This is a genomic window from Mucilaginibacter sp. (genome assembly GCF_028288185.1).
Taxonomy (GTDB): Bacteria; Bacteroidota; Bacteroidia; order Sphingobacteriales; family Sphingobacteriaceae; genus Mucilaginibacter.
Window position 1 is genome coordinate 1 of sequence record NZ_JAQBOF010000011.1, and the last position, 115,343, is coordinate 115,343.

General features: G+C 41.4%; 101 protein-coding genes and 1 tRNA gene (1 of these 102 running past the window's edge). 40 read left to right on the top strand and 62 right to left on the bottom strand.

What is annotated here, in order from left to right:
- From JWQ34_RS04885 to JWQ34_RS04900, 4 genes are all read right to left on the bottom strand, one after another.
- Nucleotides 1-181 (bottom strand): DNA-binding protein (locus JWQ34_RS04885; RefSeq protein WP_299354733.1); only part of this gene is annotated, 181 nt, incomplete at its 3' end.
- Nucleotides 182-865: 684 nt separating this feature from the next.
- The gene (locus JWQ34_RS04890) at nt 866-1,873 is read right to left on the bottom strand and encodes a PDDEXK nuclease domain-containing protein (RefSeq protein WP_299354735.1); all 1,008 of its coding nucleotides are present in this window, start codon (nt 1,871-1,873) and stop codon (nt 866-868) included.
- The gene (locus JWQ34_RS04895; RefSeq protein WP_299354738.1) at nt 1,870-3,135 is read right to left on the bottom strand and encodes a site-specific integrase; all 1,266 of its coding nucleotides are present in this window, start codon (nt 3,133-3,135) and stop codon (nt 1,870-1,872) included. The genes JWQ34_RS04890 and JWQ34_RS04895 overlap by 4 nt, the downstream gene beginning before the upstream one ends.
- A 502-nt stretch (nt 3,136-3,637) precedes the next feature.
- Nucleotides 3,638-3,711 (bottom strand) — tRNA-Asp (locus tag JWQ34_RS04900).
- 813 nt (nt 3,712-4,524) lie between these two features.
- Here JWQ34_RS04900 and JWQ34_RS04905 point away from each other — a divergent pair.
- Together JWQ34_RS04905 and JWQ34_RS04910 are read left to right on the top strand one after the other, a co-directional pair.
- Nucleotides 4,525-5,664 (top strand): acyl-CoA dehydrogenase, encoded by a 1,140-nt coding sequence (locus JWQ34_RS04905; protein WP_299354741.1) that lies wholly within the window; start codon nt 4,525-4,527, stop codon nt 5,662-5,664.
- A gap of 45 nt (nt 5,665-5,709) precedes the next feature.
- Nucleotides 5,710-6,939 carry a TlpA disulfide reductase family protein gene (locus JWQ34_RS04910; protein ID WP_299354744.1) on the top strand — a complete coding sequence of 410 codons (1,230 nt, stop codon included), beginning with the start codon at nt 5,710-5,712 and terminating at the stop codon, nt 6,937-6,939.
- Between the two features lie 78 nt (nt 6,940-7,017).
- On the opposite strand, the gene JWQ34_RS04915 is transcribed toward JWQ34_RS04910, so the two are convergent.
- Nucleotides 7,018-9,063, bottom strand: coding sequence for a VWA domain-containing protein (locus JWQ34_RS04915; protein WP_299354747.1), 2,046 nt, complete (start codon nt 9,061-9,063; stop codon nt 7,018-7,020).
- Between the two features lie 94 nt (nt 9,064-9,157).
- Here JWQ34_RS04915 and JWQ34_RS04920 point away from each other — a divergent pair, with 94 nt between their 5' ends.
- Complete coding sequence (locus JWQ34_RS04920) at nt 9,158-9,727, top strand: sigma-70 family RNA polymerase sigma factor (RefSeq protein WP_299354750.1); 570 nt, start codon at nt 9,158-9,160, stop codon at nt 9,725-9,727.
- Entirely contained in the window at nt 9,717-11,504 is a 1,788-nt protein-coding gene (locus JWQ34_RS04925; protein WP_299354753.1) for a carboxypeptidase-like regulatory domain-containing protein, read from the top strand. The genes JWQ34_RS04920 and JWQ34_RS04925 overlap by 11 nt, the downstream gene beginning before the upstream one ends.
- A 5-nt stretch (nt 11,505-11,509) precedes the next feature.
- On the opposite strand, the gene pepT is transcribed toward JWQ34_RS04925, so the two are convergent.
- Entirely contained in the window at nt 11,510-12,763 is a 1,254-nt protein-coding gene (gene pepT, locus JWQ34_RS04930) for a peptidase T (protein ID WP_299354756.1), read from the bottom strand.
- A gap of 74 nt (nt 12,764-12,837) precedes the next feature.
- On the opposite strand from pepT, the gene JWQ34_RS04935 reads away from it, so the two are divergent.
- Genes JWQ34_RS04935 through JWQ34_RS04950 form a run of 4 tightly spaced genes read left to right on the top strand, consistent with a single transcriptional unit; the run spans nt 12,838 to nt 16,342 of the window.
- Nucleotides 12,838-13,563, top strand: a complete 726-nt coding sequence (locus tag JWQ34_RS04935; RefSeq protein WP_299354759.1) for a hypothetical protein — start codon at nt 12,838-12,840, stop codon at nt 13,561-13,563.
- Between the two features lie 3 nt (nt 13,564-13,566).
- Nucleotides 13,567-13,926, top strand: a complete 360-nt coding sequence (locus tag JWQ34_RS04940) for an MmcQ/YjbR family DNA-binding protein (protein WP_299354762.1) — start codon at nt 13,567-13,569, stop codon at nt 13,924-13,926.
- Between the two features lie 43 nt (nt 13,927-13,969).
- Nucleotides 13,970-15,712 carry a M14 family zinc carboxypeptidase gene (locus tag JWQ34_RS04945; RefSeq protein ID WP_299354765.1) on the top strand — a complete coding sequence of 581 codons (1,743 nt, stop codon included), beginning with the start codon at nt 13,970-13,972 and terminating at the stop codon, nt 15,710-15,712.
- Nucleotides 15,713-16,342, top strand: a complete 630-nt coding sequence (locus JWQ34_RS04950; RefSeq protein WP_299354768.1) for a rhomboid family intramembrane serine protease — start codon at nt 15,713-15,715, stop codon at nt 16,340-16,342. It abuts the gene before it with no gap.
- Here JWQ34_RS04950 and JWQ34_RS04955 read toward each other — a convergent pair.
- Nucleotides 16,311-17,300, bottom strand: coding sequence for a hypothetical protein (locus JWQ34_RS04955; RefSeq protein WP_299354770.1), 990 nt, complete (start codon nt 17,298-17,300; stop codon nt 16,311-16,313). The two genes, JWQ34_RS04950 and JWQ34_RS04955, sit on opposite strands and share 32 nt — an antisense overlap.
- Nucleotides 17,301-17,485: 185 nt before the next feature.
- Between JWQ34_RS04955 and JWQ34_RS04960 the strand changes: the two genes are divergently transcribed.
- The 4 genes from JWQ34_RS04960 to JWQ34_RS04975 all read left to right on the top strand — a co-directional run bounded on the left by JWQ34_RS04960 (nt 17,486) and on the right by JWQ34_RS04975 (nt 22,397).
- Nucleotides 17,486-18,034, top strand: coding sequence for a hypothetical protein (locus JWQ34_RS04960; RefSeq protein WP_299354773.1), 549 nt, complete (start codon nt 17,486-17,488; stop codon nt 18,032-18,034).
- Nucleotides 18,031-19,041, top strand: a complete 1,011-nt coding sequence (locus JWQ34_RS04965; protein ID WP_299354776.1) for a dipeptide epimerase — start codon at nt 18,031-18,033, stop codon at nt 19,039-19,041. The genes JWQ34_RS04960 and JWQ34_RS04965 overlap by 4 nt, the downstream gene beginning before the upstream one ends.
- 55 nt (nt 19,042-19,096) lie before the next feature.
- Complete coding sequence (locus JWQ34_RS04970; RefSeq protein ID WP_299354779.1) at nt 19,097-19,915, top strand: MBL fold metallo-hydrolase; 819 nt, start codon at nt 19,097-19,099, stop codon at nt 19,913-19,915.
- Between the two features lie 268 nt (nt 19,916-20,183).
- Nucleotides 20,184-22,397 (top strand): ATP-binding protein, encoded by a 2,214-nt coding sequence (locus JWQ34_RS04975; RefSeq protein ID WP_299354781.1) that lies wholly within the window; start codon nt 20,184-20,186, stop codon nt 22,395-22,397.
- Nucleotides 22,398-22,696: 299 nt separating this feature from the next.
- Here JWQ34_RS04975 and JWQ34_RS04980 read toward each other — a convergent pair whose 3' ends face one another.
- The 3 genes from JWQ34_RS04980 to JWQ34_RS04990 all read right to left on the bottom strand — a co-directional run bounded on the left by JWQ34_RS04980 (nt 22,697) and on the right by JWQ34_RS04990 (nt 26,061).
- A complete protein-coding gene (locus tag JWQ34_RS04980) occupies nt 22,697-23,278 on the bottom strand; it encodes a DUF4142 domain-containing protein (RefSeq protein ID WP_299354784.1) in 582 nt (193 codons plus the stop codon).
- Between the two features lie 61 nt (nt 23,279-23,339).
- Nucleotides 23,340-24,299 (bottom strand): D-2-hydroxyacid dehydrogenase, encoded by a 960-nt coding sequence (locus JWQ34_RS04985; protein WP_299354787.1) that lies wholly within the window; start codon nt 24,297-24,299, stop codon nt 23,340-23,342.
- A 7-nt stretch (nt 24,300-24,306) separates the two neighbouring features.
- A complete protein-coding gene (locus tag JWQ34_RS04990; RefSeq protein WP_299354790.1) occupies nt 24,307-26,061 on the bottom strand; it encodes a lactate permease LctP family transporter in 1,755 nt (584 codons plus the stop codon).
- Between the two features lie 244 nt (nt 26,062-26,305).
- Here JWQ34_RS04990 and JWQ34_RS04995 point away from each other — a divergent pair, with 244 nt between their 5' ends.
- A complete protein-coding gene (locus JWQ34_RS04995; protein ID WP_299354793.1) occupies nt 26,306-26,707 on the top strand; it encodes a response regulator in 402 nt (133 codons plus the stop codon).
- Here the strand turns inward: JWQ34_RS04995 and JWQ34_RS05000 are convergent, their stop codons facing one another.
- Nucleotides 26,708-27,418, bottom strand: a complete 711-nt coding sequence (locus tag JWQ34_RS05000; protein ID WP_299354796.1) for a LytTR family DNA-binding domain-containing protein — start codon at nt 27,416-27,418, stop codon at nt 26,708-26,710. It lies immediately after the preceding gene.
- A 119-nt stretch (nt 27,419-27,537) separates the two neighbouring features.
- Between JWQ34_RS05000 and JWQ34_RS05005 the strand changes: the two genes are divergently transcribed.
- The 3 genes from JWQ34_RS05005 to JWQ34_RS05015 all read left to right on the top strand — a co-directional run bounded on the left by JWQ34_RS05005 (nt 27,538) and on the right by JWQ34_RS05015 (nt 32,521).
- A complete protein-coding gene (locus JWQ34_RS05005; protein WP_299354799.1) occupies nt 27,538-28,572 on the top strand; it encodes a sensor histidine kinase in 1,035 nt (344 codons plus the stop codon).
- A gap of 149 nt (nt 28,573-28,721) precedes the next feature.
- Entirely contained in the window at nt 28,722-29,543 is an 822-nt protein-coding gene (locus tag JWQ34_RS05010; RefSeq protein WP_299354802.1) for a hypothetical protein, read from the top strand.
- Nucleotides 29,544-29,572: 29 nt separating this feature from the next.
- A complete protein-coding gene (locus tag JWQ34_RS05015; protein ID WP_299354805.1) occupies nt 29,573-32,521 on the top strand; it encodes an outer membrane beta-barrel protein in 2,949 nt (982 codons plus the stop codon).
- Nucleotides 32,522-32,644: 123 nt separating this feature from the next.
- On the opposite strand, the gene JWQ34_RS05020 is transcribed toward JWQ34_RS05015, so the two are convergent.
- Nucleotides 32,645-33,295 (bottom strand): YceH family protein, encoded by a 651-nt coding sequence (locus JWQ34_RS05020; RefSeq protein ID WP_299354808.1) that lies wholly within the window; start codon nt 33,293-33,295, stop codon nt 32,645-32,647.
- Between the two features lie 79 nt (nt 33,296-33,374).
- Nucleotides 33,375-33,827: a 3-oxoacyl-ACP synthase gene (locus JWQ34_RS05025; RefSeq protein ID WP_299354811.1), complete on the bottom strand. Its 453-nt coding sequence runs from the start codon at nt 33,825-33,827 to the stop codon at nt 33,375-33,377.
- Between the two features lie 268 nt (nt 33,828-34,095).
- Here JWQ34_RS05025 and JWQ34_RS05030 point away from each other — a divergent pair, with 268 nt between their 5' ends.
- The 3 genes from JWQ34_RS05030 to JWQ34_RS05040 all read left to right on the top strand — a co-directional run bounded on the left by JWQ34_RS05030 (nt 34,096) and on the right by JWQ34_RS05040 (nt 37,156).
- Nucleotides 34,096-34,311, top strand: coding sequence for a FeoA family protein (locus JWQ34_RS05030; RefSeq protein WP_299354814.1), 216 nt, complete (start codon nt 34,096-34,098; stop codon nt 34,309-34,311).
- An 11-nt stretch (nt 34,312-34,322) separates the two neighbouring features.
- Nucleotides 34,323-36,437, top strand: coding sequence for a ferrous iron transport protein B (feoB, locus tag JWQ34_RS05035; RefSeq protein WP_299354817.1), 2,115 nt, complete (start codon nt 34,323-34,325; stop codon nt 36,435-36,437).
- Nucleotides 36,438-36,523: 86 nt separating this feature from the next.
- The gene (locus JWQ34_RS05040) at nt 36,524-37,156 is read left to right on the top strand and encodes a SprT-like domain-containing protein (RefSeq protein ID WP_299354820.1); all 633 of its coding nucleotides are present in this window, start codon (nt 36,524-36,526) and stop codon (nt 37,154-37,156) included.
- 15 nt (nt 37,157-37,171) lie between these two features.
- On the opposite strand, the gene JWQ34_RS05045 is transcribed toward JWQ34_RS05040, so the two are convergent.
- Entirely contained in the window at nt 37,172-38,515 is a 1,344-nt protein-coding gene (locus JWQ34_RS05045) for an MFS transporter (protein ID WP_299354823.1), read from the bottom strand.
- A 269-nt stretch (nt 38,516-38,784) separates the two neighbouring features.
- Between JWQ34_RS05045 and JWQ34_RS05050 the strand changes: the two genes are divergently transcribed.
- Nucleotides 38,785-39,672 (top strand): dienelactone hydrolase family protein, encoded by an 888-nt coding sequence (locus JWQ34_RS05050; protein ID WP_299354826.1) that lies wholly within the window; start codon nt 38,785-38,787, stop codon nt 39,670-39,672.
- A gap of 45 nt (nt 39,673-39,717) precedes the next feature.
- On the opposite strand, the gene JWQ34_RS05055 is transcribed toward JWQ34_RS05050, so the two are convergent.
- The 5 genes from JWQ34_RS05055 to JWQ34_RS05075 are packed head-to-tail and all read right to left on the bottom strand — an operon-like array spanning nt 39,718 to nt 42,556.
- Nucleotides 39,718-40,011 carry a type II toxin-antitoxin system RelE/ParE family toxin gene (locus tag JWQ34_RS05055; protein WP_367278596.1) on the bottom strand — a complete coding sequence of 98 codons (294 nt, stop codon included), beginning with the start codon at nt 40,009-40,011 and terminating at the stop codon, nt 39,718-39,720.
- A gap of 26 nt (nt 40,012-40,037) precedes the next feature.
- Nucleotides 40,038-40,244, bottom strand: coding sequence for a hypothetical protein (locus tag JWQ34_RS05060; RefSeq protein ID WP_299354829.1), 207 nt, complete (start codon nt 40,242-40,244; stop codon nt 40,038-40,040).
- Between the two features lie 54 nt (nt 40,245-40,298).
- Complete coding sequence (locus tag JWQ34_RS05065; RefSeq protein WP_299354831.1) at nt 40,299-41,084, bottom strand: molybdopterin-dependent oxidoreductase; 786 nt, start codon at nt 41,082-41,084, stop codon at nt 40,299-40,301.
- Complete coding sequence (locus tag JWQ34_RS05070; RefSeq protein WP_299354834.1) at nt 41,065-41,763, bottom strand: cytochrome b/b6 domain-containing protein; 699 nt, start codon at nt 41,761-41,763, stop codon at nt 41,065-41,067. The genes JWQ34_RS05065 and JWQ34_RS05070 overlap by 20 nt, the downstream gene beginning before the upstream one ends.
- Before the next feature lie 19 nt (nt 41,764-41,782).
- Nucleotides 41,783-42,556 carry a DUF1223 domain-containing protein gene (locus JWQ34_RS05075; RefSeq protein ID WP_299354837.1) on the bottom strand — a complete coding sequence of 258 codons (774 nt, stop codon included), beginning with the start codon at nt 42,554-42,556 and terminating at the stop codon, nt 41,783-41,785.
- A gap of 152 nt (nt 42,557-42,708) precedes the next feature.
- On the opposite strand from JWQ34_RS05075, the gene JWQ34_RS05080 reads away from it, so the two are divergent.
- The 5 genes from JWQ34_RS05080 to JWQ34_RS05100 all read left to right on the top strand — a co-directional run bounded on the left by JWQ34_RS05080 (nt 42,709) and on the right by JWQ34_RS05100 (nt 45,036).
- Nucleotides 42,709-43,275, top strand: coding sequence for a sigma-70 family RNA polymerase sigma factor (locus JWQ34_RS05080; RefSeq protein ID WP_299354842.1), 567 nt, complete (start codon nt 42,709-42,711; stop codon nt 43,273-43,275).
- A 1-nt stretch (nt 43,276) separates the two neighbouring features.
- On the top strand, nt 43,277-43,552 hold the full coding sequence (locus JWQ34_RS05085) for a hypothetical protein (protein WP_299354845.1): 276 nt from the start codon (nt 43,277-43,279) through the stop codon (nt 43,550-43,552).
- 68 nt (nt 43,553-43,620) lie between these two features.
- Nucleotides 43,621-43,848, top strand: coding sequence for a hypothetical protein (locus JWQ34_RS05090; protein ID WP_299354848.1), 228 nt, complete (start codon nt 43,621-43,623; stop codon nt 43,846-43,848).
- 68 nt (nt 43,849-43,916) lie between these two features.
- Nucleotides 43,917-44,495 (top strand): peroxiredoxin family protein, encoded by a 579-nt coding sequence (locus JWQ34_RS05095; RefSeq protein WP_299354851.1) that lies wholly within the window; start codon nt 43,917-43,919, stop codon nt 44,493-44,495.
- Between the two features lie 43 nt (nt 44,496-44,538).
- Nucleotides 44,539-45,036 (top strand): hypothetical protein, encoded by a 498-nt coding sequence (locus JWQ34_RS05100; RefSeq protein ID WP_299354894.1) that lies wholly within the window; start codon nt 44,539-44,541, stop codon nt 45,034-45,036.
- 29 nt (nt 45,037-45,065) lie between these two features.
- On the opposite strand, the gene JWQ34_RS05105 is transcribed toward JWQ34_RS05100, so the two are convergent.
- The 11 genes from JWQ34_RS05105 to JWQ34_RS05155 form a co-directional block, all read right to left on the bottom strand.
- The gene (locus JWQ34_RS05105) at nt 45,066-45,683 is read right to left on the bottom strand and encodes an ATP-binding cassette domain-containing protein (RefSeq protein WP_299354897.1); all 618 of its coding nucleotides are present in this window, start codon (nt 45,681-45,683) and stop codon (nt 45,066-45,068) included.
- Nucleotides 45,680-46,351 (bottom strand): molybdate ABC transporter permease subunit, encoded by a 672-nt coding sequence (gene modB, locus JWQ34_RS05110; protein WP_299354900.1) that lies wholly within the window; start codon nt 46,349-46,351, stop codon nt 45,680-45,682. The genes JWQ34_RS05105 and modB overlap by 4 nt, the downstream gene beginning before the upstream one ends.
- A gap of 13 nt (nt 46,352-46,364) precedes the next feature.
- Entirely contained in the window at nt 46,365-47,141 is a 777-nt protein-coding gene (modA, locus tag JWQ34_RS05115; RefSeq protein WP_299354903.1) for a molybdate ABC transporter substrate-binding protein, read from the bottom strand.
- 325 nt (nt 47,142-47,466) lie between these two features.
- Complete coding sequence (locus tag JWQ34_RS05120; RefSeq protein WP_299354906.1) at nt 47,467-48,672, bottom strand: glycosyltransferase family 4 protein; 1,206 nt, start codon at nt 48,670-48,672, stop codon at nt 47,467-47,469.
- Nucleotides 48,673-48,755: 83 nt separating this feature from the next.
- On the bottom strand, nt 48,756-49,364 hold the full coding sequence (locus JWQ34_RS05125) for a ribonuclease HII (protein ID WP_299354909.1): 609 nt from the start codon (nt 49,362-49,364) through the stop codon (nt 48,756-48,758).
- Nucleotides 49,365-49,482: 118 nt separating this feature from the next.
- Entirely contained in the window at nt 49,483-50,640 is a 1,158-nt protein-coding gene (locus JWQ34_RS05130) for a PP2C family protein-serine/threonine phosphatase (RefSeq protein WP_299354912.1), read from the bottom strand.
- Between the two features lie 121 nt (nt 50,641-50,761).
- The gene (locus JWQ34_RS05135; protein WP_299354915.1) at nt 50,762-51,871 is read right to left on the bottom strand and encodes an ABC transporter permease; all 1,110 of its coding nucleotides are present in this window, start codon (nt 51,869-51,871) and stop codon (nt 50,762-50,764) included.
- A gap of 165 nt (nt 51,872-52,036) precedes the next feature.
- The gene (locus JWQ34_RS05140) at nt 52,037-53,110 is read right to left on the bottom strand and encodes a glycosyltransferase (protein ID WP_299354918.1); all 1,074 of its coding nucleotides are present in this window, start codon (nt 53,108-53,110) and stop codon (nt 52,037-52,039) included.
- 40 nt (nt 53,111-53,150) lie between these two features.
- Nucleotides 53,151-54,125 carry a hypothetical protein gene (locus JWQ34_RS05145; protein WP_299354921.1) on the bottom strand — a complete coding sequence of 325 codons (975 nt, stop codon included), beginning with the start codon at nt 54,123-54,125 and terminating at the stop codon, nt 53,151-53,153.
- Between the two features lie 248 nt (nt 54,126-54,373).
- Nucleotides 54,374-57,217, bottom strand: coding sequence for an excinuclease ABC subunit UvrA (gene uvrA, locus JWQ34_RS05150; RefSeq protein WP_299354924.1), 2,844 nt, complete (start codon nt 57,215-57,217; stop codon nt 54,374-54,376).
- A gap of 204 nt (nt 57,218-57,421) precedes the next feature.
- A complete protein-coding gene (locus JWQ34_RS05155) occupies nt 57,422-58,195 on the bottom strand; it encodes a lytic transglycosylase domain-containing protein (protein WP_299354927.1) in 774 nt (257 codons plus the stop codon).
- Nucleotides 58,196-58,427: 232 nt separating this feature from the next.
- On the opposite strand from JWQ34_RS05155, the gene JWQ34_RS05160 reads away from it, so the two are divergent.
- From JWQ34_RS05160 to JWQ34_RS05170, 3 genes are all read left to right on the top strand, one after another.
- A complete protein-coding gene (locus JWQ34_RS05160) occupies nt 58,428-59,951 on the top strand; it encodes a pseudouridine synthase (protein WP_299354929.1) in 1,524 nt (507 codons plus the stop codon).
- A 123-nt stretch (nt 59,952-60,074) separates the two neighbouring features.
- Nucleotides 60,075-61,208, top strand: a complete 1,134-nt coding sequence (locus JWQ34_RS05165; RefSeq protein WP_299354932.1) for a lactonase family protein — start codon at nt 60,075-60,077, stop codon at nt 61,206-61,208.
- 68 nt (nt 61,209-61,276) lie between these two features.
- Entirely contained in the window at nt 61,277-62,542 is a 1,266-nt protein-coding gene (locus tag JWQ34_RS05170) for an alpha/beta fold hydrolase (protein ID WP_299354935.1), read from the top strand.
- 72 nt (nt 62,543-62,614) lie between these two features.
- On the opposite strand, the gene JWQ34_RS05175 is transcribed toward JWQ34_RS05170, so the two are convergent.
- The 3 genes from JWQ34_RS05175 to JWQ34_RS05185 all read right to left on the bottom strand — a co-directional run bounded on the left by JWQ34_RS05175 (nt 62,615) and on the right by JWQ34_RS05185 (nt 64,434).
- Nucleotides 62,615-63,475 carry a hypothetical protein gene (locus tag JWQ34_RS05175; protein ID WP_299354938.1) on the bottom strand — a complete coding sequence of 287 codons (861 nt, stop codon included), beginning with the start codon at nt 63,473-63,475 and terminating at the stop codon, nt 62,615-62,617.
- Between the two features lie 152 nt (nt 63,476-63,627).
- Nucleotides 63,628-64,116, bottom strand: a complete 489-nt coding sequence (locus JWQ34_RS05180; protein WP_299354941.1) for an SRPBCC domain-containing protein — start codon at nt 64,114-64,116, stop codon at nt 63,628-63,630.
- A 12-nt stretch (nt 64,117-64,128) separates the two neighbouring features.
- On the bottom strand, nt 64,129-64,434 hold the full coding sequence (locus tag JWQ34_RS05185) for a metalloregulator ArsR/SmtB family transcription factor (protein WP_299354944.1): 306 nt from the start codon (nt 64,432-64,434) through the stop codon (nt 64,129-64,131).
- A gap of 176 nt (nt 64,435-64,610) precedes the next feature.
- Here JWQ34_RS05185 and JWQ34_RS05190 point away from each other — a divergent pair, with 176 nt between their 5' ends.
- Together JWQ34_RS05190 and JWQ34_RS05195 are read left to right on the top strand one after the other, a co-directional pair.
- A complete protein-coding gene (locus JWQ34_RS05190) occupies nt 64,611-66,719 on the top strand; it encodes a hypothetical protein (RefSeq protein WP_299354947.1) in 2,109 nt (702 codons plus the stop codon).
- A gap of 41 nt (nt 66,720-66,760) precedes the next feature.
- Complete coding sequence (locus JWQ34_RS05195; protein WP_299354950.1) at nt 66,761-67,375, top strand: hypothetical protein; 615 nt, start codon at nt 66,761-66,763, stop codon at nt 67,373-67,375.
- On the opposite strand, the gene JWQ34_RS05200 is transcribed toward JWQ34_RS05195, so the two are convergent.
- The 4 genes from JWQ34_RS05200 to JWQ34_RS05215 form a co-directional block, all read right to left on the bottom strand.
- Entirely contained in the window at nt 67,372-68,163 is a 792-nt protein-coding gene (locus JWQ34_RS05200) for a DUF4249 family protein (RefSeq protein WP_299354953.1), read from the bottom strand. The genes JWQ34_RS05195 and JWQ34_RS05200 overlap by 4 nt on opposite strands.
- Nucleotides 68,157-70,904, bottom strand: coding sequence for a carboxypeptidase-like regulatory domain-containing protein (locus JWQ34_RS05205; protein ID WP_299354956.1), 2,748 nt, complete (start codon nt 70,902-70,904; stop codon nt 68,157-68,159). The genes JWQ34_RS05200 and JWQ34_RS05205 overlap by 7 nt, the downstream gene beginning before the upstream one ends.
- 105 nt (nt 70,905-71,009) lie before the next feature.
- Nucleotides 71,010-71,723, bottom strand: a complete 714-nt coding sequence (locus tag JWQ34_RS05210; protein WP_299354959.1) for a LytTR family DNA-binding domain-containing protein — start codon at nt 71,721-71,723, stop codon at nt 71,010-71,012.
- Nucleotides 71,720-72,751, bottom strand: coding sequence for a sensor histidine kinase (locus JWQ34_RS05215; RefSeq protein WP_299354962.1), 1,032 nt, complete (start codon nt 72,749-72,751; stop codon nt 71,720-71,722). Before JWQ34_RS05215 ends, JWQ34_RS05210 begins: the two co-directional genes overlap by 4 nt.
- A gap of 270 nt (nt 72,752-73,021) precedes the next feature.
- Between JWQ34_RS05215 and JWQ34_RS05220 the strand changes: the two genes are divergently transcribed.
- A complete protein-coding gene (locus JWQ34_RS05220; protein ID WP_299354965.1) occupies nt 73,022-75,754 on the top strand; it encodes a hypothetical protein in 2,733 nt (910 codons plus the stop codon).
- Between the two features lie 161 nt (nt 75,755-75,915).
- Here JWQ34_RS05220 and JWQ34_RS05225 read toward each other — a convergent pair whose 3' ends face one another.
- Nucleotides 75,916-77,949, bottom strand: a complete 2,034-nt coding sequence (locus JWQ34_RS05225) for an ATP-binding protein (protein WP_299354968.1) — start codon at nt 77,947-77,949, stop codon at nt 75,916-75,918.
- A gap of 122 nt (nt 77,950-78,071) precedes the next feature.
- Nucleotides 78,072-79,226, bottom strand: a complete 1,155-nt coding sequence (locus JWQ34_RS05230) for an acyltransferase family protein (protein ID WP_367278597.1) — start codon at nt 79,224-79,226, stop codon at nt 78,072-78,074.
- On the opposite strand from JWQ34_RS05230, the gene JWQ34_RS05235 reads away from it, so the two are divergent.
- Together JWQ34_RS05235 and JWQ34_RS05240 are read left to right on the top strand one after the other, a co-directional pair.
- Nucleotides 79,176-80,306 carry a glycerate kinase gene (locus JWQ34_RS05235; protein ID WP_299354974.1) on the top strand — a complete coding sequence of 377 codons (1,131 nt, stop codon included), beginning with the start codon at nt 79,176-79,178 and terminating at the stop codon, nt 80,304-80,306. The two genes, JWQ34_RS05230 and JWQ34_RS05235, sit on opposite strands and share 51 nt — an antisense overlap.
- Before the next feature lie 131 nt (nt 80,307-80,437).
- On the top strand, nt 80,438-80,803 hold the full coding sequence (locus JWQ34_RS05240) for a hypothetical protein (RefSeq protein WP_299354976.1): 366 nt from the start codon (nt 80,438-80,440) through the stop codon (nt 80,801-80,803).
- A 21-nt stretch (nt 80,804-80,824) separates the two neighbouring features.
- Here JWQ34_RS05240 and JWQ34_RS05245 read toward each other — a convergent pair whose 3' ends face one another.
- Both JWQ34_RS05245 and JWQ34_RS05250 read right to left on the bottom strand, forming a co-directional pair.
- Nucleotides 80,825-82,066, bottom strand: coding sequence for a hypothetical protein (locus JWQ34_RS05245; protein WP_299354979.1), 1,242 nt, complete (start codon nt 82,064-82,066; stop codon nt 80,825-80,827).
- A gap of 70 nt (nt 82,067-82,136) precedes the next feature.
- Nucleotides 82,137-84,431: a GH92 family glycosyl hydrolase gene (locus JWQ34_RS05250; protein WP_299355131.1), complete on the bottom strand. Its 2,295-nt coding sequence runs from the start codon at nt 84,429-84,431 to the stop codon at nt 82,137-82,139.
- A 217-nt stretch (nt 84,432-84,648) separates the two neighbouring features.
- Here JWQ34_RS05250 and JWQ34_RS05255 point away from each other — a divergent pair, with 217 nt between their 5' ends.
- Entirely contained in the window at nt 84,649-86,970 is a 2,322-nt protein-coding gene (locus JWQ34_RS05255) for a c-type cytochrome (protein WP_299354982.1), read from the top strand.
- A gap of 4 nt (nt 86,971-86,974) precedes the next feature.
- Nucleotides 86,975-87,829, top strand: coding sequence for a sugar phosphate isomerase/epimerase (locus JWQ34_RS05260; protein ID WP_299354985.1), 855 nt, complete (start codon nt 86,975-86,977; stop codon nt 87,827-87,829).
- Between the two features lie 113 nt (nt 87,830-87,942).
- Here the strand turns inward: JWQ34_RS05260 and JWQ34_RS05265 are convergent, their stop codons facing one another.
- The 7 genes from JWQ34_RS05265 to JWQ34_RS05290 form a co-directional block, all read right to left on the bottom strand.
- Nucleotides 87,943-88,572 (bottom strand): NAD(P)H-dependent oxidoreductase, encoded by a 630-nt coding sequence (locus tag JWQ34_RS05265; protein WP_299354988.1) that lies wholly within the window; start codon nt 88,570-88,572, stop codon nt 87,943-87,945.
- 67 nt (nt 88,573-88,639) lie between these two features.
- Nucleotides 88,640-90,868, bottom strand: coding sequence for a biosynthetic peptidoglycan transglycosylase (locus JWQ34_RS05270; RefSeq protein ID WP_299354991.1), 2,229 nt, complete (start codon nt 90,866-90,868; stop codon nt 88,640-88,642).
- Between the two features lie 93 nt (nt 90,869-90,961).
- On the bottom strand, nt 90,962-92,350 hold the full coding sequence (locus JWQ34_RS05275; RefSeq protein WP_299354994.1) for a hypothetical protein: 1,389 nt from the start codon (nt 92,348-92,350) through the stop codon (nt 90,962-90,964).
- 198 nt (nt 92,351-92,548) lie between these two features.
- Nucleotides 92,549-92,821: a hypothetical protein gene (locus tag JWQ34_RS05280; protein WP_299354996.1), complete on the bottom strand. Its 273-nt coding sequence runs from the start codon at nt 92,819-92,821 to the stop codon at nt 92,549-92,551.
- Nucleotides 92,822-93,004: 183 nt separating this feature from the next.
- Nucleotides 93,005-93,673 carry an OmpA family protein gene (locus JWQ34_RS05285; protein ID WP_299354998.1) on the bottom strand — a complete coding sequence of 223 codons (669 nt, stop codon included), beginning with the start codon at nt 93,671-93,673 and terminating at the stop codon, nt 93,005-93,007.
- Between the two features lie 178 nt (nt 93,674-93,851).
- On the bottom strand, nt 93,852-94,292 hold the full coding sequence (locus JWQ34_RS19125) for a hypothetical protein (RefSeq protein ID WP_367278598.1): 441 nt from the start codon (nt 94,290-94,292) through the stop codon (nt 93,852-93,854).
- A complete protein-coding gene (locus tag JWQ34_RS05290) occupies nt 94,265-95,164 on the bottom strand; it encodes an APC family permease (RefSeq protein ID WP_367278599.1) in 900 nt (299 codons plus the stop codon). Before JWQ34_RS05290 ends, JWQ34_RS19125 begins: the two co-directional genes overlap by 28 nt.
- A gap of 431 nt (nt 95,165-95,595) precedes the next feature.
- On the opposite strand from JWQ34_RS05290, the gene JWQ34_RS05295 reads away from it, so the two are divergent.
- The 5 genes from JWQ34_RS05295 to JWQ34_RS05315 all read left to right on the top strand — a co-directional run bounded on the left by JWQ34_RS05295 (nt 95,596) and on the right by JWQ34_RS05315 (nt 100,382).
- Nucleotides 95,596-96,651 (top strand): hypothetical protein, encoded by a 1,056-nt coding sequence (locus JWQ34_RS05295; RefSeq protein ID WP_299355001.1) that lies wholly within the window; start codon nt 95,596-95,598, stop codon nt 96,649-96,651.
- Between the two features lie 37 nt (nt 96,652-96,688).
- Nucleotides 96,689-97,375, top strand: coding sequence for a hypothetical protein (locus JWQ34_RS05300; protein ID WP_299355004.1), 687 nt, complete (start codon nt 96,689-96,691; stop codon nt 97,373-97,375).
- 43 nt (nt 97,376-97,418) lie between these two features.
- On the top strand, nt 97,419-98,393 hold the full coding sequence (locus JWQ34_RS05305) for a gliding motility-associated C-terminal domain-containing protein (RefSeq protein WP_299355006.1): 975 nt from the start codon (nt 97,419-97,421) through the stop codon (nt 98,391-98,393).
- Nucleotides 98,393-99,388, top strand: coding sequence for a type IX secretion system membrane protein PorP/SprF (locus JWQ34_RS05310; RefSeq protein WP_299355008.1), 996 nt, complete (start codon nt 98,393-98,395; stop codon nt 99,386-99,388). The genes JWQ34_RS05305 and JWQ34_RS05310 overlap by 1 nt, the downstream gene beginning before the upstream one ends.
- A 175-nt stretch (nt 99,389-99,563) precedes the next feature.
- On the top strand, nt 99,564-100,382 hold the full coding sequence (locus tag JWQ34_RS05315) for a hypothetical protein (protein ID WP_299355010.1): 819 nt from the start codon (nt 99,564-99,566) through the stop codon (nt 100,380-100,382).
- Between the two features lie 104 nt (nt 100,383-100,486).
- Here JWQ34_RS05315 and JWQ34_RS05320 read toward each other — a convergent pair whose 3' ends face one another.
- The 14 genes from JWQ34_RS05320 to JWQ34_RS05385 form a co-directional block, all read right to left on the bottom strand.
- On the bottom strand, nt 100,487-100,960 hold the full coding sequence (locus tag JWQ34_RS05320; protein ID WP_299355012.1) for a hypothetical protein: 474 nt from the start codon (nt 100,958-100,960) through the stop codon (nt 100,487-100,489).
- 83 nt (nt 100,961-101,043) lie between these two features.
- Complete coding sequence (locus JWQ34_RS05325) at nt 101,044-102,585, bottom strand: YifB family Mg chelatase-like AAA ATPase (RefSeq protein WP_299355015.1); 1,542 nt, start codon at nt 102,583-102,585, stop codon at nt 101,044-101,046.
- 122 nt (nt 102,586-102,707) lie between these two features.
- On the bottom strand, nt 102,708-104,291 hold the full coding sequence (locus JWQ34_RS05330; protein WP_299355018.1) for a M1 family metallopeptidase: 1,584 nt from the start codon (nt 104,289-104,291) through the stop codon (nt 102,708-102,710).
- 101 nt (nt 104,292-104,392) lie between these two features.
- The gene (gene ffh, locus JWQ34_RS05335; protein ID WP_299355022.1) at nt 104,393-105,718 is read right to left on the bottom strand and encodes a signal recognition particle protein; all 1,326 of its coding nucleotides are present in this window, start codon (nt 105,716-105,718) and stop codon (nt 104,393-104,395) included.
- Between the two features lie 111 nt (nt 105,719-105,829).
- Nucleotides 105,830-106,819, bottom strand: coding sequence for a DUF3078 domain-containing protein (locus JWQ34_RS05340; protein WP_299355025.1), 990 nt, complete (start codon nt 106,817-106,819; stop codon nt 105,830-105,832).
- A 118-nt stretch (nt 106,820-106,937) separates the two neighbouring features.
- Nucleotides 106,938-107,684: a hypothetical protein gene (locus JWQ34_RS05345; protein ID WP_299355028.1), complete on the bottom strand. Its 747-nt coding sequence runs from the start codon at nt 107,682-107,684 to the stop codon at nt 106,938-106,940.
- Between the two features lie 61 nt (nt 107,685-107,745).
- A complete protein-coding gene (locus tag JWQ34_RS05350; protein WP_299355031.1) occupies nt 107,746-108,633 on the bottom strand; it encodes a glucosaminidase domain-containing protein in 888 nt (295 codons plus the stop codon).
- Nucleotides 108,634-108,651: 18 nt separating this feature from the next.
- Complete coding sequence (locus JWQ34_RS05355; protein WP_299355034.1) at nt 108,652-109,203, bottom strand: glucosaminidase domain-containing protein; 552 nt, start codon at nt 109,201-109,203, stop codon at nt 108,652-108,654.
- Nucleotides 109,200-109,844 carry an O-methyltransferase gene (locus JWQ34_RS05360; RefSeq protein ID WP_299355037.1) on the bottom strand — a complete coding sequence of 215 codons (645 nt, stop codon included), beginning with the start codon at nt 109,842-109,844 and terminating at the stop codon, nt 109,200-109,202. The genes JWQ34_RS05355 and JWQ34_RS05360 overlap by 4 nt, the downstream gene beginning before the upstream one ends.
- Before the next feature lie 108 nt (nt 109,845-109,952).
- A complete protein-coding gene (locus JWQ34_RS05365; protein WP_299355040.1) occupies nt 109,953-110,771 on the bottom strand; it encodes a hypothetical protein in 819 nt (272 codons plus the stop codon).
- A 10-nt stretch (nt 110,772-110,781) separates the two neighbouring features.
- Nucleotides 110,782-111,192 (bottom strand): Holliday junction resolvase RuvX, encoded by a 411-nt coding sequence (gene ruvX / locus JWQ34_RS05370; RefSeq protein ID WP_299355043.1) that lies wholly within the window; start codon nt 111,190-111,192, stop codon nt 110,782-110,784.
- A gap of 110 nt (nt 111,193-111,302) precedes the next feature.
- The gene (gene glmS, locus JWQ34_RS05375) at nt 111,303-113,138 is read right to left on the bottom strand and encodes a glutamine--fructose-6-phosphate transaminase (isomerizing) (protein WP_299355046.1); all 1,836 of its coding nucleotides are present in this window, start codon (nt 113,136-113,138) and stop codon (nt 111,303-111,305) included.
- 104 nt (nt 113,139-113,242) lie between these two features.
- Nucleotides 113,243-114,634: a DUF4270 family protein gene (locus JWQ34_RS05380; protein WP_299355049.1), complete on the bottom strand. Its 1,392-nt coding sequence runs from the start codon at nt 114,632-114,634 to the stop codon at nt 113,243-113,245.
- Nucleotides 114,635-114,652: 18 nt separating this feature from the next.
- Nucleotides 114,653-115,343, bottom strand: partial view of a glycogen/starch synthase gene (locus JWQ34_RS05385; protein ID WP_299355051.1) — the 3' portion only. The gene runs 134 nt beyond the window's last position; the window shows 691 of its 825 coding nt (coding positions 135-825); its start codon lies off the right edge, out of view; the stop codon is at nt 114,653-114,655.

Here is a 115,343-nt window from a genome sequence, read left to right on the forward strand (position 1 = left end):
TGCCGTTATCTCTTAAGGTTTGCAAGGTATTATCTGATATTTTTAAGAGATTCTTTACCTGGTATGTTTTTAGCCATCTTTTAGGTTCTTGAAGGGTTTGACCTAATAATCCCCTGATTTGATTTAACAGGTTATTTCCAAATTCCTGTAGATCTTCTTTAGTGATAATTTCTGCTGCCATAGCTTTATTTTAATTGTAGTTCATTTCAGTTATTATAAGGCATTGATTTTCTGTGAAACCAGTAACCTGATACAAATTTGCTTTAAACAGCATCAGATTTAATCCGAGTTTATCCGAGTCGGATACAGGTTTTTTTAATTGTGTACGCAATGCGTACACAATTAAAATTTAAGAGTCCAAGCCGTTTAGCTTGATTAAATATCGACAATGATTACTGCTTGATTGGTTTTCTTGCTATCGCGGATATAGTACCGCTTCGAGAGTCGCATAAGTCAGTCCATTTATCAAATACATAATACTCGGCGATGGCCACCGTAAACAATCAATATAATAAATTGACGTTGGATGCCATAGTACTTCATCAAATTGTGCCCGCAGTGCGGGCACAATTCAAAATGTCGAGAAAAATCCCATTGTGTACGCGGTGCGTACACAATGGGGATCAAACAATGAAAATGAACTATAAGTTTTAATTGTGCAGACAGTGTCTGCATAACTGAGGCATGACTTTGGACATTGTGAACACACTGCGTTCACAATGTGATAATTGTTATCAGACTGAAATAGGGAAAATGGATCGACGTTTTTTTGGCTGGTTATAATTTTGAAATCACAATCTGTGACGTCAAAATCCAATGAATATTGGTGTAAATGAATTGGGCACACGGTGTGTGCCCAATTCATTTATTCATTCTCCGTATCCTTTTGTTTAAGGATTTCATTGTGAATCTCCCTGGATAATTGCTCTGCAGTAGGTAGGTAAAGCTGATATTTGCTTGCAAAAACATTGCTGTTTTCCGGAAGAGTAAACTTTACAACTGTATCGTTTTTTTCCAGGCAGAGCAAAATTCCAACCGTAGGACTTTCATGAGCTAATTTCTCAACCCGATCATAATAATTAACGTACATCTGCAATTGGCCCAGGTCTCCATGTGTTATCTTGTGGGTTTTTAGTTCGATGATAACAAAGCATTGCAGCAATCGGTTATAAAATACCAGGTCAACAAAAAAATCATCCCCATCAAGATGGATACGTTTTTGCCTTGCTACAAATGAAAAGCCATTGCCCAACTCCAGCATGAACTCTTGGAGATGCTTGATCAGCGCAGATTCAAGATCTTTCTCGTAGTAGGCAGCCTCTGGCTTCAAACCTAAAAATTCAAGTACCAAGGGATCTTTGATGATATCTTTTGGTTCTGCCGGTTGCTTCTCATTTCTCGCGACTGAAAGCACAGTTTCCTTGTCCTTACTTAGAAGCAGCCGTTCATAAAGCTGGCTTCCTATTTGTCTTTCCAACTGCCTTGCTGTCCAATTATTTTTTATGGTCTCTCCTATATAAAACCCTCTTTTTTCGGCTACATCTATACTTAATAGAGATCGATAGTGTGTCCAGCTCAATTGTGCACGCAGTGCGTGCACAATTGGAAAGCAGCGAAAAAACTGCCTGAACATATTTAAATTTCTTGTCGAAAATCCGCTGCCAAATTGTGGCTGTAACTGCTCCGATAGATAGCCAATGAGGCGTTCCCCGTAAATTGCTCTTTCCTTACCATGTTGCTCCTCTTCGAAAATGCGTTTACCTATATGCCAATACATAACCACCCGTTCATGGTCTACAGCGCGTACAGCTGATTCTCTGGCTGTATTTATGATCGACTGAATATCGTTGATAATTGATTCATTCAAATTCATGCTAATTCCTCCTCTGCTAATTCGCCTTCTACAATTTCTTCCTGCTCCTTTAATCTCGTCTTTAAAGCGTGCATATCGCGGTTAACTTTTTTGTCTTTCATCTTCGCATAAATTTGAGTAGTTGTCAATTTAGTATGTCCAAGCATTTTACTGACTGTTTCAAGCGGAACATCATTCTCCAGCGTTACCGTAGTTGCGAATTTATGGCGGGCAATGTGCGTGGTTAAAACTTTGGCAATGCTGGCAAGGTCACCGATCTCTTTTAGATAAGCGTTCATCTTCTGGTTACTTTTGACCGGGAACAGTTTATTCAGTACGGTTCTGCACTCATGGTCCTTATATTTTTCAATAAGTTCCATGGCCTGGGGGATTAGCGGAACGTTGGCGGTCACATACGTTTTAGTCCGTTGTGTTTTGATCCAGGCAACTTTGTCTTTTCCAATGAAGATATGCTGCGGCGTAAGCTTTACCACATCGACAAAAGCATAACCCGTGTAGCAGCAAAATAAAAAGGTATCCCTGACTTCTTCCAGTCGCTTGATCGTAAATGGATGGTTGGCGAGTTGATGTATTTCGTTCCATTCCAATTCTTCACGATGAACTTTTTTATAAGTACACTTGAACAGATTAAATGGATTCGTCCTGATCCACCCATGGTTGAACGCCAGGTTAACAACTTTTTTAAGATTCTTCATATACCGCATAGCGGTATTGTGTTCAATACCATCTTCGGTCTTTAGGTACATTTCAAATCCTGTGACGAACGCATAGTCAATAGACTCCAGGTAGATGTCCGGTTTTTTAAATCTGTGCTGGATATAATCTGCTGTTTTTGACCGGACAGTATTATACTTGGTCAGCGTGGCTTTTACAAAGTCTTTCCCTACCAGTTCTTCGACGCTTTTATTATGCTCATCAAACACTTCCAGCAACATCCGCTGAGGAGCATCCTCGCCAGCGTACCGCTGCTTGATTTTTTCCACGGTGATAAAATCATCGGATTGCTTGAGATCATGGAAGGCCATATAGACGTCATTGTTAACCGTAATGATTTCCTTGTTGATTTGCTTTACTTCCTGCCCGGAGCCTTTTACCAAACCCGCCTCCGGGTCCCATTTGCCGGGATCGACTTTACGGCCCATTGAAATTTCCGCCCTTTTGCCCAGATAAGTAATTCTTGCATAGAGGGGAACATTACCTTTTGCATCTGTTTTTCTTTTGTCAGCCCAGATGAGAACTGAGAACCTTTGTGTGCTTTTCATACCACGTTTGATTTTAAATTGTTTAACTGCATTAATTTTGAGTTCAAATGAGCCCTTTTGAGGCCATTTTTGTCATATTAAGTGCCTTAAAACCAACTGTTTACCTTGTAATTCGGTGACCTAAATCCTGTCTGCCAAATAGGTCACCGAAATGGTCACTTTTTGGCAGAAAATTCACCCGGTCCCAAATGGTCCCGAACCCTCGGACCCTAACCGATGAGGTCATTTGAGACGGGTTGATATCGCCCGAATTTCACGGTTCCAATAAGCCAGAATCCTGCGTAGTTTTGAGGTGTTTTTAACTCAAAATTTATGGCATTAACTAATTGAATACCACTTAGTTAACGTCAATTTGTGGCTAAATTAGTGTTTAGAAACAGGCCGCCGAATAGGTCACCTGGGTGAGTCATAAAACCTGAGTAGTTTTGCGATTTTTTGAGCAAAAAAAAACGCTTAAACCATTTTGATTTAAGCGTTTTAAAGAGCGTTGAGGCTCTTTTAGCGGAATGGACGGGACTCGAACCCGCGACCCCATGCGTGACAGGCATGTATTCTAACCAGCTGAACTACCACTCCGTTTGGGATGGCAAATATACCCTTCATTTTTTATTACACAAGCTATTTTTTAAAAAAAATATTAAAATGCACATTTCTAGCGTCCTAACATATATTTGTTCTATTTAAAGTTATAGTATAATACTTTATTCTGTATTTAAAAAAGCACGAAACTGTATACAATAACGGAAAAATGCACACCTTTTATACAACGAACCAACCCCGTTTTAATAGATCCCTCTAAAAAACCCAGATAAAGAAACATCAAAATAATAACAAACCTTGCGTAAGGTCTCTATACGGATATCAATTTTACCCGATTCAAGCCTTGCAATATTAATGTTTGTATCAGAATAAAATTTCTCCTGGGTTACTTGGTTCTGCCTTCTCAGCCTTTTTATCTGTAGTGAAATTTTGCGCTTAAAGGCATTGTCAGAGTTGTCAAGATATTCAAAATCAGTCAATAACATGATATGGCGGTAATTATGGTTTTATATCAGAAAACAAAAGCTAACTTTTATAATGCTAAAATAGTATAAATTTTACGGAATTTTATTTTTAAATTCAGACGAATAAGTCATTGTTCCTATGGCCTAATGGCAATACATTTGCTATATCAAAGCGCCCTGCATCTACCTGTGAAACTTTATGTAGGCACAAACGTATAAGTGAATTCTCAGACACCCAAGCTGGGGTTTTTTGTTCTTTGTTTTGGGTTTAATCAATAGTTTAAATTAATTAGGGGAAAGGGAGCTTCAAAAGAGCTCTCTTTTTTTTGACTTAATTTTTTGCTATGCATGCATAATAATTATATATTTACTTTTTCCCTTGCATATGTATTTTGAACTATCCGAAGAACAATTAATGATACGCCAGGCAGCGCGCGATTTTGCTCAAACAGAGCTAAAGCCTGGAGTAATTGAGCGCGATGAGCATCAAAAATTCCCAGCCGAACAAGTGAAAATGATGGGCGAACTTGGGTTTTTAGGCATGATGGTTTCGCCGCAATACGGCGGTAGCGGTATGGATTCCATATCTTATGTATTGGTAATGGAAGAGCTTTCAAAAATCGATGCCTCTGCATCAGTTGTTGTATCAGTAAACAACTCATTGGTTTGTTACGGGTTAGAGAAATATGCTAACGAGGCCCAAAAACAAAAATATCTTATACCCTTAGCCAAAGGCGACGTAATTGGCGCTTTCTGTTTATCAGAACCCGAGGCTGGGTCCGATGCTACGGCACAAGCCACTACGGCAATTGATATGGGCGATCATTATCTGCTTAACGGTACAAAAAACTGGATAACCAATGGCGGTACCGCATCAACCTATTTGGTAATGGCACAAACCAATGCCAGCAAACGCCACCACGGTATAAACGTGTTGATAGTAGAAAAAGGTATGAAAGGATTTACCGTAGGTGCCAAAGAAAACAAAATGGGGATTCGTGGGTCTGATACACATTCGTTACATTTTAGCGATGTTAAAGTACCTAAAGAAAACCGCATTGGCGAAGAAGGATTTGGGTTTAAGTTTGCCATGAACACTTTGGAAGGCGGACGCATTGGCATTGCTGCACAGGCGCTGGGCATAGCATCGGGCGCGTATGAATTGGCGCTGGCTTACTCGCAAGAGCGCAAGGCATTTGGTAAAACCCTGGCCGACCTGCAAGCCATACAATTTAAACTGGCGGATATGGCTACTGAAATTGAAGCTTCGCGACTATTATGTTTAAAGGCCGCCTGGTTAAAAGATAATGATCTGCCATACGCACAAGCCAGCTCTATGGCTAAGCTATATGCATCGCAAACAGCTATGAAAACCACCATAGAGGCCGTACAAATTCATGGCGGCTATGGCTTTGTAAAAGAGTATCATGTTGAACGTTTAATGCGCGATGCCAAAATAACCCAGATATATGAGGGCACTTCAGAAATTCAACGAATTGTCATATCCCGCGAGGTATTGAAATAACCAGCTGATTTTTATTTAATTTTGATAAACATCAAATTTATCCAAATGAAAATCAGATCGCTGCTAACTATACTCGCTCTTACTTTATCGTTGCCATTTACCTATGCGCAAACAACTCTTAAAGCAGGGGTATGGCGCGGCGTAACCAAAACAGCCAAAGGCGTTGAGATCCCTTTTAATTTCGAGATAAGCACCGTTGGCCGCCAAACGCAATTAGCTGTAATTAATGGCACCGAACGCATTAAAGTAACCGATATAAAATATAAGGGCGACTCTGTTTTTATACGTATGCCTTTGTTCGATTCGGAGTTTAGGTTAAAGCATGTTGCCGGTAACCTGGTTGGCCGTTGGACCAAAAATCTGGGCGATAAGTTTGTGTCGATGGCTTTTATGGCCACACCTAATACTACCTGGCGCTTTAAAACCCTGCAAGAACCCGCGTTTAATATTACCGGCAAATGGGCCGTGCCTTTTGGCAAAGCGCCTAAAATAGATCCAACAGTAGGAGAGTTTAAACAGGTTGGCTCCAAACTTACCGGCACATTTCTATCAACCACCGGCGATTATCGTTATCTGGAAGGCGTTGTTAGCGGTAACAAATTATATCTATCTTGTTTTGATGGCGGTCATGATTATTTATTTACCGCTACTATCAATGGAAACAAAATAGTTAACGGTAAATTTTATGCAGGTTTAACTAGTGTTGATGATTGGAGCGGCGTAAAAAATGCCAATGCCAAACTACCTGATGCTTACTCGCTTACCGAACTTAAACCGGGGTATAAAAAACTGGCTTTTACTTTTAAAGATGTTAACGGCCGTAAAGTTTCTTTAACCGATAGTCGCTTTAAAAACAAAGTTGTTATTGTACAGATACTAGGCTCATGGTGCCCTAACTGTATGGACGAGACCGCTTATATGGTTGATTATTATAAAAGGTTTCACCCAAAAGGTGTTGAGGTGATTGGCCTGGCTTATGAGCGCACAAAAGATTTTGCAAAATCGCAACGAACAGTAAAGCAATTACAAAACAGGTTTAATATCCCCTATCCGCTATTGATAACCGGTTATACGCCAATTAACGGCGACCCGGCTAAAAGTCTACCCATGATGGCAAAAGTATTAGGTTTCCCAACAACTATTATTATTGATAAAAAAGGCAACGTACGTAAAATACATACCGGCTTTAGCGGCCCGGGTACTGGCCAACATTACATAGACTTTATTACCGAATTTGAACGCATGACCCTGCACATGCTGAACGAGCAAGGATAATATAAATTAGCCGGGAGATATTTCGCTCACCGGCTAACAAGGTTTAGGTATAAATTCTTTAACAGTTAGGCTGATGATCTATTTTTGATAGTTAACAGCCGTAACTTCTGTTGTCTTCATCATATTCTTAGTGCTTTCGGCAAGGCGGATAAATTCTGCACGGTAGCCATCCTCATCATTTCCTTTGGCTTTTTTAGCCATAGTTATCAATTGCTCGAAATTGGCGTTTTGCTTAAACTGCGAATCGCGCAGCAATAAGCCATATTCGGCTACTGCGACGGCAAACTTAAAATCATCAGATGTTTTCTTCAGGTCAAGTGGCTTATCCGCTACCACTACAGATTCCATTTTGCTTATATCCCCATCTGGTTCTTTGTACCTGAATTTGATGGTCATCACTTCTGACGATGTGTTATTGGCGTTGGCTTTCTTATCCGGTTTTTGATATTTCAACGGATCAACACTTGTGCTAAAACCGTCTTTTATACCTGCCGGGATAATTTCATACAGCGCGGTAACGGTATGACCCACGCCCATATCGCCTGCTGTTTTTTTATCGTTATTAAAATCCTCTTTTGCCATAAGGCGATCCTCGTAACCCAACAATCTGTAAGATTGTACTTTAGCCGGGTTAAATTCTACCTGCATCTTTACATCTTTGGCAACAGTAAACAGTGTGCCGCCAAACTCGTTAACCATTGATTTTGTTGCTTCGGTAATGTTATCTATATAGGCATAGTTACCATGTCCTTTATCGGCCATTAACTCCATTTTGCTGTCTTTATAATTACCCATGCCAAAACCCAGTATGGACAGACTAACATTGCTGCCGCGCTCATCTTCAATTAACTGTACCATATCTTTATTGCTTGACGGGCCAACATTAAAATCACCATCGGTAGCTAATATGATACGGTTATTACCTCCCTTTATAAAATTTTGCCGGGCTATTTGGTAGGCGGTTATAATACCTGCGCCTCCCGCAGTACCACCGCTGGCATACAACTGGTCAATAACGGTCTTAATTTTTTCTTTTTGACTAGCGGGGGTCGATTCTAGTTTTACACCCGCCTGGCCTGCATAAACCACAATGGCAACATTATCAATTGGGCGTAATTGGTCAACCAGCATTTTCATTGATGTTTTAACCAGAGGCAGCTTATTGGTCATGTCCATAGAGCCCGATACGTCTAATAAAAACACCAGGTTTGAGGGTGGCAATTTATCTAACTTTACTTCTTTGGCTTTTAGGCCGATGCGTACCAATTGGTGCTGTGGGTTCCACGGCGCGGTAGAAAGCTCGGTCTGTATAGCAACCGGGGCTCCTCCTTTAGGCGTAGGCAGATCATATTTAAAATAGTTTATCATCTCTTCAATACGTACCGCGTTTTTTGGCGGTAGCTGGCCGTTATTAATAAAGCGGCGAATATTGGCGTATGACGCGCCGTCAACATCAACCGCAAAAGTAGAAAGCGGAGTTGTAGCTGGATCCTCGAACTGATTTTCTGAGATATGGCTATATGATTCTGTTCCCGGTGCCTGGTAGGCATAATCAGACCTTACATTGGAGTTATAAGACAACCCACGAACATTCACCGAGCTACGATTACCAGCAGCACCAAAAAAGTTATTCCCCGTGTTTTGCCCGGTTGCTTTGCCCTGGAGTAATTGCCCTACATTCCCTACCGGATGGTCCTGAACTTCTTTGCCTGTTATGATATACGACGCCCCGGTAGTTTGGTCGCGATTACGTTTAACATAACCGCGAATCACCACCTCATTAAGTGCTTTGCCATCTTTTGCTAAACCAATATTAAGTATTGTTTGTCCGGGTTTAAGCTTTATAGTTTGCGGCACATATCCCTGGTAGGTAAATACAAGTGTTGCAGTATCATTAACCACTACGCTATATTTTCCGTTAATATCTGCCTGGGTTAACCATTTGCCATTCAAACCAACCGTTGCTGCCGCCAGAGGTAGGCCTGTAGCGGTTTCTGTTATTTTACCGGTTACTGTTATTAAATTATTATGGCGAGCGATGGTTATTATGCTCGTTTTAGCAGCCAGTGGTGTAAAGCCGGTAAAGCTTACGACAGCTGTCAACAGGATCAGATAATTTCTCATAATTATATTTTTAAGATTTATGGATTTACCCCTGTATGATGCATCTTATTATAGATTTCCATAAATCATAAAAAAAAATTATTTTGTGCTCTTCATGAACTTTCTAAAAAGCCAAAGCAAACCCAACAATACAGCCGATGAAGGGCTATTACTGGAGTACAAGCAAACGGGCAACCTGGCATCGCTTGCGGCTTTGTATGAAAACTATATGCATCTGGTCTATGGCGTTTGTTTAAAGTATTTGCACGATGAAGAGTTGAGCAAAGATGCCGTCATGCAGATTTTTGAAGAGTTGATAACCAAAGCGGCAAAGCATGATATTAAACAATTTAAACCCTGGTTATATGTACTGAGCCGCAATTTTTGTTTGATGCAAATACGTTCGGGTAAAAAGCTACAGACGGAATCTTTACCCGATTTTATGGAATTTGCTGATGACGCACATCTTAATTACGAAAGAGAAGAAGATATAACAGCATTAGAGCGTTGTAAAGAAAAACTGCCAGCGGCACAAAAAGTAAGCATCCAGTTGTTTTACATGGATGAGAAATGTTATAAAGAGATTGTTGATGATACCGGGTATAGCATGAACGAAGTAAAAAGCTATATCCAAAACGGAAAAAGAAATTTAAAAATTTGCCTGGAAAAGAACCGTGAGCGCTAAAGATCCAAACATAGCTAAAATTGGCAAGTACCTTAAAGGGCAGCTTGATGCCCGTGCTATGCACAGCGTTGAGCGCGAGGCACAAGACGACCCGTTTTTAATGGATGCGCTGGAAGGGTATGAAATTACAGGTAAAGATCAGGAAAGGAATTTAATTGAGTTAAAGGAGCGATTGGCCAACCGCATTGCATCTCAAAAAGAACGCAGTATTTTACTGTGGCGCGTTTTACCTATCGCAGCTTGCTTGCTAATTATGTTTGGTGCGGGTTATTGGTTCTTTTCGGCTGTGCCGGATAAAGTTCAATATGCAAATGTGGTAAAACCGGATATAAGCATAAAAAAAACGGACACGATCATTAAGCCTTCCAGCCCTATTGCAAAGGCGAACGTTAAGAGCATCGCGTCTAAAAAACCTGATTTAAAATCGCCGGACCTAATTGCAGCAAACAAAATCACTGTATCTAGGACCGACCTGCCCCTAATTGTACGCGATACCACCAAATTGGTGGCGGATAACCTGGCTATTAATATAAGTAAAGAAGTTCAGGACCATCCGGTAGGAAATGTTGAAAATTTATTACAGGGTAAAGTTGCCGGGCAAAATACACAGCGTAATTATTTTGGCGCGCTGGGCCAGCGCGGCTCTGTTAATATTCGCGGTTTATCGGGTGATAGTACAAATACTAATTATACGTACAAAGCACCCGCTACCAAACCAGTCTTTGGTTCGCAATTATCATTTTATGGTTCAAAGGCAAGCCCGACAACCAATATGATAACCGGCAAAATATTGGATGTTGCTACCCGCGAACCTCTGGCTGCAACAACCGTTGGTATACCGGGAAAAGGGTTAACCCAGGCAGATATAAACGGAAAATATAGCGTAGTGGTTAATGATACTGCAACACTTGTATTTACCTACCAGGGATATGTGCCACAAACTATAAAGCTTAAACCCGGACAAAAAAATCTAAATATCAACTTAATTGCAGATAATAAAAATCCTTCGGGAACTGTAATCCGCGGCTACGTTAAACGCAAGTCTGATGAAACAAAAGGAGTTTCGTACATTATCACAGGTAAAGAAGTGCAGGATAACCCCGTTGGCAATGTAGACCAATTACTCCAGGGCAAGGTTGCCGGGTTAAATATTCAAAACAGGGCTAGTATAAAAAATAGTTTAGTTACCATAACGGGTAAAGTAACAAACAAAGATGGGGCTCCGATTCAGGGTGTAAGAATTGGTACTTTAGCGAAAGGGTTTGCACAATCTGATACCGGCGGCAGATACCGTATTGTTGCAAATATTGATTCTCCGTTAACATTTGTCTCTTTAGGCTATCGCACACAATCAGTTAAACTTAACCAGGGACAGGCTACGGCAGATATAAAATTGGAAGAGCAACAAAACCAACTTGCCGAGGTAAGCGTCCATGGCTATGTTAAACGCAGTCGTGATCAAACTACCGGCGCTTCTTACATCATCACTGGGAAAGAAAAACCATGTAAAGAAAACGCTAGGTTTAAACGACGGTTCTTTAAAAAAATAACCATCGCAGAGCAGTATGTTTCTGAGCATGCAAATGAAGATAGTGCATCAATAAAAATAAAAGGTGGCAAGTTTTTACGGGCCTTAAAATTTATTAAGAAACGTGTACCAGTATCATTCCCTACAGACAAAACTGTCATTGGCTATTCTGATCTTAAAACCTTTAGCCAAAATAAAAGCGAATGGTTAAAATGGTATGAGGCTAATAAGTGCAATGATCTAAAGTAGAAATATTAACTTTTCTCTTCCCAAACCATGCATAAGTGCAAAATGGTATCAACCGCTTTTTGCATATCCTGTACAGATACCCATTCCTCCTTGCCATGAAACGCGTGTTCGCCGGCAAAAATATTAGGGCAAGGCAATCCCATAAACGATAGCCTTGAGCCATCTGTACCGCCGCGTATACTGCATAGTTTGGCATCAAGCCCGGCACGTTTAATAGCCTCCATACCATATTCAACTATTTGCGGGTGTTGGTCAAGTATTTGTTTCATGTTACGGTATTGCTGCTTAATCTGTAACTCGTAGCTCGAGCCGGGGAAGTCCTCTAAAACCTCAGTCGCCAGTTTTTTGAGTTCGTTAGCATACCTTACCAGGTTTTCTTCCTCGAAATCGCGAATAATAAAATCAATGGTGGCCTGCTCAACATGCCCGCTTATGCCAACCGGGTGGATAAACCCTTCCATACCCTCTGTGTTTTCGGGCGATAGCTCATAGGGCAGCATGGTTACAATTATCGAGGCTATTTTTAAAGCGCTCTCCATTTTGCCTTTCGCAAAACCTGGGTGCGAACTTATGCCGTTGATGATCAGCTTAGCGCCATCGGCGCTAAAAGTTTCGTTTTCTATATTACCCGCGCTTTCGCCATCTACAGTATAACCGGCGTATGCACCAAGTTTTTTAATATCAACCTTATCAACCCCGCGTCCAATTTCTTCATCAGGAGTAAACAATATTCGGATGTCGCCATGTTTAATTTCGGGGTGATTAATTAATTGGTAACAGGCATCCATAATTTCGGCTACGCCGGCTTTATTATCAGCACCCAATAAAGTGGTGCCGCTGGCTGTTACAATATCATTGCCCAATTGATTTTTTAAATCGGGGTGTTCACTCATCCGCAATACCTGCGATGGGTCATCCGGCAAAATAATATCATCTCCCTGGTAGTTTTTATGGATAATGGGTTTTACATCCTTTCCACTGCAATCGGGCGAGGTATCCATGTGCGAGCAAAAGCAAATTACCGGCACATTTGGCTTAATAGTATTGGCAGGTATGGTTGCATAAACATAGCCGTACTCATCCAAATGTGCATCTTTTACCCCAATTTGCAGCAACTCATTAACTAAAAGTTTACCCAGGTTTTTTTGTTTTTCGGTTGATGGATATGAATTTGATTCAGGATTTGATTGCGTATCAATACTTACATAGCGTAAAAAATTTTCTGCAACAAAATAGTTTAAGGCAGGTTTAAAGTTCATATATTTGTTTATATTGGTACATGCTTAGCTTGGTTAATAAGATACAGGCGTAAAGATTGATTAATTTTTGATTTTTGAAAAAGTTTTTACTATTATTTATTCTCGGTTGTTCCTCATTAGTCCTGAAAGCGCAGGATAGTTATAACTATTCGCGTTATGGGATCGGTTTTTTTGCCAGCTATAATTTGCCTTATGCCGATTTAAAGATAGCTAACCAGGGCAAAACATATAATATTACTGGATATTATAATTTAACACCATATATGCCCCTGGGAGCCGAATTCCAATTTGGCCAAATTTCTGGCGGAAGCACCACGTTAGATCAGTCTGGCCGCCAATACGACAATCGCTACAAGGCATTTATTATACATGGCGATTTTGCCCTGGGCGAAGCCATAGATTACGATGGAAATTTTTTTCTTACTCTGGTAAAAGATCTGTATGCAGGTACCGGGATTGGCGTTATCAGCAATAATATGGCCTTTATACAACGTACAAATTTATTCGCCACCGGCTACCCCGTTGGCACCTATGTTTTCCCCGGCCCAAACAAAAGTTTGAATTTAATAGTGCCTATCCGTTTTGGATACGAATTTAAAATATATGATGCCTTCGACGAGCCATTTATAGGCCTTAATATTGGCTATATACATAACATAACGTGGGGCGAAGGTTTGGACGGCTATAAAGACCCGCCAAGCGGGTTTAAAAACAACTCGCCCGATCAGTATCGGCAAATCATTGTGGGTATAAAAATAAACTTTGGCTCCTCTATTCCGTACACAAAAAAAATTAATTAATAGTTGAACATAGAAGAACTGCGCGACCATTGCCTGGCAAAACCGGGCGTTACCGAAGGGTTTCCGTTTGGTGAGGATACGCTGGTTTTTAAAGTTGGCGGCAAAATTTTCCTGATCACCGGCCTGGATCAGGGCGATCGTTTTAATGTTAAATGTGACCCCGAACTGGCGGTTGAATTGCGCGAACGCTATACCGAAATACAACCCGGCTATCACATGAATAAAAAAATGTGGAACACCGTTTTCATGACCGGATCTTTAACCCGTAAACAGCTTCTCGATATGATAGATCATTCTTATGATCTGATTGTAAAAAGTCTCTCTAAAAAAATCCGGTACGAAATTACCGGCGTTTCCGAATAATCCTTACCTTAAAGGGCGTAATTATTTTGCTTAGATCATATTCATGAAAATATTTGTATTTGCCCTGGCTGCCTGCTTAACTATTGGTGCTGCAAAAGCCCAGTTAACCCCCTTCGAGTTAAGTAAGGATAAAAACTATACCGCAACCTATCCCGAAGTTATTGGCTATTACAACAAGCTAGCTAAGACAAACCCGCAGATGAAACTGATCAACTACGGCATGACCGATATTGGCAAACCGTTGACATTGGTTGTATTGTCGCACGATAGGGTATTTGATCCGGGGCTGATTAAAAAACAAAACAAACGTGTGTTATTAATTAACAACGGCATACATCCCGGCGAGCCGGAAGGCGTTGATGCCAGCATGATGTTTGCGCGCGATTTGCTTAAAAAGAATGCATTGCCTAAAAATGTGGTGATTTGTATTGTTACCCTTTATAATATTGATGGCAGCATGAACCGTGGCCTGAGCCGCATTAACCAAAACGGGCCAAGTGCCTATGGCTTTAGAGGCAACTCACGCAACCTTGATCTGAACCGCGATTTTATTAAAGCCGATAGCCGCAATACCCTGGCATTAGAAACCATAATAAATACGTGGCGACCCGAAATATTCCTGGATAATCACACCAGCGATGGGGCAGACTACCAATATGTAATGACGCTGATAGAAACGCAGAAAGACAAACAAAACCCCATACTGGCCGAATACACATCTAAAATACTATCGCCTGAATTGTATAAGCGGATGAAAAAAAGCGGCTTTGAAATGACGCCCTATGTAGAGAGCGAAGATGAATCGCCGGATGGTGGTATTATTAGCTTTTTAGAAACGCCCCGCTTTGCAACCGGATATACATCGCAACATAACATCATCAGCTATATTACCGAAACACACATGTTAAAAGAGTTTAGTAAGCGTGTTTATGCTACGTATGATTTTATGCAGGCTTTGGTTGATATTAACGAGCGCGATGCCAAACTAATTGGCGAAGTAAAAGCCAAAGCCGATGAACAGGTTAAGCAACAAAAAACATTTGCCCTAAACTGGGATGTCGACACGAAAAATTATGATACCTTAACTTTTAAAGGCTATACCGCCGACTATAAACCAAGCGAAGTAAGCGAATTACCCCGCCTGTATTATGACCGAAATAAGCCCTATACAAAAACCATAAAGTATTTTGATAACTACATAGCTACAGCAACGGCAGATAAACCGGTGGCTTACATCATTCCCCAAGCATGGGGAAAGATAATAGACTTATATAAGCTAAACAAAGTAGCCATGCGCCAGTTGGCGCACGATACCACGCTTTACCTGCAAATGTATTACATAGCCGATTACAAAACCGGTCAGCGACCTTACGAGGGGCATTACCTGCATAGCAGCGTAAAACTTACTCCAACCAGCATGAAGATCAAATTTCATGCTGGCGATTATGTGGTTTATACCAACCAGTCGCTTAACCGTTTTATTGTTGAGACTTTAGAACCGCAAGGCGTAGACTCCTACTTTGCGTGGAACTTTTTCGATTCGGTGTTGGCATCAAAAGAAGGATATTCGCCTTATGTTTTTGAAGATGTTGCTGCCGAGTTACTTAAAAAAGACCCCGGACTGCGCAAAAGGCTGGATAATGAAAAGTTAAAGGACCTGGCACTAGCCAAAAGCGCATCCGCCCAGTTAAATTTTGTTTATCATAATTCGCCGTATTTCGAAAAAACATATCTTCGCTACCCGGTAGGCCGCTTGTTGGTAAATATCAAACTCGATTTAAAATAAATGGAATATATAAATCTGGCTCCAGTGGCCTCGTTCATCTTTGTTATTACTATTGGTGTTTCGTTATTAGCTTTCAGTAATGAGAGTCTATATGGCAAAATGATGCTGCATCCTTACAGTGTATCACGTAAAAAAAATGTATTTACCTTATTAACCAGCGGGTTGATACATAAAGACTGGATGCACCTATTGTTTAATATGCTATCTTACTATTTCTTTGCTTTTCAGTTAGAAGCATACATCGGGCATTGGCAATTCGGAGTATTATACATAGCCAGCTTAATATTAAGCGACCTGCCATCGGTAGCCAAACATAAAAACGATTATTGGTACCATAGTCTAGGCGCATCAGGGGCAGTTAGCGCGGTAGTTTTTAGCTATATCCTATACTCGCCAATGAGCAAAATGATGATCATACCATTGCCTATACCTATCCCGGCTATTTTATTTGGAGTGTTGTATTTGGTTTATTGCCATTATGCCTCAAAATATTCACGCGATAATATTAATCATGATGCGCATTTATTTGGTGCTTTATGCGGCGTGTTTATCACCATTATTTTAAACCCGGCAATAATTCCAATATTTATACACCAGATTAGCGGGGGAGCGCAATCGATGCTGCATTAATGGCATTGCCATCGGCATCAAATAAAAAGCTCACGGGCTCTTCGGGGTTTTTAATAATCTCTAAAAGCAGGAAGCCCCAGTTTTTCCAGAAATTCTCCAACACCTGTCCGTAAATTTTATTTTGCCAATGGTCAAAAAGCGGTTTGCTGCTCATACCGCGTAGCGGCATGGCTTCAATAAATAACTCCTCGCCAACCGGCAGTAAATTATACTCGGGCAAACGGTTAAACAAATAAGCCGAATAAAATACCCGTCCGCTAAATTCTTCAAACTGTATGGGATGTAAGGTTTGTTCGCTTATCTTTTCAAACGTTTCTTTATGATATTGTTTGTTGGCGCCATTGTCCTGGAAACAAATGATCAACCCAAAATCTTTTATTCGTAAAGCCAGTGTAAGCGTATTGATCTCATCGCGATAGCCAAACTCCTGCTCGTTATTATCTACCTTAAATAAAAAAATACTGTAAGGCGTAAAATCCTCAAAAAACACGGGCAGGTTAATGCTCTGCAGCATTAAATGCAGGTTACTAAATTTATGGATAATGGATTGCGAAATATTAAACTCTTCGCCCTGCGCGTATTGCTGGCGAATGCCGGCTTGGATCTCGTTAAATATTATCCCATAAAGCAGTTTGCCCGCCCATTGAAAAAGCTTTAATTCATCGAGCGCTTTAATAGCATCGTATCCGCCATTAAAGGCTTCGGCTATTTCTGTCTCCAAAGGCTCTAAAAAGGCTTCGTTAACACCGGCGGCACATGGCAGCCTAATATCCTTATAAGTAGCCATACTCTCGTCTAATAGCTTAAAAGGCTTATCCTCCAAACCGTAAAAACTCATTAGCCATTGTGGAAAAACCTGAATCTTCTCTTCTTCACTATTAAGCGTTTGTCCGGTTAAAAAGCAAACCTTATTGCTAAAGTTCGATGTATCAAATGGTGCGTATATTTTTACAGGCATTTTATAAATAAATTAAGCCTCACCCTAAATCCTTCTCATTTGGAGAGGGACTTCGATGCATGACGTTTAAAAGTCCCTCTTCTTTGGAGAGGGATTTAGGGTGAGGCAAACGCCATGCATAATTACGCCGCTAAGATAGCCATCATTTTAAAAGAATAATTTAGCTTTGACATTATGTTTTGCTTATGACCAACCGGCTTAATGAACTTTCGGATAATGAACTGCAGCTATCAGCAAGCTCGGTGTTTAATTACGTGCACGCCGGTGGCGTTTCGGGCGAAAAAACAAACACTCCTGCACTGCTTGGCGACTATAAAGCAATCCATAACGCGTACTTAAACTTGTATAAAAGCAGTGATGATGAAGCCGTTAAAACCGAAGTCTTAAAAAGATTGGTGTTTTTAAACTGGTATTATATTGCCGAGCCTAACCTATTAACCGGGATAACCGAGCTGGATGAAGATACCATGTATGACGCTTACGAAACATTGAATGGCCTGTTGCAGGCCGATAAGCTGGACGATGAGTTTAAGTGGATGCTGGGCTTTTACAGCAAGTGGGACTATACCATTTTTCAATTCTCTGAAGATGGCCTTGACGAGCTTACCGCTTTTGTAAAACAAAATCGCTGGATGGCGAAAGAGCCGCCGGCAAAAGAGTTGATAGAAGGCAAAATGGATAATCGCGGGCAAATGGGTAAATACTTAAAGGCGCTGAGCGATACCATATTATGAAACTAACTTGGCAGCCCTTCGAGCTTGAGCTAAAGCACCCGTTTACCATAGCGAAGTTCTCGCGCACCTCCACCCCGCTGATGTTGGTTAATATAGCGCACGAAGGCTATATAGGCTATGGTGAAGCCTCCATGGTACCCTATATGGGCGAGAGCCATGAAAGTGCGGCGGCGTTTTTAGTTAAGGTTGATGTCGATCAGTTTAAATTTCCCTTTGATTTTGCAGCGATAATTAATTACCTGGATAGTATTGCACCCGGCAACCCCGCTATTAAAGCGGCTATTGATATTGCCCTGCATGATCTGGAAGGCAAGCTGCGAAACAAACCCTGCTGGCAATTATTTGACAGCAGCCCTGCTTTAATGCCTGTAACCTGTTATACTATTGGTATGGACGCGCCGGACATCTTCCTGCAAAAAGTTAAAGAAGCTGCCGGCTTTAAAGTAATAAAAGTAAAATTGGGCCGCGATAGCGATAAAGAACTGATCAATATCATCCGCTCAGTTACCAATGTACCTATTTATGTAGATGCCAACCAGGGCTGGACAGATCGTAGCAAAAGCCTGGATATAATCTATTGGCTGCAAGAACAAGGCGTAGTTTTGATAGAGCAACCTATGTTAAAAACCGATATAGACAATAATGCCTGGCTAACCCAACACAGCCCCATACCCATTATCGGCGATGAAAGTGTACAGCGCCTGCCTAATGTTGAAAATGCGAAAGGAGTGTATCATGGCATCAATATAAAGCTTATGAAATCTGCCGGGATGTATGAAGCGCATCAAATGATACTGAAAGCCAGGGAACTGGGATTAAAAGTATTAATGGGCTGCATGAGCGAAACCAGTTGCGCATCATTAGCCGCAGCCGCGCTTGCCCCTTTGTGTGATTGGGCTGATATTGACGGGCCGTTTTTAACCACCAACAACCCCTATAAGATGCCCACGTTTGCTGATGGTAAATATGTATTGAGCAATAGGCCGGGACTAGGACTAATGCTTTAAATAAATTTGAGCGATAAAATTTTAATCCTCATCTAAAACAGGTTAATTTGTATTAATGTCATTATTTGTAGCCTCATTAAATTCCGGAAGCAATGGTAACTGCTATTACGTTGGTAATGAGCATGAGGCGGTGTTGGTTGATGTTGGCATATCCTGCCGCGAAACCGAGACCCGCATGGCACGCCTGGGTTTATCTATGCGCAAAGTGAAGGCCATTTTCGTATCGCATGAACATTCGGACCATATACGGGGTATAACCGTGCTGGCCAAAAAGTATCAATTGCCGGTTTATATAACCCCGCTTACCCTGCTTCATGGTGGGTTAAGATTGGATGAGGGTATGGTAACTGATTTTACGCCCGACCACCCCATCCGCATTGGCGAATTAATAATTACCGCTTTCTCTAAACTGCATGATGCCGTGCACCCGCATAGTTTTACCGTTGCCTGCGGCGATATTAAAGTCGGTATTTTTACAGATTTAGGCGCAGTGTGCGAAAACCTTATCCTGCACTTTCAGCAATGCCACGCGGCTTTCCTGGAAGCCAACTATGATGAAGAAATGCTGGAGAATGGCAGTTATCCTTACCATTTAAAACGCCGGATCAGGGGCGGTAAGGGCCACTTATCTAATAAAGAAGCACTCGCCTTGTTTATTGATTACAAACCGACCTACATGAGTCACCTGTTTTTATCGCACCTGTCAAAAGACAATAACGACTCCACCTTAGTACACAACTTATTTAATACCCACGCCCGCGGCGCCGAGATAATTGTAGCATCGCGCTATCACGAAACGGCTGTTTATCATATCGTTGGATTAAATGTGTCGGCTTATGCGCCGCTGGCAAACATTCAAACCAGTTTGTTTTAAAAAATCTTCCAATTTCATTAATAAAGTATTAGTTAAATAACAGGGGCTAATCCTTTAAAACAGCCTTAATTAATTACATATTTTCTTTCTGGCTATTCTGTAAATTAACTAACAGTTACAGCAATTCCTTTCTAAATTATTTGCACTTGGCCTCAATGTTTTTTATAAAAAATGTTTTGTAGCTTTATATGCAAAGGCCATATCTGTCTATTAATCCCTAATCAATTTAAACAGTAAACCATTTCAACTTTTTATCCGTATACTAAGCATGAAGGTATCTCTGCAGCAAGGTGTTAAACAACGCGTTACGTCATTACTAGACGAAGCGTACACTTGCAGAACCAATAATTTAAAGCGAAGTACCGAGCTTGCTCACCAGGCACTGGTTTTGAGTAAAGATTTGGATGATACAGCATTAATAGCCAAAAGCCTTAGTCATTCTGCGCTCTTCGCTATGATATTAGGCGAATATGAGCGAGCGCTCAGCATGTCAGCCGATGCCATTAAACTTTTTGAAGAATTAAATGACGACAAAGGCATAGCCGATGCCAAGTACAACATAGCAGGCGTATATTATAAAACCAACAACTACCATCTGGGCCTGGTTAATTTGGTTGATTGTATTAACACCTATCGTAAATATAACGACTTTCATAATTTGGCCCGGTCGCATAAATCACTAGGTACCGTATATGAATATTTTGGCGATGAAAAAAATGCCATACAAACTTATGAGGATTCAATAGAGGCGGCTAAAAAAGCTGGCGATCTTAACCTTGAATCAAACGCTTATAACCCCCTTTCAGGCGTCTACCTTAAAAAACAACAAATAGCAAAGGCTGCCGAATTGATAGAAATGTCAATAGACATGAAAAATCAAACCGGCGATGTTCGCGGATTAGCGTTTGCTTATTACGGCCGGGGTAAAGTATATACGGCACAAAAAAGGTTCGGGTTGGCTGAAGATGATTTTAAGGCATCCATAAAGATCCATCTGGATATGGGTGAAACCCTGGGGCTGGGGATGGCGTATCATAAACTGGCATCGCTGTATGTTGAGATGGGGCGGTTGGATCAGGCAAAAGAAATATTAGAAAAAGGACTTAATTTCAGTACGAAATATCAATTATCAATGGTTAAGTTTAAATGCTACCATTTGTTTTATGAAATTTTGAAACTGGAAAATGACCCGGTTAACGCGCTTACGTTTTTAGAACTATATCTTAAAGAACGTGAAAGCGTAATTAACGCCCAAACTCTTAAAGTTATTGAGAATTACGATCTCATTAACAAAATGGAAGCGATTAAAAAAGAGGCGCAATTACAGCTTGAAAAAGCCGAGATCATTGAGAAAAAGAACCATGCCGAGCAGGCCGCTATTGTAAAGCAAGAGTTCCTATCGACCATGAGCCATGAGATACGGACACCCTTAAACGCTGTAATTACTATAGCCGCCTTATTAACGGATAGGGTGGACAAAGAAGAGCAGGAGTTGATCAGCGCCCTGCGTTTTGCTTCAAACGGCTTATTATTACTTATTAATGATATTCTTGATTTTACCAAGCTGGATGCCGGAAAAAGCATCCTTGAAATGCACCCCGCTAATTTTAAACAATTACTGGATAATATAAAGAAAACATACGAAAGCCTTGCACGTGAAAAAGGCCTGAAACTTAATTTGATTGTTGATGACGGTATTGCCGATTCATACCAAATGGATGAAACCAAAATAGCGCAGATATTAGGTAACCTGGTTACCAACGCTATAAAGTTTACTTATTTTGGCGAAGTTGACATAATTGTAGAAAAGCTGGGCAGTATTGAATGCGATGATGAACTTCGCTTTAAAGTTAGAGATACCGGAATAGGTATAGCCGAAAATTATCTGGATGACATTTTTGAAAGCTTTTCGCAGCCAAAGTCAATTACAACCCGTAAACAGGGGGGATCAGGCCTGGGGCTAGCCATTGTTAAAAAACTGGTTTCATTATATGGCAGCAATGTCATTGTAAAAAGCAAGGAAGGCATAGGCTCCAGCTTTCATTTTGACCTGAAGCTTAAACGCGCCGAAAGACCCAATAAAGTATTTTCAAAGTTTACAGATAGCCTGCAGGGTAAAACCGTATTGCTTGCCGAGGATAATGTGATCAATGCTATGGTAATTAGCAAATTGTTGGCTAATTGGAAAATAACCGTTGAGCCGGCCAAGAATGGATTGGAAGCCGTTGAAAAATCAAAACAAAAAATATTCAATTTTATTTTGATGGACATACACATGCCCGAGATGGATGGCTTTCAAGCTACTAAGATCATTCTTTCTTCAACAGATAACCCAAATAACAAAACGCCAATATTTGCATTAACTGCCGACGTAACAGCCGAATATCAAAATGAATATCATTCTTATTTCAATGGGTTTTTAAGAAAACCTATTGAGCTGGATAAACTATATGATGCATTAATGAATAATATACCGGTTTAAAGCGAGCGCTTTACCTTTTTTTGTTTACATCTAAAGAGAGCGGGGGCATTAAAAAAGGAGAAGTCCGCTAAAACTTCTCCTTCTAAAATTAACTGATCTCATTATTCTCATAAAGAACGAATTGGTTTAGTCCGATTGTAACAAGGCCACAAAGTTATATAATCCTATCGACTTAGTAGAATAAAATTGATTTTTCTTTAATTTTTATCATTTTTTCTTGATTTTCGTTTGTTTTCAATCAAAAAAGCACATAATCGCCTTGATTATGTGCTTTTTTTAAGATTTTTTCAATAAAATGATTATTTCATGCCTGATTTAATCTTATTTATATTATCCAGGTGCCCTTTTATGGTCGGCAATGTTTTGTCAACAAAAGCTTTTAGGTCCGCGTCTTTTATTTTTTTGGAACCATCTTCAAACATGTCAACGGTGGCTTTATGGTCGGCTACCATTTTATCCACGTAAGCCTTATCAAAATCAGCGCCTGATTTTTTAGACAGGTTCATCACCACTTTCTTTGAATCTGCATTCAGTGAATCGGGCAGCGTAATGTTCTTTACCTGAGCCACTGCTTTTAATTCGCCTGCTGCTTTGGTATGGTCCATCACCATCATATCGGCAAACTCTTTTACTTTGGCGTTGGTTGCTTTTACTATAGCCAGCTTACTCAACTCAATTTCTGTCATGCCGCCATTAGCCGCGTCAACCGCAAATTTGGCATCATCGGCAACAACCGCTATGCCCGTTTTACCGGTAGTAGTGGTGTCTTTTACTTTGTTTACACTATCAGCCGCAGCGGTGCTATCTTTTGGTCTGCTGTTGCATGCCTGGAACATCAATCCGGCAGTTGCGATCATTAAAATTGAACTTAACTTTTTCATAGGTTTACTTTTTTTTGCTTTTTAGGTAAACCGTCTGATAATTAATATGTTTCGATAAGTTTTATTTATTAACCACATTAACCGGCACCCCATTCATAAACGCCTCAAGATTACTCACAACGGTATTCATTAACCGCGCCCTGGCTTCTTTGGCGGCCCATGCAATATGTGGGGTTATAATGCAATTTTTAGCAGTAAATATAGGGTTATCGGCAGGTGGTGGTTCTTTCGATAATACATCAATACCTGCGCCGGCAATGATATCATTTTTTAACGCATCGGCCAGGTCGGCATCATTAATAATTGGGCCACGTGAAGTATTTATTAGAAACGCGGACGGTTTCATCTTCTTCAAATTCGCTGCATTAATCAGGCTTTGCGTCTCGGGCGTTAAAGGGCAATGGATACTTATCATATCCGATTGTTGCAGCAATTCATCCAAGCTTACCCATTTAAAGTTTTCGCGGTGCGATTGATCGGTTTGTGTTCGGCTGCTTGCTATAACATTCATATCAAAAGCCGCAGCAATATCAGCAACCTTTTGGCCGATGGTACCAAAGCCGATAATACCTAATGTTTTACCCGCCAGCTCTATCAAAGGATAATCCCAAAAACAAAAATCAGCAGATCTGGCCCATTTACCATCAATTACCGCATCGCTATGTTTTTGTACATGCAGACAAAGTTCCAGCAACAAAGCAAAAACAAACTGGGCAACAGCGCCTGTACCATAGCCGGGTACGTTACTTACTATTACTCCCTTTTGTTTACATACATCTGTATTTACAATATTATAGCCGGTGGCTAGTACGCCAATATATTTTAGATCGGATAACTGATTAAGCGTAGCTTCGTCAAGCGGAGTTTTGTTGGTTAATATGATATTTGCGCCTAAGCACCTGCCGACTATTTGATCGGTTGGCGTTCTGTCATATATAACAACATCACCCAGGCTATTCAATGCATCCCATGACAAATCGCCGGGATTAAGGGTATATCCATCCAGTATTACTATTTTCATATTAATTTTAAGCTGATGTTTTTTTGCCGGTTAATTTAATTACGGCTATAAATATAGCTATAACCAGCGTGGTTAGTATTAACCAAACATACCCTGGCGTTGCCGGATTTACAGGCAGTGGCCCAACTATCCCCGTAGAAGATATTGGCGGGGGAATGATCCAGGTATACCAATACGCCTGGCCAAAAACAATCAGGCATAAAAAAAGCAGGATAATAAAGCTGTGTTTAATGGTAAACCGAAACAGGGCCGATTCTTTTCCCACCAAATTACCCGCCGCGGCAGCAACAGCTATAGATTGCGGCGATATCATTTTACCAACCACCCCACCCGAGCAATTGGCCGCTACGGTAACAACCGGCGCGACTCCGATTTTAGTGGCCGTTACATATTGTAGCTTAGCAAACAAGGCTGTTGAGGCAGTATCAGATCCAGTAATAAACACGCCCAGCCAACCCAGTATCGGCGCAAAGAATGGGAAGAACACACCCGTTTGAGCCAGCAATACGCCTATGGTTGTGGTAATGCCTGAGTCGTTTACAATATAGGCAAAACTTAAAACAGACATAATGGTAATGATAGGAAACTTTAACTGTTTCATAGTCTCACCAAATACGGTTATGCCCTCGCGGTAAGTTAACCCAATGACAGGGATAGCCGCTAAAGCCGAAAAGAATACCGCCGTGCCCGCTGCGGATAAGTAATTGAATTTAAAGATATGTGCCAGCGGGACACCCTTTGAGTCGGCTATGGCATTATGCAATCCGGGTACTGCAAATTGCAGTTGGCCTTTGGCATTCAAAAACTCTTTTACCGGCGGCAATCCCCAGGTTAAAATAATTACGGTCAACAGCAAAAATGGCGACCATGCGGTAACTATTTGGTTAATGCTATAACCATCCTTTACTACGGGTAAAGGCCGTTTTTCATTAACGAAGCGCCATATTGTTTTGGGTTTCCAGAATCTTAAAAATACCACCAGGCATACAATAGAGCCAATGCCCGCGATAATATCAGGCAGTGCAGGCCCAAGGAAATTAGAGGTGAGAAACTGTAGTACAGCGAAAGATCCGCCTGAAACCAAAATAGCCGGCAATACTTCCATAGATTTTTTAAAGCCCGACATTAGCATTACCAAATAAAGCGGCGTAAGTAAGGATAGGATGGGTAACGTCCTGCCTATCATTTGTGAGATCTGCATTTCATGCAGGCCCGAAACCTGTGATGCCACCGCGATAGGTATACCTACCGAGCCAAATGCAACCGGCACTGTATTGGCTACCAGACATAAGCCGGTGGCGTACATGGCATCAAACTCCAGGCCCACCAACATGGCCGCGGTTATTGCTACAGGTGCGCCAAAGCCTGCTGTACCCTCTAAGAATGCGCCAAAAGAGAAAGCAATTAGCATAGCTTGTAAGCGCCTGTCGGTAGTAATGGCGGCCATTGAATGCTTAATGATCTCGAACTGTCCGCTTTTAACAGTTAGGTTAAACAGGAAAACCGAGCTGATAACGATCCAGCAAATAGGGAAGAACCCATAAACCGCGCCGTTGGCGACAGATAGAAATGCCAGTTTAAACGGCATACCATAAACTGTTAACGCTATAATAATAGACACCGCGCAGGCCATCAAGCTGGCTTTATAGCCTTTTGTTTTTTTGACGATCAATGCCCAAAAAATAACCAATACGGGCACCATTCCTACTAAGGCAGAAAGAGTTAGGTTATGTAGCGGATCAAGGGGTTGTATCCAAGTCATAATAATTGGTGAGATAAATCTAATAAATATTTCAGATAAAACCCGTTAACCTGCAATCAACCGTACCGCGTACAATTTAAACTTAGCTTTAAAAAGGCAAGTTTAATAGCCGTCTATAAAGACGGGCAAGTTGCATTAACCGCGCGTTTGGTGTACAAGGTGTGTTCAGCGTTAATTTTACCTGGCATGCGCAACTATGCTTGGTTTTATTTGCGCAAATTTTTTAACCTAGCATTAAATCGGCATGGCTTTTGTAATAACATTTGTAAAATATAAGGCCATGTCTAAAAAAATATTAATTGTGGACGATAACGCGTTTATAATAGAGGTAATGACCTATATTTTAAACAATAAAGGCTATGAAGTTATAGCATTATATAATGGTGAAGAAGTTTTAAGCCACATAAAAACTAATCATCCGGATTTGGTTATTTTAGATATGATATTGCCCGATGCGGATGGCCGTGAAATCTGTAAAGAGATTAAATGTAATTCTGAAACCCAACATCTGCCGATTATTATGTGTACAGCCAACGATAGTTTAGAATTACAGATAAATCAGCAACACTCACCCAATGATGTTTTATACAAACCATTTGATGTTGACGCTTTGGTTGATATGGTAGCGTTTCAATTAGCAGCTTAATCAGGTAAGCTTGCCCGTCATTCGGGTAATAACATCTTTATAGCTATCGCTGAATGGTATCTCCACATCGGCTATCTTTATTCTTCCCTTTCGGATAGAATGCACATGCTCCAGGTTAACAATATATGATTTATGCACCCTGAAAAAATCATCAACAGGCAACTGGCTTTCTAACGATTTAATAGTAACCCTTGATATAAGTGCTTTTGACGCATTGGTTAGGTAAATTTTTACATAATCTTTCAACCCTTCTATGTAGGTAATATCATCATGGTTTACTTTAATGAGGTTATAATCGGCATATAAGAAAATATATCTCCTTCGTTTTTCTGTTTCGGCCCCTGTATTACGCTTGCCTTGCTCAAATAAGGTTATAGCTTTATTACAAGCTTTTAAAAAGCGTTCAACAGCAACAGGTTTAAGTAAATAATCAACCACGTCCAGTTCAAAACCATCCAGCGCAAACTCGTCATAGGCGGTAACAAAAATGATGAGCGGTTTTTGGGTAAGGCTTTTTACAAACTGCAACCCGCTTATACCCGGCATTTGTATATCGCAAAATATAAGGTCTACCTGCTGCTCTTGTAATACCTGCATGGCTTGTGTTGCCGACCTGCAACTGGCCACCAACTCCAGGTTATCTACCATGCGAATATTATCCTCGAGGAGTTCAAGGGCAAGCGGTTCATCGTCTATTATTATACAGTTCATATAATGGTTTGTACAATAATACTAAGTTATTATCATAAAATAAGTCCGGTTTGTCGCAACAATATGGGCTTATGTCGCATACATGTTACAGTGTGGTAAATTCTCATTTTATTTGTAGCATGAAAAAACTGATTGATAATCGTTGGTTCTTATTGGCCATGCCATTTGTAATATGGTTTTTGCTACTAGTGCTGCCGTTTATAGCAACCTCAGATAATACCAGTTTTCCCGAAGGCGCCCATCACCATAGGTTTATAATCAATATTATAACAGCTAATTTTTTGCTTTTATGTGTTTTTTATTTGCATACCTATGCCGTATATCCGCTGCTTAATAAAAACGTAGTGTGGTATATAGTTGGGCTAGGCGTATTATTGGGCCTATACTGGCTTTTCAGTCATCATCCACAGCATCCCGAAAGGCGCTTTCACCGCGGATTTGGCGGCCAGCCTTTTAATTTTATTCCCATCCTATCGCCATTGGTAGCCATTTTGTGTAGTATTTGTTACCGGGTGATAATAGACAACAGGGCGCGGCAGCAGCAGCTAAAAGAACGGGAGAATATACATCTGCAATCAGAGCTAACGTTTTTGCGTTCGCAAATAAGCCCGCATTTTATGTTCAACATACTGAATAACCTGGTAGCGCTGGCCCGCAAAAAATCAGATGATCTGGAACCGGCTATCATGAACCTATCGCAATTAATGCGTTATATGTTGTATGAAAGTGACGACAATCGTGTGTTTTTAAGCAAGGAGATAGAATATCTAAAAAGCTACATTAATCTGCAAATGCTGCGTTTTGGCAGCAGTGTGAAAGTAAATATTAATACAGATGGCGATGTGGATCTTTATACCATTGAACCGATGTTGCTGATCCCCTTTGTTGAAAACGCTTTTAAACATGGCACCGGCATGATAGATGAGCCGGTTATTAACATATCTATTGCAATTGATGCGGATACACGCTTGTTACATTTTAAGGTAGACAATGCCATTAGCCCCAATGACCAATCAAAAGACGGTAGCTCGGGTATTGGCATTAGCAATGTAAAAAGACGATTAGCCATTTTGTATCCGGATAAACACGAGCTAAACATTGTTAATGAGGATAATACATTCAGCATCGAATTGAGTATTTACTTATCAAACTAAGGGTCCAAACACCAAAGTTCTGGTCGCTGCAATGCGTAAATTTGTCGCTACAATCAACGGGGTGGTATACTTTATTTCTTACTTTACTCATCAATTATTAACCTTGTTCGTGCCCAGTTAAATCGGGCTATATTTTAAATAACTAATTAATGAAAAAACTTATCCCCTTAACAAGTTTGCTCCTGCTGGCCGGCACTACATTATTTGCACAAGTTGCTGCTCCTAAAAAATTAAAGGATATACAGCTTGGTAATATGCTAGCACCATCGCCTATAAAAATTGATGGCAAGCTTAACGAGTGGAATGACAATTTTCAAGCATATAACAAGAACACCCGTGTCACCTATATAATGGCCAACGATGCCAAAAATATTTACCTGGTTGTAAAATCAACCGACTTTACAACAACGGCAAAGATCATTGCTGGTGGTGTTGATCTGACTATTAACACAGACGGTAAGAAGAAAGAGAAAGATGCCTATAGTGTTACCTTCCCGGTAATAGAAAATCCGCAGAGGCTTGCCGGCGGGTTTGGAAACCGGTTTGAAAACCGCAACGCGGGCGTAGATACCGAAATGATGCGGGCCATTCATCAACGTACTATTATAGCTGCTAAAGAAATTAAAGTTTTAGGCTTCAAAAACATAACCGATACCCTTATATCTATATATAACGAATATAATATAAGGGCTGCTATAGGTTTTGAGGACTCTGGCGCTATAATGTTAGAAATGGCCATACCTCTTAAATTGCTAGGGCTTACTACGGATAACGCCAAAGAAATGACTTACAATATTAAATTGAATGGATTTCAGATAAATGGTGGCAATGGTCGTGGTCCGGGTGGCGGCGGCCCTCCAGCGGGCGGCGGTGGTGGCCCCGGCGGTCCGGGTGGCAGAAACGCTATAGACTTTTTGGACCTGATAAGCCCCAGCGACTTTTGGGGGAAATATACTTTAGCTAAAAAATGAAATCCTATTACCTATTTATAACTCCCAACATGAAAAAATTATACATCATAGCCGGTCTGGTATTATTATCAGTTCAACTGTTTGCCCAAAGGGAAGACAGGCAAGACAGGATGCCACAAACGCAACAGCGGCCAACAACCACGGTGCTACCTCCCTTGGCAAAAAGAGATGTAAGCGGGATTATTAAAGACGAAAGCGGCCAAACCGTAATTGGAGCATTAGTAACCTTAAAATCAAAAACAGATACAATAAGCGGAGCAACCAATGCGGATGGCATATTTATTTTTAAAGGTGTGAAACAAAACACGTTTAACATTACGGTTAAAAATTTGGGGTCGAAACCTTTTGTGCAGAAATATGCATTCAGCGATACTAAAAAGAATGTTGTTTTGGATCCTATTACACTTAAAAACGATTCAAAACAATTGGATGCCGTTACAATTAACGGTACCCCGAGTGTGGTTTATAAAGAAGATACGGTAGAATATCGCGCAAGCGATTATAAAGTGCGTGCAAACGCTACTGTAGATGAGTTGCTGAAAAAAATGGAGGGAATGGAAGTTGGCACAGACGGATCATTAACCCACCAGGGGCAGGAGGTTACGCGGGCTAAACTAAATGGTAAAGAGTATGCAGGCGGTAGTGTAGCACAGGCCATACAAAATCTGCCTGCTGATATTGTTGAAAAAATACAAATTGTAGACGACTACGGCGACCAGGCCGCACGAACCGGTGTTAAAGACGGCGACCCGCAAAAGATATTAAACATTACTACAAAAGCCGATAGATCTGTAGGTACAACAGGCCGCGTAACAGGCCAATATGGTAGCGCCGGGCGTTATAATGGCCAGCTTTTTCTGCAACGCATTAATGCTAATCAACAATTGGGCGTAATTGGTAATTTAAGGAACACGGTACTGGGCGTATCATCAAACGGTTTACAGGGCGGCGCAACCAATGATGGCGGCGGCGGATCTGGCGTTGGAACGAACGCCAGAGGTGGCGGTGGCGGCAGCAGTGGCCCTAGCGGTGGTACAACCCACTCAGGCTCGCCATCGTTTAACTATCGTGACCAATGGACTAAAAACATACAGGTAATTGGTAGCTACGCTTATAATTTCAGAAACAATAATGCGCTTAACGATAGCTATGGTAAGAATTATATTACCAACGGTACCTTTATGAATAATAGTACCTCAGAAAATGACAGCAAATCGCACAATTTGCGTTTTGAGATGGACATTAACCTGGATAGCGCTAATTATTTGCAGATAACACCAAGTTATAGCTATAGTAATTCATCGTCTATGAACAAGTCATTCAGTGACGCGATAAATAATTATCCGGCAACAGCCAAAGATACGGCAAAGTTTGAGCACAGAGTCGATAACGGAACCAACTCTTCGGTCAATTCAAGCAGTACTTATGGCTTAACTGCGTTTTATCTGCATTTGTTTAAAAAGCCAAAACGTAATTTCTCATTTCAGATAGATTATAACGAGTCGCGCTCAAACGCAAATAGCGAACAAAACACTCATTACAATTATTTTGCAGATGCGACTTTAGACATACCATTACCAAAACTTGACTCCATAGCACATAATGTTACAACCCGTACCAACCAAACCAAAAGTTTGCAGGCTACAATTACTTATGTAGAACCGTTAAGTACAAAATCGTTATTAGAGTTTAGTGCAAATTGGAGCCACAGATACAATAGCGCCAACTCGTTGGTATCGGTTTACGATACGTTGACTAACGTTCTAAGGCTGGCTCCTCAGTACAGTAGTATCTATGATTACACAGTAACAGAGGCTCGCGGTACCATTGATTACCGTTATGTGGGTACTAAGGTTAATATATCTTTAGGAGCATCAGCGGTGCCATTTAATTTGGATGGTACTAAACTAAATGCTGCTGTGGGTTCAAATGCGTCAACATCAATTAATAATTTCAGATTTATACCTGCTTTTCGTTTTTCTTATTCATGGTCGCGTACAGAAAGATTTACCTTGAATTATAGTGGAAGGAACCAGGAGCCAAGCTTTACCGAGATACAGCCATTTACAGATATATCAAATCCGGGACATGTCATTGTGGGTAATCCAAACCTTAAACCATCCTTCACCAACTCGCTTAATGCACAGTACAATAACTATTTCGCAAACTCAAAATTCAATGTGTCATTTGGTGTTATTGCAAGCCAGGTAGATAATGCCATCGTTCAAAACAATAATACACCAACTGTAAACGGCCGTAAAATAACCGAAACTGAATATCGTAATATTGGCGGTACCCAATCTGTAGTTGGCAGATATTCTATCTCAAAACAATCAGAAAATCGGGCGATAAATCTGGCGTTGAACGGAAACGTAACTTATTCGTTCTCGCCGCAAATGCGCAGTAACCTGGTATATCATCAAACTACGTGGAGACTTGATGAACGTTTTGGACCACGTATAACCCCTTCAGAAGATTTCGAGATCAATCCATATATTGGCTATGATATAGCACGCTATTTCACTTCGCTGCCCGATATACCAGATCCGGGCCTGAACAAGACATTGGCAAGCACTGGTTTAACCAATGCTGCAACCCAATTAGAAACCTCTTCACTGGGCTTGCAAGGCCGCATGTATTTTTTTAAAACCTGGCAGATAAACTATGATGCTACTAAAAGATTTATTAGTGGTATAAGCGGCGGTAACACTACGCCTTTAATTATCAATGCGGGTTTTGAAAAAGAGTTTCTGGCCAAAAAAAACCTGGTGTTTACCTTTAATGTTTATGACTTGCTGCACCAAAACAACTATTTGCAGAAAGTAGTAACCGGAACGGGCGAAACCAATACCATATCAAACACATTAAGCCGTTACTTTATGGTAGGCCTACGTCTTAACCTGCAAAAATGGAGCGGTACACCGCAACGTAATGGCCGCAACATGAACCGTCGTGGCGATGGTAGTTTTATTTATTAAGATAATTAACCCTTACATAACAAAAAACGACGGGTTTGAGCCATCGTTTTTTGTTTAATATGATAATTTAATTACACCGATTTATCAATCGGCAACGTAGATAAGAGTATAAGCAATTATGGCTTAGGTTAGCTCTTTCATTAACTTATCAAAAGCTTCTTTAAGCTCGGCCAGTTCCTGTTCTACTTTTGCCAGGCGTGTTTCTAAACCACTATCTGCACGACCGGATGGCTGATCGTCATAATCATCATCGCTTATTTCGGGTACGCCGGCCAGCAAATGCGCGTAACGCGCTTCTTTTTGTCCGGGGCGTTTGGGTAGTTGTACCAGGTAGGGCATATCGCCACCAGCCAATTTATCTAATACTTCCTGTACCTCTTCTATCGAGTCAAACTCATACAACCTGCCCGAGTTGGTATTTAATTCGCCCGGTGTTTGTGGCCCGCGCAACATCAGCAGGCACATTATAGCCAGCTCTGACGGTATCAATGGGAACACAATGGCAAAATTATGCTTGTATTTTACTGATCGTATAGAACCTCCCGTTGCTGTCGATATCAACCCGCGTCTTTTTAAGGTGTTTAATGCCTGCATTACTGTTTCATCATCAAACTGTACCACCGGCTTGCGCGATGTTTTTTGATTACATGCGGCCGCAAGGCCATTAAGTGTCATAGGATAATAATCGGGCGTGGCTTTACATTTTTCCATCAATGAGCCTAAAACGCGTAGTTCGGCAGCATCTAGTATGGGCAGGGCTTGTGGAGTATCCATTTGTAATACGATTGGTTTTTATTGGTTGATAAAGAAACGAGATTAATATCAATTACCAAATCTTTTATTGACGGATAGCTTATAAAATGCTATCTATCTTATAAGTCGTGCCATTCAGCTCAAAAATATCGCCAATTTTAAGCCCTTTCATTTTAAAACCAATGGGCGATGCCGGTGAAATAGCAAAGTAAGCTTTATCATTAACCGTTAAGGTGCCGGCGCTTATCGCAATATAAAAATTGCCATTATTGGTAATTACCACGCTGCCGGTTTCAACCAACTTTATTGTGGGTTGGGTTGTAATTGAGTTTAATGCGATTTTAAGTTTGTTAGCCTCTGTTAACTGGGCCATGTTGCGGTTAGTTTCCTGTTGGGCCATTTCGCGCCCGGTTTCGTACTTATCGCCGGCGCTGCTTTTGGTGTCGTCTTTTGATGCTTGTTGCGCTTCTTTTATTCCCAGTTCGGCAGCATCCATGCGCTGCTGCACATAATCAAGGCATTGTTGGTATAGTGTTTCTTTTAGGTGTCTCACGCAGTAAATGTAAAAATTAAGGCGAAATAAAAGTCCCCGCACACTCGCTGTTTGGGGACTTTCAACCTAAACCTTATCACATTGTAAGCAGAGCTTACAGATAATATCACAAAGAACGTAAAATTTTATGAAACAGTTGTCTATACATGAAAGTTTTTTTTCAGATAGTGTTATTGTTACAATAAGATATCTATTTACATAAAACAGACTATCCTTATTTGGATTTAATTTAAATAAGATATACATTTGCTCAGTTAACGTATAATATATGAGGCTTTCGCAACTTGAAGTAGGAGAAAAAGGTATCGTAAAGGAATTTACCGATCTGGAAATGTCGGTTAAATTAATGGAGATGGGATGCTTACCTGGCGAAGAAATAAGAGTTGATCGTATTGCTCCGCTTGGCGACCCGATTGCCATAAACGTATCGGGATACCAGTTGAGTTTACGTAAACGCGAAGCATCAACCATAATTTTGCACTAGTTTTTATTTAATTGAAAGCTGATATAAGAGTTGCGCTTGTAGGAAATCCAAACACCGGTAAATCAACTCTCTTTAATGTACTAACCGGGTTAAATCAAAAAATAGGAAATTTTCCGGGGGTTACTGTTGATAAAAAGGTAGGGTATACCAAATTGCCCGATGGCCGTACTGCCGAAGTAGTTGACCTGCCCGGCACTTATAGTCTATACCCCAAAAGCCAGGACGAATCTATCGTATTTTCTGTATTGGCCGACAGGCATAATCCGTTAACGCCCGATCTGGTTATCGTCATTCTTGACGCATCAAATCTTAAAAGAAATTTACTACTCTATAGCCAGGTTGCCGATTTAAAGATCCCTGTAATTATTGCGCTTAACATGATGGACCTTGCCAAAAAATCAGGTATTACCATTGATGTTGATCTGTTTGCTAAAAGCCTGGGGGTTCCCGTAGTGCCCATTTCGGCTAGGAGAACCGAAGGCATAGATCAGCTTAAAACCGCTGTTTCATATTCCAACAAGGTTGCTTTGCAGGAAGATAGCATAGATGTCAGATCAATAGCCCCGCAACTGATAGAAAGTATCAGCAAAGAGCTTAATCTTGATAATCCATACTTTGCTTTACAGCTTGCCCATCAGCATGAAACGCTTAAATTTTTGTCGACTGAGCAGTCGGACAGAATTGAAGCGCTTGAAAAGGAACACGGTTTCCATTCGCAGAAAGCGCAAGGCAGTGAAACCATTGCACGTTATAGTTTTATAAATGATCTGCTATACGATACCGTAAAAGTACCCGATACCGCTCAAGATGAAACACTAAGCAATAAGATAGATAAGGTACTTACCCATAAGATATTGGGTTTTATCCTATTCTTCGCCATCCTGATGTTTATGTTCCAAGCCATATTTTCGTGGGCCGCATATCCAATGGAACTTATTGCTGATGCCTTTGTATGGGTACAAAATTCATTACACCATATTTTACCCGCCGGGCCATTAGTAAATTTACTGGTTGACGGCATTATTGCCGGGCTTAGCGGTGTAATGGTATTTATACCGCAGATTGCCATTTTATTTGCCTTTATATCCATACTGGAAGATACCGGCTATATGTCGCGCGTTACTTTTATGATGGATAAACTGATGCGTAAAGTTGGCTTGAATGGTAAATCGGTAGTGCCGCTAATTGGTGGTTTTGCCTGCGCGGTACCATCCATAATGAGCACCCGTACCATCGAGAATTGGAAGGACCGCATGATAACCATAATGGTTACACCATTGGTAACCTGCTCTGCCCGCTTGCCGGTTTATACATTGCTTATAGCCTTGGTTGTACCTAATAAAAATGTTTGGTGGCTGTTTAACCTTCAAGGGTTGGCGTTAACGGGCATGTATGTGTTTAGCCTGGTATCGGCAGTGGTAGTGGCCTGGGTATTTAAGTTTATTTTAAAAAGCCGCGAACGCGGATATTTTATCATGGAGCTACCCGTATACCGCATGCCACGGTGGAACAATGTGGCTTACTCTATGTATGACCGCTCTAAATCGTTTGTTTTACAGGCGGGCAAGGTTATTATAGCCGTATCTATTATATTATGGGTGATGGCATCCTATGGGCCGGGCGACAGGTTTGAAAAAATAGACGCCAAATACAAACAACCGCAATACACCCAAAACATCAGCGCCGACCAGCTAAATAAAAACATCGCATCCGAAAAGCTGGAAAGCTCTTATGCCGGAGAATTGGGCCATGTTATTGAGCCTGCTATCCGTCCATTGGGTTTTGACTGGAAGATCGGCATCGCCCTGATAACATCATTTGCGGCCCGCGAAGTTTTTGTAGGTACCATGGCCACCATTTATAGCGTAAACGGCAATGCCGATGATATACAGTCTGTACAGCAGAAAATGCACCAGGCCAAAAACACACAAACCGGGCAGCCGGTATTTACTTTTGCAGTAGCATTCTCGCTCATGATGTTTTATGCTTTTGCCATGCAATGTGCAAGCACGGTAGCTGTTGTGTACCGCGAAACCAAAAGCTGGCGCTGGCCCGCTATACAATTTGCTTACATGACCGTGCTGGCTTATGTAGCCAGCTTTGTGGTTTATAATCTTTTAAGGTAGCTAAAGGCAGAAAGATTAAAGCTTTTATTCGTATTATCTTGCTTTATGCTTTGCGTTTTTTGCTTAAATTTGAACAGAGGTAAGAATTGGATAAAGTAAAAGTTTTAGAAAGATATCTTCCGCCACAAGCCGCGCCGCTTATTGGCCGCTGGATAGACTACTTTAAATGCGAGTTTAAAATTTCACGTAATCGCGGCAGCAAGTTTGGCGATTATCGCGCGCCTTTTGATGGCAAGGGGCACCGCATCTCTGTTAATTACGACCTTAACCCCTATGCTTTTTTGGTAACTACCGTGCATGAGTTTGCACACCTGCATACCTGGAACGAGCATAAACAAAAAGCAAAACCCCACGGCACCGAATGGAAAAACAACTTCAAAAAAATGATGCAGCCATTTTTTGAAAAAGAAGTTTTTCCGCCCGATGTTAAACATGCCATTATTAGTTATCTCAACAACCCGGCGGCATCAAGTTGTTCTGATCTCTCTTTATATCGATCGTTACGTAAATATGATGTGCCGAAAGAGGATATCCACACGGTTGAAAAACTGCCCCTGCACGCGGTATTTAAATTAAAGGATGGCCGTGTTTTCCGTAGAGAAGAAAAGCTGCGCAAACGCTATAAATGTGTAGAGATCAAAACCAAACGTGTTTATTTATTTAGCCCTGTTGCTGAAGTTGAGGTGATAGAAACTTCTGCGCTAACTGCAAACTTATAACCGCTAACTGCCCCTCTACTTTGTCCTGATCTCTTTAAAACGGCTGAAAACCACAAAGGCCAGCAGGCATAATACGCAACCGCAAATTCCGTTTAGGCGTAAGCCATAATCATTGCCGGGGTCCTTGCCGTAAACGGTCAGGAAAGCAAAGAGCGCTATCCCCAAAGTCTGCCCCAGTTTTACAAAAAGATATTTCACAGCAAAAAACATCCCTTCACGGTTCTCGCCGGTTTGGCTGGCATCACGTTGGGCAATCTCGGCAAGGATGGCGTTAGGCAATATCCCCAATGATGCCAGCGGGAATGCCGCGCAAAGTACCAACGTGTATATCTGCACATTGGCCGATACGGGGAACTTCCCCAGGAAAAATATCGCTACAAAAATCAAGCTCAGCAACGCGAACGAGAACATAACAATAGGTTTCTTGCCTATCTTTTTAGACAGATAATTTATCAGCGGATAAAACACTAGCGAGAACAGCACCATGGTCCCCATAAGCACCCCGCCTTTTGATTCGGGCAGGTGCAGCAGCACGGTAACAAAATACAGCAATCCGCTTGATATAATGCTTAGCGCCATGTAGTACGAAAAATCAGATACCAAATAATATTTAAAATTACGGTTGCTAAACGTTTTGCTGATGGCGGGCAGCAGCGGCAGGTGCGATGGCTTGCCGCTTGAGTATTTCTTTTCGTTAATAAACATTACCGGTATCAGCATAAATAAACCTGCAAGCAGGCTCATGCCCCAAATGGTGTATTGTACCGCCGAGTCGCGATTGGCAATGCTAAAGAACATCTGCACCAAATCGGCAAAGTTGTTGATACATGCCGAAAATATAATGCCGATAATAAAGCCCACTTGCTGAAACGAAGATAGTTTAACCTTTTCGGCAGCGGTCTCGGTAAGCTCGGGCAGCAAGGCGTTGTAGGGGATAATATAAGTAGTGGCACCCATAAAAAAGCAGATCATGTTTACCGTAAGCCATACGGCGTTGGTCATGCTTTCGCCTTTAACCAGTGGGGCAAACGTAAGGCAGAAAAAGAAGATGGCAGGCAAAATGGCCCATTTCATAAACGGAATACGGCGGCCTTTAGGGTCATTGCTTTTATCGCTCAGCGAGGCTATCAGCGGGTCGTAAATAGCATCAACAAACCTGCCCGATGCCGCAATTACCGACAGGATATTTAACACCCCAAACAAAAGCAGCTGTGGCACAAAAGGCTTTAAACCCGAGTTACTGGGCGGCAAATAAAAGTACGGCAGCATTACAATGATGGTGTTGGTCATCATACTCCAGCCTATCATCCCTGAGGTATAAGCCAGTTGCTTTCTGAAAGGGAATTTTACCGCGGGCATCTTACTTGCAATATGCTAATATTAAAAGAAGATAATGAATTTAAGATGAAAAGTATATTACGTTTGACGTTAGTGGAGTTATACAAACGATAGAAACTAATCACCAATCTCTAACTAAGGGCGTTCTGATATTATCCCCATTGTTGGCTAATTAAAACAAGAAGTGTCCGTCCGCCTGGCTATTATGGGTCGATATCCCGGCGGACGAGACACTTCGCACTTGTTATTTTAAAGTTCGAAATCATTATATTTGATTAAATCCTTTAATTATGAGCCAGATAAAAAAAGAAGATATCAAACAGGAAGTATTTGACCTGTATGATGACTACGCGCACAACCGGCTTGACCGCCGTGCGTTTATGGAAAAATTATCGCTTTACGCCGTTGGCGGTATCACCGTACCGGCTATAATGAGTTTCATGATGCCCGATTATAAAGGCAACATCCAAATAAAAGCAGACGATCCGCGATTAAAATCAGAATATATTAAATACGACTCGCCAAAAGGTGGTGGGGCAATAAAAGCATTGCTATCAGAACCCAAAGACAATAAAAAGAAACTGGGCGGTATAGTAGTGGTGCATGAGAACCGGGGATTGAATCCTTATATTGAAGATGTTGCCAGGCGGGCCGCGCTGGCTGGGTTTATTACCATCGCGCCCGATGCCCTGACTCCATTGGGCGGTTACCCGGGTAATGATGACGATGGCCGCAACATGCAAGCCAAACGCGACCCCAAAGAAATGCAGGAAGATTTTATAGATGCCTACAATTACCTTAAAAATCACCCGGATTGCAATGGTAAAGTAGGCGTAGTTGGTTTTTGCTACGGCGGCGGTATTGCCAATATGATGGCCGTTAGATTGCCTGAACTTGCGGCAGCTGTTCCATTTTACGGCAGTCAGCCTGCGGCAGAGGATGTGCCAAAAATTAAAGCGCCTTTGCTATTGCACTATGCATCGCTGGATACCCGCATTACCGGGGGCTGGCCTGCCTACGAAGCAGCTTTAAAAGCCAATGGCAAAAAATACCAAGCCTATATTTATGATAACGTTAACCACGGTTTCCATAACGACACCACACCCCGCTACGACAAAGCCGCCGCGGAACTAGCCTGGAAACGTACGATTGATTTTTTTAAGGAGTATTTGAAATAGGCTTAAATAAGCTAAATGTAAGATGGAGAATGTGTTAAAGAAAGGTTATTCTGATATCTGATCAAGCAACTCGTTAAGTTCTTTATCAGATATGTTTTCTTTTTCGGATTTGTCATAGATCGTTAACAGAAAAACCGTATTCTCTCTAATAATAATGTGGGTAATTATTCTTGCTCCGCCTGATTTGCCTTTACCTTTAGATGCAATAGCTATCCGTATTTTATAACAATTATTTCCTAAAGAAATACCTTGTTCAGGGTTTTCTTCAAGATCATTGATAAAATTTTCGTATTCTTTTTTTAAAGAAATATATTTCTTTGCCAGTTTTTTTAATGTCACGTCTAAAACGTTGGGTGGCAACTATATTATAACTCATTAAGCAAGTCTTTTGCAGATATGCCTTTTAATTTACCCTGCTTAATCAACCGCACTTCTTCTACTGCCTCTTTTATACCTTCAAGAACATCAGCTTTGTAAGCGGTAAGTGGTTTTGTTTTTACATCTTTAAGATTTTTCAAAACCTCCATAATAAACGGAGCCCTGTCGTCTTTAATGTCTAATATTACTTTCATTGCTTGTTCTGATTACCTTCTAACAAATTTACTAAAAAGATCGTAAAAAATAATCTACAAACCCGAATAATAATCATACCCCAACTCGGCCCAATAATCGCGCGGGCGTGTGTTGCTGAAGGAGATGATGCCAATTCGTTTCAAGTTCTTAATACCGTACTTTACCGGGATAATAAGCCTTAACGGCGCGCCATGATCTAACGGCAAAGGTTTGGCATTAACTTCGTAGGCTAATATGGTTTGGGGGTGTATAGCGCTTGGCGTATCAATACCAACGTAATAAGTTTTATCAGGTGTTTCCATACCTACATATTGCAGCTGGGTTTGGTCGTGCAGGTTATAGTGCGTAATAAAATCAATAAACCTAACACCGCCCCAGTAGGATATCTGGTCCCAGCCTTCAACGCATTTAAAATCAAAAACGATCTCGGTTTTGGGTAATGCTTTCAGGTCTTGTAGGGTTATATTTAATACCTCGCCATTTTGTTTTTTAACCTGTAGTTTCCAGGTGGCTATGTCAAATGGTTTGTTATTTTCAATGCCGATGTCGCTGTTATAGCGCACATCTTTGGCCGCCATTGATTTTGGGTAGGTTTTAACCAGGTGATTCTCGCTATAAAACAAACGGCGAAAAATAATCTCCGTTTTATTCAAAGCGCGCCGCAACGGTTTATGTGCGCCGCCGGTTATACCCTTGGTTTCTATAGCTGAATGATATAACCATTTCCACCCAAACACGCCGCCAATAGCTGCCGCGCCAAAAACACCGAACGAAATAAAATTCCGCCGGGTGATCTTTTGATCTATAGTAAGCGGTTTCTTAATCTTTTTCTTCGTCATGCGCTTTTTCTATAACCGGTTTGGGTTTGGTATCAATTACCTCGAACCCATTAATAACCGAACTAAAATTCTTCCATCCCGCAAGGATAACCTGTACTATATGGATCACAAAAAATAAAACATAGCCAATAGTTAAGGCAAAATGCAATATCCGCGCAAAATGATAGCCGCCGCAGATCCACGTTAAATAATAAAACTGTACGGGTTTATAAATAGCCAGCCCGGTAATAACAGAGCCTATCCCCATTACAATAATGGCCGTATAAGCAATGCGCTGCGCCGCGTTATATTTATTTTGAGGAGGGGCCATTTTACGGATATGCAGATCATGTAGCAATACCAGCCATGCCTCTTTAAAAGATTTTTTTTGCGGTACAAGCTCGCGCCACTCGCCCGAGAACAAAGTATAGGCCACATACAATATCCCGTTCAAAAAAAAGAACCACATAAATAGGAAATGAAACGCCATACCTTCTGACAGGCGGTGTACCAAACCAAATTTTTTATAAAACCACTCCGGGAAAAACTTAAAAAAAGTGTGGCCAAACAGGGTGATGCTATATTCATCATCGGCCCAATAGATCAGCATCCCGCTCCAAATCATGATGGTGAGTATCGGGAAGTTTACCCAATGTGTCCATCGCATGGCTAAGGAATGTTTTTCTTTTATCTGTTTCACGGATTGAAGTTAATGATAATTAACCGGCTGATGGAAATGACTGTTTAGCCGCTCCAATAATTTCGCCAGTTTGAGTGTTTTGCAATAAGGCAATTACCTCCCAGTTTTGCTGGTTAAACTCTTTGGGTAAGGCTATGCTTTCAATACCGCCCTTGCCATTGGCCAAAGCCACGGTTTGCAAATGGCCTATGATCTGTACGTGCGCTAAATTGCGGCCCTTATTTTCGCCGGCTTTAACGCTGGTTTGTGCAGACCGTTCAACCAATGCTAAAAGCAATACGCTGTTATTCCCGTTATCTATCGCCTGGTAATGTAGCGTTGCTTTACCCGCTTCTGTTTTTATATTGCTCAGTTCTATTTGTGCCGATGATGGCTTTTGCAGCCCGGCTTTAATAGCATTGCGCAAAGTTCCTTCTTCTGACCCCACAAATTCTTTTTTACCATTAACCACAATTTGTGGGGTATAAACAGATTGTATATGCAGGTAATTGGCGTAGTTGCTTTGCCGTTTAGAATAATCGGCACTGCTAAACGCGTCCTTCCAACCTAATCGGTTCCAGTAATCTACATGAAAAGCGAGGATATAGACCGGCTGATCTTTATATTCTTTCTGAATTTTGGCTACCAAGGCATCAGCAGGCGGGCAGCTTGAGCAGCCTTCGGAAGTGAATAGCTCTACAACGGCAAAGCCTTTGCCTGTGGCGACATTTGTATGGGTGGCCGGCTTGATAAATGCCGAACCCACAAAAGCAATTACAGCAATGGCTAATATGGATATTTTAGTGATTCTCATTTTTTACACAAGTTTATAGGTTATATACGCAATTGGTCGGCCTGGTGGTACAATCCTTACAATAAATTTAATAATTTTATTTGATCTGTATTTTTTATTGTAAGGTTTCGCGTGCATACCCGACTAATAGATATGACAACTATATTAACCAAATGTTAGCCACCCAACTACTAAATCCGCATAAATGGGTTGACAATTATGCCGACTACTTATATGCTTATGCTATAACCCGTATCCGGGATGAGGAACAAGCCCGTGATTTGGTGCAGGAAGTTTTTTTAGCCGCGCTTGAACGGGCTGATAAATTTGAAGGTAAAAGCTCTGAACGTACCTGGCTTACCGCTATTTTAAAAAACAAAATCATTGATGTGTATCGCAAAAAATCATCAGGTCTGGTTACGGTTGATGTAAAGATGGATCAGCAAACCGATCAAAACTTTTTTCATGAGGATGGGCATTGGCGCGAAGAACACTGGCCACGCGAATTTGGCGTTGATGGTCACGACCTGTTACATAATAAAGAATTTAACCAGGTGCTGCAAAAATGTCTGCAAAAGCTACCTGTGCTATGGCTGGCAGTTTTTACCATGAAGCATATGGAAGATGAAGCAACCGAAACTATTTGTACTGAACTGAAGGTATCATCGGCCAATTTTTGGGTAATCATACATCGTGCAAAACTTAACCTGAGGGCTTGCCTTCAAAAAACATGGATATAAGATGGGACCGATAAAAAAGATACAATACAACTGCAAACAGGCTACTTTTTTAATTGAGAAGAGGCTTATAGAACAGCTTACCCTGCGCGAAAAGGTAGAACTGCACATTCATTTAGCAGGATGTTCTGTTTGCCGCGTGTTTGATAAGCAAAGCCAAATGATAAACACCATGGTGCGACAGCTTTTTAACCAGGCAAACGATACCGCCATACACCTGGACGATAGCTTTAAAAAAGACTTACAACACCGCATTGAAGAAGAATTAAATAAAAATTGATCTAACTGTAAGGTTTGTGTTTGGTTTGCGACAAAGCGGGAAACTATACATAAAAATCAACAACAGTTATGAAATCAATTATTTCAAAAGTCCTGATCACAGGCACAATCATTACGGCCTTAACATTAAACTTACAGGCAGGCCCTACTCACCCAATATTGAGCGATACCGGTAAAATGTCTAAAATGGACAAGATGAAGACAGATAAGAAATGGGATAAAAAGATGGACAAGAAAATGCCTGCTAAAAAAATGGCAAAGGATACCGGTAAAATGTCTAAAATGAGCAAAATGTAATTTTATAAGGCGGGAGGATCACTTCTCCTGCCTTTTTTAACCCACCTATTTTATAACAAACCAAACGCATGAAAAAAATCATATTTATTGCCCTATTTATATTTAGCGCTACAATTTTATTTGCGCAAAGCGGATTAAAAACCGGCGAACAAGCCCCTGCATTTGTCGCTACAGATAATTATGGCAAAGAGCTTAATTTAAAAGCGCTGTTAAAAACCCATAAAGCAGTGGTGCTGTTTTTTTACCGCGGCCAGTGGTGCCCTTATTGCAATAAGCATATCCAACAATTGCAAGATTCCTTACAATTATTAACAGGAAAAGGCGCTTATGTGCTTGGCGTAACACCCGAAACTAGTGAGAATATCAATAAAACTATTGGTAAAACCCATGCTTCGTTTTCTATAATCCAGGATAAAGGGTATAAAATAATGAAGGCTTATGATGTTAACTATGTAATGGACCCAACCATGGTGAGCAAGTATAAAGGCTATGGGATTGACCTGGAACAGAATAACGGTAATACAGACCATACGCTGCCCGTACCGGCAACCTATATTATTGATAAAAGCGGTAAACTGGTGTTTGTGCATTTTGATAAGGATTACACAAAAAGAGCATCTATCAGATCTATATTAAATGTGCTTTAAAACTAAAGCACATTTAATTATCTTAGAGCGTTAAAACACATCTATGAAAAAACTTTTATTACTCCTTACATTTTGCACATCGATTGCCTTTGCCCAGCAGACAGCAAAGTTCGCCATCAGTGGAGCCGTTAAAAAAGGTTCGGTTATTACCATGGACTCGCTAAAGCAATACGCCATACAAACCATTGGTGATATTAAAGTTACCGACCATACCGGCACTTTTAAGCACGAGGATGATAAGCTAAAAGGCATACTGATAAAAGATATTTTAAGCCATACCATATTTGATGTAAGCAGCCCAAAGTTGTTAAGCACTATCTACTTCCAGTTTGTCGGATCGGATGGCTACAAAGTGGTTTACTCGTGGAACGAGCTATATAATACCGAAGTGGGCAACCATGTATATATCATTATAGAGAAGAACGGCATAAAAGCCGATGATATGAAAGAAAGCCTGCAAATGACCAGCTTGATGGATTTTAAAACAGGCAGACGTTATTTGCATAATTTGGATAAGGTGATAGTATCCTCTGTACAATAATTCGATTTGTCATTGCTGTAAAGGTCAGGTTAGGCTAGATATAACTCCCCATCAACCAGCCCTTCTAGCTCCACCGGATTATGGCTCACAATTAAAACGGTAGCGTCTAATTCTATAAACACGATCTTCAGTTCTGCAATCAATTCGATTTTCATTTCCGGGTCCAATGCCGAAAATGGTTCATCCATCAAGATCAACTTTGATTTAATGGCTAATGCACGTAAAATAGCCAGCCGCTGCTGCTGCCCGCCGGATAGGTGGGTAGGTTTATGATCTGTTAACGTATCCAGCTTACCTAAAAGCAACAAACGGTTTATCCAATCCTTATCATCTGTCGCATATTCCAAATGCTCCAAAACTGTCATATTGGGGAACAACGCGTAATCCTGAAAAACAAAGCCAGGCATTCTTTTTTGTGGGGATAGGTTAATGTTAGCAACCGTATCTAACCAAATAATACCATTAATTACTATTTTTCCTTTTTCGGGTGATATCAAGCCGGCAATGGTCTTTAAAAACGTGGTTTTACCCGCACCTGATGGTCCGTATATTTTGGTAATGCTACCGGGCGGGAATTGGCGACTTATTTTTAATACCTGTTTCCCCTGGTAAACCTTTAGGTTTTTCTCTATCGTTACTTCTATCATTCTAACGGAGATTTAGCCTGGTACTTATTAAAAACAAACACGCTTATCACCATAACAAAAGTGATAGCGAACAATATTAGCGAGTAGGTATTAGCAGCGGCATAATCCATCCGCTCTACCGAATCATAAACAGCAATGGACGCTACACGGGTAACGTTGGGTATATTGCCGCCTATCATCAGCACCACACCAAATTCGCCCAGTGTATGCGCGAAGGTTAGTACAATGGCCGTTAATAATGACGGTTTGATATTGGGTATGAGCACACTTTTAAAAGTTTGCCATTGGGATTTGCCTAGTGTGTACGATGCTTGCACTAATGATGCCGGTAATTGTTGTAGTGCCGACTTGATGGGCCCTATCATAAAAGGCATGCTGTAGATAAACGATGCCAGTACTAATCCTTTAAAAGAAAAAACAAACTGAATATCAAAACTGTCTTGCAGCCATTTACCCAAACCATGCTGCGGACTGAAAGCCAGCAACAAATAAAACCCCAGCACTGATGGCGGCAAAACCAACGGCATAGTAATAATAGCCTCAATAATTGTTTTAAAAAAAGACCGTCCTTTCGATAGCCACCACGCAACAGGCAGGCCAACTATCAATAACAACACGGTTGTAATTGATGCCAGTTTTAACGTAAGCCATATTGGGGATAGATCCATTAGCCAAAGTTAGTTATTGCACGCGATAGCCATACTCTTCAAATATACGCTTAGCATCGGCACTTAAAATATAGCGGTAAAACTTCTCGGCATCGGGGTTGGTGTCGCCGTGTTTTAATACAACTATACCCTGTTGAATGGGGGCGTAGGTTTTAGGGTCTATCAATTTCCAAAAAAGCAGCGTTTTATTAACCGGATCTTTAACTAATGCCTGGGTAGTAAAGCCCACATCAACCACACCTGTAGTGATATACGTATTTACCTGTGATATGCTTTCGCCATAAACCATTTTGCTTTTTACATTGTCCAAAACACCTTTTTTCTTTAACAGTTGTTGGGCAGCTAAGCCGTATGGGGCTATAGCCGGATTAGCGATGGCGATTTTTTTTATGCGGGGTGTTAACATGGTGCGCTCCCAGTTTTCAAAGCCGATATTCTTAACGCTGCAAATTATTAAGTTACCATTGGCATAAACCACCGGGGCTTGGGTTGCAAATCCGTCTTTATATAAGACTTCGGGAAAGCCCATATCAGCCGATAAAAAAACATCAAATGGCGCGCCGTTCTTGATCTGGGCTACCAACTTGCCCGATGATCCAACAATGGGGTCGATATCAATATTAGTTTTTTGCTTAAAGTCTTTTTGTAGTATGGTTATGATGGATTGGAGGTTTGCTGCTGCTGCTACTTTTATGGTTTGGGCTGTAACCGGCATCGACCATAAAAAACCAAAGGCTATTATTAGTGAAGCGTGTTTGATCTGATTGGTAAGATGTGTTTTATAATTCATGGCTATAAACTTAACATGTAAATATAGAACGAATTATTAAAAATTAGATTGCAGTGTTTATGGGCGTTAAGGATGTTAGCCGGTTTGTTTCAAAAAACTTGTTTCACTCTTGCCAAATTGACGAATTGCAATTGTAACAAAATGAAACAAGATTTTGACTTAATATATCCCAATTATTTTCAAAGCAACTTGGAAAGTGAAGGTTTAAGCTTATTCAGCCAAAAGCTATTTTTTACCAACTACCTTTTGTATATGCGCAATAAAAAAAGAATCATTCAAATTCTCATGGACACTATCCAAATCTAATTCCTACCATAAAATATTCCTATCCCTTGCAGCACGCTTTATAAAACTTCACCAAGTTTTTAGTAACCCCATTTATATCATGCTCTTTTTCGGCCAGGAGGCGTGCGTTTTTACCTAACTGAATGCATAACTCCTCATCGGTTATGCAGCGGTGTATGGCATCAAAAAACTCTTCGCGATTATTGGCAATCATTATATCATGGCCATTTTTAAAGTTAATGCCCTCGGCCCCTAATGAGGTTGATATAATGCATTTCTGCATAGCCATGCCTTCAACTATCTTCACCCGCATACCACCGCCAGAAAGTAACGGAACTATCATTATGGATTTACTGTTAACAAACTCCAGCGCGTTATCAACCTCGCCTTGTATAAATACTTTGCCCAGCGCCTCGTAGTCATCAAATCGTTCGGGTATATCATTGCCGGCAATATATAGTTTAACAGGCAGGTCGCCGTCGGTAAGGTCTTTAATAAAATTATCTAAAAACCACTCTACACCTTCGCGATTAGGTAGCCAATCTAACGAACCAAGAAAGAAAAGGCTTGGGAATTCTGTTTTCCGGATATCTACAACATATTTTTCTAACCGTAAACCTACCGGAAATATCTCAATAGGCACGTTGATGCCATATTCCTGTAAGGTGCTTTTGTCTTGCCCGGTAAATACAGCAATGGCATCAAACTTATTTAACTTTTGCTGCTCATAACTTTTTATGCGACGGGCATGCATCCGCAGGTATGATTTTTTAAACGGATCTATCTTTTGTTGCGATAGCCGCCACCATATCTGGTTCTCAATATTGTGGGCGCGATAGATCAGCTTTGCCTTAGAGTGTTTGCGTACAGCGGGCAGGTATAAAGAAACAAACAAGCCCTCAAACTGGATGATATCGTAATCATTGTTACGCAACTCGCGTATCAGCAGTGTTTCAAATTCGGGGTCGTAATACCGGTCTACGTTAAAAGAAGTTTTGCGGAATAAATTAACAGCCACCCCCAATATGGTAACAGTGGTATCAATATCATAGGCGCGGTAGTTTATTTTTCCCATCAGGTCCTCATCGGGCAATTGGCTTTCATGATTGTTTCTTTTAGCATTGAGGGCTACTAACGAAACATCATGCCCGGTATTAACTAAGCCTTTTATGGTATTAGCTACCACAATCGCGTATCCGCCATTTTGCGGAAATGGTACACGGTGACTTAGTATAAGAATCTTCAATGACTTTGGGTTTTACCAAAAATACTAAAATCAGGCTAAAAATCAAGATACAGAGAGGCTCAAATAATAATATTAAAGCAATATTACAGTACCTGTATGTGTACGCCATCGCTTTCAAGCGTTACTTTAAATGAGCGGCGATGGTAGGGCGTATAACCGTTTTTTAAAATGCTTTCGCGATGTTTAATAGTTCCGTAACCTTTGTTATTATGCCAGTCGTACTCGGGATGTTCGATGGCTATCTGCTTCATGTAATCATCCCTGTAGGTTTTTGCCAATATGGAAGCCGCCGCAATGCTAAAGTATTTGCCATCGCCCTGTATTATGCAAGCATGCGGGGTAGTTTCATATTTATTAAACCGGTTCCCGTCAATGATCAGGTACTGCGGTTTTAAATGTAACTTAGCTATTGCACGATGCATGGCCAGAAAGGACGCGTTAAGTATATTGATCTCATCGATCTCCACATTGTCAACAATGCCTACCGCGTGCGCTATGGCGCACGCTTCGATCTCTGCCCTTAATGCATACCTAACGCTTTCTGTAAGCTGTTTAGAGTCGTTTAAGAGCGCGTGATCAAAATCATGTGGCAATATTACAGCAGCGGCAAATACAGGACCCGCAAGGCATCCGCGCCCGGCTTCATCGCATCCGGCCTCAATTAATTCATGCTGGTATCTGGCTAATAACATTGGTACTTTAACGCTGGGAACAAAATTATTATTTTAAGGGGATGGCTTTTTGGCGAGTTATTAACAGTATAACGAAGTTAGAGTTGACAACTTTTAAAAAATTGTCAACTCTAAACAGTTAAAATATCCTTAACGTCAATATCGTAATATCATCAATAGGCTTCCCTTTTATGCCGATATTTAAATGGTCCAATAAGTTTTGATTGAAATTATCGGGCGATAGCTCACCGTTGGTTAATACAAAGTCCATTAGCTTTTCTTCGTTCCAGGTCTTATCGCCATATGGCTCAAAATCCAGCAGGCCATCCGTATAATTTACCAACAGGCTACCGGGTTCTATATCAATTTCGCCTTCGTTTAAAAAGGGCAGCTGTTCAAACGCGCCTATCATGGTGGTGCCTAGTTTTAGCGGAATAGCCTCGCCCTCTGAGTATAGTATAGTGGCATTATGCCCGGCGTTGATATAATTTAGCTTGCGGGTTTGCTCATTGTATTTGGCAATAAACAGGGTAATGAACCGCTCGCCCTGGGTATTTGATACCACTTTTTGATTTAAGCGATCAATAATATTGGTCAGGTCATCCTCTACCGCGGCCCAGGCATGTAAGCTAGCCTGGAAGTTAGCCATCAACAAAGCCGCCGATACTCCTTTGCCCGATACATCTGCAATGCACCATAAAAATTCATGATCGTTAAGGCGGATAAAATCATAATAATCGCCACCGATGTTTTGGTGTGGCAGATATTTTGCACCGATCTCCACGCTTTCATCCTTATGCATCCTCAGCGGGATGAGCATGTTTTGTACTTCGGCGGCTAGTTCCATCTCGCGCTGTAAACGTTCAGACTGTAGTCGTTCCTTGAAAAGCTTTTTATTTTCCAAAGCCACAACAACCACGTTTATCATGGTTTGAATAAAATTCAGGTCGTTGTTCAGCATTTCGCCGGAAGTATTGAAATCGCCTATCAGAGCAAACGCCAGCGCTTTACTTTTATGGTATATGGGGATAAAGTAATCATACTTTTTAAGGATACCATCTGTATTGCCGTCTAAAGATTCGGGCGCTTTTATTTTGTTGAGGGTATGGCAAGCGCGTTGCAAGGCGCCAATCGGCTCAATATCGCCCCCATATTTTGATATGCAGGCATACGAGCCATCTTTTTCGATAAGAAACCTAAATTTACCAACCTGGAGATAATTTTGCAAAATAACCTCCAACATCTGCGTGAGCACAGGTGTTGATGCATTTTTGTTGATAGCACGCGTTACCTCCAAGAGGGAGTTTAACTCGGACTGCCTCTTCAACAGTAACCTAATTAATTCGTCCTCTCCGGAGGACTGTCCAGTATTTTGCATTTTGGGTCTCGGAGTGCCTAAATTAGATAAAAAATATAATTTAAATACGGGTGCTTTGAGATTTTATATCAAACGCGTCTCTTAAACCAACAGTTACCAGGTTAAACGCGTAGACAATCAGCATGATAGCTAATCCAGGTATTATAGATAAGTAGGCAGAATCCATGATAATATAACCATAATGTTCCTTGATCATGCTGCCCCAGGTAGGCATGGGCGGCTGTGCCCCAAACCCGAGGAAACTAAGACCGGCTTCTAATAAAATTGCCGATGCAAAGTTGGATGAAGCCATAACCAATATAGGCCCGGCTATATTAGGCAATATATGCCTGCGGATGATGCGGAAATTGCTATAACCTAATGAGCGCGCGGCTTCAATATATTCGGTTTGTTTTATACTGAGTACCTGGCCACGTACAAGGCGGGCAACCTCAACCCACATAGAAAGCCCCACCGCAATAAATATTTGCCACAAGCCCTTACCTAAAGCAAAAGATATGGCAATAACAAGTAGTAACGCGGGCAGCGCCCATAAAATATTCATGAACCAGCTTAACACGGCATCTATCCATCCGCCAAAATAACCGGCTATAGCTCCAATAGATATGCCTATCAATAAACTGATAATAACCGCCATTAAACCAACAGACAATGATATGCGGGCTCCTAATATTAACCGGCTCAACATATCGCGGCCATAAACATCCGTGCCTAGTAAAAAGGTTTTATGGGCGATATAAGCTGACGGCCCTTTTGCTGCTAACGCCGGGGATAGTTGATAATCTTTTTTTTCAGGTTTATCCTCATCGCCGATATACTCATTAACTACCAATATTTCTTTTGATTGTTTGTAGCTGGTAATTGGGATATCACGATAAAAAGCTGGCTGGCCAAAAAGCATTTTGGTGAACCAGTTAACGGTATCTACATGCTCTGTTTTTTTTAAATGCAACATCATAAAGCTAGCCCCTGGCTTTTTTGTACTTAGTTGGATGGTTTGGTTATTGGCAAGTGGGGTCGAATCGGGCATTATTAAATAACCCAATATGGCTACCATTACCGAAAATACGATAAATAACAACCCTGCAACAGCAAACTTATTGCGTTTAAATGCCTTCCAGGTGCGCTGTGTGGGAGTAAGTTCTGCCAAGTGTGTTGTGTTCGTTTGGCTAAAGATAACACGATTTAAGAATTTAGAGATTAGGCAGGATTAAGTTCATATAAAATATGACATGATTTGTACGATTGATAGGATTAGTGATTTAACAAAATTAGCCGCTAACATCATGTTCAATCCCTTCATCCTTAAATCGTGTTATTTTACCATCCGGCCCTTCCAGATATACTTTTTGGTGTTACCCATTAAGCCAACGTATACGAAATATAAAATATGAAAAGGCTGTATTAGTAATAGTAACGACATCAATCGTTGCCTTTTAAAGAATAAGGTTATAGGTAGCAGGAATACAAACTCAACCATATACTTTAATAAAAACTGTATCAGAAAAAGATAAAAAAAGCAGCTCTTATAAACACCTAGGCCCATATTTACCAATAATGAAATATTAAATAACCAGATGCAAATAGTTAAAAACACTACTTTTTTGTCTTTATATTTTATTGATTTGGAAGCCCAGCGCCTGCGTTGTTGTAAAAACTCTTGCAGGGTTGCTTTGGCATGGGTATAAACGACAGCTTCACGTAATTTTATGAACCCAATTTTGCCGGGAAAACGCTCTGCTATTTTTTGCAGTAATAGTTCGTCATCGCCTGATGCCAGATCGTCAATACCACTAAATCCGCCAACCTCATAAAATATATCTTTGCGATAAGCCAGATTGGCGCCATTGCAGGTTGACGCACGTTTATTACCAATAAATGCTGCTCCAATACCTATTAAATAAGCAAATTCAAGGGTTTGCATACGCTCAAACAATGATTTTTCTTCAAAGAAAGTTACCGGTGCAGATATCATAACCGGCTGCTCAGCCTCATAATAGCCAACAATGGATGATAGCCATTTTGGCCCCATGCGGCAATCGGCATCGGTGGCAACCATTAACTCACCTGTTGAAATACTTATGGCAGTAGCTATCGCCTTTTTTTTATATGAGTTTAGCGGTTCTGCTTCGTTAAGCTCTAATAGCTTAATGCCACGGTCTGCATAACTGCTGATAATCTCTGCGGTTCTATCAGTCGAGTGATCGTCTACTATAATAATTTCGGTCAGGTGTTTGGGGTAATCCTGTGCCAGTATATCTTCGATAGTTAAATGTATGCGCTCTGCTTCATTGCGGGCTGCTATCATTACCGTTACCATGGTATTAAAATTGCCGGCATTAGCTTTAATGCGTTTTAAATTAGCCCATCCTGTTATAAAATACGACACTAATAACAGGTAGCTGCTTGTAAGCACTAAACAAATTATACTATAAGTTGCGATCAAAGAATTTGAGTTTAAATACAAATGCGGAGCCTAAAATAGCTGGAATAATTAAGTTTATAAACCATATAGATGTAAAGGCGGCAATTACGGCAATTTGTTGATGTGTTACATAAGCAAACAAAGTAGCTGCCGCGGTTGCGCGTACCGGTACATCTAACAGGTCAAGAGAGGGTAATGCCGATTGTATAAAGAATACAATAAACACCATCAATATTACATCATGAAATGGAATATATGGTATCAACAAATGTATAACCAGGTAATATTGAAAAGAAAATATAAAAAAACGGGCAAGGCAAAAGCACATAATGTTTATGAGTTCGCCAAACTTATAAGTGCCCATTATATCAAAAAAGCGGTGATACTTTTTAAGGAATGATACCTTGTTTAACAACCATACCAGCCATTTAATATTAAAATAAAGCACCAGGAACAGGCCAATAATAACCAATGCAATAAGTAAAATAGCTAACAATGCCCAAGTATTAAGGTCGAGAAAAGTATAAGCAAACCAAATAGTGGCACTGGCGCCTAGCACGTTTGTAATTACATTCTGGCCAAACGAGCCTACTGCCATTGCAAAAATGCCATGGATGCGTTTACGCGGGGGTAAAAACATTACCCTGCCGCCATATTCACCAATGCGATTGGGGGTAAATATGGCCCAGGTTAGCCCAAAAAAAACGCATTCGATGGCTTTCCACAGGTTTATAGGTGCCAGCTTACGGGTCAAGTGTTGCCATTTTAAGCATTCTACCAGCCAATTGGCAAACATTAAAAGCACCACCGTTGACATTATAATAATAACATGGTTATGATTAAGCGTGGTTACCGCGTTTTCAAACTGCTTTAAATCATCGCCCTTTCTTAAAAACCAACGATATATAAATGTAAAAGCCAGCACCAGTATAGCGGCTTTTAAAAAATAAGAGAAGAACTTCCTGGCGATAGCGGTCAATAGTAAATGTTTTGTGCAATGTTACAAAAAAGACGGGCAAGTCTTGATCGAGATAGTACAATTACAAAATATGGGGAGATTTGTTTTGCAAAGATTTTTCATAATCCGCTATGCTTTCTAATAACCTCTTTGCATTTGCAGGGCTTTTAGCAAAAAAATGGTTTCGTCTATAATGTTATACTTCTTAATACCCTCAATAAAAAAGCTTTTAACCTTCGAAGAAAAGAGTGTAAAGTGGGTTTTTCATATTACAATCCCATTTCCTTCTTCAAAAACTGTCCCGTAAAGCTATTTTTAACTTTGCAAAGTCCCTCTGGCGTGCCTGAAAACAGGATGTTACCACCGCCGGACCCACCTTCCGGTCCAAGATCAATTACATGGTCGACTACCTTAATAACATCCAGGTTATGCTCAATTACCAATACGGTATTGCCTTTATCAACCAATTGATATAATACGCCTAGTAAAACGTTAATATCCTCAAAGTGCAGGCCTGTTGTTGGCTCATCCAGTATATAGAAAGTATTGCCGGTGTCTTTTTTAGATAGTTCGGTAGCCAGCTTAACACGCTGCGCCTCGCCGCCTGATAGCGTGGTTGATGATTGGCCTAAACGGATATATCCCAAACCCACATCCAACAAAGTTTTTACTTTGCGATAAATAGACGGGATATGTTCAAAAAAAGGAACAGCATCTTCAATGCTTAGATCCAACACATCACTGATGGATTTGCCTTTGTAGCGCACCTCTAATGTTTCACGGTTATAGCGCCTGCCGCCACATTCTTCGCATGGAACTTGCACATCAGGTAAAAAATTCATTTCGATAACCTTCATGCCTGCTCCCTGGCAGGTTTCGCAACGGCCACCTTTTACGTTGAACGAGAAACGTCCCGGTTTATAACCACGAATCCTTGACTCGGGTAATGCTACATATAGATTACGGATATCAGAGAATACCCCGGTATAAGTTGCCGGATTTGAACGTGGTGTACGTCCTATGGCGGTTTGGTCTATCTCAATTACTTTATCAATGTTGTCTAACCCCTCAATTTTCTCATAAGGTAACGGATGTTTTTTTGCCCTGAAGAAGTGGTGGTTTAATATAGGATATAGTGTCTCGGTTATCAGACTTGATTTGCCACTGCCGGATACACCGGTAATGCCGATCAGTTTACCTAATGGAAACTCAACACTAACTTTCTTTAAATTATGGCCGGTTGCTTTTTTAAGCGATAATATTTTACCGTTGCCCTCGCGCCTTTTCTTTGGGATAGCGATCTCGCGCTCGCCATTGATGTATGATGTGGTAAGGGTATGGCATTTCATCAATTCGGCAGGTGTGCCTTGTGCAACCACCTGGCCGCCATGTACACCAGCTGCCGGCCCCATATCAATAACGTGGTCGGCTTGCAGTATCATGTCCTTATCATGCTCAACTACTAAAACAGTATTGCCCAGATCGCGCAGGTTTTTAAGGGCGTTTATTAAGCGCTCGTTATCGCGCTGATGCAGGCCGATGCTTGGCTCGTCCAGTATGTACATCACGTTCATTAACTGCGAACCTATCTGTGTGGCCAATCGGATACGCTGCGCCTCGCCACCTGATAGTGTTTTGGCAGTGCGGTCCAATGTTAAATAGCTTAATCCTACATCCATCAAAAACACAATGCGGGCACGGATCTCTTTTAAAATTTCTTTGGCGATGACGTTTTGGCGCTCGGTTAATCTATCCTCTAAATTTTCAAACCATTCCTGCAAAGTGCGGATATCCATAATGGATAGCTCGAATATGTTTTTATGGTCGACCTTGAAGTTTAACGATTCCTTCTTCAGCCTTGCTCCATCACAAACCGGGCACGTTTTTAGCACACGATAGTTTTCCATGTCGTCCATGCCTTCATCGCCCCGGCGCTCCTGCTGCTCTTCCAGCATCCGGATAATACCATCAAAAGTGATCTGGTAGCTTTGTACGTTCCATTTGTTGTACTCAACAGAAACAGTTACCATTTCGTTAGTACCGTTTAATATGATGTCCAACTTTTCCTTTTCCAATTTTTCAATTGGGGTAGATAAAGAGAACTCAAACTTTTTGGCCAATGCTTTTAATACCTGGAATATCCATGTTTCGCGGTATTCACCTAATGGTGCTAACCCGCCATTAAGGATACTTAACTTAGCATTGGGAATAACCGATGCTTCGTCAACTTCAAAAATATAACCCAGGCCGTTGCATTTCTCGCAAGCGCCATAAGGCGAGTTAAACGAAAAGGTATTTGGCTGAGGCTCATCATAAGAAATACCCGAAACCGGGTCCATCAAATATTTACTAAAATAAGCTACGTTATTATCCTTGTCGCCAATGCGGATAATGCCTTTGGCAATTTTTAAAGCGGCTTGTATAGAAGTGTATAAACGTTTGCTATCAGCTTCGCTAACTACCAAGCGATCTACAACAATATCAATATCATGTATTTTATAACGGTCAAGCTGCATTTTGGGCTCCACATCGGCAATGGCACCATCAACCCAAACCTTTAAATATCCCTGCTTGCGTATTTGCTCAAATAGCTCGCGGTAATGGCCCTTACGTGCTTTTACAACCGGCGCCAATATGTTTATCGGCTGCCCATCAAACCGCTCGAAAATAGTTTTCAGTATCTGGTCCTCGCTCATGCGCTCCATTTTCTCGCCGCTTACATAGCTGTAAGCATCGCCCGTACGGGCAAAAAGCAAGCGCATAAAGTCATAGATCTCAGTAATGGTACCAACTGTCGAGCGTGGGTTTTTACTGGTGGTCTTTTGCTCTATGGCGATAACCGGGCTAAGGCCGGATACCTTATCTACGTCCGGGCGCTCCATACCGCCCATAAATTGGCGCGAATAGGCCGAAAATGTTTCCATATAACGGCGCTGACCTTCGGCATAAATGGTGTCAAACGCTAAAGAAGACTTACCGCTACCGCTTAAACCAGTAATAACAACCAGTTGGTTACGCGGAAAGGAAACGTCAATATTTTTTAAATTATGTACCCGGGCTCCGTAAACTTCAACTTCACTTTGCTCGCCCAGGTCTATATGTTTTTCGTTCATGGATTTAATTAGTGAATGAGCGATTGAGTGAATTAGTGAATGATAAATTGTAAATAGGTAAGTTTAGATACCCTTGTTAATCACTCATTCACTAATTTCAATAATTCACTCATTAAATAGCCCGCAAAGATAAACAAAAAAGCCCGATCTGTCATCTGGACAGGCCGGGCTTATGGTGCTCCGTAAAAATTTTACTGTTACGTGTTAGTTGTAAGTTACAAAGTTTTTAGGCTGTAAATAACTGTAGTAATTGTTGTAGCCATATTGTTTGGGATTATCAATAATTGCTTTCATGGCAATAAGGTTGTAAACATAATTACCGGTTTCGCGGTTTAACTTCATCCTAAAATAGTTATCCTCGCTTTGGCTGTGGATGGCTTTCTCTAATTTAATAGAGCCATTGTTGTAAGCCGCTGCAGCAAGCGTCCAGCTTTTAAACTCGGCATGCAGCTCTTTAATGTACTTGCAAGCCGCTATGGTTGATTTGCGAATACTCATTCGCTCATCTACACCATGTCCAACCTTTAGTCCATAAGTGCGTGCAGTACCCGGCATAAACTGCCATAAACCCGCGGCGCCTTTTGGCGATGTGCCTTCTTTTAAACCCGATTCAACCAAGGGCAAATACTTAAAATCATTTGGAATCCCATAAAATTTTAAAATTGGCTCAATTATTGGAAATAATTTATCGGCCTTAATTTGCAGAATGTGTGATTGAATATTTTTGTAATTATGCCTTTTTAGTGAATTCTGCATTTTGCGGGACACCGCGTTGCTAACAGGAAGCGATTCATTTGCGAAGCTGTAATCATTTGCTGCAACGTGGTTGTAAGCTACAAATTTGGCGCTAAAAGGGCTTGTTATTGGCCCTGGTTTTGCCGCCGAAATGCTGTAAATGTTAAGCTTGAAAATGATAGTCAGCACAACGATTACGGAGCACGTAATTAAGTGTTTGTTAGCCATTTTTTTTGTATTCATAGAACGATCCATTTTGGTAAATGTTGTACAAAGGTACGGTATATAAAGCAGATTGTCAAACACTTAACACCCCCTTAGTGTTTTGAGTTTTTTAAAATAGTTTAAAAAACGTGGTTTAAAGTGGTTTAAATGCAGTTTTTGAACCGATTTAAAAAATTGAAAAAACCAACAAAAATCGACTTAAAAACTGTACTTTTGCCGCTCACGCTGCGAAAGCGCAAACTAAAAAACTATGGTATTTAAAAGACCAACAAACAGTCGCGACGACAGGAAAGGCAGATCAAACGGACCCTCAAAAGGTGGCGATAATAAACGATCTTCTTCCCCCCGTGCAAAGTCTTCAAAAGGCGCGGATAAACCCGGTAATGACAGTACTAAAAAAAGATACGCTAGCGGCCCCGCTGCCGAGCGCAGTTCTTTTTCATCCGGGGCCGAGAAAAAAAGCTTCGGTCCGCGTAAACCTTACTCTGGCCGCCCAACCGGTGGAGGAGACGAAGAAAGACCCAAAAGATCGTACGGCGATGGTGAATCATCAGGCGAAAAGAAAACCTTTACACCGCGCAACAAACCATATACTGGCCGCCCAAGCGGTAGCGAAGATGACCGTCCGAAAAGAAGTTTTGGCAGTGATAAAAAGGAGTTTACACCACGCAGCAAGCCGTATGGCACCCGCGACAGTGGCAGCGATGACCGTCCGAAAAGAAGTTTTGGCAGTGATGACCGTCCGAAGAAAAGCTTTGGTAGTGATGATCGCCCTAAAAGAAGTTTAGGCGGTGGCGGTGATTTTGCACCAAGAAACAGGAAACCAACCGGCGCTGATTTTGGCGATAAACCCAAAAGAACCCCTAATAGCTACCAGGCGAGTGATAAACCGGCAGGCGAGCGCAAGTTCAGTTCAAGACCGACAGTTGCGTTCAAAAGAAGCGAGGATGACGATAGGCCAACAAAAAAACCTGTTTATGATAAAATAACCCGCGACCGCGATGCACCGGTAAAAACATTACGCGCAAAAAAACCAGCTAAGAAAGTAGAAGATGAGGGCCTGATACGCCTTAACCGTTATATAGCCAACGCAGGTATATGTTCTCGCCGTAAGGCTGATGAGCTGATTATTGCGGGTGTGGTATCTGTTAATGGCGAAGTGGTTAATGAACTGGGTACAAAGGTTGATCCATTTAAGGACGAGATACGCTATAATGGCGAAACACTTAAACGCGAAAAGAACGTTTACGTATTATTAAACAAGCCTAAAGATTATATAACTACTACCGAGGATCCGCAAGAACGTCGCACAGTAATGCACCTGGTTGAAAAAGCCAGCCGCGAGCGGATCTATCCTATTGGAAGGCTTGATCGTAACACAACAGGGTTGTTGTTAATGACCAATGATGGCGACTTGGCTGATAAGCTTTCGCATCCGCGCAGCAATATTACTAAACTTTACCAGGTCGAGCTAAATAAAAGTTTAACGCAAGGCGATCTGAATAAACTGCAATTTGGTTTAGAGCTGGAAGATGGCCCTATAAAACCAGATACAGTATCATACGTTGCCGGTGGCTCAAAAAGAGAAATAGGTATACAGATACATAGCGGTAAAAACCGCATTGTGCGCCGCATGTTCGAACACCTGGGCTATGATGTGGTAAAATTAGACAGAGTAGTTTATGCTAATCTAACCAAAAAAGATCTGCCACGTGGTCGCTGGCGTTTCCTTGACGAGAAGGAAGTTATACAGTTAAAACATTTGATAAAATAGGAAGCCTCACTCCGGCCCTCCCCAAAGGAGAGGGAGCTGAAAATATAAACGCCCCGCACTCCGGGGCGTTTTTTTATGGATTTTATTTACCTTGCACGTGTAAACTATACATTCTCTCAAGCTATGAAAAAGTTATTGTTGTTAATCGCACTGTTATCACCGGTGCTTTGTGTTGCTCAGAAAAAGTCGCAGGGCCCCAAAGTTTTTGACCTGATAATAGGAACTTATACAGGTGATGGTGAAAATGACAGTAAGGGCATTTATGTATATCGTTTTTATGCGGAAAGAGGTGAGGTGGCTTATTTAAGTGAGGTTGAAACAAAAAACCCAACTTATTTGGCTATAACACAAGATGGCAAATATGTTTATTCGGTAAACGAGAATACTGTAGGTACCAGTAGCGTAACCGCCTTTAAACTGAATAAAATCACGGGTAAAATGGACCAGCTGAATGTACAGCCATCCATCGGGTCGCCTGCATACATATCTGTAGATAAAGCTCAAAAAAATGTTTTTATAGCTAATTATGGCGGCGGCAGCCTACAGGCATATCCGGTTAATAAAGACGGTTCCTTGGGAGCCTCTATCCAAACCATACAAGATATAGGTACCGGCCCTGATAAAATGCGTCAAATCGAACCACATGGACATTCGGCGGTTTTATCACCAGATGATAAATATCTGATGTTTGCCGACTTGGGAACTGATAAAATAAATATTTTCCGCTATCACGCATCCAAAAACCCGCCGTTAACACCGGCAGATGTTCCATTTGTAAGCACCGCCGGTGGTGCAGGCCCACGCCATAATGATTTTGCGCCAAACGGAAAGTTTATGTATAATATACAGGAAATGAAAGCCATGATAACCGCATATACCTATCAGGATGGTGTGCTAAAGGAAATACAAACTGTTAAAATGATGCCGGACAGTTTTAAAGGAGTAAACGGTGCGGCTGATATACATGTATCGCCGGACGGGTTGTTTTTGTATGCTACTAACCGTGGTACAGCTAATGAGATACTGGTTTATGCTGTTGATCAGTTAACTGGTAAGTTAACCTACGTTGATCGTTACAAAACCGGCGAAAACCCGCGTAATTTTATGATAGACCCAACCGGAAATTATGTATTGGTTGGAAGCAATAATCGTGTTGATATTTTTAAAGTAAATAAAGCTACGGGTAAGCTAGCACTTAATGGTAAATCTATTGTGATGAAGTCGGCCGTTTGCTTGAAAATGACGCCGGTAGAATAAAAAGACAGAGCAGATTACTTGTTTAAAGTGGGTAGCTACAGAATAACGCAAATAATTATATTTACCGCATGAGATCCTTTTTTATAGCTTTAGTAATAGTATTAACAGCATCATTTACAAATGCACAAACAAAAGCAATTACCGATGCAAATGCAGATAAATTTGTTAGTTATTATAACGATGGAAAGGCCGATGGTATTTATGCAATGCTTGCCGATAATCTTAAATCCGGAACATCAGTGGCGGCCATTAATACTGCTCTTAAACAATTGAAAGCCACAGTTGGAAACTTAACAAAAAGCGAGTATGTAAACACAGATAGCCAGGCCAGTAATTATATAGCCGGTTTTGAAAGAGGCGGGCTGATAATGAAGTTTAATTTCAACATTGATAGTAAATTAACCGGCTTTTATACCGCCTCAGATCCGCGCGAACAGCCTATTGTTGCCGATTTGCCCGGAACTGTTACCGTGCAAACAGCAGGCGCAGTACTAAAGGGCACGCTTACTATGCCAGACGGCGCGCAAAATATACCGGTTATGCTGTTAATTGCAGGCTCGGGCCCAACAGATCGGGATGGAAATTCGGCATTATCAAATGGAAAATCTAATGAATACCAAATGCTGGCCGAAGCGCTTAAATTAAAAAATATTGCCGTATTGCGGTATGATAAGCGTGGCGTAGGGCAAAGCATTAAGGCACAAAACTCGACCCTGTTTAATGATTATATAGACGATGCCGCGGCTATGATTAAATTTTTAAAGGCTGACAAGCGTTTTTCGAAAGTTATTGTTGCCGGGCATAGCGAGGGCTCATTAATTGGGATGATCGCCGCTAAGCGCGAAAAAGCGGATGCTTTTATATCATTAGCTGGTGCAGGCTTCCCGGTAGAGGCGGTATTGAAAACTCAAATTAAAGACCGGGCTTCGGCAAGCAGCTATAAAAAAGCGGTGTTAATGATCGACAGTATTAAAGCAGGGCAGTTTGTAAGGCAAAAGCTTGACCCTGGTTTTGAGGGATTGTTTAGCCCGGTAATACAGCCGTTCCTCCGGTCGTTAATGCAATATGATCCACAACTGGAAATATCCAAATTAACCGTACCCGTATTATTAATACAGGGAACAACAGATATGCAGGTAAGTGTTGAAAACGCGAAGCTGTTAAAAAAAGCCAACCCGAATGCACAATTAAAGCTAATACCCGGCATGAGCCATATATTGAAAGAAGGGCCCGGCAATATGAAATTAAACCTGGCTACTTATGAGAAAAGCGACCTGCCGCTGCATCCGGGATTGATACCCATATTAACGGATTTTATTGATGAATTAAAATAAACCCGTTGCACAAAAAAGCGGGCAATCGGACCCTAAACCGACTACCCGCCAAACAATTAATATACAACATCTTTATAATACAACGGTGGTGTTATTGGTAACCTTCCAAATAGCTGAGCCCGGTGTTGGGAAACTTACTCCTTTAGTACTACCACGCACGCCCGCATCCTGCCCAAATTGATATAGCGGGTGCCCTTTAAATACTAATTGGGTATGTGCAAATACAGTAATAGTAGTAAACTGTGTTTTGTCTAAAACGGTTGGTATGCTGCCTATAGTCGTAACTTCGTCCATAGGCCAAACTGTATTATTACTTAGATCGGCCTTGGTAAATGTATTGGTCGCATGCGTATCCTTGGTAAACATGTAAAGTGTGCGGCCGGATGGATCTGTTATAAATGTTGATGCCCCCGTACCGGCAATACTTTGATCTGTATATTGCGCGCCATCAAGACCTATTAATTGCGCATTGCCAAACATTACAGAATAATCGGCTTTTGCTACCGCCCAAAGATTTCCAAACGCATCTCCGTTAGCATCGGCAGCATTAACATCGCCCGAAAAATAATGTAAAGGCCAGCCTTTATAAGTGGTTTGTTTAGATCCATCCGGGCGTGTTGCCACCCCAAAATCAGTAGCAGATAAGCCGGTACCGATGCTTGGATTTTCTTTATAAAATGGTGGCCATTTAACAGCGCAGGCATCAACGCAGGTTGGTGTGCCGGCTACATCCTTCGAGAAGAAATAAACCGCCATACCGTTGTTGTCAGTAATGATATTACCCAGGGTAACGTTAGTAGTTAACTTAAACCCTGTAATAACAACGGGGTTAGGCATAGCCGGGTTGTTATTCTTTTTTGAACACGATGTACTTAATAACGTAAGTACCGAGACTGCTGCTATCAGATAATAGCTTAATTTCTTAGTTTTCATATTTTCAGTATTTAGTTTATCGTTTTCGTTTATTCTCAATACGCACTATAATTGCAAGGCGTTGCTTTCAAATAAAAAAATTTAATAACTGATACAAAAAACATAAAGGGCCGCTAAATAGCAGCCCTTTATTAATCAATACATTATGAAGCCTATGATTCCAGCAATTCGTCCAAATTGTTCAAGCCCATAGTAAAGCCTCCTTCAAAGCCCATTTCAATGATTTTTTCAAGGTCCCCATCTTTATCAAATGATATAGTTATTTCCATCATAGACCCGGTGTCGGTCGATTTGAATTTATTTAACCAATTCATACTTGGGAAATTGGCATCGATATTGCCGTTTTCATCACAAAAATCGCTCTTATTGGTAAAGCTTTTTTGCGGATCTATAGCCTTGTAATTAACAAGGCACCACGCTTTTTCGCCATTGGGGCCGGCCATACAATACAGCCAGTGGCCGCCTTCGCTAAAATCCATTGTTTTAGTTATAGCGCGCCATGGTCTGGGGGCCCACCATTTCTCTAATAAGCTGCTGTCGGTCCATGCTTTCCATACTTTTTCTACCGGGGCGTTAAACGCGCGGGTAATGTTTAACTTTCTGTTAGCCAAGTCTTTCGAAATTTCGATTTTGTTTGTCATGATTATTTGTTTTTAAAGGTCATTTAATACATCGTCTAATTGGTCAAAGCGGTCTTCCCATATCTTACGGAAGGTATCCAGCCATTGGTCTACTTCTTTCATTTTGTTAGCGTTTACATGATAATAGATTTCCCTGCCCGATTGCTTTTGCGTAACAGCCTCACACTCGGCAAGTATCTGAATGTGTTTTGATACCGCCTGGCGTGTACTGTTAAAATGTTCGGCCAGCGCATTTGGTGTCATGGCATGAATGGCCAGTAATGCTAAAATGGCTCTGCGGGTTGGGTCGGCTATCGCCTGGAAAATATCTCTTCTCATTTTATTTGCAACTGATTGATTGCAAATATATGTGCAACCTTTCATTTGCGCAAATTTATTTTAAAATATTTTTATGTAAATGAGGGATTATCGGGGCATCTGTATAAATGAATTGCATATAGATAGCGTTAATTAAAATTAATTTTTACTTTTATTAACCAAGTAAACCAATCGCTATGCCCATTTTAAATAAACAAAAAGCTGTTTGTCTTTTTTTAATTGCTTCAGCTATTCTATTAAATGCCAATTACGTTTGTGCGCAAACTGTAGTTAGCCTGAAGGGGTTTAATAAAAACAACGGAGTTAATGTAAAAAACACCGGTTCAAAGATCGATTTAACCTGGCCAGCTGGCCCAACAGAACAAGGCCGCGTGGTTTTTGATCTGGATAAAAACAACCCGCTGTTTAAAAGTATACAAACAACCAGTAAGGGTGCTTATAAAGAAATAGCCGTCAATCTTAACCCCGAATTTATCCTCACCATAGGCAAGCGCGATCTGATATCGCAAAACGGTTGGAATATTTTCTTCGACCGTGTACCGCTAAAACCGTTTAAGGCTTATAATGTTGAAATGGATAAAACCAATGCCGCTGTAAGATCAGAAGGCTCGCGTACCATTGTAAGCATTAACAGTATAAAGGCAAGTACTTTTAGCGGGCATATAGAGGTCACCTTTTATAATGGCAGCCCGCTATTTAATGTGGCGGCTGTTATGGCTACAGATGTTGATTCGACAGCAATAGTTTATGATGCCGGCATGGTAAGCAAAAATCCGGCATGGAGCAAAATTAGCTGGGCAAAAGTTACCGATGAATTTACTAATGCCAGCGTTACACCAACCGACAGCAGCCGTAATATAGAGGTAAAATACCGCACCATAATAGGGCAAACTACCAATGGCAGCCTGGCTATTTTCCCAGCGCCGCACCAATATTTTTATCCGTTGGATGAAGCTTTTAACTTAAAATTTACCTGGTATGGTACCAACTACCGCAAAATGATACCCGGCTTTGGCATAGGCATACGCCAGGACCTGTATGGCGACCATCGTTACGTGCCCTGGTTTAACGCGCCGCCTGCTACCCAGCAACGCTTAAATTTTTTCTGTATGGTTAGTGCCGCAGATGGCAAAAGCATTTTAGAACAGGTAAAGAAATTTACGCATAATGATCATTTTATACCCTTGCCTGGCTATAAAACCATGGCAAGCCATTTCCATAATGAATATACTACCTCCGTATTATTAAAGGGCAAACCGGTAGAGGATGAGCCTGAATATGTACGGGTATTTAAAACCCTTGGGGTTAATATAGTCCACCTGGCCGAGTTTCATGGCGGCGGTCACCCAAAAGGGCCGGATGAATTGCGATTGAAGGAGCTAAATACCTTATTCAAAGAGTGCGAAAAAGAATCGCATGGTAATTTTTTGCTGCTGCCGGGCGAGGAGCCTAATGAGTTTTTTGGCGGCCACTGGCTGGAATTTTTCCCTAAGCCTGTTTATTGGATCATGTCGCGCAAAGAGGGTGTGCCTTTTGTTGCCGAGGACAGCCGCTTTGGTAAAGTTTATCATATACGTGATAAGGATGACATGCTTAAACTGCTGGAAACTGTAAACGGGCTGGCCTGGACCGCTCATGCCCGTACCAAAGGGTCAACCGGCTACCCGGACCTGTATAAAAACGAGGCTTTTTATAAATCAGATCATTTTAATGGCGCTGCCTGGAAAAATATCCCGGCAGATCTATCAACCGTTAGGATGGGTAAACGCGTTTTTGATTTGATGGACGACATGAACAACTGGGGACTGAAAAAGAAAGTACTGGCCGAGTCGGATATATTTACCGTCACCCAGCAAAACGAAATGTATGCCCACGTAAATATTAACTACTTAAAATTAAACGCCCTGCCCGAATTTAAAAATGGCTGGCAACCTGTATTAGATGTATTAAAAAGCGGTAACTTCTTTTCGACCACCGGCGAGGTTTTGATACCAACATTTAAAGTCAATGGTGCCGAGGCGGGATCGACCATTAAAGTAACCGGCGCAACCAAATCAATTGTCGATTTCTCGGTTAAATGGACCTACCCGCTAAACTTTGCCGAACTAATAACCGGCGATGGCAAAAACGTTTATCGCCAAAAAATAGATCTGACCAATACCACCGCTTTTGGCAGCAAGAGTTTCCATATCCCTATGAATTTAAAAGGAAAAACATGGATCCGCCTGGAGGTTTGGGATGCGGCTGTTAATGGCGCGTTTACACAAACGATTTGGTTGGATTAGCCAAAACCGGTATATTAGATAACTAGCTAAACCTTAACCAAATGAAAACACTACACTTATTAATAGCATTGCTTTTCGCCGCCACAATTGCTAATGCACAAGCTATTGATAGCACAGAAATCCAGTTTCAAAAAGTGCTTGATGATGGCAAAATGACCTTTACTATGCCGCCGGGCTATGTAACAACCCCAATAGTAAAAAACAGGCAAATGCATTACGAGTTTGCGGTAAAATCTGTCGATAAGTCTTACGAGATACGCTACTCTGTTTCGCCTATGACCATTAAAGGATTAGCAGGGATGTATGAAAATAAAGATAAGGCCAAAGAGGAACTTACGGCTAGAACCTTATCTATGACAGTTGCACTTAATGTTGGCGGCGGATTATGGGACCCAACAATGGGTTTCGGTCCGTTTCCGCCGGAAGCAGTTAAAAGAGAGTTTGGAGCCGACTGGGGTGGTACCTGGTTTATCAATATTAAAAATAATTCTTTTGGTACCGAGTATAAATATTGTGGGATGACCACATTGCATAAAACCGGTGCTGCCGATGCCTATATAATGTATCTCTGTAACTCGAAAGAAGATCTGATTACCCTGATGAAAGATAATATGAAGGTGGATGGCCTCTTTTACGCGCTTAAATTTAGAGATTAAAGTACCGTAAAATTTAAAGTATCAGCCTGCATAGCGGTAAAAATACCAAATCCATTAACAATATTGGTAGGTACCTGGTTCAAATCCTGCGATGATGTGCGGGTATTGTTATTTAGCAGGTTGATGTATTCCTGGTTAACCCTGAGCAGTATAATCTGGTAAGCTCCAAGATAAGCAAAAGGACTGGCAGTAAGATTGTAGTACGATGCCCGGTTAGTGTTGATCTGCGAGTTTAACGGCTTGTCACTTGAAAAACTGTTAACAGGCACAGTCGCACTTACCCCTTTAATTACCAACACATGATTTAATGAATCGGGGTTTGACCAACTGAACAGGTTTAAAACTGTGCCCCTATTGCCCGGTGTGCCGGATACAATGGTTATGCCCGGATACTGCGAAACAAAATTTACCGGTTTAGCGGGCATCACCGTGCTGGCCGTAACATTATAGCCCAGATAGTTAAACTGTAGACTATACGTTTTGCCCGTAACCAAAAAGGTTAAGTTGGTGTAAGTATAAACACCGGATGTTGATTCTGTTAACTGTACCTTTTGGCTGCCATCAGATATATATACTTTCATCCCCGTAATATGCGCGCCGTATACAGCGGTATCGGTCAATGATTTTTGCTGATACAATTTGACAACCACCGGCTGCCCGGGCATAAGGTACGACTCGATAACCGGTAGTGTAGTACTTTTAGTGTCCGGGTTATCTTTAGTGCAAGCACTAAGGATAGTTACCGTAAGTAAGATAATTATTATTGATATATGTTTTTTGATTACCATCTTAAGCTAAGTGTTAAATTGGGGGTAAAGCCCAGGTAAGTAACATCGGTAGTAATTACCTGGTAGTTTTGTACCTGGTACTCGCGGTACCAGATGTTTTTATGGTTATATACATTAAATAACGACAGCCCTATGCTGCCTGTTTTGTTGCCGTTTATTTTTAGCAAGTCGTAAGTTGCAGAAAGATCAAGCCGGTGATAATTGGGCAGACGTTCGGCGTTTTTTGCGCCTACGTTAAACGCCGTGGTTTTATTACCATCGGCACCGGTAATAGTATAGCTTGATAGCGGTACCGTATAAGGGTGGCCGGTGCTGAAAATAAACACTGCCGAGAAGTTCCACCGGTCATAATGATACATGTTGATGGATTTAAACTCATGCGTAACATCCTGGTCTGCCGGGTAATAACTATTGCCATATACCGCGAATTTGTTTTGTGTATTGGCCAAAGTATAACTCAGCCAACCGGTATACTGCCCCAGCTTTTTCTGTAACAACACTTCTATACCTTTAGCGTTACCCTGCCCGGTGTAAAATGCCTGCTCTATGGTTGCATTACCGCTGCCGGGCCCAAAACCTTGTTGTTTAATGGTGTATTGTGTCAGCCCGGATAGTGTTTTATAGTAACCCTCCACATTAATTAAAAACTGATCATTCTCATAACTGGCGCCGCCCATGTAATGCCGGGCCATACCTACGGGTATGGTGCTGCCATCTGATATCACCCAAAAATTGCGGTTTCCGTTTAATACATCCTGCCTTGTAACCTGGTTTATAAACTGGTAAAACTGGCCCGTTGCGGCTTTTAAAGTAAAATGATCATTTAGGGTATAGCTTGCCGAGAAACGGGGTTCAAAGTATTGCTTACCTGTCTCCTGGAACCAGGTGGTGCGCATGCCGGGCTGGATGTGTAGCTTACCGGTAGGATCATACTCTATCTCGGCATAACCACCGCCTAAAAACGTTTTATTATGCTGACTGATCAGTTTATTAGTGTCATTCTGCGTATACTCATAGTTGATTTGCTGATGGGTGGCAAAACCGCCATACAATAGCTTTAGTGTGTTGCTTATTTGCCAGTCCCATTCTGTTTTGGCGCTAAAATCTTTCAGATCGTTTGTTTCAACAGTACCGTTGCTAAAGGCTACATCATTCCCACTTACATAGTTAACACCCGAGTTGGTGCGGTTGCGGTCATTAAAATAAGATGAATAAGTAACGTAGGTGTTTGAGTGTACATTTTTACCCCATACCGATGACCATTTTAAGCTGCCGCTCAAATTGCCATATTTTGTATAATCGGTAATAGAATTACTTATAATGCTTGAATTAAATGATGGCAGATCCCTGCTGTTGTCGGTTTTATCGGTACCGGTATAAAAACTCAGGGCCAACGTATTATTAGTATTAAGGTGATAAGTATAACGTGCGTCGGCGTCATAAAAATGCGATGCCGGGGTAACCTGCTGGCCAAAACCGCCGCCGCCACCACCGCCAAAACCACCACCACCGCCGCTGCCTGTGGCAGGTATGGTAGTGGCGTTAAATTGTTTAAAGATCTTGTCGTATAGCGGCCCCTGGTAAGAGCGCCTAAAAGCCAGCAATAAAGATGACTTATCATTTACAGGGGTTTCTGCAAAAACGTTTAAGCTTAATAAGCTAAGGTCAACGCCAAAGGTGGCTTGTTTGGCATTGCCATCCTTGCCGGTTATTTCGGTAACGCTTGATAGTCTGCCGCCATATTTTGCAGAGAAACCACCTTTGTATAATTGTACATCTTTAACCGCATTGGCATTAAACGCGCCAAAAAAACCATAAAGGTGATCAACCTGGTAAACAGTAAATCCATCAAAAACTACCAGGTTTTGGTCTGGTGTACCACCCCGAACATACGCCCCCGATGATGACTCATTAGTACCACTTACCCCGGGCATTAATTGAAATGCCTTTAATACGTCTTTCTCTCCCATGTTGGGTAATTTGTCCAAACTAGCCGGTGTAAGCTGCAACACACCTACCTTTTTAGCATCGGTATTCATTACCCCGCTTTTTTTACCAAGGATGGTGATCTCATTTAGTGTATTAAGTGCGGGCAGCATTTCAACAGTTATCGAATTTTTTATCTTTTCGGCATCAAGCCTGAAACGATAAGTTTGATAGCCGGAGTAACTAGCCTCTACAACACAGGTATCAGCCGGGACATTAAAAAATACAAACAACCCATCGGCTCCTGTCGAGAAGGATAATGGCGTATTGAGCACCCGCACCGTTGCTGCAGGTAAAGACTCGCCTGTGCTTTGATCGATCACCTTGCCACTTACGGAGAAATTAAAGTTTTTGGGCGGGCTTTTGGGTAATTCGACCGGTGTTAAATGGGTCGCGGCGGCGGCTGTCCATAACATATCCATTTTTTTTAAGCGTGCCAGGTCATCCGTATTTTCAAGAATATAAATTTTATCAGACTCTACCCAATAATGTAAATGGTTGTTGCTGCATACCTGGTCCAATACATTTTTTAATGATTCGTTTAAAAAATGATCAACAACATGATATTTGCTTATGGAATCTCGTTCGAATACGAATTTTAAATGATAGTCTTTTGCCAGGGTGTCTAACATCAAATCAAGCGAACAGGTAAAGAGCTTGCTTACGTATACCTTTTTTAGTGTTTTTTGAGTTTGCTGTGCAAATACCCCCGTTGCCAAACCTGTAAATAACAATGCCAGTAACAATTTTCTCATCCTTCTAATCAATAGCTTTAAACCGAAGGTGCGCCATGATAGTGACTATATAAAATAAATGAGATAAACCCCGATAAAACGCAGACCAACAGGGCAAATTTGTAGCTACTCTATTTCGCGGCCAATCATTTTATTGATGCTTAGGCGGTAATTGTCGCTAAGTGGTAATTCTATATCGGCGCTCAATACCTTGCCCCGTCTTATATGCGATATATAATCAACATTGATCAGATAAGATTTATGGATCCGGTAAAACTGTTCGGGTGGTAATTGCAATTCTATCGCTTTAAGGCTGGTTCTTGATAGTATGGGTTTTTGGTTATCGTTCAAAACTATTTTTACATAATCCTTTAATCCCTGTATATATTGAATATCGCTGAAATTAACCTTTATAAGTATGTAGTCCGAAGACACAAACAGGTAGTTTTTATAAAAGCCCACAGGAGCAGCCGGCGTGTTTTTTAATTCAAAAAGTTGATAGGCCTTTTGGCAGGCTCTTAAAAAACGCTCCTGCGGTACCGGCTTTACCAGATAATCAAGCACCTCAAGCTCAAAGCCATCAATGGCAAATTTTTCGTAAGCGGTAACAAATATTACAATTGGTTTGGTAACCAGGCTTTTAACCAGTTGTATACCACTAAGGCCGGGCATATGTATATCGCAAAATAAAACGTCAACCCGTTCTGTTTGCATAATTGTCAGGGCCTCGGCAGCGGTACGGCAGCGGCCTATAATTTTAATATAGCCAACATCTTTTAAATTATCCTCCATTAGCTTTAGGGCCAATGTTTCATCATCAACCAACAGGCATTGCATCATATAAATTGTATTTGAAGATTAACGGTATAATTATCAGCAGTTTGATCTATCACCAGGTTATGCTTGCCGGGATATAAAAGGTCAAGCCGCCTTTTTACATTGTTTAAACCGATGCCGTGATGTCCATCTGTTGGCATGTCATTGGGGTTGTAGGTGTTGGATACATTAAAGCTGAGCGATTTTGAATCAGCCTTTAAGTGTCCTGTAATTACAGGATTTATGATATCGCCGGTACCATACTTAAAAGCGTTTTCAACAAACGGAATAAGCAACATCGGCTCAATTGTTTGTTCGGGGCTGGCTATGTCAAATATAAAATTGGCTTTAACCTGATCTTCAAACCGTAATTTCTGTAAGTCTATATAGCTGCGCAGGTAATCGGATTTTTGCTGTAAGGTTACTTTTTCCTCATCGGTAATATAAAGCATGTAACGCAATAATTGCGATAGCTGCATAAGGGTGGGTTCAACCGCCGGTGGGTTTAACCGGGATAAGGCAACTATGCTATTAATTACATTAAAAATAAAATGAGGGCTTATTTGCGAACGCAAAAAAGCTAATTCAGACACTAAGGCAGAATTGGTAATATCGCGGCTGTTATTGATCTGCCTGAACCGGTCTGCAAGGTAACGGTAGGCAAAAGCCGCGGCTGTAATTGCGGTAAGCGGTAATAAATTGAAATGGGCCATTAAAGGAGGCGGACCAAGCGGGAAACCTCTTTTGGGGAATACCGGTTGTGTATGTACAATGCAGAGGTCAATTACAACAAAACATACAGCAAGTAAAGTAAAATATAACCAGGGTTTATTTTGCTGATTAAGAAACCGCGGGATAAGCAAAAATGCGTTAAGATAAAATTGAACGGCCAGCAGCAGGTTGATAAACAGAAAACGCCATGGCGAAAACAACATGCGAAAGCCGGGATTGACCGGCCTAATTAAAATGGGCAATAGGGTAATAAATGCCCAAAACAGCAGGTGCAGCAATATTTCAATAAAAGAGGCTGTTTTTAAACGCTTAAACATCATACCACATCAAATCCCTGATTTTGTCTATAACAAGTACAATTATCGCTATAAAAACTAAACGCGTTTATAAGCAGAAGGACAAACAATAAGGTTTTAACATTATTTAACTTATATAGATGAAACTCAATGTTATTAAGCCAATACAGATGCAAATGGGTCACCTATAATTGTAACAAATGCCTAACATAACAAGGTTATGCTAATAAACTGTTGCGTTTAAATATATTATCTTATAAATTGCTTTAACCCAATTATTAACCTCTTATTGCCATGACTGAAAATAATCTGCCCGTAAACACTACGGACAATGACTATGAACTTGACCGTCGACATTTTTTAAAAATAATGGGCATCACCACTGTAGGTTTGCCACTGACGGGATTTGCCAATTTTAATGCACAAGGCGTTTCATTTGTTGTTGATCCTAATGATGCAATAGCGGTGTCAGCATCGGTACAATGGGCAATTGACGAGCTGGAAACAGCGCTTAAAGCCCAGGGTGTCGCTATTCAGCATTGTGCAAGTATAGATAAGGCAATAAGCGGTAACTTATGCATACCTATCGCGGCAGCAAAGTCGGCAATGGCTAAGCCTTTACTTAAAAAGGCGGGTGCTAATATTCCTGCTGTTCCCGAAGCTATGGGGTTAGTCCCGGCTATGCATGGTGTCCGCCCAATTTTAATAGCTACCGGCCATGATGAGCGCGGGGTAATTTATTCGCTGTTAGAATTAACAGACAGGATTAATTGTTCTGCATCGCCACTGTCATCCATACACCTATCAAAACCAATAATTGAGCAGCCTTTAAATAAAGTGCGATCAATAAACCGCATGTTTTGCAGTGATGTAGAGGACAAGCCCTGGTATAACGACCACGAAATGTGGCCCCAATATTTAACCATGCTGGCTACCCAACGGTTTAATTGCTTTAATTTATCGCTGGGTTTAGGTTATGATTTTTTAACTGGCGTAACCGATGCTTATTTCCTTTTTGCCTATCCGTTCCTATTATCAGTGCCCGGTTATAATGTGCGCGTACCGCAGCTTCCGGATGCCGAACGCGACCAGAACTTAAAGATGTTGAAATTTATCAGCGAGCAAACGGTAGCCCGGGGTATGAACTTTAACCTGGGGATATGGATGCATGGCTACCAATGGATAAAAGCTCCAAATGCTAATTATACCATAGAAGGGTTAACTAAAGAAACCCACGCGGCCTATTGCCGCGATGCAATCAGTTTACTGTTAAAAGAATGCCCCAATATAAGCGGTGTAACATTGCGTATCCATGGCGAGAGCGGGGTAACCGAAGGCAGTTACGATTTTTGGAAAACTATATTTAGCGGTGTGGCCAATTGCGGCCGAGTGGTGCCCATAAATCTGCACGCCAAGGGGCTTGACCCCGAAATGCTGAATAATGCTTTGTCATCCGGCGTGCCAATATCAATATCGCCTAAATACTGGATGGAGCATTTGGGCATGCCATATATGCAGGCAGATATTCGCGAACCGGAGATTCCTAAGCCTAATAAAAAAACATCAAAGCTGATGAATTTAAGCGAGGGTTCGCGCAGCTTTACCCGCTATAGTTATGGCGACTTCATGAAAGAAGATAAAAAATACGAAGTGGTCCACCGTATATGGCCGGGTAGCCAACGCTTTTTATTATGGGGCGACCCGGTAATGGGTGCGGCGCAATCGCGCGCGTTTAGCTTTTGTGGAAGCTCGGGGGTAGACTTGATGGATCCGCTATCTTTTAAAGGTAGGCGTGGCTCGGGCATTCCCGGAGATCGTTGTGCTTATGAAGACGTGTCACTTCGCCCACGTTGGGATTGGGAGAAATACTTGTACAGCCTGCGAATATTTGGCCGTACGCTTTATAACCCCGATACGGATAATGATGTTTGGCAACGCTATTTACGCAAAAACTTTGGTGGAGGAGCGCCTAGCGCACAACAGGCGCTGGCCAGTGCAACCTGTATATTACCAACTGTATTAACCGCTCATGGCGAGTCGGCAGCTAATAATGCTTACTGGCCGGAGATGTACACCAACATGTCGATAGTTGCTGTATTGCGAGATCAAATAGGAGATACACCATCGCCGCATGTTTTTGGCGCGGTTAGCCCGGCCGATCCGCAATTGTTTTTAAGCATTAATGATTTTGCAAAAGAGCTGGTAACTGGCAAGCACAGTGGTAAGTATACACCACTTGAAGTTGCACAATGGCTTTACGATGCTGCCGATATTGCAGAAAGTTCCTTACATCAAGCCAGCGTAAAAGCCATTAACAAAACCAAGCCGGAATACCGACGCTGGGCTGTTGATATAACTATGCAGGTAGGTTTAGGGCGATTCTTTGCCACTAAGTTTGTATCGGCCGTGTTGTATAATATCTATGAGCAAACCGGCGATCGCGTAGCTTTGGAAGCCTCGCTAAAGGAATATAAAGCAGCAAGAGAACATTGGGTTAAACTTGCCAATACCGCCAAAGGCGTTTATATGAAAGACGTAACCGCCGGCGAGAACCCCTGGCTGCGCGGCCACTGGTTAGACAGATTACCGGGCATTGATAAAGACGTTGATCGCATGAGCAAAATACTGGATGACGTTAAGCCAAACGACACACGCCAGCCGGTAGCCATCATGGCCGTTAACGCCTGTTTAAATCGCACCAAACGAGCAGTTGCCAAATGCAGTCATGTGCCTCTTAAAACCTTTACACCCGGCAGCGCGGTTAATCTGAATATAATGTTTGATAAAATGCCGGCATCGGCTAAATTATATTACAGGCATGTTAATATGGCCGAAAGACATGAAAGTGTTGAAATGAAAGCATCGGGTAATAGTTATACAGCAACCATCTCAGCCGCTTATACCCAATCGCCTTACCCATTGGAGTATTATTTTGAGTTGGAGGAAAGTCCTAAATCAGTTATCCTATATCCTGGCTTTAACGAGCTGCGGAATAATCAGCCATATTTTGTGATAAGGCGGACCTAAATGAAAAGACTGTTATGGATATTGCCGTACGTAGGTTAATCCCAGGTTCGATAATATTGAATAATGAAGGCCTTTCGAGCATCTTTGTTTCACACGAGAGGGACACTTTTATTTGACTATCAATATGTAATGGCGAGATAAGTCCCATCAAAAAGAAATAGCTATAACGGCAATTCAATAAAAAAAGTAGTGCTAAAGCCAGGGGAACTTTCAAACCATAATTTACCATTATGGCTTTCAATTATCCTTTTGGAGATAGATAGACCAAGGCCAAAAGGCTGTTCTCCATCTGTACCTACTCTTTTGGCGGAAGTAAACATTTCAAAAATGTTGTCCTTGTCTTGATCGGGTATGCCCATGCCATTGTCGGCAATGGCTATTAATATTTTCCCTTTATCGGCTATAGCTTTTATGTTTACCAATATCATACCTCCCTCATAACTAAATTTAATGGCGTTAACAATTATGTTATTAAAAACGCGCCATATTTTTTCATGGTTGATAGAAGTTATAATCGGTGTCTCGCTGCTTTTAAATATAATTTGTTGTTTCTTTTCGTTGGCTTTGAATTGTAGCAATTCTACCGAGTCGCGCAGTAACTCGTTAATATCAAGTCTTTGTTTAACCATCGGCTCGTCCTCCTCAGCAAGGCCGGATTTTAGCAGCTCGTTTATCATTTCTAACGAATGCATACCAGTAGCTTCCAAAAGTTTCAGCAGGTGTTTATTTTCTTCGGATGATTCACCCTCAATTACGGCATTGGCCAGGCCAATCATTCCCGATAGTGGGTTCCTCAGATCATGCGCCATGATGCGCATTATACGTACAATGTTTTGATTGGCACGCTCCAGCTCTTCTAGTGTTTGTTGTAATTGCTCATTTTGCAAACGCGTGTTTTTATGATTTTTACGGCTTTCTTTTAAAACCCGGCTAATAAACATGCTGACAGCCAGCAAAAGCACAACTAAAACCGTAGCGCCAATAATATATAATTTTTCCAGCCTTTCGGTATGTCCCATATCGGCAAGTAAATTTTCGCGATGAATTGTATTTAACTCGCGGTCAACATCCAGCCGATGTATTTTGGCATTGGTTTTATCTAACGAATCTTTTAGGCGGATATATTTTGACTGATACTGATAGGCATCATTTGCCTGGTGCTGAGTAAACAGATAGTGTGCGTACAATCGGTTCCATTCTATGTTCGGTACAGGGTTATCCTTGCTGTAAAGATCAAGCAGGTTGCGGCTTTTCGCAAAATATTCTTTAGCCTTAGCGTATTGCCTTGTTTGTAAATACAATTCGGCAAGCTTGGTAAATGGTGGTATGCGCATGCCGTCCACATCTTTAATTGGTATGGCAATACAAGCCAATAGATAACGCTCGGCTTCGGGCAGGTTTCCTTGTTTAAAATAAAGGCCGCCTAAATTATCATACACTACAATACGGGGTGCTGCTATGCTCTTTTTATCTACAGCTCCCAATGCTTCTGTTTTATTAATATAAGCCAGATCTATTTTATAATAATAAGCGGCGCTATCAAACATTTCGGCTTTTTGGTAGGATACGCCAATATTATCTAAGGCCGCCTGTGTTAAAAAAAACAATTTTACCGATGATTTGGGTTTGGGACATAATTGTAATTGATGGTAACTTTCTACCCAATATCTTGCTGCCTGAGCATAACTTTGTTGGTTAAAATAAATATCGGCTATTTTCGAAACCAAATTACCACCATCGCAATTGCCGTTTGATAATGATTTTTTGGCCTTATCATAATACTCCAAAGCAGTTTCATATTGTTTAATTGCCATACTGGCATCTCCTTTGGCTAATAAGGCTTTAAAGTAGTCTTCAGGGTATTTTTCAATGATGTCCTTGTCTGCAAAAATGGCTAATGCACTATCGGCATAAAGTCCCATTATATAAAGGTTGATCCCCTCGTTATGGGCAGACATGTAATCGTAATAAGCGCTTAATTGGGGATTGTCGCTTTTAAATTGGGCACGTTGTTTTAACAATATTTGGCTTGCGCTATCGCCTTTACCGGCCATTACCAGGCTATCTGCGTTTTGTACATATTGTTTTAAAAGAGATGTGGATTGATCGTCTGAAGAAACACAAGAAGACAATGACAACGAAATGCAAATTATAAAGGATGCTATAACAATAAAACCGTAGCGATTAATAGGCATGACGAACAAAGACAAATGTGATAGTTTGGATCCAAAGGTAATCAATTTATAGCATTCTTGCTATAAATGAACGCATTAACGAGTAAAAGACCACCCAGGGTGGACAAAAAGGGGACATTGGCTTACAGCGTTTCCTTAATAGTTTTTTCTTTGCGTTTTATAAAAGGCTTTTCAATGAATATCCATGATAGGAATGCGGCAACATAGGTCATGGCTAATACCATGGCTAAATTTACCGACCCGGTAAGCTTTTCCTGAACTATTACGCCCATTATTAAACCATGATAAATATAAATACCGTACGAGATATCGTTGGTGCGTAATATCTTTTTAGCAATTCCCGGCAAGGTGTATGCCATCGAAATAACAGTAAAGCCCAGCAACGCATATTTAATATAACCATAAGTTGCCTCTGATACGGGTATAAGTATTGGCGATATAGTGTAAACAAACAATAAATAAGCAATGACCCAGTAATGGGCTTTGTTAAAAATAAACTTCGATTTAAATAGCTGTAATTTTTGAAAAACAACTCCCACCAAAAAAAGATAGATATGTGGTGTAAAGGTATAACCCATAGCTTTTTTAAATGAATAGTGTTGCGTTTGAAACAAATAATTAACAAACGCAAACAGCACTATTAACCCCAAAAACCAATAAACAATCGATTTTTTTGGAACCAGCATATACAGGATAGGTAATACTATATAAAACTGCAATTCGACAGTTATTGACCATAACGCGCCGTTATATGAACCGAAACCCCAGTTGCTTAAAAAGCCCGGCGTATAAATTATACCTATCATTTGCGCCGGTAGCCATTTTAATGCCTCCATATTAAGAAAACTTATACCGGTTAACGATATGGCGATAATGGTAATAAACAAGCATCCCCATAAACCGGGAAATATCCGTAACGCGCGGTTTTTAAAATAGGTGCCCAAATCATGGTTACGCTCAAGCGATGCGGATATCAAATACCCACTTACCATAAAAAACACGGGCACACCGGGAAACAGATATAAAGTCTCGTTTAAATAGAAGCCCAATTTTGTGGGATGTATATGTTGAAAAAAGTGATCGAAAACTACTTGAGTGGCAGCCATCAGCCGTAACAGGTCAAAATTATTTACTTTGAATTCGACTTGTTGTGTTTGTTTCAAAAGACGGCGCAGTTTTAATAAAGGTAAAAAAATAATGTAAAGAAATACCGTTAATTTGGCTGTATGAATATTTTGATTGCCCCCAATGCTTTTAAAAACAGCCTCGATGCGCAAAGTGTTGCCGAGGCTATTGCGTTAGGATTAGAACAAAGTAATTTGAATTGCCAATGCCAACTTTTCCCGGTTGGCGATGGTGGTGACGGAACGGGTGAGCTATTGATCAAACACCTTCATGGTACAATAATAAATGCAAACGTGCACGATGCATTGGGCCGTGAAATCACAGCCTCGTTCGGATTGGTTGATAATGGCCGTACGGCGGTAATTGAGATGGCAAACGCATCGGGCATTCGTTTATTAAAACCAACAGAATTAAACCCAATGCAGGCCAATACAACCGGTACCGGCGAGTTAATAAAAGCCGCGCTTGGTAAAGGGGTTAATAAAATTATAATCGGCATGGGTGGCTCGGCAACGGTAGATGGAGGTATAGGCATTTTAAGCGTTTTAGGCGTTAGGTTTTTAGATGCTGAAGGGCAAGAGCTACAACCGATCCCCGCTAAATTAGAAGCAATGGAAAGTGTCGACCTGTCTGGTTTAGACAAACTAGTACTGGCTTGCGAGATAGTTATACTATGCGATGTTGATAATAAACTATTAGGCAATGAAGGCGCGGCGACGGTTTTTGGGCCTCAAAAAGGGGCAGCACCCCATGATGTGGTAAAACTTGATACTATGCTGAGTAAACTAGCCGCTATAGCTTTGCAGCAAACTGGCAAAGATATGACTACTATTAAGCACAGCGGCACCGCCGGCGGTGCCGCCGCAGGATTATACGCTTTTTTAAATGCCCGCTTAATGAGTGGCGCAAATAGCTTTTTAGAACTTACCGGTTTTAATGATGCCCTGCAAAATGCCGACCTGGTAATTACCGGCGAAGGCGCCATTGACGAACAAACCTTGCAAGGAAAAGCACCGGGTGTAGTAGCCGGGTTAGCCAAAAAGAAAAATATTAAAGTGATAGGTTTAGCCGGAAAAGTGCCCTTAGCCCCCAGCGCGGCACTTAATCAATACTTTGATACATTGCTTTCGATTAATAAAGAACCTACAGACCTGCCGACTGCCTTAAAGCACACACGCGAAAACCTGGTATACGCTGCCAAAGAAATTGGCGATTCATTAGTTGTAAACTAGCCCCGCACACTCAAATAAACAGTCGTTTAATACCATTGTACCAAGCCAAAACAACCAACGGTTGTAGGGGTGGCATGTTAATTGCATTTATAAGAATGCCAACTCGCAGTTTTTACCTAAAAAACATTTATATGCACTTCCCCCTGTTTACTTTAGCAACTACGAATATGATACAGGCAAACATTAACAGCCAGACCTACTTCTTTACGGTAAACCATATAACCAAAGAAACAAGTGGTAAACTAATATATGGTATAAGCATCAATAATATCCACTACTTTTTAAGCAAAACATCAGGCATTAATGATGGCGCGCAACTAGATAATAACACACCTTTTACCAGCGAAATACTTAAAGAACTTGATGCGGTTATAACAGAGATAGAGTTAAAATATAAAAAACGCCAAACACTTGAGAATATAAACAGAGAAATATTCAGCATACTTATAAGGTTGCGTAGCATAGGATTAAAGAGGTTTAAAAAGCTCGCCATTTAATAGGACAATAAAGCAACTTAGTTATTTACCTTCATTTGCCGCCCAAATATCGCGGATGGTATCTTCATCGCCATGTCCATCTGGTACGGCATCACTTTTATTATTGGCATAATACCAGCGCTTTTTATCAATGGGCGAGGTGGTCTGTCGGCCTCCCGGCATTTCAACATGACCGTTAGGGTCGGTTTTCTTTACCCAATCATAAGCGTAATGCAGCCAGTTTTGGCGATAAGGGGTGGGTTGATGTGCAAACCAGCTTATTTCATCATATCCCCAAACCCATATAGATAGTCCGGCGGCTTTAGCCTGGCTGGGTTGTTTACTAACCCCGTAATTATCAAACTCCACTAAATAAGGCAGATGGTCGCAGCTCCATCCGCTTGGCGTAATGCCGCCTTTACTGCGTAAAAACAGGGCATCGGTATGGCCAACTTCCAGTTTAGCTTCTTCTGGCTTGTCCGGTATTTCTTCTATCCTTAACGGGAAAGCATGCACATCCATTAGCAAATGTCCATCCTTTAAAAAACCACCGCTGGGTACGTGCGAGTCGCAGATCACCATTTTGCGGCGGGCGTGTTTATGGGCATAATCACGAATTAAGCTTAGTATTTGCGCGTAATGGTCAAGGTTCTTGTCGTTTTTGTTCATTAACTCTACTTGTCCAAAATGCAAGCCCTCAATACCAGCATCAATGTATGATGCACCTAAGAAATAAAAGAACAGTTTAGTTTCGTTCTGACTCACATCGGGTACAGAGCCACGTCCCCATTGCCCTTTAAATTTACCATCGGGATAAAGCATGGCATCATAACTAAAGTTTCGCTTTTCGACAGGTAGATTCAATGCTTTAAAAGCCCAGTCGGGCACCTCCAGCTGGTTAACCTGCGGAGTTACGATCTCAAAAATACAAGCCTGCAAAATAACATCAGGGTCTACGGCATGTACTTTATCCGCCAGTTCTTTTTCTTTTAAAAGATTTTTGGGGATATCAGCCTCTTGCCCCCATTGGCAAACCGCCCGCCCAATTAATTTTGCGCCGGTGTTTTTGATCATGCGCAGATTATCATCAAAATTTCCTTGCCCAATCAGCAAGCTTTGCATAGTGATGGAACGGTTTAAATAATTCTCCAACACCTCGCGGGATATGGTCTTCTTGAATTTATAATCGACTTTTTTTGCGGGTGGATTGGTGTTAGCATAAGTTGTACCAGCAATGCCGATGAAGCAAAGCATGGTGACCAATAGGATTAACTTATTTTTCATGATATAACATTTAGTATTAAATAACTGCAAGAACCAGCCCTCTTTGCCGTTTGCGGAAGAGGGTTTGTTTTTATATCCCCCATTTCTTATTAGGCTCGGCTCCCATCACAAATTCCAGCGTACCGCCCGCCAATATTTGCTTGTGACTGATATAGCATTTGTTATAAACCTTGCCATTTAGCTTAGCCGACTGTATATAACAGTTAGCCGGCGAGTTACCTTTAGCAATAATAGTAAATATCTTACCCGTTGCCCCGGCACGTAAAGCCACTTTGTTAAACAGCGGACTAAATATTTCATACCGCGGATCGCCGGGCGTAGCCTGATGCAGGCCGCCTGCCGCCAAAACAAACCATGCCGACATTTGCCCTACATCCTCATTTCCCACTAAACCTTCAACCCCGGTTTTGTAGGCATTCTCGCAAACTTTGCGTACCCATTTTTGTGTTAACCAAGGTGCACCTAGACGGTTAAACATAAATGGCACTAAATGCACTGGCTCATTGGCCTGGTTATAATAATCGTTCCATTCAAAATTGGCGGGGGTGTTTTCAAAGAATGAGTTCAGGTCAGCAATGGTTTTTTCGTGGCCACCCATAAGTGTTGCCATGCCATCAATATCATGTGGAACAAACCAGCCTTGCTGATACGGATTGCTTTCCACCGTGCCATAATCCTGTTGCAGTCGACCACGTTTTGGCCATGGTTTCCAGGTGCCATCGGCATTTTTGGGCCTGAACCAGCCTTTTTCAGGATCAAATATCTGTTTATAGGTTTGTGAGCGATCTGCATATAGTTTTATATCTTCCGGATGCCCCAACCATATAGCTAGTTTGGACATGCACCATTCGTCAAAGCCATATTCTAACGTACTTGAAATATCCATAGCGTGAGGCGCAGGCTTATTGCCAAATTTCTCTACCGTATTATGCGCGTATTTGTAGGCTTTTTGCACATCGAAATCACGTATACCTTTACTGTAAGCATCGGCAATTACCGGTAGTGCAGGATTACCCACCATACAACCGGAGTAAGCGTTTAACAACTCCCATCGCTCCAAATAACCTTCGCCGCTTTGGTCGGCCAATTCAACCAGCGAGTTTATCATATCACTAACAATATTGGGATTGATGATTGATTGCAACGGAAACTGGCTCCTGAACACATCCCAACCACTAAACACCGAACGCTTTATAAATTTATTGGTATGATGCGGTTTCATATCAGCACCCATGTAAGTGCCATCTACATCGCTTGTCGCGCGAGGGTCTATAAGGGTATGGTATAGGGCGGTATAGAATACTGTTTTCTGGTCCTCTGTTCCACCGGTTACACTCATGGCCGATAGGCTTTTGTTCCACAATGCTTTGGTTTGCACACGGGTTTTGTTAAAATCCCAGGCAGGGATTTCGGCGGTTAAATTAAGTTTTGCTCCCGCGATGCTCGAAAACGAAATACCGCTTTTCATCAGCACCACTTCTTTATCGCCGGTTTCAAATTCGGTATAAAAGCCCAGGTGCTTGCCTTGTTGCTCTTTAATATTGGGGATGATAGCCGCCTTAGCTATTAATGAATCGTATTTTAAACTGGTAACGCTTTCGCTTTTCCTGGAGATACCACTAGGGATATCGGCGCTCCACACACCGTAGTTTTTTAGCGGCTTGCTAAACCGGGCATAGAAATATACAGTGTAATTAGCTTTACCGGCACCATTTCCCCAGCCACCGCCTTCGGGCGGGCATTTCATCCAGCCCTCGATAGTGTAATCATCAACCACTTTAATATATTGCTCGGTAGATGTACCGCCAACTCTGCGGGCCAGATCTATCTGTATGCGCGATTGTTTGTTTTTAGGGAAAGTAAACTTCAATATCCCGCTATGCGGCGCAGCAGTAACTTCTGCACGGATGTTATAGTCAGTCAATGTCGCCGCGTAATAACCAGCCTTCGCAATTTCATCATCCTTGCTGTAATGCGAACGATAACCCGGCAGTTGTTTATGCCTGCCAGCCACTACATGCAACGGGCCTGTTGTTGGCGTAACCAGCAAGTTACCCAAATCGCCGTACCAGCCGATGCCACTCATTTGGGTAAAGGCAAAGCCCTCTATATATTCCATTTCATAGCTATAGCCGGGGCCGTTATCGCCACCGGTTATGGTGTTTGGGCTTACTTGTACCAAGCCAAACGGTGTGGCCGCTCCAGGGAATGTTTTGCCCAGTCCATGCAACACATGTGCCGCCGCCGCGCTGGTACTGGCCCCAATAAATGGGTCTACATAGTCAGCAGGGGTTTTTGTTTGTGCCGATACAGTTATAGTATATAGGACAGCACATGCTATCAGGGCAAAATTTTTCATTATAATTGGTTTATAGCGTTGGCGACTCTGCGACTAAGGTCGCATAAAATAATTATGCAACGATGTGTTTTACACGGCGCTAAAGTAAAATAATTATTACGAAAGAGATTTCCTGACCATATTTTAGTTTATAACCAATAAATAAATAGATTTTTAGAAAAAATTTGTCTTTGTTTGACAAACCAATACTTGTATACGCAAGTAACAATTATCCTAAATACGCATGAAAAAGTATATTTATATATTACTGCTGCTATTGGCAGTGGGTGTTTTGTACCAATGTACAACCCATAAACTATTGGTATCAGCACTTACCAACAATCCGCCAAAGGCTAATATTAATTCATCGCCGGTGGTGCCCGCTAACCAGTCTATCAGTAAAATGAAACTGGAGCCGGGCATGGCTATTACCATGATCGCGTCCGAGCCATTGCTTAGTACCCCTGTAGCCATCACTTTTGATAAAAAGGGCCGCATTTGGGCTTTGGAAATGGAAGATTACATGCCCGATACCACAGGCCATGGCGAGAACGAACCTTTAGGTAAGGTGGTTGTGTTGACCGATAAAAATAACGACGGCATAATGGATGATCGTAAGGTTGTTATAGATTCGCTGGTTATGCCGCGCGCTTTTTGCCTGGTAGAAAACGGCATATTAGTTGCCGAGCCACCCCGCCTTTACTACTACGAACTGGTAAATGATAAACCCGTTAAAAGAACTTTAATAGATGCTAAATATACCGAAGGCGGTAATGTTGAGCATCAGCCTAACGGCCTGTATCGTGGATTGGATAACTGGATATATAACGCAAACTCTGCCAAGCGCTACCGTAAAATGGGCGATAAATGGCTGACCCAAACCGCACACGAAAAGGGCCAGTGGGGCATAGCTCAGGACGATCAGGGACGCATGTATGCTAACGATAACTCGGTGAATCTTCAAGGCGATTATTTCCCGCCAAGCCTGGGCCTTACCAATAAAAACCAAAAAGGCATGGCCGGTTTTAATGAGCGTACAGTTGCTGATAATCGCACATTCCCAATACGGCCTACGCCCGGCGTTAATCGTGGTTATATGAAAGGCGTTTTGGATGACAGCCTTCGCCTAGTAAACTTTACCGCGGCTTGCGGACCGATGATCTATCGCGGTGGTTTGTTTGGACCTGATTACCAATTTAACGCTTTTGTAGCCGAACCATCGGCCAATTTAATAAAACGCGATATCCTGACAGAAAAAGGCAATGTGGTTAAAGGCCGTGAAGCCTATCATGGCCGCGAGTTTCTAGCCAGTGTTGATGAGCGTTTTCGCCCGGTAAGCTTATATGATGGCCCGGATGGCGCATTGTATATTGTAGATATGTACCGCGGTATTATTCAGCATAAAACTTATTTAACGCCTTATTTAGCAAACGAGATTGGTAAAAGGCAGCTAACCAAACCGCTGTCATGCGGCAGGTTATATAAAGTTTATCCGGCAGGAAAAAAACTGGTGAATGTTACTTTCCCTGATGATCCGCTTAAACTGGTTGCTTTATTAGGAAACCCTAACGGTTATGTACGCGACAAAGCTCAACAAATATTGGTGGACAGTAAACCACAGCAGGCTATCGCGGCATTGCAACAGGCCCTTAAATCAACCAATCCATTATTTGTTACCCATGCTTTATGGACACTGGAAGGTTTTGGCGTTTTAAAGGCTGATGAGGTTTTGGCCGTATTACAATCGCCGCAATGGAATATCCGTATGCAGGCATTAACGGCATCGCCAACGGTTATCGACAGAAATAATTACGGACAGTTTACCACTGCTTTACAGCAAATGGTTACTAATAATGATACTACAGCCGCGCCTTATGTTGGTTTTGTGGCTAATTCTATCCAGCCGTTTGACAGGAAAGCTGCCGATAATATTCTGTTAAGCCTGGCAAAAAAATATCCAACAAATAATTATGTAGGCGATGCTATTGTGTCTAACCTGCAGGGCAGGGAGGAAGCTTTCCAGAAACAATTGGCAATGGTGGTGCCCGATACCAGCCGCGCTGTTAATAAACGTCTGCAACGGGTAATTGCCGCTATTGAGGATGCCAAGCTAAATAGCGACCCTAAGCTAATGGCTAAATACTATCCAAGAGGTGTTGCTATTTATGGCACCGTTTGTAAAACTTGCCATGGCGAAGACGGTAACGGTGTAGCCTCATTGGCCCCGCCGCTAAATAAATCAGAGATAGTTAATGGTAATAAGGTTACCATGATATCTATTATATTGAAAGGCTTGGGCGGGCCGGTTAAGGTTGCAGGGCACTTATACAAAGCACCAGAGATAAGTGGCGAAATGCCGGGCTTTGCCGATAATAAAGATTTTACGGATGATGACCTGGCGCAGGTAATGAACTTTGTGCGCCGCTCATGGCAAAATAAAGGCGATAAGGTTACTGCCGCTGATGTAAAAGCCAATCGCGCAAAACTGGCAACAAGACAAAAATCATTTACTATGGCCGAGCTAACTACTCCGCCAAAAGTTGACCCATCAATAAAAACCAACTAACCTAATGAAAAACATATTTTATTGCCTTGTTATTGGCAGCTTACTGTCTGGCACCGCCTACGGGCAAAAGAAATTATTAAAAGAAGCACCGGGCGTGGTGTCTTATTCGTATCGTAATGATCTGGCTAAAGATGTACCGGGTACGCTGGATAAAATTAAATCGGTAGGTATAACCAATATTGAATTTTCCGGACTGTTTGGCCAAACGCCAGAGCAACTACGCGCCCTGCTTGACGCGCGTGGCATGCGCTGCACCAGCATAGGCGTTGGTTATGGCGATCTGGATAAACACATGGATAAAGTTATTGCGCAGGCCAAAGCTTTAGGTGCCGAATTTGTGCGGATAGGCTCTATACCACATCCCGGTAATTTCCAGGACCTGCATGCCGATGTAGTTAAACAAGCCGCTATCGACTTTAATAAATTTGGCAAAACATTAGCCGAAAACGGCCTAACCTTTTGCTACCATAATCACGGCCCTGAGTTTAAACCTGCAGGCGAGTTGGGCGATGGTATGTTATTTGATTACCTGGTGCAAAACACCGACCCTAAATATGTATCGTTCGAGATGGATGTGATGTGGGTTTACTGGCCCGGACAGGACCCGATCTACTGGTTAAACAAATACCCTAACCGTTTTAAACTGATGCACGTTAAGAATGTAAAAAAAGGTTTGGAGCGAGGTAAAGGCGCGACATTTGTATCGGTTGGCGAGGGGCAGATGGATATGGAAGCCATACTACGCGCCGCGCAAAAAACAAAGATCAAATATTTTTATATTGAGGATGAAAGCGCGCCCGAGTTTATTGACGCGCAAATGCCGGTAAGCGTGCAATTTTTAGAAGGATTGAAAAAGTAGTAACCCTTATCAATCCTTACGAAGTGAAGGATCTTATAAAAGCGATTAAGCGATAGTAGCCAGCTATCGCTTTTTTTATTATTCATTGTGCTGGTACCCCTGAGCACACTTGCTTATATATGTATAAATAGTTCTTCTTTGGGCCGGCGCACTTTAGCGGCTTTGCTAAAAACATCATCCTCTGCCCGGAAGCCGATGGGAGCTATTACAGTTGTGGTTAATCCTAGTTCCTTTAATCCTAATATCTCATCAAATTTACCGGCTTCAAAACCTTCCATAGGGCAGGCGTCAATACCCATGTCGGCGGCGGCGGTTAGTAGTACACCAAGCGCTATATAGCATTGTTTGTGGTTCCAAACAATTTTAACATCCTCGGTCATAAGATTGACGTTATGGGTGATGTTGGTTTCGAAAGCCTCCAGGTTAGCGCGATCAATGCCGCGGGTGGCCGCGATATGGTCAATATAATTTTTTACATACGCGCCATCCAGGTTAGTTTCGGCAGCAAAAATTATAATGTGTGATGCTGTGGTTAACTGTTGCTGGCCGCGAGCGGCTTCGCGCAATTTTTCTTTTATTTCGGGGTTTTCAACAACCAAAACACGGTAGGCCTGCAAACCGGCTGATGATGGAGATAGCTGTACGGTATCTAATAATGTGTTTAACTGTTCGGCCGACAGTTTTTTAGTAGCATCGAATTTTTTGGTGGCGTAGCGCCAGTTTAATTTATCTATGAATGACATTATGTTCTATATTTAATTTCATTCAAAATTAAATGTTTAAACACGCATTTACGTCACGCCATAGTAATTATAACTTGCCTTGGTCTTTTAGTGCCTGTTTCTTTGTTTTTATATCATTTTTAATGGCGCGTTTTTCCTGCCGTATCTGTTTATTTGTTTTCCCGGTAGGGTCAATCGCGTTTATACGCTGATCTTCTTCATCCTTTAACATTTGCTCGGTCTTTTGGGCAACCGTATCTTTCTTCCCAAATAGGCGCTGAAAGAAATTGGGTTTCTTTTCCGGTTCCGGCGGCGGTTCATTAATTATAGGCAGCGAAAAATCTTCATCAGGTGGGGCATTTAATATTTTGTTTGCAGCATTAGAATCAACTGTTGCAACATGTCGGCGCTGGCTTTCTTTTAAACGAACGGTATAAAACCCGTACGAGCTGCTATCCACTTGTGTAAAGCCTTTACCCATCATCATTCGCCCAAGCGAGTTAAAATAGTTCTCTAACCCCGGTCTTAGGCTGCCATCCGGTAAAAATGCATACAGGCCTGCTTTTGGCCTCGGCACAATGTTGGCCAGGAATATACTCTCGCCTAATGTTAGCTCTGATGGTGCTTTGCCAAAATAATAATGCGATGCCTCGCTTATGCCATAAATTCCCGGTCCCCATTCTATAATGTTAAAGTACACTTCCAGTATGCGATCCTTAGTCATGATGTGATTATTCTCCAGCATCCATACAATTAGTATCTCCTCAATCTTACGGCTAAGAGTTTTCTTCCTGGTTAAAAACAGATTTTTAACCAACTGCATAGATATGGTACTGCCGCCACGCTTAAATTTATGGTCCTTGATATCGGTAACTATTGATTGCCTTATAGCCTTCTCAACAAATCCATGATTTTTATAAAAAGTAGGATCCTCTGCAGTCATTACCGCGTTACGTAAATATGGCGATATTGCTTCCAATGGCGTATAATTAGGGTTTTCCGGGCCGATAATATGCGATGGCATCGGCTTGTCCTTCTCATAAGGTGTGTACACAAAGGTCTTATTAAGTTTGCCAAAATCAGTTTTGCCATAATCAGCAATATGAAAATCGGCATCCTTATCCATTCGCGAATCAAATTTCAAGCTATCTGGGTGCTCTTTGTTGAGGTAAAAGTTAAGTGCATAATTTAATTTGCCCGATACTTTAATGCCCTCCAATGTTTCAAACATCCCGGTAGGGAACGAATCAAAAATATCCTGCGCGTTTTGCCAGCCGGTATTTAGTTTCAACTCATAAATTTTAACGGGACTAAGCATATACTTAATAAACGGATGCGCGCTCAACTTCTTTAAATGAATAACCGATGAGCTATCTAACGATACATAATTGGCCCCCACAAAAACATTAGCGGCTATTGATCCATCTTGCACCACAATATCATTAGCTGCCAAGCCCGGTTGGTTTATCAGCAGGTTATGCGCGCTGCAATAAGTTTCTATTCGTGTTTCGCCGTCACTATGTTTTACGTTGGTTAGCTTTATGGTGATGTTATCAAAATTTACCCGGGCTTTAAAGCGTTTCTCAATAAAGGGTATCTCCACCTTGCCCTTTTCGGCATAAAGCTTAATGTCTATATTTTTGTCGCTGGGGTGCATAGTACCGGCAAAATGCCAGGTAGCAACGGTATCATTTATTTTTATGGTCGATGTCAGGTCGCCATCGTCAATTTTGGCAGTTTGGGTAAGCAGTTTTAATTGTGTGCTATCGTTTTTAAATGATACCAGGAAGTTGTTCACCACCAGGTTGTCTGGAATTTTATAAAGGACCTCTTTGATCAGGTTGTTTGACAGTTCGCTTAGATCAACTTTGTTACGCGTGGCGGTCGAATCTGTCTTCTTTTTAAATAGGAAATCGAAGTTTTTAACGCCTTTAATATCCGTTAAGTTTAAATGCCCGTTCAATAGGTCAACATTGGCCAGCTTAATATTGCCAAACAATAGCGGAAACAGCTTGATACTAACATCAAAGTGTTTTATAGTAAGCAGGCTGTCACGATTTTCGGGTACGATGGTAATATCGGTACAGGTTACGGTAGTGAGTCCGGTAAAATGCGCCGAACCAATTTGCAGGTCTAAGTGATAGAGTGTTTTAGCTTTTGCTTTTGCTTTTGCAATTTCGTTCTGTAAAATCGCCTCGCGTTTGGTATAAGCAATATATCCGCCGATAAACAGGATAACAAATAAGGAAGCAGCAATAATACCCGCCAGGCGGATGTATTTAGGATTAAGGCGATGCATTAAAGAAATTTTGTCCAAAAATAAACTAAATTGTATGGATACAAACGTTATGATTGCTAAAATGTTTCCCTGCTAAGCAGATGAATCGCCTTTATTTATATCATATTGGGCCTACATGCCCTTCATTGTATGCCCCATTTTCATTAAAGCCGGGTTAATGCGCAGGTAAACCTGGAACCCAATAGGAGTGCCGCCATAATAACTTTTTAGCGCCATTGGCGATATGTTTAAAGTAGCCTGTATGCCCGCCGTTAGATTAGTGTTTTTAACTGTACTCACTATATAGTTTGTCCCTAAGGTTACCGCATTAATGCTAAAGTTTGGATTTGTAGGGAATGTCCCCTGCAGATCAAGTTCTTCGGCATCTTTTTTAACAAATTCGTAACGGCCATAAAAAGCGGCGCGGCTTAACTGCAGGCTATTTTCCAGCAATACGGATGGTAACGTTTTGCGGTTATCCGATAAATGGTTTTGCCCATAAACCAATGTGGTTGATATATAGCTATCATCGCCTAACATTTTTGTCCGAATAGCTGATGCCGTAAAACGATTAACGTTTTGCAGTGGCTCTGCTTCTTCGGGGCTATGCAGCCATCCATCTGATACCTGTAGCGCCCACTCTTTTGATGGATTGTAGGATAAACGCAGCGAGTAGGAATCTAAATTCAATTTATCAAAGTTATACCTAAACTCATCGGGTTCCCTACCTGTAAATGCGGAGCCTTCCAGCTTGATATCTTTATATCTAAAACCCAAAGTAGCAACCCCAAACGCAATGTGCGTAGCATCCTGGTAATGGTGGCCCAGCGGCGCGTCAGGGTCATTCATGGCCGATAGGCGGTGCATAAACACCGGTGGCCCCAATGCCGGTTCGCCGGGATAGCCAAAGGAAATAGACAGGTCAGCATTTTTAGCTACTCGCTGAGTATAGGCCACACTCAGTTCGGCAAACAAGTCATGCGGATGCTGGCGGTCAACCAGTTTATTCCCTTTGTATGATTCTCCTGTTTGATATAATAATGGATATCCGCCCGGACCCACCAAAAAGGGATCGAAAGAAAACATACCATTGATGGAGAACAGGCCATTGCTGCCTACTTTGGTTTGGGTCATGCCCATTATCATATTAGGCGCATCAAACTTTTGCCCGCCACGATTACCTGATTTAAAAATATCCTGGTTGTTGTAGCGTGCGAAGAAACTACCATGTATCATCGTCATCCATTTTTTACCGTGGATCATATAGGCATATATCGGCGATTCGTCAGGTACCCATGATGTGCCCGAACCGTCACGGTTCATGGGCAGATCAAGCGAATATTGGCTGTTCATTTTCATGGGGTCGCTCATATCCATCATGTCCATATCCATTACCATACCGTTCATGTGGTGGGTATGTGGCTTTGGTTTTTTAGTAGTATCGCTGCCCATTTTCATTTGAGCTGATGATGATACAGCCCCGAATAGCATAATTGCAATAATTATATTCGGTATTTTCATGATGTCTGATTAAAAGATGTAAAAGAAATTGTACTCCAACCGTACCAAATAAATATTAACACTTGTACGCACCATATTGTTATATAATGGGGTGCGATAAGATCCTTTTTAATTAAATTTAATCGTAAAAATAAACACACGGTAGTTTTACCGCGGCGCGAAACTATTAATTACAATCAAATACGAAGACTACAGTTGTTAATAAACCGGGGCGTTTTTCCGGATGGTGGCGAAGCGGGTGGTGGTGGGTCTGATAGCTTTTCTAACAGCGTTTGTTGGGCCGATAAAACATAATCGCCAAAAAGGAATCTTGGTCATTTCAAGCCAAACAGCTTTGACATTAGATTGCGATTCGCCCTGGTGAGCATCTTTGATCTTTACATCAACTTTCTTGTCCTTGCAGCATTTCATTTTCAGGGCTGCAAGCGGGGTACAGTTTTTAGCCGGCGTGTTTATCTCTACCGCGGCCAATACACTTCCACAATAATGCAGATTGAGCGCAAAACCAAACGCGGTAATGATATACCTTGGTTAAAAAAAGCGTTGTCAATCTTTTTATCATAGTACAAAGCTAATCTTAAACAAGTTAAAAAAAAGAGCCCCCGGCAATTACTGCCGGGGGCTCATAAAAAAAACTATATGGGTATTATCTTTTTAATTGCCTTGTGTGGCTTGTTTTTTCATTTGTTCGTTAGCAACAATGGCTATTTCAACACGGCGGTTTTGTGCACGTCCAGCTACGGAAGCATTATCAGCAATAGGCTCTGAAGCGCCTTTACCTATAGTTGTTAATCGCGAAGTGTTGACGTTATCAGCAACGATAAACGATCTTACAGATTCTGCTCTGCGGATAGAAAGGTCCATATTATGATCGGCTGATCCGGTATTATCTGTATGGCCAATTATAGTAATGTTGGTTTGCGGATTGTTTTGTAATGATGCCGACAGGTTATGCAGGTTTGATTGTGCGGCCGGTTTCAGATCGGCCCTATCCACATCAAATAAAATGCCCGAGTCGAACTTTACCAATATACCCTCGCCTTGGCGTATTACAGTAGCACCGGGAACGGTCTGTTTAATTTCGGCAGCTTGTTTATCCATTTTATGGCCTATCAATGCTCCGGCTGTGCCGCCAACGGCACCACCAATTATAGCGCCCAATGCGGTATTACCCGCGCTGCGGCCAATTAACGCACCAACCACACCACCTGCACCGGCACCAATAGCTGCTCCTTTTTGTGTTTTATTTAGTGAGCTACATCCTGTGCTCAACACTCCTATTATTAAGCCAACGGCTACTATACTGTTTCTTATCGTTTTCATGTTTAATTGTTGATATTATATAAGTAACAAGACAAACTCAATGCCAACAGAAGATGGATAGCCTGATAGCACCAATACATTCATCATTAACAACTTTAAAAACATTTTTTTAATACTCACGAAAAATTCGGCAAAAGCAGTGATTGTTTTTTGACTTGTTTTTAGTACAAAAACATCGCTAAAATGATTTTTGCCATCCCAATAATCGCCAAAAAACCTCGGCACTCAATAAGGCCCCAATGGCAAATAAAGCCGGCTTAATGGTTTCTACGGACGAAGAGAAAGCGCCGCCCAGTGCTATAAAATAAACCGATGCCGGTAATAATAACATCAGGCAAAGGCCGGTAATATTTAGCGGTATTTTAAATGGTCTTGGAGTATGGGGTTCTTTTTGGCGAAGTTTTATTAAGGCGATATATTCTAATGACAAACCCGCACCATAAATGGTAACATCAATGATCAGTAAATCTGCAAAGGTCCATAATATCATCAGGCTAACAATAACCGAGCAGATGATGATAGACACATAGGGCGTTTGAAAACGGGTGTGCAGCTTATTAATTCGGGCAGGTAAAAGGCTATCTTCAGACATCACCTGCGGCACGCGCGATACGGACATAGTACTGCCGCGTAAATCCCAAGTGTACTTGCCATTCCACCCAACGCAAGCAACGCCCCCAACCAATGCCCGCCAATTAAAGCACCTAGGGCCGGAAAGCCTTTTTCTGTTAAAACTGAAGTACTTATCCCGGATAATTGGGCTACCCATATCACCAGGAAATAAATAACAATAATCATGGCAAAAGCAATAAACATAGATACCAGGTAGGAGCGTAGGGGTTTTTCAACCTCTTCGGCATAGGTGGTGGTATTGTCCCAGCCCAGACAATTCCACATTACGGTGTATAAAGCCATACCCAATGATGGAAAAGCAATGCCCTTTAGTGAGGGCGATTGAATAACCAGCCCCCCCGTGTGATGATAAAAAGCCAAAACAAAAAGTATAATAAATGGCGTTAAAACCATCGCACCTAAAAACAATGATACCCGGCCAACCGGAACGATACCCAATATATTTAGCCCAGCCGATGCCCATATAATAACCAGGCAAACGGGTACTTTATAAACGGCCAGATCAGGGAAGAAGAACGATGCATATTCTACAAATAAAACCGGGTAAATAGCTAGATCGACAAAGGTATATAACCAAGTCCACCAGCCTTCATAAAAACCCCAGCGGGTACCCAACGCATATTTTACCCACTTATAATAGCCGCCGGTAACGGGCATCATACTATTTAGCTCGAGCACGGTAAAAATTGCCGGGAGATCCCACAACAACGGAGTAATTAACAGCACCAATAACGCGCCATGGTGCCCGGCATAATCAAGTAATGGCTCCAGGCCATACGGGCCACCGGATACTGTAAAAAAAATGATAGCAACCAACTGTACCGGGCGTATCTTTTTTAAGTATTGTTTAGTGGCCATAAGGCCATAAAAATATTGTTTTAAATTTAATTGCGGCTTGTTATATGGTTTAAATATGTGGCAACAATAACGCAAAATTAACTAGTGGTTAAAAATGCCGGTTAAAAAATGATGTGTGGACACTTTCGTTATTAAACATGCTGGCATTACTTATTAACAATTATTAATAACGTTTGTGGATTTTATTTCCGCACCAACTGCCTGTTTATTAGTGGATTGAATGTATTATTGGTTTGTTTTTATCCATCGTTCCTGCATTTCGCGGCGTGTTTTTATCACGATGGTGTCTTATTTTTTTATTTGAGCGAATTTTTTTCGTAAAACTCTTTAACTCTTGTAACACTTATAGCTAAAAACACGTAAAACGTATTGCCTGTTAATTTAATACATGGTTGAATATGTGTGTGTTTCTGCCTCCCCAAAAAATAAATTTGTTATTTAGCTTTCTCTTATTAGGGATAGCGGGGTTTTCTTTTACAGAAATAAACACATCGTATTCGCCGATTTTTACGCCCGCTACAGATACAGTAACCGTTTGCGGCACAAGCACGACCCTAACTACCACACCCGTATCGGGTTACGCTAACCCAATATGGAACAATGGTACAACCGGCACATCTTTAACCGTTAACAGCTCCGGCGATTATTGGTGGCAGGTTACAGGTACCAACGTCGTTACCAATGGCGATTTCACCAGTGGCAATACCGGATTTGCCAGTTCTTATACTTATATGCCCAAGACCGGTACTCCAAACGCATTATATGCGGAAGGGACCTATGGTGTTTATACCGACCCAAGCGCGCTTCATAATGGCTTTAGCTCCTTTAACGACCACACCGGTAACAGCCCGGCAAATAAAAGAAACATGCTGATAGTTAACGGGTCCTCAACCGCTAATACTACTGTTTGGACACAAAACATAGCTGTAGTAGCTAATACAGAGTATGTTTTTTCGGTATGGGTTTCTTCGGCAAACTCGCAAAATCCGGCGCAGTTGCAGTTTTCTATAGATGGCAGCCCGCTAGGCAGCGCCATCTCCCCACCATCTACCACGGGCAGCTGGCAATACTTTACCACCGTCTGGAACTCGGGAGGGAGCAGCGGCAGTTTACCCATTGCCCTCGTTAATCAAAATATTGTTGCCAGCGGTAATGATTTCGCGGTTGATGATATTGTATTTGCGCCGGTTTACCGTCAAAATGTCCATGTGGTGCTTAACCCTATACCTGTTTTAACATTAACCGGGCCGCATTCGGCTTGCGGTAGCTACGATATAACAAAAACCATAGTAGGCTATGATACAAATACTTACAACTATTTTTTTAAAGACACTAGTGGCAATACCATAACTAACCCTACGGTAACCCTAAGCGGCAATTATACCATAACAGAACAAAGCAAGGCTACTGGCTGTACATCACTGCCTGTACAAACCACTGTTACAATTATCCCTAATCCACCAAAACCAGGTATATCATCATTATAAAAACATATTAATTAACCACCATAAAATTAATTATATCATGAAAAAACGTTTCCTTACCCCAGTCCTGACCATGCTAATGGTACTGTTTGCCTATATAGCAACAGCTCAGGTTACATCTGGCCCTAGTGATGCTACCACCCCGCCGCCTACAGCAGCGTCTGATGTGGCTAAAGTATTATGTTACGGATCTCCTATCTCCTTGTCGGGCCCGCAAGATGTCGGCGGCGTTGATTTTGCTAAATATCATTGGTATAAAATTGACCCGGCTGGTGTAAAGCAGGAAGTTACAACCCAAACCGGCCGAACATATACCGAAACATCAGGAGCAGCAGGCTATTATAACTACCAGTTAGTTACAGAGAATGCCAATGGTTGTACATCGCCACTATCTGATGTGATCAAAATATTTGTATTGCCGCAGTTAAGCGTAAGCATAACAACGCCAACCAGCTCTATGTGTGCCGTGGCTAGTAATGCAACGCTGTTAACCGCAAACGTTACACCGGCAACTGGCTATACCATAAATTACCAGTGGACCAGAAACAGCGTAGCAATACCAGGTGCAACAGCAAGCACTTATAATGTAACCGGAGAAACCACGGCAGCTACTATAACCTTTGGTGTAAATGTAACCTATGCGCTTAACTCAAGCTGCTCGGCTACAAACACTAAAGATATTGTAATTACACCATTGCCAACAAAACCATTGATCACGGCTAATTAATGATCGGTTTTGAGCAAATAAATAATAGCGTGCAATCACATCAATGAAGCATCTGTGTAGAATAATAGTTATATGCACATTGTTGATCATTAAAAGTACGGCGTACTCACAAACTTTGGCTGGCCAAAGTGGGTATTTAACTTTTACAATCAATGAAGGGGAAACTATTGTTCTACACGGAAACGCCGATCACGCAGCGGCCTACCAATGGTATAAAGACGGAGTGAAAATAAGCGGTGCAACATCTAAAGATTATAAAGCCGGGGTTGCCGGCATTTATACCGTTGTTGCCTATAACATCGAAGGTTGCCCATCGGCTACATCAGAGGGGGTGCATATTGTGGTTAATTCAGTCACACCACCAAAAACACCCGATACGTTAGTTGATCTAACTGTATCTATCCGATCATCTAATATCCATGCTTCGCCCGGCGATAATTTTAATTATGTGCTGATAGCTAAAAACAACAGCCCTATAGCCGGAACAAATGTCCAGGTGAGTTATATAATACCGCCAAACTTGGTTTATGTACCGCAATCCGGCGATATTGGTATAATAAACTATGACGCCACAACCCACAAACTAACGTGGGATATTAGCAAAATAAAGGAAAACGACCCGGCTCAACTAATAATAACAGTTAAGGCTTTAACCCCCGGTATGGTGCAAAGCATTGTTAATATTAAAGGAAAAGAGACCGACCCTATCATGGCAAACAATGTTGACGAAACCGCTCAGCAAGTTTACCCACTGGTAGTATCAAATGTATTTACCCCCAATGGGGATGGCGTGAATGACACATTTGTTATACCAGGGCTGGAAACCTATTCGGATACCGAGTTAACCATAATAAATCGTTGGGGTAATACCGTATATCAAAAAACAAATTACAAGAATGACTGGGACGGCCAGGGCATGGTAGAAGGTACTTACTTTTATGTACTAAGAGCAAAAAACAAAGCAGGAGTGTGGGATACTTACAAAGGTTATTTAACCTTATTAAGAACAAAAATATAATGAAAAGGTTACTATTCGTTTTTGTTTTAACAGCATCATTTATAACGGCAAACGCGCAGCAGGACGCGCAGTTTAGCCAGTATATTTTTAATGGGCTATATGTTAACCCGGCCTATGCCGGTTATAAAAGCGATTTTTATGTTAACAGCTTTTTTCGTTCGCAATGGACGGGGCTAAACGGGGCGCCTCAAACCGAATCGGTAGCCGCAGATGGTTCTGTCGCTAATGATAAGGTTGGTTTGGGTTTGTTATTGCAGCGCGACCAGATAGGGGCACAAAGCAATATCGCCGCTTACTCAAATTATGCCTATCGCATACAAATAGGGCAGGACGAAAACTCCAGGTTGGCGTTTGGGTTAGGTTTAGGCTTTATTCAAACAGGCATTGATGGCAATAAGTTAAACCCGGTGCAAAGCGGCGATAACTATATCCCAACAGGATATCATAGCTTTTTATCGCCCGATGCCCGATTGGGAGTTTTATATACCAACGATAATTACTTTGTAGGCGCGTCTGTTGACAATCTGATACCACAGTACATGCATAATATGGCAGATGCCAGCGCTTTGGGTGTGCCGATACCCCTGCCACATGAATACTTTACAACAGGTGCCATATTTAACTTGAATGAACAAACTAGATTTAAACCGTCAATCCTTATAAAAGATAGCAAGAGCGTGCCAACCAGCATGGATATTAATGCATTTTTATTATTAAATGATAAGTTATGGCTTGGCGCTACCTATCGCACGGCCGTGTCGCTTTATAATAAACCCAATTTGCAAAAGAATCTGCCCACATCAAGCGCAATGGTAGCTATAGTAGAATTTTTTGCCTCAGAGAACCTCCGTATTGGCTATGCTTATGATTATTCCTTAAATAAAATAGGCGCTTTAGGTTATGGATCGCATGAACTATCAATAGGATTCCTGATAAAAAACAGTAACAGTCCTCGTTCCCGGTTTAATGACCCAACCAGGAAGTGTTATTTTTAATATATAACATTATACTGATAAAAAAATGTATGCTTAAATTATGTGTCTGCGGGGGATAAAAAATCATACACAACTCCCCGGATATTTAAACAAATACATCCATTGGTTTATATTAAATCTATTATAAACAGGTATTGCTTTTGCTGCCGTTTAGATATATAACAGTTAGAATATAATGAAACGATCTTTTAAAATTGCTTTAGCCGCGCTTGTTTGTGTAGCATTGGTTTACACAAACTGTAAAAAATCGGCTACGTCTTCAACTCCGTCAAATACACCAGCCAACAATATGGCAATAAGCAAACAGATTGCCGGCACATTTATTAAATCATTAAACGGTGAATACGGCGGTGCTAAAATTGGTGATGGCATTAAAGCGCCGTCAAACCCTTTTTCTACTCAAAAAGGCCCGCGTGTAAATAGCGTTACATCCTATTGTGGTTATACTATTGATACCTCTCTTTTTTTTACCAGGGTTATTGGTGATACTACCAGGGTAGTAGGCAGCAAATACAAGTTTATTTATACCTGTAGCAACGGCGCGCTTAATGGCTATATACTTTCTGATAGTATCACCTATACAGACAACGGCACCCTACTTAATAACAAATATCTAACCGGCCAAAATTATGCGGTAAACAATTTCAGTTCTGGCTTTAGCGTGGTTTTAATACGCGGCACATTAGGTACCAATTACTCCGTGTCGGCACTTAATAAGTCGCATATAGTAGTTGCTTACAATAAGGCCAACATACAATATTATTTAAATGCGCTAACCGTAAATGTTACCGGCAGCTCGCCCAATATAACCAGCGGCTCGACTGATTTTAACGCCAGCATTAGTTATTTACAAGATGGCAATACCGTAGAAGGCAACTATAGCGGTTCAATGCAGTTTTTAGGGAATCATCTGGTTAAAATAACCTTAACTTATAATGGCGTAACTACCGTGTACTCCTACAACCTGATCACTCAAGAGATAGGCATTATTTAATTAAGATATATACAATTGGTTTAAAGTGCCGTTCGGATTTCGGATGGCGCTTTTTTGTTACTCGATCCGGTCTTCTTTATGAAGGGTGTTTATAGCATAATTAGCTAATTTGAAGCTCTCTTTCCTAAGGGGGGTACTGTAATCCAGTCTTCAACTTTGAACTCCTTAGTTCGAGGGATATTGGCCGCATACATTACATATCCGTCTTTGGAAGGCTTAATGAAGTATAGGACGTAATTATATAAAAAGGTTAAATCATCATTATGCCTTGCCAGGTCTATCAGACCTCTCAAGGTCAAATAATTTATAGTCCTGATTTTTTCGACGGAAAGCGGAATTGGCTTTAAAACATTGTATGAAAAACGTGGTTTGCCGCCGTCCATACGGCAAGGGCAGTTTATCTCCAGAGAGGTGTTGGCTCCGTTTGTACAAGTAATCGAAAGAAGTTTGTCGCCTGGGGATGTCATAATTGTGTCCAGCAGGTAATAGACCGTATCCTTTTTTATTCTGTTCTGGCCCAAGCATGCGCCAGAGAAGAACAGGCAAATTAATAATAACAGTATTTTTTGTTTTTTCATCTTTCTAGTTATATTAGTTGCAACCACCGCTATCCGTAGTTCTAACCAGTGACCGCTATGTCCGGAGACAGTATCTCTATTCTCTACCCCGCCCACCCCTCTCTATCCAAACTCCTAAACTGTATGGCTTCGGCCAGGTGTTCTATTTGTATGTCCTCGCTTCCGGCCAGGTCGGCAATGGTACGCGATACTTTTAGTATACGGTCATAAGCGCGTGCGGATAGTCCCAGTTTTTCCATCGCTTTTTTAAGCAGGTTTTGCCCGGCGGCGCTTATCTTACAAAGGTCGCGTACCATTTGCGGGCTCATCTGGGCATTGGCGTGCAGGTCGGGCCGGGTGCCGAAGCGGGCAATCTGTACTTCCCTTGCTTTTATTACCCGTTCGCGGATGTCTTCGCTTTTTTCGGCAAGTCGATCTGATGCCAGTTCGTTAAAATTAACAGGGGTTACTTCTACGTGCAAATCTATGCGGTCTAACAGCGGACCAGATATCTTACTTAAATATTTCTGTACCATTCCCGGCGGACAGATACATTCCTTCTCGGGATGGTTATAGTAGCCGCATGGGCATGGATTCATACTTGCCACCAACATAAAACTGCTGGGGTAATCAACTGAAAATTTTGCGCGGGATATGGTTACTTTACGCTCTTCTAACGGTTGACGCATTACTTCCAACGCGCTACGTTTAAATTCGGGCAATTCATCTAAAAACAAAACACCGTTATGTGCTAACGAGATCTCGCCGGGTTGAGGATTACCACCACCACCGACAAGCGCCACGTCCGAAATTGTATGGTGTGGAGATCTGAACGGCCTGATAGTAACTAATGCATCGGCCGCAGAGAGCTTGCCGGCTACCGAATGTATCTTGGTAGTTTCCAAAGATTCATATAAACTCAATGGCGGCAAAATGGACGGCAGCCTTCGGGCCAACATGGTTTTACCTGCACCAGGCGGACCAATCAGTATCACATTATGTCCACCCGCCGCGGCTATCTCTAAAGCGCGTTTTATATTTTCCTGGCCTTTTACTTCGCTAAAGTCGCTATCGTAATTACATAGGCTGTTATAAAACTCTTCGCGGGTGTTTACCACTTCACGCGGCAGGTCTATATCGCCATTAAAGAAACCTGCAACCTCTTTGATGTTTTCTACACCATACACCTCTAAATCGTTTACAATAGCGGCCTCACGGGCGTTTTGTTTGGGAAGGATAAAACCTTTAAAGCCATCTTTACGGGCTTGTATGGCAATTGATAACGCTCCCTTTATCGGTTGCAAACCACCATCAAGCGACAGTTCGCCCATTATTAAATATTTGTCCAATTCTTCGAAATTGATCTGCCCAGAGGCGGCAAGTATCGCTGTAGCAATCGTCAGATCATAAGACGATCCTTCTTTTTTAATATCGGCAGGGGCCATATTAACAATGATTCGTTGGCGGGGCATTCGGAAACTATTGGTAGTTAAAGCTGATTCTATTCTTTGCCAGGATTCGCGCACGGCATTATCCGGCAGGCCAACTATCGCGTAATAGATATTGCCTCCGCTTATATTAACCTCAATTGTAATGGTGATGGCCTCTATGCCATAAACGGCGCTGCCAAAGGTTTTAACTAACACTATGATAAAGTTTTATTATAGCGTAAGATATAGAATTTATTTGGAGAGCAGAAAACCAGCTGTAAAAATGTACTGTAGTGTTTCGAAACACTTCGCTACAGCATATCGATCAATAAAAACAATTATAATGCTGTAACTGTAAAGCTGGCCATCAAATTCACATTTGGGTCAACCAGAATTACCGGTAATTTTTTACCCGCTGCGATGTGTGTGTTCGAGGTGCGGCCTGTCATATTAATGGTCTGCACATGCCCATCAATGGCAATTTCTAATGGAAATGTATATAGGTTGGCTTGCTTTTGATCAACTTGCAAATCAACAATATGGGTTTTTGTATCGTATTTCCATTTTACAGCCAGGTCCGGATGGCCCGATGTATTTAGCCATTGTTTAAAAAACTGATCAAGATTTTGTCCGCTAATTTGGGCCATCACTTCTTTAAAGTCGGTAGTGTTGGCGTTACTGCCTTCGTATTTTAAATAATAGGTGTTAATGCCCTTCCAAAAAACGCCATCGCCCAATTTACGGCGAAGCATGTGCAGCACCCAACTTCCTTTTTCGTAGCTGTTGGCGTTGAGCAGCGGCATATAGTCGGTTTTTATGGTTGTATCAACTATTGGCGTAAACCTGTATTTTTCAAACTTTAATACTTTAGTTCGCTGGGTCGCTAAACGTTTTTTTAAGGTGTCTATACCGTATTTACTTTCCAGGTAATAATTGGTTAGATAAGTCGCAAAGCCCTCGCTTAACCATAAGTGATGAAAGTCTTTTTCGCTAACCGCATCGCCAAACCATTGGTGAGCTATCTCGTGCGCCATTAGTTCTTCAATGCCCTTATTGCCTACCGAATTTTCGAAATAGAAAATAGCGCTGGCGTTTTCCATACCGCCAAATATGGTTTTTGATTGTACGTTGGCTAGTTTCTTATAAGCATAAGGGCCTACCTTGTTTATATAAAACGGCAATATCTCGGCGGCTACAGCGTAGCTTCTAAACCCGATCTGCGCATTTTCAGGAAATACATAAGTATAAACAGGTATATTATCAACATCTTTTGGATGGTCTATAGCAAAATCGGCTACGCCAATTACCATAACCTTGGTGGGTAGCTGCGCGGTTTCGGCCCAATGGGTTATTTTAAGCTCGCCGGGCGCGGCAGTTTCACTAATCTTTAGTCCGTTGGCAATGACCTGGTAATGATCGGGCGCGCTAACAGTAAAATCGAGAGTGGCTTTGTCGGCTGGGTCATCAACGCAGGGCAACCAGTTATGGGCGCGGTTTGGCCAGTTATCGCCAAAAAAAGTCCGGTGGCCGAATTTGTTTGTTGATATGATCAAACCATCAGCGGGCACTCCTTCATAAATAACAGAATAGATTTTTGTTGTACTTTGGATGGCTTTGGTATAAATATTCACCACATCACTATCCTGCTGAAACTTAACAGACCTGCCGTTTTCGAGCACCCGGCTTACCGTCATACCCCAACCCTTGCTATTCTTTTTTACCAGATTGATATGGAACGATCCCGGCGTTGTTAAAAACTTAACTGCGATGTCTGCACGGCCTTTTATGCTATTGTTTGCATCATTCAACTGGATATTAAAACCATAATGCTGCACATCAATTGCCGAACCGGGCACCTGGGCCTGAGCGTTAAGACAGCACCAAATACATCCTAAAGACAGAAATATCCTTTTCGTTTTCATAGCCATACTATCTTACGTAATAATACGGCAATTTGTTTGTAAATAAAAAAAGCGGCTAAGCCGCTTCGATATTTTCTCCCACCTTCAGGGGGCCGAGAGGATTACCTCGGCATCCTCTTCATCATATTGGCCATTGCTGCCGGATTACTCATTTGCTTCATCACCTTACGCATATCATCAAACTGTTTGATCAGCTTGTTAACCTCGGTCAAATCAGTGCCTGATCCTTTTGCGATACGAGCGCGACGGCTTTGGTTAATGGTATCCGGGTTTTCTTTTTCGGCAGGGGTCATTGATTGGATTATGGCCTCAATATTTTTAAAGGCATCATCCTGGATCTCTACATCCTTCATCATTTTGCCTACGCCCGGTATCATACCCATCAGATCTTTCATGTTACCCATCTTCTTGATCTGCTGGATCTGGCTATAAAAATCGTTAAAGTCGAATTTATTTTTGCGGATCTTCTTTTGCAGTTCGGCGGCTTCTTTCTCGTCAAACTGCATTTGTGCACGCTCAACTAACGAAACCACGTCGCCCATGCCCAGGATACGTGATGCCATCCGATCCGGGTGGAAAACATCAATGGCTTCCATCTTTTCGCCGGTACCAATAAACTTGATCGGCTTGTTTACTACAGATTTTATAGACAGCGCGGCACCACCACGGGTATCGCCATCTAGTTTGGTTAATACCACACCGGTAAAGTCAAGCCTGTCGTTAAACACTTTAGCGGTGTTTACAGCATCCTGGCCGGTCATGGAGTCGACTACAAATAATATTTCCTGCGGATTAACAGCGGCCTTAACCTGCTCAATCTCCACCATCATGGCTTCGTCAATAGCTAAACGGCCCGCGGTATCAATTATAATAACGTTATGCCCATTCTGTTTGGCAAAGGCAATACCTTCTTTTGCTATCGCGATAGGGTCCTTTGACTCGCGGTTAACATAAACCGGCACACCTATTTGCTCGCCTAAAACCATTAACTGGTCAATAGCTGCCGGACGATAAATATCATCGGCAATTAATAGCGGCTTTTTGTTTTTTTGTGTTTTTAGATAGTTAGCCAGCTTACCGGTAAAGGTTGTTTTACCTGCACCATTTAACCCCGCTATTAATATAATGGTTGGATTTGCTGTTAAATTAAGCTCGGCAGTAGTGCCACCCATTAATGCCGCCAGCTCATCATTCATTAGTTTGGTTAGCAACTGGCCCGGCGAAACAGCGGTTAGCACGTTTCCACCGATAGCTTTTTGTCTTACATCGTCTGTAAAAGCTTTGGCTGTTTTATAGTTAACGTCGGCATCCAGAAGGGCTTTTCTAATTTCCTTCATGGTTTCGGCCACGTTTATTTCTGTAATGGTTCCCTGCCCCTTCAGGACCTTAAACGCCCTGTCGAGTTTATCCGAAAGATTTTCAAACATTATATTATACTCAAATTTATTATAAATGCAAAGGTATGATTTTGGCGCAATTATGTTCTAATGGCGTTAATTAGATCATCAAAAAATTTAAGACGAAGCTGTTTAGAATGCCTAATACGGGAACTTATACACTATACCCAATGCCATGCCCTCTGTTGCCTGGGGGAAGGTTTTAGTTGTATTGGGCAGTGGATTGGTGCTTTTATCATAAATAAAAGTACCGTTCAGGTTCACTTGCACCAACCGGTTAACGCGCGCGCCAAGCGTAGCATCAACCCGGTGACTTATATATGAAACATGCTTTTCGTAAGGGATGAATAGGGCATAACGTACATTAAGCGGCATCCCTTTGGCAATTTCTTTAATAAATGTAGATACTACCTGGAACGCAAGGTCATTCTTTATTTTTTTACCAAGATCTACACCGTAGGCGGTTTTCTGTTTATTGTAGACACCGGTGTCTAACACAAATGTCTGCCTGGCTGTACCCGTACCTAAACGCAGATCGAAAACACCTGATGGTTTATACTCAAAACCCACCGACTCGGTTAAATAACCCGGCGCCATAAAGTTTGAGATTTGCGACAAGGTGCCATTGCTGTTATATATGTATCCTTTATCAAACTGCGATTCGAACGTTAACGACCCAAAGAAATACCAGCTTTTAGACAATTGTGTTGCTATTTTATTATCAAAGAAAATACGATCCTGTGTTTTGCGCGATCCCTGCCCTTTGTTTTTTGTTATGCCATAGATCAGGTTCAACTCACCCACATAATCAAGCGGGCCTTTTTTATATTCTGTTTTATAGTCAAAGTTAGTACCCAGAGCTATAGAGTTAGAGCCGCCCGAGGTATAGTTTTTACTAAATGCCGATTGATTAAAGTTTAACGCCATACTAATCCACTTTTTCCAATAGTTTATTTTATAATCAAGCATGGAAACAGGTATAGATTCCTGCCTTATCTGCTGTACCCTTGTACGCACCGGCAACGAGTTTTTTGGCGGGTCTATGTGGTACTTGTTTAATATGGCTGTATCAACCTTAATGTCTTTTTTTAACGAGTCGGTCTTTTGTGCGGATGCAGAAAAAGCAGCCATTAATAGCACTAGAACGATATACCCTGGTTTGTTTTTGGACATAGATAGACAAAGAAAAGCATTTTTCTTTTTATTTTGGACTTATAATGTGGCAACAAGTTTAATCGTTGTAAAAATGTTACTCTTTTTTAGCTTCATACAGCGGCAATACTGTATGCGCCGCCGGGTTGCGCAAATATCTTTTTAAGTTGGTGCGTATAGATGTTATAAACTCATACTCGCTCGCGTTAGAGAGGAAATAATAGCCGGGCCTATACTTCGTCATAAAGTCAGTTAGTGCATCACCCTTTAAACCGGTTATGCGCCCCACCAGGGTTTTGTTAAATCGATAATCAATTACATCCTGCATATAATCGGTCTGTATTGTTTCGCGTAAATGTGCCGCGTTGCGGCCGCTTCTGCTCAACGCGTTCCATATAGCGTCAATCCCCAACCCAACACCGAGTCCCGGAGTAAACGATAACCAATCATTGGTAGCCAATGAACCGTAGGCTTTGCTATAATCCTTCTTTTTAGCTGCCATACGTTTTTCGGGGTCCATCATGGTATCAAAAATATTAACCTGTTTAAGCTGTATGGATATCCGCTTTAAATAAATAGCCAACGGTGTATAGCTCTGTACTTTTATAGTATCAGAATGGTGTTCGGCTTGTGTAAAAACCAGCTTATCGCCAATTTGCGCATCTATGGTAAACACGCCGTTTATGTTATTGTAAACAAAGGCTCCCGAGTTTAGATTGACTACATTAACCCGCGAAAGCCTGTCTTTGCTATCGGTATCAAATATAATACCGGCAACAGACATTTCCTGGGCAACCCCCTTAAAGCCTAACAAACACAAAAATAAAATGGGTACTAATTTCATTAAAAGGTAAAGCTAAACCATTGCTCATGTTGCGGCATGTTATTTAACAATAATTAACAGGTTATTTAGCAATGACCAGTTTCTGGCCAATCTTTATGCTATTGTCGGCCATGTTATTTAATGCTTTCAGCTCATCAACTGTTAAGCCAAAACGCTTAGAAACGTTGTATAGTGTATCGCCGGTTTTTATAGTATACAATTTAGTGGTTGGTGTGCTCTGTACCAACGAGTCTTTTATAGCCTTGCCAATATTTTGATTGATCTGAGTTAAGACTCGATCTTCACGCTTAATTTTCTGCAATTCGCCTTCGGGTCTGTCGTATTGATCCAGGTGATACTTCTCAATAACACCTATTAATAACTGCGGATATTTAGGGTTGGTAGCATACCCGGCCGACTTTAGCCCGTTGGCCCATCCTTGGTAATCATTTTTATCCAGCTCGAAAAGCGGCGCGTAGCGCTTCCGTTTTAAAAACTCAGAGTGGTCGCGGTATGAATCCTCGGGCCTATCATAAACTCTAAAACAGTCGTTCACCTGGTCATCGTCTTTATAATAACTTTTGCCTTTCCAATCGCTGGTACATTTTATGCCGAAATGATTGTTAGCTATCTTAGCCAGGTCGCCATTACCGTTACCCGACTCAAACAAACCCTGCGCCAGCGTAATACTTGCGGGTATACCATATAAATTCATCTCCTGTATAGCGATGGTCTTAAATCTATCGATATAAGTTGTTACTGTAAATGGCACATAAGCTGCTATAGCCTCGCTGCGCGCTTTCTGAATAACCTCATTGTTTTTATGGGCTTCGCTATTAGAAATAAGAGGGGCGGTGGCATGCGAGATAGCTTTTTTATGAGCGGCACAGCCGGATAAAACAGCTACGGAAACACATAAACAGCATATAGTTCGCTTTAAGGCAAAAGCGGGAGATTTGGCATATATCATTGCGCCAAAATAGGTTTTTTACTTTAAATATGGATTGTCGGCCGTTGTGGTTTGTGCCTGCGCCTGGTTTGTTGGTGGTTGATCCAGATCATTCAATTGATACTTGCGTATAATAGCCAAAACCTGCGCACCCCATTTTTTGCTGCTTGCATAACCACTGCGTTGGATACCTTTCACCCATTTTTCGTAATCATACTGCGTAAGCTGGTCTGATATATGTCCCAGTTGCTGGCGATGGGTAATGATGCGGGCAAAATCATCGAACGAGTCTAAAATCGAGTCATATTTTTTATAGGCCGAATGTACTTTCTTTTGGTGTTTGTAAAAAACGGCACCGCCGCCACCTTTTACACCAAATTGGTTATTTAGGTTTTGGGCGATAGTACTGTTGCCGCAGCCCGACTCGTGCATGGCTATACCTAAAATTATACTGGCGGGTATGCCGGTTTCGTGCATAATTTCTATGGCATTATCTTTGAACTGTTCGATGTAAGATTGTGAAGTGTTCTTTTGGGCAAACGCGGCGAAAGATGATATTAGCAGCGTTGTAATCAGTAAGGTTTTCTTCATAATTCTTTTTTTCTGATGATAAGTATGCCGTCGCGCACTGGTAAAATGAGTTTTTCAACTCGTGTGTCAACAGCTATCCTGTCATTTAGTTTGCGGAAACTCTCGGTATCGGCATCTTTGTCGGTGCCGTAAACCTTCCCTTTCCACAAAACATTATCAATTATTATTAATCCTCCGGATCTGACTTTGTCAAATATTAATTCAAAGTAAAGAAAATTATTCTTTTTATCCGCATCAATAAACACAATATCAAACACTTCGTGTCCTAAATCAGCTATTACTTGCTCTGCAGCCCCAAAATGGAGCTTTATTTTTTTTTCAACAGATGTTAGCGAAAAGTGCTTTTTAAGCATTTCTTCCATTTCGCGGTTAACTTCAATGGTGTGGATTATGCCGCCTTCTGTCAGCCCTTCGGCCAGGCAAATAGTGGCATAGCCGGTAAATGTGCCTATCTCCAAAATACGTTTTGGCTGCATCATTTTACTCAGCATACTTAACACTCTACCCTGATAATGGCCAGATAGCATATTAGGCTTTAGCACCTTTAAATAGGTTTCCCTATTTATAAATTGCAGGTGCTCCGGCTCCGATTCGCAATGGTTATCTAAGTACGCCTGAAGGCTTGAATCTAAAATCTCCACGATGCAAAAGTAAGCATTTTGAAATTAATGGGAGTTTTGCTTCGGGGCTAAGCCGTTGCGGGAGCAACCACAATGCTCCTTAACGTAAAGACTGTGGTTATTAGCCTTTTATTCTGCTTTATATTTATAAAATATTAATCTTTTTTTAACAGCATCAATTTCAGCATAGCCCCCGTACATACCCACATAAATATGATGCTCATTAATAGCCACAATAGAATTCGGATTTAACCATTTCCAAAAAAGATTGTCGAATAACATTTCAACTTTCCCATTATTTACGCTGTAAAATCCCTGGAACGTTGTAGAAAAAATAAAATCCTTGTATGTTGCTATTTTTCCGGAAGAATCGTGTATATCAGCAATTTTTGAATAGTTAAACCCGTCACTTTTAACGAATAGTTTATATAACGCTCCGGGTGCTTTGTTATTTATGTCTGTAGGTAAATTACCTTCCGCAATTAAAAAAGTGCTATCGCTATATGGGGTAAAATCCGATATGTTGCCATACAAAACGCGAAGCAACTTTTTTTTATAGAATCTGGAAATTGACGGGATTTTAGGTACCCCAATCATTGGGAAATTGCTATTAACATCTTGTGATTCCCCATTTACCAAAAATTTTCTTTTGGATGTATCATTTGGCAAATAATATAGAGCCCCGCCCCACTCTCCCAGATCCATCGCCAAAAAAGTCCCTGTATTCAGTTGCACTTGCTTGAACCCTTCTGGTGCTTGATTCTTTGATATTTGTAACCCTCCTTTTACTATAGCTACGGCAAAGCTTTTGTTGTAGGGGGGCGATTGATTCCATTGATCTCCGTTAAACTCAGAAACTGGGAAAGGCTTAAACTGGTTGCTTTTAAATATTTGTCCAAAGCAATTCCACTTTAAAAATATCAGGATAATTATAAAGGCAATTCTCATACTGTTATAATTAAACTAATTTCTCCATCCAGCTCTGTAGCAAAATAGTAGCCGATATAGTATCTACCCGCTCCTTGTTTCGCCTGTCCATTTTTTTAAAGCCACTTTGCATTATGGCTGCTGTTGCCATTTTAGAGGTAAAGCGCTCGTCCAGCATTTCGATGGGGATATCAGGGAAGGTTTTTTTTAGCAGGTTAACAAACCCTTTAACGTGTGGTGCCGATTGCGATGGTGTATTGTCCATCTGTTTAGGTTCGCCAACAATAAAACGCTCCACCTGCTCTGCTTGCAAGTATTTTTTTAGGAACTCGATGATCTGATTAGGGTGTATGGTATCCAACCCGGTAGCAATAATCTGCAATGGATCGGTCACAGCAATGCCTATGCGTTTGGTGCCGTAGTCGAAGGCCATGATTCTCATGGCTTCGCAGATATTAGTGTCCCGAGAGATCTCGGAAGGAGATTAGAGATTAGGCCTGTCATATTTACAAATATAACGTATTGGCTCACTTCAACCAATCTCCAATCACTCTATTCCACCGTTACCGATTTAGCTAAATTACGGGGCTGATCTACGTTACAGCCGCGCATTACTGCTATATGGTAGGCTAATAATTGTAATGGGATAGTTGCCAACAACGGTACAAAGGCGTCATCGGTTTGTGGTATTTCTATTACGTATTCAGCCATGTCGCGTACTTGGGTATCACCTTCGGTAACAATAGCTATAACCTGGCCGCCACGGGCTTTAACTTCTTGTATATTGCTTACAACTTTCTCGTACGATGAGTTTTTTGTGGCAATAAATATAACCGGCAAATCCTCATCAATTAAAGCGATAGGGCCGTGTTTCATTTCGGCTGCCGGGTAGCCTTCGGCGTGTACGTATGAGATCTCCTTGAGTTTTAAAGCGCCCTCTAATGCTACCGGGAAAGAGCTTCCTCTCCCCAGGAACAAACAGTTGTTTGCATCTTTAAAACGGGCGGCAATTTTTTCCACGTGGTCATTGCATAACAGAGTACGCTCAACCAATGTTGGTATTTCATCCAGTTCGGTTAAATATTCAACCAGTTTGCTTTGTGTAATGGTGCCGCGTTGTTGCGCAATATAAAATGCTATTAACGTTAATACAGTAACCTGCGCGGTAAATGCCTTGGTTGATGCCACACCAATTTCTGGTCCGGCATGGGTATAAACTCCCGCATCGGTAATACGCGGAATAGATGCACCAACTACATTACAAATACCGAAGATGGTTGCACCACGTTCTTTGGCAATCTCTAAGGCGGCCATGGTATCGGCGGTTTCGCCCGATTGGGAGATGGCTATTACGATATCTTTTTGGGTGATGATAGGGTTGCGGTATCTAAATTCTGAAGCATATTCTACCTCAACAGGTACACGCGCATATTCTTCTATCAAATATTCGCCAACCAAACCGGCATGCCATGACGTACCACAGGCCACAATGATAATGCGATCAACGTTTTTAAGTTTTTCCTTATACTCTTTAATGCCGCCCAACTGCACTTCTCCCTGTGAGGGATAGATACGCCCGCGCAGGCAATCGCGGATGGAGCGGGCCTGTTCATAGATCTCTTTTAACATAAAGTGATCATAGCCGCCTTTTTCCAAAGCTTCCAGCTTCATATCCAACTCCTGGACGTACGGTGTTTGTATGGTATTGTCGATATTTTTGATCAATAACTCATCGCGATGGATATAGGCAATTTCGTTATCATTTAGGTAGATAACGTTTTTGGTGTACTCAACAATAGGTGTAGCGTCTGATGCTACAAAATATTCGCCTTTGCCAACGCCAATTACCATTGGGCTGCCTTTGCGGGCTGCTATTAGCATATCTGGTTCATCGGCGCTCATTATAACAATGGCGTATGCACCGATAACTTTGTTAAGTGTGATCCTAACCGCTTCCAACAAATCTAGGCCGGTTTCTTTTTGTATATCTTCAACCAGGTGTATTAAAACTTCAGTATCGGTATCGCTTTTAAATACGTGGCCTTTGGCTAACAGCGTCTCTTTAATAACACCGTAGTTTTCAATTATACCGTTATGTATAATGGTAAGTTTTCTGTCGCCTGATGAGTGGGGGTGCGAGTTGCGGTCGCTTGGTGCCCCATGTGTAGCCCAACGGGTATGACCCATGCCAACGGTGCCTGTAAGACTAACGTCTTTAACAAAGTTTTCAAGGTCAGTGACCTTTCCGGCTTTTTTATAAACCTTAAGGCCTTTGTCATACAAGGCTATACCGGCACTATCATAGCCCCGGTATTCCAGGCGATGCAGTCCTTTAATAATTATTGGATAAGCCTCTCTATAACCTATATAACCTACAATTCCGCACATATAAAATAGTAATTAGTGATTTAGCAAAAATAAGCAGCCATTTGACAATAACAATAGCAATTAGTAATGTTAAACAACTAATTGCTATTGTTACAATGTAACTACTATTTAACCACTTTGGTGTAGAAAATATTAAGCTTAATGCGGTAGGGCGATGTTGTATCAAATCCTACAGCCTGCGTACGGCCATCAACCTGTGCCGTTGTCGCTATTGTTGATGTAGCTGTTGGGGTTACCGAGCCAATATAGGTGCCATAATCAGACGCTACCCCGCGCATAAGATCTTGTATATAGGCGGTTATTAAAAAACGATATTGCTGTAGCTGGGTAACAAAAAATCCGCTTGGTACAGTACCGTTAAATGATCGCGGATCAAGCGATGGGTCAAGCGCGTCCTGTATAAATACACGCTGTTTGGCCAGATCATACCTGTACATAGCTAGTTTAGGCAAGGGCGCAAATGGGATATTAGAACCCGGCACTATTGTAACTACCAGCTCGGCACGATTTATAATAACATCGTTGCCAATAGTTTTAAGAACATTTTTAAGATAAGGGAAACTTACTTTGCTCTTTAAACCACCCATACCTTGTATATAAAAAGCTTTGCGGTTGGTGGTGCTATTGTCAAGTTCTGTTTGAACCTGTGTAGAGCGCGTATGCTTTATTTCGGCTGTATGTAAATTGCTTGGTAAAACCAACACCCCGGTATCAATTACAGTACCATTGGCGTTTCTGTAATATACCTGTACAGAAGCAGCAGAATCTAAATTGAACATAAATGTACCGCCCGGTCCGGATTGGGTTTTATCAAGCGTTACATATAGCCCGTTTACGCTGTTTTTAAAAACAAGGTTTGAGCTAAGTTGAGTGCTTGATGCATTATAAAGTATGCTATTTACAAAAGCAGTACTAATGGGTATCCTTAATTGTGGCGGAACTTTTACCAATGTATCGGGCCTGCCGGCAATAGGTGTAAATATTTTCACACTATCGCTTGTCCTTGAAAGGAATGATTTAGTTCCTAATAGGTTTGCTTTATCAGCATTCCAGATCTTGTTATTATAATATACTTTGCCGGATAACAATCGTTCTTTAAGCTGATATACATTTGCTTTGTATCTTGAAGCAATGGAGTCGCCATAGAAACCGTTTGGCGCATACCTTAAAACCAACAAGGCCGAATCAACGGTTATTGTACCCGTAGGAAGCGTATATGCAGCATTGCCGGGTAGGTTAAGGTCCATTGCCAAATTAGCTTCGGTTATACCAAATTGCGGATCTTTGAAATAAGCTAAAGGGGTGCGTGATAGTCCGCTCGTTACAACGCTGTCTTCACGTACAGTATTAATTACAATTGTTGACGTATCTATTAAGCTGCCGCTTATTTGGTTTGATGCAACTACGCCCAAACCTATGGTATTCTGGTTTTTACAACCGTTAAAAATAAAAAGACTTATCAACAGGGTTAATAAGTCTAATCTAATAAATTTCATATATCGATCTCTCAAAGCTTATACAACGTTTACCAATTCCTCATTGGTAATTTCGTCGTAAAAATTGTAATAATTTTCGAAATCTGCGGTAGAATTGAATTCTAAAACTGATTTTTGGCTGTTTTTAACATTATTTAACACATCCTCATCAATATGCTCGCTGCCTAATACAATAGCATCGCTATACTGGATAGCACCTTCATACAAAGCGGTATTTGTGCCATCTTTGTAAACATCTATATGCTTTTCGGTCATGTCGCCCATAATGGCTTTGCGTGCAAAATCAGCACCCATCTCACCTTTAAAGTCGTTCTCATAAATAGAATAAACTACTTTTGAATTTTTAAAAGTAGGATCGTCTTTATAAGTAGTTTTTAAATAAGCAGGAACCAATGCGCTCATCCAGCCGTGGCAGTGGATCACATCAGGGGCCCAGCCTAATTTTTTAACTGTTTCTAATGCGCCTTTGCAAAAGAAAATCATACGCTCATCATTATCAGCGTAAAATTTGCCATCCTTATCCTCAAACACATGTTTACGCTGGAAATATTCTTCATTATCTAAAAAATATACCTGCATACGTGCCGCCGGGATAGATGCAACTTTTATGATCAACGGATTATCGTTATCGTTAATAATGATATTCATGCCCGATAACCTGATCACTTCATGAAGTCTGTTCCTTCTTTCGTTGATATTTCCAAAACGA

Bases quoted from the DNA above. Each gene is read 5' to 3' on its own strand.
- JWQ34_RS04890 (WP_299354735.1), bottom strand. From the start codon at position 1,873: ATGAATTTGAATGAATCAATTATCAACGATATTCAGTCGATCATAAAT.
- JWQ34_RS04895 (WP_299354738.1), bottom strand. From the start codon at position 3,135: ATGAAAAGCACACAAAGGTTCTCAGTTCTCATCTGGGCTGACAAAAGA.
- JWQ34_RS04905 (WP_299354741.1), top strand. From the start codon at position 4,525: ATGTATTTTGAACTATCCGAAGAACAATTAATGATACGCCAGGCAGCG.
- JWQ34_RS04910 (WP_299354744.1), top strand. From the start codon at position 5,710: ATGAAAATCAGATCGCTGCTAACTATACTCGCTCTTACTTTATCGTTG.
- JWQ34_RS04915 (WP_299354747.1), bottom strand. From the start codon at position 9,063: ATGAGAAATTATCTGATCCTGTTGACAGCTGTCGTAAGCTTTACCGGC.
- JWQ34_RS04920 (WP_299354750.1), top strand. From the start codon at position 9,158: ATGAACTTTCTAAAAAGCCAAAGCAAACCCAACAATACAGCCGATGAA.
- pepT (WP_299354756.1), bottom strand. From the start codon at position 12,763: ATGAACTTTAAACCTGCCTTAAACTATTTTGTTGCAGAAAATTTTTTA.
- JWQ34_RS04945 (WP_299354765.1), top strand. From the start codon at position 13,970: ATGAAAATATTTGTATTTGCCCTGGCTGCCTGCTTAACTATTGGTGCT.
- JWQ34_RS04950 (WP_299354768.1), top strand. From the start codon at position 15,713: ATGGAATATATAAATCTGGCTCCAGTGGCCTCGTTCATCTTTGTTATT.
- JWQ34_RS04955 (WP_299354770.1), bottom strand. From the start codon at position 17,300: ATGCCTGTAAAAATATACGCACCATTTGATACATCGAACTTTAGCAAT.
- JWQ34_RS04960 (WP_299354773.1), top strand. From the start codon at position 17,486: ATGACCAACCGGCTTAATGAACTTTCGGATAATGAACTGCAGCTATCA.
- JWQ34_RS04965 (WP_299354776.1), top strand. From the start codon at position 18,031: ATGAAACTAACTTGGCAGCCCTTCGAGCTTGAGCTAAAGCACCCGTTT.
- JWQ34_RS04970 (WP_299354779.1), top strand. From the start codon at position 19,097: ATGTCATTATTTGTAGCCTCATTAAATTCCGGAAGCAATGGTAACTGC.
- JWQ34_RS04975 (WP_299354781.1), top strand. From the start codon at position 20,184: ATGAAGGTATCTCTGCAGCAAGGTGTTAAACAACGCGTTACGTCATTA.
- JWQ34_RS04980 (WP_299354784.1), bottom strand. From the start codon at position 23,278: ATGAAAAAGTTAAGTTCAATTTTAATGATCGCAACTGCCGGATTGATG.
- JWQ34_RS04985 (WP_299354787.1), bottom strand. From the start codon at position 24,299: ATGAAAATAGTAATACTGGATGGATATACCCTTAATCCCGGCGATTTG.
- JWQ34_RS04990 (WP_299354790.1), bottom strand. From the start codon at position 26,061: ATGACTTGGATACAACCCCTTGATCCGCTACATAACCTAACTCTTTCT.
- JWQ34_RS04995 (WP_299354793.1), top strand. From the start codon at position 26,306: ATGGCTTTTGTAATAACATTTGTAAAATATAAGGCCATGTCTAAAAAA.
- JWQ34_RS05000 (WP_299354796.1), bottom strand. From the start codon at position 27,418: ATGAACTGTATAATAATAGACGATGAACCGCTTGCCCTTGAACTCCTC.
- JWQ34_RS05005 (WP_299354799.1), top strand. From the start codon at position 27,538: ATGAAAAAACTGATTGATAATCGTTGGTTCTTATTGGCCATGCCATTT.
- JWQ34_RS05010 (WP_299354802.1), top strand. From the start codon at position 28,722: ATGAAAAAACTTATCCCCTTAACAAGTTTGCTCCTGCTGGCCGGCACT.
- JWQ34_RS05015 (WP_299354805.1), top strand. From the start codon at position 29,573: ATGAAAAAATTATACATCATAGCCGGTCTGGTATTATTATCAGTTCAA.
- JWQ34_RS05020 (WP_299354808.1), bottom strand. From the start codon at position 33,295: ATGGATACTCCACAAGCCCTGCCCATACTAGATGCTGCCGAACTACGC.
- JWQ34_RS05030 (WP_299354814.1), top strand. From the start codon at position 34,096: ATGAGGCTTTCGCAACTTGAAGTAGGAGAAAAAGGTATCGTAAAGGAA.
- JWQ34_RS05045 (WP_299354823.1), bottom strand. From the start codon at position 38,515: ATGCCCGCGGTAAAATTCCCTTTCAGAAAGCAACTGGCTTATACCTCA.
- JWQ34_RS05050 (WP_299354826.1), top strand. From the start codon at position 38,785: ATGAGCCAGATAAAAAAAGAAGATATCAAACAGGAAGTATTTGACCTG.
- JWQ34_RS05060 (WP_299354829.1), bottom strand. From the start codon at position 40,244: ATGAAAGTAATATTAGACATTAAAGACGACAGGGCTCCGTTTATTATG.
- JWQ34_RS05065 (WP_299354831.1), bottom strand. From the start codon at position 41,084: ATGACGAAGAAAAAGATTAAGAAACCGCTTACTATAGATCAAAAGATC.
- JWQ34_RS05075 (WP_299354837.1), bottom strand. From the start codon at position 42,556: ATGAGAATCACTAAAATATCCATATTAGCCATTGCTGTAATTGCTTTT.
- JWQ34_RS05080 (WP_299354842.1), top strand. From the start codon at position 42,709: ATGTTAGCCACCCAACTACTAAATCCGCATAAATGGGTTGACAATTAT.
- JWQ34_RS05085 (WP_299354845.1), top strand. From the start codon at position 43,277: ATGGGACCGATAAAAAAGATACAATACAACTGCAAACAGGCTACTTTT.
- JWQ34_RS05090 (WP_299354848.1), top strand. From the start codon at position 43,621: ATGAAATCAATTATTTCAAAAGTCCTGATCACAGGCACAATCATTACG.
- JWQ34_RS05095 (WP_299354851.1), top strand. From the start codon at position 43,917: ATGAAAAAAATCATATTTATTGCCCTATTTATATTTAGCGCTACAATT.
- JWQ34_RS05100 (WP_299354894.1), top strand. From the start codon at position 44,539: ATGAAAAAACTTTTATTACTCCTTACATTTTGCACATCGATTGCCTTT.
- JWQ34_RS05105 (WP_299354897.1), bottom strand. From the start codon at position 45,683: ATGATAGAAGTAACGATAGAGAAAAACCTAAAGGTTTACCAGGGGAAA.
- modB (WP_299354900.1), bottom strand. From the start codon at position 46,351: ATGGATCTATCCCCAATATGGCTTACGTTAAAACTGGCATCAATTACA.
- modA (WP_299354903.1), bottom strand. From the start codon at position 47,141: ATGAATTATAAAACACATCTTACCAATCAGATCAAACACGCTTCACTA.
- JWQ34_RS05125 (WP_299354909.1), bottom strand. From the start codon at position 49,364: ATGTTATTAGCCAGATACCAGCATGAATTAATTGAGGCCGGATGCGAT.
- uvrA (WP_299354924.1), bottom strand. From the start codon at position 57,217: ATGAACGAAAAACATATAGACCTGGGCGAGCAAAGTGAAGTTGAAGTT.
- JWQ34_RS05155 (WP_299354927.1), bottom strand. From the start codon at position 58,195: ATGAATACAAAAAAAATGGCTAACAAACACTTAATTACGTGCTCCGTA.
- JWQ34_RS05160 (WP_299354929.1), top strand. From the start codon at position 58,428: ATGGTATTTAAAAGACCAACAAACAGTCGCGACGACAGGAAAGGCAGA.
- JWQ34_RS05165 (WP_299354932.1), top strand. From the start codon at position 60,075: ATGAAAAAGTTATTGTTGTTAATCGCACTGTTATCACCGGTGCTTTGT.
- JWQ34_RS05170 (WP_299354935.1), top strand. From the start codon at position 61,277: ATGAGATCCTTTTTTATAGCTTTAGTAATAGTATTAACAGCATCATTT.
- JWQ34_RS05175 (WP_299354938.1), bottom strand. From the start codon at position 63,475: ATGAAAACTAAGAAATTAAGCTATTATCTGATAGCAGCAGTCTCGGTA.
- JWQ34_RS05180 (WP_299354941.1), bottom strand. From the start codon at position 64,116: ATGACAAACAAAATCGAAATTTCGAAAGACTTGGCTAACAGAAAGTTA.
- JWQ34_RS05185 (WP_299354944.1), bottom strand. From the start codon at position 64,434: ATGAGAAGAGATATTTTCCAGGCGATAGCCGACCCAACCCGCAGAGCC.
- JWQ34_RS05190 (WP_299354947.1), top strand. From the start codon at position 64,611: ATGCCCATTTTAAATAAACAAAAAGCTGTTTGTCTTTTTTTAATTGCT.
- JWQ34_RS05195 (WP_299354950.1), top strand. From the start codon at position 66,761: ATGAAAACACTACACTTATTAATAGCATTGCTTTTCGCCGCCACAATT.
- JWQ34_RS05200 (WP_299354953.1), bottom strand. From the start codon at position 68,163: ATGGTAATCAAAAAACATATATCAATAATAATTATCTTACTTACGGTA.
- JWQ34_RS05205 (WP_299354956.1), bottom strand. From the start codon at position 70,904: ATGAGAAAATTGTTACTGGCATTGTTATTTACAGGTTTGGCAACGGGG.
- JWQ34_RS05210 (WP_299354959.1), bottom strand. From the start codon at position 71,723: ATGATGCAATGCCTGTTGGTTGATGATGAAACATTGGCCCTAAAGCTA.
- JWQ34_RS05215 (WP_299354962.1), bottom strand. From the start codon at position 72,751: ATGATGTTTAAGCGTTTAAAAACAGCCTCTTTTATTGAAATATTGCTG.
- JWQ34_RS05220 (WP_299354965.1), top strand. From the start codon at position 73,022: ATGACTGAAAATAATCTGCCCGTAAACACTACGGACAATGACTATGAA.
- JWQ34_RS05225 (WP_299354968.1), bottom strand. From the start codon at position 77,949: ATGCCTATTAATCGCTACGGTTTTATTGTTATAGCATCCTTTATAATT.
- JWQ34_RS05235 (WP_299354974.1), top strand. From the start codon at position 79,176: ATGAATATTTTGATTGCCCCCAATGCTTTTAAAAACAGCCTCGATGCG.
- JWQ34_RS05240 (WP_299354976.1), top strand. From the start codon at position 80,438: ATGCACTTCCCCCTGTTTACTTTAGCAACTACGAATATGATACAGGCA.
- JWQ34_RS05245 (WP_299354979.1), bottom strand. From the start codon at position 82,066: ATGAAAAATAAGTTAATCCTATTGGTCACCATGCTTTGCTTCATCGGC.
- JWQ34_RS05255 (WP_299354982.1), top strand. From the start codon at position 84,649: ATGAAAAAGTATATTTATATATTACTGCTGCTATTGGCAGTGGGTGTT.
- JWQ34_RS05260 (WP_299354985.1), top strand. From the start codon at position 86,975: ATGAAAAACATATTTTATTGCCTTGTTATTGGCAGCTTACTGTCTGGC.
- JWQ34_RS05265 (WP_299354988.1), bottom strand. From the start codon at position 88,572: ATGTCATTCATAGATAAATTAAACTGGCGCTACGCCACCAAAAAATTC.
- JWQ34_RS05275 (WP_299354994.1), bottom strand. From the start codon at position 92,350: ATGAAAATACCGAATATAATTATTGCAATTATGCTATTCGGGGCTGTA.
- JWQ34_RS05285 (WP_299354998.1), bottom strand. From the start codon at position 93,673: ATGAAAACGATAAGAAACAGTATAGTAGCCGTTGGCTTAATAATAGGA.
- JWQ34_RS19125 (WP_367278598.1), bottom strand. From the start codon at position 94,292: ATGTCCGTATCGCGCGTGCCGCAGGTGATGTCTGAAGATAGCCTTTTA.
- JWQ34_RS05290 (WP_367278599.1), bottom strand. From the start codon at position 95,164: ATGGCCACTAAACAATACTTAAAAAAGATACGCCCGGTACAGTTGGTT.
- JWQ34_RS05300 (WP_299355004.1), top strand. From the start codon at position 96,689: ATGAAAAAACGTTTCCTTACCCCAGTCCTGACCATGCTAATGGTACTG.
- JWQ34_RS05305 (WP_299355006.1), top strand. From the start codon at position 97,419: ATGAAGCATCTGTGTAGAATAATAGTTATATGCACATTGTTGATCATT.
- JWQ34_RS05310 (WP_299355008.1), top strand. From the start codon at position 98,393: ATGAAAAGGTTACTATTCGTTTTTGTTTTAACAGCATCATTTATAACG.
- JWQ34_RS05315 (WP_299355010.1), top strand. From the start codon at position 99,564: ATGAAACGATCTTTTAAAATTGCTTTAGCCGCGCTTGTTTGTGTAGCA.
- JWQ34_RS05320 (WP_299355012.1), bottom strand. From the start codon at position 100,960: ATGAAAAAACAAAAAATACTGTTATTATTAATTTGCCTGTTCTTCTCT.
- JWQ34_RS05330 (WP_299355018.1), bottom strand. From the start codon at position 104,291: ATGAAAACGAAAAGGATATTTCTGTCTTTAGGATGTATTTGGTGCTGT.
- ffh (WP_299355022.1), bottom strand. From the start codon at position 105,718: ATGTTTGAAAATCTTTCGGATAAACTCGACAGGGCGTTTAAGGTCCTG.
- JWQ34_RS05340 (WP_299355025.1), bottom strand. From the start codon at position 106,819: ATGGCTGCTTTTTCTGCATCCGCACAAAAGACCGACTCGTTAAAAAAA.
- JWQ34_RS05345 (WP_299355028.1), bottom strand. From the start codon at position 107,684: ATGAAATTAGTACCCATTTTATTTTTGTGTTTGTTAGGCTTTAAGGGG.
- JWQ34_RS05350 (WP_299355031.1), bottom strand. From the start codon at position 108,633: ATGATATATGCCAAATCTCCCGCTTTTGCCTTAAAGCGAACTATATGC.
- JWQ34_RS05355 (WP_299355034.1), bottom strand. From the start codon at position 109,203: ATGAAGAAAACCTTACTGATTACAACGCTGCTAATATCATCTTTCGCC.
- JWQ34_RS05365 (WP_299355040.1), bottom strand. From the start codon at position 110,771: ATGAGAATTGCCTTTATAATTATCCTGATATTTTTAAAGTGGAATTGC.
- ruvX (WP_299355043.1), bottom strand. From the start codon at position 111,192: ATGAGAATCATGGCCTTCGACTACGGCACCAAACGCATAGGCATTGCT.
- glmS (WP_299355046.1), bottom strand. From the start codon at position 113,138: ATGTGCGGAATTGTAGGTTATATAGGTTATAGAGAGGCTTATCCAATA.
- JWQ34_RS05380 (WP_299355049.1), bottom strand. From the start codon at position 114,634: ATGAAATTTATTAGATTAGACTTATTAACCCTGTTGATAAGTCTTTTT.